At 61.5% G+C, this 111,712-nt stretch carries 110 protein-coding genes and 5 tRNA genes (2 of these 115 cut by a window edge); 66 read left to right on the top strand and 49 right to left on the bottom strand.

What is annotated here, in order from left to right:
* From ACZ415_RS10585 to clrA, 6 genes are all read right to left on the bottom strand, one after another.
* Window positions 1-395: the 5' portion of a WD40/YVTN/BNR-like repeat-containing protein gene (locus tag ACZ415_RS10585; protein WP_344702417.1), read on the bottom strand. The gene continues 1,513 nt to the left of window position 1, outside the view; the window shows 395 of its 1,908 coding nt (coding positions 1-395); it begins with the start codon at window positions 393-395; the stop codon falls past the left edge of the window.
* Between the two features lie 57 nt (window positions 396-452).
* Entirely contained in the window at window positions 453-1,529 is a 1,077-nt protein-coding gene (locus ACZ415_RS10590; RefSeq protein ID WP_344702419.1) for a P-loop NTPase, read from the bottom strand.
* A 13-nt stretch (window positions 1,530-1,542) separates the two neighbouring features.
* Window positions 1,543-2,343 (bottom strand): ethylbenzene dehydrogenase-related protein, encoded by an 801-nt coding sequence (locus ACZ415_RS10595; RefSeq protein WP_344702421.1) that lies wholly within the window; start codon window positions 2,341-2,343, stop codon window positions 1,543-1,545.
* A 70-nt stretch (window positions 2,344-2,413) separates the two neighbouring features.
* The gene (locus ACZ415_RS10600; protein WP_344702423.1) at window positions 2,414-3,151 is read right to left on the bottom strand and encodes a molecular chaperone TorD family protein; all 738 of its coding nucleotides are present in this window, start codon (window positions 3,149-3,151) and stop codon (window positions 2,414-2,416) included.
* Between the two features lie 10 nt (window positions 3,152-3,161).
* Window positions 3,162-4,142, bottom strand: a complete 981-nt coding sequence (gene clrB, locus ACZ415_RS10605) for a chlorate reductase subunit beta (RefSeq protein WP_344702425.1) — start codon at window positions 4,140-4,142, stop codon at window positions 3,162-3,164.
* 12 nt (window positions 4,143-4,154) lie between these two features.
* On the bottom strand, window positions 4,155-6,926 hold the full coding sequence (gene clrA / locus ACZ415_RS10610) for a chlorate reductase subunit alpha (RefSeq protein WP_425552707.1): 2,772 nt from the start codon (window positions 6,924-6,926) through the stop codon (window positions 4,155-4,157).
* A 350-nt stretch (window positions 6,927-7,276) separates the two neighbouring features.
* On the opposite strand from clrA, the gene ACZ415_RS10615 reads away from it, so the two are divergent.
* Both ACZ415_RS10615 and ACZ415_RS10620 read left to right on the top strand, forming a co-directional pair.
* The gene (locus ACZ415_RS10615) at window positions 7,277-7,627 is read left to right on the top strand and encodes a c-type cytochrome (RefSeq protein ID WP_344702430.1); all 351 of its coding nucleotides are present in this window, start codon (window positions 7,277-7,279) and stop codon (window positions 7,625-7,627) included.
* A 214-nt stretch (window positions 7,628-7,841) separates the two neighbouring features.
* Window positions 7,842-9,797: a methyl-accepting chemotaxis protein gene (locus ACZ415_RS10620; RefSeq protein WP_344702432.1), complete on the top strand. Its 1,956-nt coding sequence runs from the start codon at window positions 7,842-7,844 to the stop codon at window positions 9,795-9,797.
* A gap of 46 nt (window positions 9,798-9,843) precedes the next feature.
* Here ACZ415_RS10620 and ACZ415_RS10625 read toward each other — a convergent pair whose 3' ends face one another.
* From ACZ415_RS10625 to ACZ415_RS10645, 5 genes are all read right to left on the bottom strand, one after another.
* Complete coding sequence (locus tag ACZ415_RS10625; RefSeq protein WP_344702434.1) at window positions 9,844-10,725, bottom strand: MBL fold metallo-hydrolase; 882 nt, start codon at window positions 10,723-10,725, stop codon at window positions 9,844-9,846.
* Window positions 10,726-10,735: 10 nt separating this feature from the next.
* Window positions 10,736-11,077: an ArsR/SmtB family transcription factor gene (locus ACZ415_RS10630; RefSeq protein WP_344702436.1), complete on the bottom strand. Its 342-nt coding sequence runs from the start codon at window positions 11,075-11,077 to the stop codon at window positions 10,736-10,738.
* Window positions 11,078-11,237: 160 nt separating this feature from the next.
* Entirely contained in the window at window positions 11,238-11,789 is a 552-nt protein-coding gene (locus ACZ415_RS10635; RefSeq protein ID WP_344702438.1) for a cytochrome b/b6 domain-containing protein, read from the bottom strand.
* Window positions 11,790-11,936: 147 nt separating this feature from the next.
* Window positions 11,937-13,289, bottom strand: coding sequence for a sensor histidine kinase (locus ACZ415_RS10640; RefSeq protein WP_344702440.1), 1,353 nt, complete (start codon window positions 13,287-13,289; stop codon window positions 11,937-11,939).
* Window positions 13,286-13,954, bottom strand: coding sequence for a response regulator transcription factor (locus tag ACZ415_RS10645; RefSeq protein WP_344702442.1), 669 nt, complete (start codon window positions 13,952-13,954; stop codon window positions 13,286-13,288). Before ACZ415_RS10645 ends, ACZ415_RS10640 begins: the two co-directional genes overlap by 4 nt.
* A gap of 219 nt (window positions 13,955-14,173) precedes the next feature.
* Between ACZ415_RS10645 and ACZ415_RS10650 the strand changes: the two genes are divergently transcribed.
* Window positions 14,174-14,512, top strand: coding sequence for a PepSY domain-containing protein (locus tag ACZ415_RS10650; protein ID WP_344702444.1), 339 nt, complete (start codon window positions 14,174-14,176; stop codon window positions 14,510-14,512).
* Window positions 14,513-14,544: 32 nt separating this feature from the next.
* Here ACZ415_RS10650 and ppnN read toward each other — a convergent pair whose 3' ends face one another.
* The gene (gene ppnN, locus ACZ415_RS10655) at window positions 14,545-15,927 is read right to left on the bottom strand and encodes a nucleotide 5'-monophosphate nucleosidase PpnN (protein WP_344702445.1); all 1,383 of its coding nucleotides are present in this window, start codon (window positions 15,925-15,927) and stop codon (window positions 14,545-14,547) included.
* A gap of 137 nt (window positions 15,928-16,064) precedes the next feature.
* Here ppnN and ACZ415_RS10660 point away from each other — a divergent pair, with 137 nt between their 5' ends.
* Complete coding sequence (locus ACZ415_RS10660) at window positions 16,065-16,943, top strand: LysR family transcriptional regulator (RefSeq protein ID WP_344702447.1); 879 nt, start codon at window positions 16,065-16,067, stop codon at window positions 16,941-16,943.
* Window positions 16,944-17,067: 124 nt separating this feature from the next.
* Here the strand turns inward: ACZ415_RS10660 and gcvP are convergent, their stop codons facing one another.
* Together gcvP and gcvH are read right to left on the bottom strand one after the other, a co-directional pair.
* Complete coding sequence (gene gcvP / locus ACZ415_RS10665; protein WP_344702449.1) at window positions 17,068-20,016, bottom strand: aminomethyl-transferring glycine dehydrogenase; 2,949 nt, start codon at window positions 20,014-20,016, stop codon at window positions 17,068-17,070.
* 86 nt (window positions 20,017-20,102) lie between these two features.
* Window positions 20,103-20,489 carry a glycine cleavage system protein GcvH gene (gene gcvH / locus ACZ415_RS10670; protein WP_344702451.1) on the bottom strand — a complete coding sequence of 129 codons (387 nt, stop codon included), beginning with the start codon at window positions 20,487-20,489 and terminating at the stop codon, window positions 20,103-20,105.
* 372 nt (window positions 20,490-20,861) lie between these two features.
* On the opposite strand from gcvH, the gene ACZ415_RS10675 reads away from it, so the two are divergent.
* Together ACZ415_RS10675 and gcvT are read left to right on the top strand one after the other, a co-directional pair.
* Window positions 20,862-22,268: an alanine/glycine:cation symporter family protein gene (locus tag ACZ415_RS10675; protein WP_344702453.1), complete on the top strand. Its 1,407-nt coding sequence runs from the start codon at window positions 20,862-20,864 to the stop codon at window positions 22,266-22,268.
* 183 nt (window positions 22,269-22,451) lie between these two features.
* On the top strand, window positions 22,452-23,564 hold the full coding sequence (gene gcvT, locus ACZ415_RS10680) for a glycine cleavage system aminomethyltransferase GcvT (RefSeq protein ID WP_464387727.1): 1,113 nt from the start codon (window positions 22,452-22,454) through the stop codon (window positions 23,562-23,564).
* A gap of 132 nt (window positions 23,565-23,696) precedes the next feature.
* Here the strand turns inward: gcvT and ACZ415_RS10685 are convergent, their stop codons facing one another.
* Both ACZ415_RS10685 and ACZ415_RS10690 read right to left on the bottom strand, forming a co-directional pair.
* Window positions 23,697-24,575: an acetyltransferase gene (locus tag ACZ415_RS10685; protein WP_344702457.1), complete on the bottom strand. Its 879-nt coding sequence runs from the start codon at window positions 24,573-24,575 to the stop codon at window positions 23,697-23,699.
* A gap of 133 nt (window positions 24,576-24,708) precedes the next feature.
* On the bottom strand, window positions 24,709-24,972 hold the full coding sequence (locus tag ACZ415_RS10690; RefSeq protein ID WP_344702459.1) for a GrxA family glutaredoxin: 264 nt from the start codon (window positions 24,970-24,972) through the stop codon (window positions 24,709-24,711).
* A gap of 192 nt (window positions 24,973-25,164) precedes the next feature.
* Here ACZ415_RS10690 and hybE point away from each other — a divergent pair, with 192 nt between their 5' ends.
* Complete coding sequence (gene hybE, locus ACZ415_RS10695; RefSeq protein WP_344702461.1) at window positions 25,165-25,620, top strand: [NiFe]-hydrogenase assembly chaperone HybE; 456 nt, start codon at window positions 25,165-25,167, stop codon at window positions 25,618-25,620.
* Between the two features lie 15 nt (window positions 25,621-25,635).
* Here hybE and ACZ415_RS10700 read toward each other — a convergent pair whose 3' ends face one another.
* The 3 genes from ACZ415_RS10700 to ACZ415_RS10710 are packed head-to-tail and all read right to left on the bottom strand — an operon-like array spanning window position 25,636 to window position 27,951.
* Window positions 25,636-26,175: a response regulator transcription factor gene (locus ACZ415_RS10700; protein WP_344702463.1), complete on the bottom strand. Its 540-nt coding sequence runs from the start codon at window positions 26,173-26,175 to the stop codon at window positions 25,636-25,638.
* Between the two features lie 34 nt (window positions 26,176-26,209).
* Entirely contained in the window at window positions 26,210-27,481 is a 1,272-nt protein-coding gene (locus ACZ415_RS10705) for an ATP-binding protein (protein ID WP_344702465.1), read from the bottom strand.
* Between the two features lie 5 nt (window positions 27,482-27,486).
* On the bottom strand, window positions 27,487-27,951 hold the full coding sequence (locus tag ACZ415_RS10710; RefSeq protein WP_344702467.1) for a hypothetical protein: 465 nt from the start codon (window positions 27,949-27,951) through the stop codon (window positions 27,487-27,489).
* A gap of 186 nt (window positions 27,952-28,137) precedes the next feature.
* Here ACZ415_RS10710 and pyrC point away from each other — a divergent pair, with 186 nt between their 5' ends.
* Window positions 28,138-29,178 (top strand): dihydroorotase, encoded by a 1,041-nt coding sequence (gene pyrC / locus ACZ415_RS10715; protein WP_344702469.1) that lies wholly within the window; start codon window positions 28,138-28,140, stop codon window positions 29,176-29,178.
* 3 nt (window positions 29,179-29,181) lie between these two features.
* On the opposite strand, the gene mtnN is transcribed toward pyrC, so the two are convergent.
* Both mtnN and folD read right to left on the bottom strand, forming a co-directional pair.
* Window positions 29,182-29,889, bottom strand: coding sequence for a 5'-methylthioadenosine/S-adenosylhomocysteine nucleosidase (gene mtnN, locus ACZ415_RS10720; RefSeq protein ID WP_344702470.1), 708 nt, complete (start codon window positions 29,887-29,889; stop codon window positions 29,182-29,184).
* A 46-nt stretch (window positions 29,890-29,935) separates the two neighbouring features.
* Window positions 29,936-30,802 (bottom strand): bifunctional methylenetetrahydrofolate dehydrogenase/methenyltetrahydrofolate cyclohydrolase FolD, encoded by an 867-nt coding sequence (gene folD, locus ACZ415_RS10725; RefSeq protein WP_344702471.1) that lies wholly within the window; start codon window positions 30,800-30,802, stop codon window positions 29,936-29,938.
* Window positions 30,803-31,106: 304 nt separating this feature from the next.
* Between folD and ACZ415_RS10730 the strand changes: the two genes are divergently transcribed.
* From ACZ415_RS10730 to ACZ415_RS10765, 8 genes are all read left to right on the top strand, one after another.
* Window positions 31,107-31,183 (top strand) — tRNA-Pro (locus ACZ415_RS10730).
* Between the two features lie 69 nt (window positions 31,184-31,252).
* Window positions 31,253-31,329, top strand: a tRNA-Arg gene (locus ACZ415_RS10735).
* A gap of 69 nt (window positions 31,330-31,398) precedes the next feature.
* A tRNA-His gene (locus ACZ415_RS10740) sits at window positions 31,399-31,473 on the top strand.
* A gap of 74 nt (window positions 31,474-31,547) precedes the next feature.
* A tRNA-His gene (locus ACZ415_RS10745) sits at window positions 31,548-31,622 on the top strand.
* A 431-nt stretch (window positions 31,623-32,053) separates the two neighbouring features.
* Window positions 32,054-33,337 (top strand): NAD(P)/FAD-dependent oxidoreductase, encoded by a 1,284-nt coding sequence (locus tag ACZ415_RS10750; RefSeq protein WP_344702472.1) that lies wholly within the window; start codon window positions 32,054-32,056, stop codon window positions 33,335-33,337.
* A gap of 71 nt (window positions 33,338-33,408) precedes the next feature.
* Window positions 33,409-33,618 carry a putative motility protein gene (locus ACZ415_RS10755; RefSeq protein ID WP_344702473.1) on the top strand — a complete coding sequence of 70 codons (210 nt, stop codon included), beginning with the start codon at window positions 33,409-33,411 and terminating at the stop codon, window positions 33,616-33,618.
* Between the two features lie 201 nt (window positions 33,619-33,819).
* Window positions 33,820-35,412: a peptide chain release factor 3 gene (locus ACZ415_RS10760; protein WP_344702474.1), complete on the top strand. Its 1,593-nt coding sequence runs from the start codon at window positions 33,820-33,822 to the stop codon at window positions 35,410-35,412.
* A gap of 9 nt (window positions 35,413-35,421) precedes the next feature.
* Window positions 35,422-36,195, top strand: a complete 774-nt coding sequence (locus ACZ415_RS10765; protein WP_344702475.1) for a TatD family hydrolase — start codon at window positions 35,422-35,424, stop codon at window positions 36,193-36,195.
* Here ACZ415_RS10765 and ygfZ read toward each other — a convergent pair.
* On the bottom strand, window positions 36,192-37,178 hold the full coding sequence (gene ygfZ / locus ACZ415_RS10770) for a CAF17-like 4Fe-4S cluster assembly/insertion protein YgfZ (RefSeq protein WP_344702476.1): 987 nt from the start codon (window positions 37,176-37,178) through the stop codon (window positions 36,192-36,194). The two genes, ACZ415_RS10765 and ygfZ, sit on opposite strands and share 4 nt — an antisense overlap.
* Before the next feature lie 156 nt (window positions 37,179-37,334).
* On the opposite strand from ygfZ, the gene ACZ415_RS10775 reads away from it, so the two are divergent.
* Genes ACZ415_RS10775 through nei form a run of 3 tightly spaced genes read left to right on the top strand, consistent with a single transcriptional unit; the run spans window position 37,335 to window position 40,415 of the window.
* Complete coding sequence (locus tag ACZ415_RS10775) at window positions 37,335-37,532, top strand: hypothetical protein (RefSeq protein ID WP_344702477.1); 198 nt, start codon at window positions 37,335-37,337, stop codon at window positions 37,530-37,532.
* 27 nt (window positions 37,533-37,559) lie between these two features.
* The gene (gene uvrB / locus ACZ415_RS10780; RefSeq protein WP_344702478.1) at window positions 37,560-39,584 is read left to right on the top strand and encodes an excinuclease ABC subunit UvrB; all 2,025 of its coding nucleotides are present in this window, start codon (window positions 37,560-37,562) and stop codon (window positions 39,582-39,584) included.
* 3 nt (window positions 39,585-39,587) lie between these two features.
* The gene (gene nei, locus ACZ415_RS10785) at window positions 39,588-40,415 is read left to right on the top strand and encodes an endonuclease VIII (protein ID WP_344702479.1); all 828 of its coding nucleotides are present in this window, start codon (window positions 39,588-39,590) and stop codon (window positions 40,413-40,415) included.
* A gap of 55 nt (window positions 40,416-40,470) precedes the next feature.
* Here nei and tnpC read toward each other — a convergent pair whose 3' ends face one another.
* The gene (gene tnpC / locus ACZ415_RS10790) at window positions 40,471-41,913 is read right to left on the bottom strand and encodes an IS66 family transposase (RefSeq protein ID WP_464387713.1); all 1,443 of its coding nucleotides are present in this window, start codon (window positions 41,911-41,913) and stop codon (window positions 40,471-40,473) included.
* A 189-nt stretch (window positions 41,914-42,102) separates the two neighbouring features.
* On the opposite strand from tnpC, the gene ACZ415_RS10795 reads away from it, so the two are divergent.
* The 3 genes from ACZ415_RS10795 to ACZ415_RS10805 all read left to right on the top strand — a co-directional run bounded on the left by ACZ415_RS10795 (window position 42,103) and on the right by ACZ415_RS10805 (window position 46,176).
* Window positions 42,103-43,611, top strand: a complete 1,509-nt coding sequence (locus ACZ415_RS10795; RefSeq protein ID WP_344704804.1) for a fumarate hydratase — start codon at window positions 42,103-42,105, stop codon at window positions 43,609-43,611.
* Window positions 43,612-43,713: 102 nt separating this feature from the next.
* Window positions 43,714-45,132: a cardiolipin synthase gene (gene cls, locus ACZ415_RS10800; protein ID WP_344704679.1), complete on the top strand. Its 1,419-nt coding sequence runs from the start codon at window positions 43,714-43,716 to the stop codon at window positions 45,130-45,132.
* 126 nt (window positions 45,133-45,258) lie between these two features.
* The gene (locus ACZ415_RS10805; protein ID WP_344704680.1) at window positions 45,259-46,176 is read left to right on the top strand and encodes a LysR substrate-binding domain-containing protein; all 918 of its coding nucleotides are present in this window, start codon (window positions 45,259-45,261) and stop codon (window positions 46,174-46,176) included.
* Between the two features lie 7 nt (window positions 46,177-46,183).
* Here ACZ415_RS10805 and ACZ415_RS10810 read toward each other — a convergent pair whose 3' ends face one another.
* Window positions 46,184-47,278 (bottom strand): bifunctional nicotinamide-nucleotide adenylyltransferase/Nudix hydroxylase, encoded by a 1,095-nt coding sequence (locus tag ACZ415_RS10810; RefSeq protein WP_344704681.1) that lies wholly within the window; start codon window positions 47,276-47,278, stop codon window positions 46,184-46,186.
* Window positions 47,279-47,435: 157 nt separating this feature from the next.
* On the opposite strand from ACZ415_RS10810, the gene ACZ415_RS10815 reads away from it, so the two are divergent.
* Together ACZ415_RS10815 and ACZ415_RS10820 are read left to right on the top strand one after the other, a co-directional pair.
* The gene (locus ACZ415_RS10815; RefSeq protein ID WP_344704682.1) at window positions 47,436-48,338 is read left to right on the top strand and encodes a YihY/virulence factor BrkB family protein; all 903 of its coding nucleotides are present in this window, start codon (window positions 47,436-47,438) and stop codon (window positions 48,336-48,338) included.
* Between the two features lie 69 nt (window positions 48,339-48,407).
* Window positions 48,408-48,701, top strand: coding sequence for an acylphosphatase (locus tag ACZ415_RS10820; protein ID WP_344704683.1), 294 nt, complete (start codon window positions 48,408-48,410; stop codon window positions 48,699-48,701).
* Window positions 48,702-48,739: 38 nt separating this feature from the next.
* Here the strand turns inward: ACZ415_RS10820 and ACZ415_RS10825 are convergent, their stop codons facing one another.
* Window positions 48,740-49,678 (bottom strand): D-2-hydroxyacid dehydrogenase, encoded by a 939-nt coding sequence (locus ACZ415_RS10825; RefSeq protein WP_344704684.1) that lies wholly within the window; start codon window positions 49,676-49,678, stop codon window positions 48,740-48,742.
* 312 nt (window positions 49,679-49,990) lie between these two features.
* Between ACZ415_RS10825 and aspS the strand changes: the two genes are divergently transcribed.
* The 12 genes from aspS (at window position 49,991) to ACZ415_RS10885 (ending at window position 60,439) form a co-directional block, all read left to right on the top strand.
* A complete protein-coding gene (gene aspS / locus ACZ415_RS10830; protein WP_344704685.1) occupies window positions 49,991-51,772 on the top strand; it encodes an aspartate--tRNA ligase in 1,782 nt (593 codons plus the stop codon).
* Window positions 51,773-51,866: 94 nt separating this feature from the next.
* Window positions 51,867-52,427, top strand: a complete 561-nt coding sequence (gene ruvC, locus ACZ415_RS10835; protein WP_344704686.1) for a crossover junction endodeoxyribonuclease RuvC — start codon at window positions 51,867-51,869, stop codon at window positions 52,425-52,427.
* Window positions 52,428-52,470: 43 nt separating this feature from the next.
* Window positions 52,471-53,070 carry a Holliday junction branch migration protein RuvA gene (ruvA, locus tag ACZ415_RS10840; RefSeq protein WP_344704687.1) on the top strand — a complete coding sequence of 200 codons (600 nt, stop codon included), beginning with the start codon at window positions 52,471-52,473 and terminating at the stop codon, window positions 53,068-53,070.
* Between the two features lie 44 nt (window positions 53,071-53,114).
* Window positions 53,115-54,152 (top strand): Holliday junction branch migration DNA helicase RuvB, encoded by a 1,038-nt coding sequence (ruvB, locus tag ACZ415_RS10845; protein ID WP_344704689.1) that lies wholly within the window; start codon window positions 53,115-53,117, stop codon window positions 54,150-54,152.
* The gene (gene ybgC, locus ACZ415_RS10850) at window positions 54,149-54,571 is read left to right on the top strand and encodes a tol-pal system-associated acyl-CoA thioesterase (protein WP_344704690.1); all 423 of its coding nucleotides are present in this window, start codon (window positions 54,149-54,151) and stop codon (window positions 54,569-54,571) included. The genes ruvB and ybgC overlap by 4 nt, the downstream gene beginning before the upstream one ends.
* Window positions 54,572-54,685: 114 nt before the next feature.
* Entirely contained in the window at window positions 54,686-55,378 is a 693-nt protein-coding gene (tolQ, locus tag ACZ415_RS10855; RefSeq protein ID WP_344704691.1) for a protein TolQ, read from the top strand.
* Between the two features lie 14 nt (window positions 55,379-55,392).
* Window positions 55,393-55,830, top strand: coding sequence for a protein TolR (gene tolR, locus ACZ415_RS10860; protein WP_344704692.1), 438 nt, complete (start codon window positions 55,393-55,395; stop codon window positions 55,828-55,830).
* Window positions 55,823-56,791: a cell envelope integrity protein TolA gene (tolA, locus tag ACZ415_RS10865; RefSeq protein ID WP_344704693.1), complete on the top strand. Its 969-nt coding sequence runs from the start codon at window positions 55,823-55,825 to the stop codon at window positions 56,789-56,791. The genes tolR and tolA overlap by 8 nt, the downstream gene beginning before the upstream one ends.
* Entirely contained in the window at window positions 56,791-58,107 is a 1,317-nt protein-coding gene (gene tolB, locus ACZ415_RS10870; protein ID WP_344704694.1) for a Tol-Pal system beta propeller repeat protein TolB, read from the top strand. Before tolA ends, tolB begins: the two co-directional genes overlap by 1 nt.
* Before the next feature lie 42 nt (window positions 58,108-58,149).
* Window positions 58,150-58,728, top strand: a complete 579-nt coding sequence (gene pal, locus ACZ415_RS10875) for a peptidoglycan-associated lipoprotein Pal (RefSeq protein WP_344704695.1) — start codon at window positions 58,150-58,152, stop codon at window positions 58,726-58,728.
* A 76-nt stretch (window positions 58,729-58,804) separates the two neighbouring features.
* Complete coding sequence (gene ybgF / locus ACZ415_RS10880; RefSeq protein WP_344704696.1) at window positions 58,805-59,635, top strand: tol-pal system protein YbgF; 831 nt, start codon at window positions 58,805-58,807, stop codon at window positions 59,633-59,635.
* A 42-nt stretch (window positions 59,636-59,677) separates the two neighbouring features.
* Entirely contained in the window at window positions 59,678-60,439 is a 762-nt protein-coding gene (locus tag ACZ415_RS10885) for a YciK family oxidoreductase (RefSeq protein WP_344704697.1), read from the top strand.
* Between the two features lie 33 nt (window positions 60,440-60,472).
* Here ACZ415_RS10885 and ACZ415_RS10890 read toward each other — a convergent pair whose 3' ends face one another.
* Both ACZ415_RS10890 and ubiG read right to left on the bottom strand, forming a co-directional pair.
* Window positions 60,473-61,135: an HAD-IA family hydrolase gene (locus ACZ415_RS10890; RefSeq protein ID WP_344704698.1), complete on the bottom strand. Its 663-nt coding sequence runs from the start codon at window positions 61,133-61,135 to the stop codon at window positions 60,473-60,475.
* Window positions 61,132-61,869 (bottom strand): bifunctional 2-polyprenyl-6-hydroxyphenol methylase/3-demethylubiquinol 3-O-methyltransferase UbiG, encoded by a 738-nt coding sequence (gene ubiG, locus ACZ415_RS10895; protein WP_344704699.1) that lies wholly within the window; start codon window positions 61,867-61,869, stop codon window positions 61,132-61,134. Before ubiG ends, ACZ415_RS10890 begins: the two co-directional genes overlap by 4 nt.
* 96 nt (window positions 61,870-61,965) lie before the next feature.
* On the opposite strand from ubiG, the gene ACZ415_RS10900 reads away from it, so the two are divergent.
* From ACZ415_RS10900 to msrA, 6 genes are all read left to right on the top strand, one after another.
* Window positions 61,966-62,862, top strand: a complete 897-nt coding sequence (locus tag ACZ415_RS10900; protein WP_344704700.1) for a UTP--glucose-1-phosphate uridylyltransferase — start codon at window positions 61,966-61,968, stop codon at window positions 62,860-62,862.
* Window positions 62,863-62,864: 2 nt separating this feature from the next.
* Window positions 62,865-64,148 carry a nucleotide sugar dehydrogenase gene (locus ACZ415_RS10905; protein ID WP_344704701.1) on the top strand — a complete coding sequence of 428 codons (1,284 nt, stop codon included), beginning with the start codon at window positions 62,865-62,867 and terminating at the stop codon, window positions 64,146-64,148.
* A 69-nt stretch (window positions 64,149-64,217) separates the two neighbouring features.
* Window positions 64,218-64,874, top strand: a complete 657-nt coding sequence (locus ACZ415_RS10910) for a hypothetical protein (protein ID WP_344704702.1) — start codon at window positions 64,218-64,220, stop codon at window positions 64,872-64,874.
* 42 nt (window positions 64,875-64,916) lie between these two features.
* A complete protein-coding gene (tamA, locus tag ACZ415_RS10915; protein ID WP_344704703.1) occupies window positions 64,917-66,839 on the top strand; it encodes an autotransporter assembly complex protein TamA in 1,923 nt (640 codons plus the stop codon).
* An 8-nt stretch (window positions 66,840-66,847) separates the two neighbouring features.
* Window positions 66,848-70,942 carry an autotransporter assembly complex protein TamB gene (tamB, locus tag ACZ415_RS10920; protein ID WP_344704704.1) on the top strand — a complete coding sequence of 1,365 codons (4,095 nt, stop codon included), beginning with the start codon at window positions 66,848-66,850 and terminating at the stop codon, window positions 70,940-70,942.
* Window positions 70,943-70,964: 22 nt separating this feature from the next.
* Entirely contained in the window at window positions 70,965-71,576 is a 612-nt protein-coding gene (msrA, locus tag ACZ415_RS10925; RefSeq protein WP_344704705.1) for a peptide-methionine (S)-S-oxide reductase MsrA, read from the top strand.
* A gap of 35 nt (window positions 71,577-71,611) precedes the next feature.
* Here the strand turns inward: msrA and can are convergent, their stop codons facing one another.
* Window positions 71,612-72,259 carry a carbonate dehydratase gene (can, locus tag ACZ415_RS10930; RefSeq protein ID WP_344704706.1) on the bottom strand — a complete coding sequence of 216 codons (648 nt, stop codon included), beginning with the start codon at window positions 72,257-72,259 and terminating at the stop codon, window positions 71,612-71,614.
* A 211-nt stretch (window positions 72,260-72,470) separates the two neighbouring features.
* Between can and gorA the strand changes: the two genes are divergently transcribed.
* The 10 genes from gorA (at window position 72,471) to yidD (ending at window position 81,475) form a co-directional block, all read left to right on the top strand.
* Window positions 72,471-73,853 carry a glutathione-disulfide reductase gene (gene gorA, locus ACZ415_RS10935; RefSeq protein ID WP_344704707.1) on the top strand — a complete coding sequence of 461 codons (1,383 nt, stop codon included), beginning with the start codon at window positions 72,471-72,473 and terminating at the stop codon, window positions 73,851-73,853.
* A 134-nt stretch (window positions 73,854-73,987) separates the two neighbouring features.
* The gene (gene ectA, locus ACZ415_RS10940; protein ID WP_344704708.1) at window positions 73,988-74,566 is read left to right on the top strand and encodes a diaminobutyrate acetyltransferase; all 579 of its coding nucleotides are present in this window, start codon (window positions 73,988-73,990) and stop codon (window positions 74,564-74,566) included.
* Between the two features lie 118 nt (window positions 74,567-74,684).
* Complete coding sequence (gene ectB, locus ACZ415_RS10945; protein ID WP_344704709.1) at window positions 74,685-75,971, top strand: diaminobutyrate--2-oxoglutarate transaminase; 1,287 nt, start codon at window positions 74,685-74,687, stop codon at window positions 75,969-75,971.
* 125 nt (window positions 75,972-76,096) lie between these two features.
* Window positions 76,097-76,492, top strand: a complete 396-nt coding sequence (locus ACZ415_RS10950; protein ID WP_344704710.1) for an ectoine synthase — start codon at window positions 76,097-76,099, stop codon at window positions 76,490-76,492.
* Between the two features lie 322 nt (window positions 76,493-76,814).
* Window positions 76,815-77,642: an ATP-dependent zinc protease family protein gene (locus ACZ415_RS10955; RefSeq protein WP_344704711.1), complete on the top strand. Its 828-nt coding sequence runs from the start codon at window positions 76,815-76,817 to the stop codon at window positions 77,640-77,642.
* A 43-nt stretch (window positions 77,643-77,685) separates the two neighbouring features.
* On the top strand, window positions 77,686-79,209 hold the full coding sequence (locus tag ACZ415_RS10960; protein ID WP_344704712.1) for an inactive transglutaminase family protein: 1,524 nt from the start codon (window positions 77,686-77,688) through the stop codon (window positions 79,207-79,209).
* On the top strand, window positions 79,206-80,198 hold the full coding sequence (locus tag ACZ415_RS10965; RefSeq protein WP_344704713.1) for an alpha-L-glutamate ligase-like protein: 993 nt from the start codon (window positions 79,206-79,208) through the stop codon (window positions 80,196-80,198). The genes ACZ415_RS10960 and ACZ415_RS10965 overlap by 4 nt, the downstream gene beginning before the upstream one ends.
* Before the next feature lie 21 nt (window positions 80,199-80,219).
* A complete protein-coding gene (locus tag ACZ415_RS10970) occupies window positions 80,220-80,672 on the top strand; it encodes a transcriptional repressor (protein WP_344704714.1) in 453 nt (150 codons plus the stop codon).
* A gap of 21 nt (window positions 80,673-80,693) precedes the next feature.
* Window positions 80,694-81,161, top strand: a complete 468-nt coding sequence (gene hisI, locus ACZ415_RS10975; protein ID WP_344704715.1) for a phosphoribosyl-AMP cyclohydrolase — start codon at window positions 80,694-80,696, stop codon at window positions 81,159-81,161.
* Window positions 81,158-81,475 carry a membrane protein insertion efficiency factor YidD gene (yidD, locus tag ACZ415_RS10980; RefSeq protein ID WP_344704716.1) on the top strand — a complete coding sequence of 106 codons (318 nt, stop codon included), beginning with the start codon at window positions 81,158-81,160 and terminating at the stop codon, window positions 81,473-81,475. The genes hisI and yidD overlap by 4 nt, the downstream gene beginning before the upstream one ends.
* On the opposite strand, the gene ACZ415_RS10985 is transcribed toward yidD, so the two are convergent.
* From ACZ415_RS10985 to ACZ415_RS10995, 3 genes are read right to left on the bottom strand one after another with little or no spacing between them, the layout of a single operon-like run.
* Window positions 81,472-82,107 carry a DUF938 domain-containing protein gene (locus tag ACZ415_RS10985; protein WP_344704717.1) on the bottom strand — a complete coding sequence of 212 codons (636 nt, stop codon included), beginning with the start codon at window positions 82,105-82,107 and terminating at the stop codon, window positions 81,472-81,474. The genes yidD and ACZ415_RS10985 overlap by 4 nt on opposite strands.
* A complete protein-coding gene (locus tag ACZ415_RS10990) occupies window positions 82,104-82,526 on the bottom strand; it encodes a SufE family protein (protein WP_344704718.1) in 423 nt (140 codons plus the stop codon). The genes ACZ415_RS10985 and ACZ415_RS10990 overlap by 4 nt, the downstream gene beginning before the upstream one ends.
* Window positions 82,527-82,571: 45 nt before the next feature.
* The gene (locus ACZ415_RS10995; protein ID WP_344704719.1) at window positions 82,572-83,738 is read right to left on the bottom strand and encodes a tyrosine-type recombinase/integrase; all 1,167 of its coding nucleotides are present in this window, start codon (window positions 83,736-83,738) and stop codon (window positions 82,572-82,574) included.
* Between the two features lie 240 nt (window positions 83,739-83,978).
* Between ACZ415_RS10995 and ACZ415_RS11000 the strand changes: the two genes are divergently transcribed.
* Window positions 83,979-85,022 (top strand): DNA-binding protein, encoded by a 1,044-nt coding sequence (locus tag ACZ415_RS11000; protein WP_344704720.1) that lies wholly within the window; start codon window positions 83,979-83,981, stop codon window positions 85,020-85,022.
* 68 nt (window positions 85,023-85,090) lie between these two features.
* Here ACZ415_RS11000 and nfuA read toward each other — a convergent pair whose 3' ends face one another.
* A complete protein-coding gene (gene nfuA, locus ACZ415_RS11005; protein ID WP_344704721.1) occupies window positions 85,091-85,729 on the bottom strand; it encodes a Fe-S biogenesis protein NfuA in 639 nt (212 codons plus the stop codon).
* 234 nt (window positions 85,730-85,963) lie between these two features.
* Here nfuA and metH point away from each other — a divergent pair, with 234 nt between their 5' ends.
* Window positions 85,964-89,662, top strand: a complete 3,699-nt coding sequence (gene metH / locus ACZ415_RS11010; RefSeq protein ID WP_344704722.1) for a methionine synthase — start codon at window positions 85,964-85,966, stop codon at window positions 89,660-89,662.
* Between the two features lie 12 nt (window positions 89,663-89,674).
* Here the strand turns inward: metH and smrA are convergent, their stop codons facing one another.
* Window positions 89,675-90,265, bottom strand: coding sequence for a DNA endonuclease SmrA (gene smrA, locus ACZ415_RS11015; RefSeq protein WP_344704723.1), 591 nt, complete (start codon window positions 90,263-90,265; stop codon window positions 89,675-89,677).
* Window positions 90,266-90,407: 142 nt separating this feature from the next.
* On the opposite strand from smrA, the gene ACZ415_RS11020 reads away from it, so the two are divergent.
* The 4 genes from ACZ415_RS11020 (at window position 90,408) to ACZ415_RS11035 (ending at window position 92,586) form a co-directional block, all read left to right on the top strand.
* Window positions 90,408-90,899: a gamma-glutamylcyclotransferase family protein gene (locus ACZ415_RS11020; protein ID WP_344704724.1), complete on the top strand. Its 492-nt coding sequence runs from the start codon at window positions 90,408-90,410 to the stop codon at window positions 90,897-90,899.
* Window positions 90,899-91,519, top strand: coding sequence for an NAD(P)H:quinone oxidoreductase (gene wrbA / locus ACZ415_RS11025; protein ID WP_344704725.1), 621 nt, complete (start codon window positions 90,899-90,901; stop codon window positions 91,517-91,519). The genes ACZ415_RS11020 and wrbA overlap by 1 nt, the downstream gene beginning before the upstream one ends.
* Window positions 91,519-91,923 carry a DUF2069 domain-containing protein gene (locus ACZ415_RS11030; RefSeq protein ID WP_344704726.1) on the top strand — a complete coding sequence of 135 codons (405 nt, stop codon included), beginning with the start codon at window positions 91,519-91,521 and terminating at the stop codon, window positions 91,921-91,923. The genes wrbA and ACZ415_RS11030 overlap by 1 nt, the downstream gene beginning before the upstream one ends.
* Window positions 91,924-92,115: 192 nt before the next feature.
* Window positions 92,116-92,586 (top strand): c-type cytochrome, encoded by a 471-nt coding sequence (locus ACZ415_RS11035; RefSeq protein ID WP_344704727.1) that lies wholly within the window; start codon window positions 92,116-92,118, stop codon window positions 92,584-92,586.
* A 161-nt stretch (window positions 92,587-92,747) separates the two neighbouring features.
* On the opposite strand, the gene ACZ415_RS11040 is transcribed toward ACZ415_RS11035, so the two are convergent.
* A complete protein-coding gene (locus ACZ415_RS11040; RefSeq protein ID WP_344704728.1) occupies window positions 92,748-93,431 on the bottom strand; it encodes a cytochrome b/b6 domain-containing protein in 684 nt (227 codons plus the stop codon).
* Between the two features lie 147 nt (window positions 93,432-93,578).
* Here ACZ415_RS11040 and ACZ415_RS11045 point away from each other — a divergent pair, with 147 nt between their 5' ends.
* From ACZ415_RS11045 to pdxH, 3 genes are all read left to right on the top strand, one after another.
* Window positions 93,579-94,268, top strand: coding sequence for an AzlC family ABC transporter permease (locus tag ACZ415_RS11045; protein WP_344704729.1), 690 nt, complete (start codon window positions 93,579-93,581; stop codon window positions 94,266-94,268).
* Complete coding sequence (locus tag ACZ415_RS11050) at window positions 94,258-94,599, top strand: branched-chain amino acid transporter permease (RefSeq protein ID WP_344704730.1); 342 nt, start codon at window positions 94,258-94,260, stop codon at window positions 94,597-94,599. Before ACZ415_RS11045 ends, ACZ415_RS11050 begins: the two co-directional genes overlap by 11 nt.
* Window positions 94,600-94,660: 61 nt before the next feature.
* Complete coding sequence (pdxH, locus tag ACZ415_RS11055) at window positions 94,661-95,305, top strand: pyridoxamine 5'-phosphate oxidase (protein ID WP_344704731.1); 645 nt, start codon at window positions 94,661-94,663, stop codon at window positions 95,303-95,305.
* A gap of 47 nt (window positions 95,306-95,352) precedes the next feature.
* Here pdxH and ACZ415_RS11060 read toward each other — a convergent pair whose 3' ends face one another.
* Window positions 95,353-98,097, bottom strand: a complete 2,745-nt coding sequence (locus ACZ415_RS11060; protein WP_344704732.1) for a bifunctional acetate--CoA ligase family protein/GNAT family N-acetyltransferase — start codon at window positions 98,095-98,097, stop codon at window positions 95,353-95,355.
* Window positions 98,098-98,210: 113 nt separating this feature from the next.
* Here ACZ415_RS11060 and ACZ415_RS11065 point away from each other — a divergent pair, with 113 nt between their 5' ends.
* Window positions 98,211-99,158 (top strand): histone deacetylase family protein, encoded by a 948-nt coding sequence (locus tag ACZ415_RS11065; RefSeq protein ID WP_344704733.1) that lies wholly within the window; start codon window positions 98,211-98,213, stop codon window positions 99,156-99,158.
* A 9-nt stretch (window positions 99,159-99,167) separates the two neighbouring features.
* Here the strand turns inward: ACZ415_RS11065 and ACZ415_RS11070 are convergent, their stop codons facing one another.
* The 7 genes from ACZ415_RS11070 to ACZ415_RS11100 form a co-directional block, all read right to left on the bottom strand.
* The gene (locus ACZ415_RS11070; RefSeq protein ID WP_344704734.1) at window positions 99,168-99,521 is read right to left on the bottom strand and encodes a TusE/DsrC/DsvC family sulfur relay protein; all 354 of its coding nucleotides are present in this window, start codon (window positions 99,519-99,521) and stop codon (window positions 99,168-99,170) included.
* Between the two features lie 3 nt (window positions 99,522-99,524).
* A complete protein-coding gene (gene tusB / locus ACZ415_RS11075; RefSeq protein ID WP_344704735.1) occupies window positions 99,525-99,818 on the bottom strand; it encodes a sulfurtransferase complex subunit TusB in 294 nt (97 codons plus the stop codon).
* 41 nt (window positions 99,819-99,859) lie between these two features.
* Window positions 99,860-100,219, bottom strand: coding sequence for a DsrE family protein (locus tag ACZ415_RS11080; RefSeq protein WP_344704736.1), 360 nt, complete (start codon window positions 100,217-100,219; stop codon window positions 99,860-99,862).
* Between the two features lie 45 nt (window positions 100,220-100,264).
* On the bottom strand, window positions 100,265-100,657 hold the full coding sequence (gene tusD, locus ACZ415_RS11085; protein ID WP_344704737.1) for a sulfurtransferase complex subunit TusD: 393 nt from the start codon (window positions 100,655-100,657) through the stop codon (window positions 100,265-100,267).
* Between the two features lie 95 nt (window positions 100,658-100,752).
* On the bottom strand, window positions 100,753-101,433 hold the full coding sequence (locus ACZ415_RS11090) for a Bax inhibitor-1/YccA family protein (protein WP_344704738.1): 681 nt from the start codon (window positions 101,431-101,433) through the stop codon (window positions 100,753-100,755).
* 282 nt (window positions 101,434-101,715) lie between these two features.
* Window positions 101,716-101,806, bottom strand: a tRNA-Ser gene (locus ACZ415_RS11095).
* Window positions 101,807-101,841: 35 nt separating this feature from the next.
* Window positions 101,842-103,557 (bottom strand): potassium/proton antiporter, encoded by a 1,716-nt coding sequence (locus tag ACZ415_RS11100; protein WP_344704739.1) that lies wholly within the window; start codon window positions 103,555-103,557, stop codon window positions 101,842-101,844.
* 136 nt (window positions 103,558-103,693) lie between these two features.
* On the opposite strand from ACZ415_RS11100, the gene ACZ415_RS11105 reads away from it, so the two are divergent.
* Entirely contained in the window at window positions 103,694-104,830 is a 1,137-nt protein-coding gene (locus tag ACZ415_RS11105) for an ABC transporter substrate-binding protein (RefSeq protein WP_344704740.1), read from the top strand.
* A gap of 25 nt (window positions 104,831-104,855) precedes the next feature.
* On the opposite strand, the gene ACZ415_RS11110 is transcribed toward ACZ415_RS11105, so the two are convergent.
* Together ACZ415_RS11110 and ACZ415_RS11115 are read right to left on the bottom strand one after the other, a co-directional pair.
* Window positions 104,856-105,686, bottom strand: coding sequence for an alpha/beta fold hydrolase (locus ACZ415_RS11110; protein ID WP_344704741.1), 831 nt, complete (start codon window positions 105,684-105,686; stop codon window positions 104,856-104,858).
* A gap of 63 nt (window positions 105,687-105,749) precedes the next feature.
* Window positions 105,750-106,418, bottom strand: coding sequence for a 7-cyano-7-deazaguanine/7-aminomethyl-7-deazaguanine transporter (locus ACZ415_RS11115; protein ID WP_344704742.1), 669 nt, complete (start codon window positions 106,416-106,418; stop codon window positions 105,750-105,752).
* Between the two features lie 302 nt (window positions 106,419-106,720).
* Between ACZ415_RS11115 and ACZ415_RS11120 the strand changes: the two genes are divergently transcribed.
* Window positions 106,721-107,038, top strand: coding sequence for an ArsR/SmtB family transcription factor (locus tag ACZ415_RS11120; protein WP_344704743.1), 318 nt, complete (start codon window positions 106,721-106,723; stop codon window positions 107,036-107,038).
* A 12-nt stretch (window positions 107,039-107,050) separates the two neighbouring features.
* Here the strand turns inward: ACZ415_RS11120 and sohB are convergent, their stop codons facing one another.
* On the bottom strand, window positions 107,051-108,124 hold the full coding sequence (sohB, locus tag ACZ415_RS11125; protein ID WP_344704744.1) for a protease SohB: 1,074 nt from the start codon (window positions 108,122-108,124) through the stop codon (window positions 107,051-107,053).
* A gap of 270 nt (window positions 108,125-108,394) precedes the next feature.
* On the opposite strand from sohB, the gene ACZ415_RS11130 reads away from it, so the two are divergent.
* The gene (locus tag ACZ415_RS11130) at window positions 108,395-108,709 is read left to right on the top strand and encodes an SCP2 sterol-binding domain-containing protein (RefSeq protein WP_344704745.1); all 315 of its coding nucleotides are present in this window, start codon (window positions 108,395-108,397) and stop codon (window positions 108,707-108,709) included.
* Window positions 108,710-108,726: 17 nt separating this feature from the next.
* On the opposite strand, the gene nudC is transcribed toward ACZ415_RS11130, so the two are convergent.
* Genes nudC through ACZ415_RS11150 form a run of 4 tightly spaced genes read right to left on the bottom strand, consistent with a single transcriptional unit; the run spans window position 108,727 to window position 111,521 of the window.
* Window positions 108,727-109,509: an NAD(+) diphosphatase gene (nudC, locus tag ACZ415_RS11135; protein WP_344704746.1), complete on the bottom strand. Its 783-nt coding sequence runs from the start codon at window positions 109,507-109,509 to the stop codon at window positions 108,727-108,729.
* On the bottom strand, window positions 109,496-110,248 hold the full coding sequence (gene dnaQ / locus ACZ415_RS11140) for a DNA polymerase III subunit epsilon (RefSeq protein WP_344704747.1): 753 nt from the start codon (window positions 110,246-110,248) through the stop codon (window positions 109,496-109,498). Before dnaQ ends, nudC begins: the two co-directional genes overlap by 14 nt.
* Before the next feature lie 29 nt (window positions 110,249-110,277).
* Window positions 110,278-110,736: a ribonuclease HI gene (rnhA, locus tag ACZ415_RS11145; RefSeq protein ID WP_344704748.1), complete on the bottom strand. Its 459-nt coding sequence runs from the start codon at window positions 110,734-110,736 to the stop codon at window positions 110,278-110,280.
* A complete protein-coding gene (locus ACZ415_RS11150) occupies window positions 110,733-111,521 on the bottom strand; it encodes a methyltransferase domain-containing protein (protein ID WP_344704749.1) in 789 nt (262 codons plus the stop codon). The genes rnhA and ACZ415_RS11150 overlap by 4 nt, the downstream gene beginning before the upstream one ends.
* 53 nt (window positions 111,522-111,574) lie before the next feature.
* On the opposite strand from ACZ415_RS11150, the gene gloB reads away from it, so the two are divergent.
* On the top strand, window positions 111,575-111,712 hold the 5' end (the start) of the coding sequence (gene gloB, locus ACZ415_RS11155) for a hydroxyacylglutathione hydrolase (protein ID WP_344704750.1). It continues 630 nt past the right edge of the window; the window shows 138 of its 768 coding nt (coding positions 1-138); its start codon is at window positions 111,575-111,577; its stop codon lies beyond the right edge, outside the window.

Raw genomic sequence — 111,712 nt, forward strand, 5'->3', positions numbered from 1 at the left:
ATAAAGGCCTGGCTTTCGTCGTCGACAAGGCCGCCGTACTGCTGTGTCCAGCGGGTGCCGTCAAAGTGCAGAATGCAGCCCATCCAGCCGACGGCGAACAGGTGATCCCGAGAAGGTCCCCAAACGTCATGCAGCGGCAGGTTGCCGGGGGTTTCCATGGGCTTCCACAGCCGATTTTGCGCATCGGCGTGGCCGTCGAAGTGCAGCACCATGGCCTCATCGCCGACCACAAAGACTTCGCCGTCGCCGGCCCAGCCGGACCACAGCACGTCGCCGTCGCCGGCGCCGACTTCGGGCACGCGATGCCAGGCCGCGCGCTGGGGAGCGTTGGGATTGGCGCCGTCGAGCAGCTGGCGAAAGAAGCGGCGGCGGTCCGGATTGGCTGTCTGGGTCATTGATGCGTCCTGAAAAGGCGTTCGGGAGAAGGCGTTCTGGTGCAAAGGCAACATGCGTTACTGCCGCAGCAGATCGGCGAGCTGGCCGCGAAGCGCGTCCTGCTGCTCCTGTGGCAGATCGGCAAGGGCCGCGTCGAACTGATTGCTGGCCCCTTGCGCCAGCGTATCAAGCGATGCCACGGCGGCTTCGGCAAACATCGCTTTGGCATGGGCGATGCAGGCGTCGATCACCGGGGCAAATGCCTGGGCCTCGGGGCCTTGCGGGGCATCGATGACGATAGGCCGGCCGCTGTCGGAACCGCTGGCCAGTGCCGGGGACAGCGGAATCTGCGCCAGCGATTCAACGTCGTGCTCGGCCAGCGCCTCGGCCAGATGCGCCCGGGGAAAGAGGTGGAAATGGCCGCTGCAGTGCGGGCAGGTGACGCCGGACATATTCTCCACGGCACCCAGCAGGGGCATGCTGCGCTCCTGGCAGAAACGCACCGCTTTGAGGCTGTCCATCAGCGCGACTTCCTGAGGCGTGGTGGCCAGCAGGGCGGCAACGTCCTGGCCTTCCAGCATATCGGCCAGGGTAATCAGCTCGTTGCCGGTACCCGGGGGCATGTCGATGACGAGAAAGTCCAGCGGCCCCCAGTCGAACGAGCCGATCAGGTGGTGCATGAAGTCGTGCTTGTAGGCATCGCGCCAGACGATCGGGGTGTCGTCGGTTTCCATCATGAACGCCAGCGAGCCAATCCTGACCGGATGCTCAACGCCCTCGGCGGTAAACGCCTGGGTGGAAAGCCCTTCCTTGTTCAGGCGGATACGCTCGCCGGCAAAGCCGAAAAAGCGGCTTTGATTGGGGCCGTGGATGTCGGCATCGGCCACGCCCACGCGGTACCCTCGGGCAGCCAGCCCGGCGGCGACGTTGGCCGATACCGTGCTCTTGCCCACGCCGCCCTTGTTGGCCATGACCAGCAGGATCTGGCCGACCTGGCTTAGCCGGGACTCGATCAGGCGCTTTTCATGCTGCGGCTTGTCAAGGCTGCAGGTGCTCTCGTGGGGGCAAAACTGGCAGGAGTGGCCGCGGCCGCAGTCAGCCGGCGCCAATGCCAGGGGGTCACGCTCATCGGGCGAGAAATGGGAAACCGACATCGTCGTTACCTCGTTAACCTTCTGTGGATGTCTCGGTGCCGGCACCGGTATCCAGCATGATCCACGTATGGGTTACACGCTTGTTACCGTCGCGCTCATTGTCGCTGCCTTGCCACAGGGCGAAGCCCATGGGCACCGTATCGCGACGCAAATCTGCGCTGTATTCGCTGTTTTGCGTATCCAGCGGCCGCGACATTACCACATGCCACTCGTTATTGGCGCTGTTCTCTTCGGTGATATAGGCGCTGGCCCCTTCCACGTTCTGGTCGGGCAGGGTGGTTGTACTGCCGTAGCCGCCTGCGGCCAGGTTGTCAACCCGTTTTTCGTGATCGGCGCGCCAGTACCAGATATTGACGGGATTGTCCGGCCCGGAGCCCATCATATAGGAGGTATCCGCACCGTTGAGGGCGTACTGCACCGCTACGCCGTCGCGGAAGTCATCCACTGTTGTGCTGCCGTTGCGGGTTGCGTCCTTCCAGCGCAGACGCAGATAAAAACGCTCGTCGGTGCGTGCTACCTGAAAGTATAGCGTCTTGCCGGCTTCTATTTCCTCGGTAAAGCGCAGCTTGACCGACCGGTGTACCGGCGGCGCGGGAAACAGGGTGGTGCGGTAGGTGGGCAGGCGATCCCAGATCAGATCGTCAGGATCGTCTTGGGTACGCAGATAGATGTTGCCCGGCACCGTCGAGACCTTGACGCTATCGCCAGGCTGGACGGCTGTGACGTTGGGGTCGTACACGTTGCTGTCGGCAATGGCTTGGGTACCGGCGAAGGCCAGCGCTGCCGTGCCGAATAGCAGATGACGCAGTTTCATGGCATGTTTCCTCAACAGTGTAGGGGCGCGGACGGTATCCGGGCACGCCGTGATTCGAGCAGTGGGGCAGTCAGTCCCACATGGCCTGGTTGGGCGATGCCGCAGCTCGGCTGCCCGGTTCGGGGCAGGGCCCGACCTGGGTTTCAAGCCGTGCGCGCTCGCGCTCGGCCCATTCGGGCAGCACGGCAATCAAATGCGCCAGGGTGGCGTCCAGCCCGTAATTGCCGGCGCTGGCGTGGCGCTCCTTGACCGCATGCAGCATCGGGGCCAGATAGCGGGCGATGAAGTCACGCCGGGCGCGGCGGTAGGGTGCAGCGTCGCCCTGGCGATTGAGCGCCTGGGTTTCCAGATGGCAAAGCAGCGCACAGAATTCCAACATGCTGACCAGGTGATCGGGCTCGTCGAGATGGCCCTCGTCGCCCTGGGCGGCCTGCAGGCCGAAGTGGCGATAAAAGGCCTGGACGTTGAGCATATAGCCGCCGGGGGTTTCCCCGGCGAGCAGCGCGTCGTAGGCACTTCCCAGCAGTGCTACGCGTGGCTTGCCGCGACGGCCGTGCACGAAAGTGGCCATATACCCGACTTCCATGTCGTCCAGGCTGGCGCTGGGGGGCAGCGCCGGCCAGGCGTCGCCGGTCAGCGTGTGCCAGGCCGACGACAGAGCGGCGTGCAGGCGGCCGTCTTCCAGCGCCTGCTGGGTTTCGGCCAGCGGATAGCCGAAAAGCGCCGCCGCCAGGCGATACAGCGACGCTTCGGCGGCCAGCCGTGCCGTCTGTTCAGAGACGGCAGATGCGGCGGTGGGCTGGGTCATGGCGCCTCTCCTAGCTGAGCTTGAACATCTCGGCGTGCTTGTAGCCGATCAGGGTATCCATCAGCTCGCTCTCGCGACCCTCGGCCTTGGCCTGGCGCTCGGCCTGCAGGGTGTCGAGCACCTCGCCGACGCGGGGCCCGAACAGGCTCTCCAGGTACTCGAGCGGGATGCGCGGCTCGTCCAGCTCCCGACCGTCGGAGGCGTACTTGGAGGGCGACAGCGGCGGCACGTAGAAGACGTTGGGCTGGGTACCCCACTCGGGGTGCAGCGGCAGCGCCACCTTGTATTTCTCCACCAGCTGGTGAATCGGACCCTCCTCGTCGTCGCGGTAGCCGATCCAGCGGATGCGGCCGACGCACTGCTGGGCGCAGGCGGTGGCCAGCCCCTTCTCGATGCGCGGGTAGCAGAAGATGCACTTCTCCGACTTGGAGATCTGCTCGTTGAAGTAGACCTTCTTGTAGGGGCAGGCGTTGACGCAGTAGCGATAGCCCCGGCAGCGCTCCTGGTCCACCAGCACGATGCCGTCTTCCTGGCGCTTGTAGATGGCGTTGCGCGTGCAGGCCGCCAGGCAGCCGGGGTTGGCGCAGTGGTTGCAGAGCCTGGGCAGGTAGAAGTAGAAGCTGTTGGGGTAGTCGCCCTCGCCCCGGTCCTCGTCCCAGTTGGCGCCCCAGGTGGGCTTCACGTGGGGGCGCAGCCACGGGTCGGTGCCGGTCATCAGCGCCTCCTCGTAGTTGTACTCCCACGGGATGCCGTAGTCCTCCTGGCTGGGCTGGCGGCCCAGGCGTAGCGCACCGTCATCGTCGAAACCGCCGCCCATGTTCTGGTAGTCGCGGGGGTACCCAAGCCCTGGCTGGGTTTCCACGTTGTTCCAGTACATGAACTCGCGGCCGTTACGGTTGGTCCACATCAGCTTGCACGCGGCGGTACAGGTCTGACAGCCGATGCACTTGTTCAAATCCAGCACCATGCTGAGTTGGCGTTTGACAGCCATGACAATCTCCTCTTAAACGGCGCGCGGCTCGGCAATGTCTTCGGCTTTGGCAAGCTCGATGTCGTAGCTGCTCTCGTGGATCACCTGGTTGGCGTTCCACTTGGCGTAGATGAACTGCAGGTGGCCCCAGCCCCCGACTAGCTCCAGCGGCTGCAGCAGGGTGGCGTGGGAGTTGTTCATCGGCTTGCGATGGATGTACTGATGCGGCTCCCAGCCGTGCTCCATCATGATCGAGTCGGCCGGAATGCTCGGGTAGAACTTGGCCTGGGCGAAGAACTCGCCGTTGGCGTTGAACAGCTTGACCCGATCGCCGTCCTGGATGCCGCGCTCCGCCGCCAGCTGCGGGTTGATGTAGATGTTGGGCTCGCCGCGCTGTAGCCGCAGCAGGTACTTGTTGCTGCGCCAGTTGGAGTGGATCCCCCAGCGCGCGTGGGGCGAGTAGAAGTGCAGCGGGTACTTCGAGGCCTCGGGGCCGGCGTAGAGCCGCGCCGTGGGCACCGTGGACTTCAGCTTCACGAAGCGCGGATGGTCGCAGTAGAAGGTGATGCGCCCGGTGAGGGTCTCGTAGGGCTGCTTGCCATCGGTCTGCGCGGTGAAGGGGTTGTAGGGCTGGTCCTTCTCCAGCGGCTGGTTGAGGCCGGCCTGCTCGTTCATCACGATGAAGCCGCGCTCGCTGGCCTCCTCCACGCTCACGCCGCCGAACTCCGGCGAGTTCTCGACGATGTAGCGGAAGACGTCGAGGTCGGTGTTGAGCTCACCGTTGCGGGTGAAGTCGTCGTGGATGGTGTGCAGGTCGCGGGTGACCTCGCCGTCCTGGATCGGGCCGATGCCCCGGGCGATGGCGCGCTCCTGAATCTTCTTGGTCAACAGCGCCATGATGTCCCAGTCGGGCTTGCACTCGCCCACCGGCGGCACCGACTGGGTGAAGACGTTGCAGAAGCGGTGGTAGCCCTGGGTGCGCAGGTCCCAGGCCTCGTAGTGGCTGGCCGCCGGCAGCACGTAGTCGGCCCACTCGGCGGTGGAGTCCATGCGCACGTTGATGTTGACGTAGAGCTCGCTGGCCTGGCGCAGGTGCTCCTCGCGGTAGGTCTCGGCGATCTTGTTGCGGCGGAAGGTGTTGTCGGCGATCGAGATCATGCCCTTGATCTCGCCGTAGTAGGGCATCCAGCCCTCGTCGATGGACTCCTGCATCATGGCTTCCATCTCGTCGACGTCGAAGCCGGTGCGCTCCTTGAGCTTCTCGTTGTCGAAGTGGCGGCGGATGCCGTCCATCATGCCGCCGCGCAGCACCTCGCCGAGGCCGCCCGGCTCGTAGCGGGCCGACTTCTTGCCGTCGAAGGTGGCAAGCTCGGTCCACTTCGGGTGGTTCCACACCACCCAGGAGGTGTCCAGCCCGCCGGTGCGGCCGCCGTGGCCGGTCAGCGCCAGCGCCAGGGCGTAGCCCCAGCCGATGTAGAGGCAGTTGGAGTAGCTCGAGGTGATGTAGCCGAGCATCACGATCGCCTTGCGGGCGGCGGCCAGGTGCCGCGCCTCCTGGCGCACCACGTCCGGATGGATGTTGGTGTACTCGAAGGTGCTCTCGGGGGTGTACTTGGCCGCTTCCTGCTTGACCTGCTCGAAGACCGTGGTGACGTTGATGCCCTCGACCTCGAACTCGCCCTCCAGCGCCGGGTCGACGTCGCCGAGCCTGAGGGTCTTGTCGTCGTCGCCCATCGAGCCCTTGGCGCGCACCGCCTCGCCGCGATTCAGGTCCCAGTGGTAGAAGACCTCGTCGGAGCCGCCCTCGACCAGATCCGCCTCGCGCAGCAGCTTGCCGTTGTCCTGGCGGACCAGCATCGGCAGGTCGGTCTGCTCCTTCATGAAGGCGGGCTTGAAGAGGCGCTCCTCGATGATCACGTTGACGAAGGACATCGCCAGGAACGGATCGGAGCCCTGCTTGATGGGCATCCACAGGTCGGTATGGATGGCGCTGGGGTTGTAGTCCGGCGCGGTGCTGGTGATGCGCGCGCCGTTGTACTTGGCCTCCCAGATGTAGTGGGCGTCGGGGATCCGGGTGGCGTTGGGGTTGATCATGCCGAGCAGGATGTAGTCGGCGTCGAACCAGGCGTCGGAGGTGAAGCTCTCCAGAGGGTTGCCGTAGGCGAGGTGGGCGCCGGTGCTCAGGTCGCCCACCACGGTGAAGCCGTCGAGCTGGATGCCGCCCACCAGCGAGGCGAAGCGGTTCGGGGCCGACTGGCGCACCATGGTCTGGTTGCCCGAACCCTGGTGGGTCTTGAGCTTGCCGGGGCCGTACTTCTCGAAGATGTCGATGATCTTGTCGGCGACCTCCTCGGTGGCCTGGTCCCAGGAGATGCGCTGCCACTTGCCCTCGCCGCGCTCGCCGGCGCGCTTGAGCGGGTGGCGCAGGCGGTCGGCCTCGTACATCGCGGTGGAGTGGATCGCGCCTTTCTGGCAGCCCCGGGGGTTGGCGTCGGGCACGTTCGGGTTGACCTGGGGGTATTTGGCGATCTGCTCTTCGCGAATGACGATGCCGTCTTTGACGTAGACGTTCCACGCGCAGTTGCCCATGCAGTTGATGCAGTGGGCGGCGTGGCCTACGCTGTCCCATGTCCACTCGTTGCGGTACAGGTCTTCCCAGCTGCGATAGGGATACTCGCTTGCCAGGGTGTCCCCGATGGGTTCCAGTCGGTTAAGCGCCCAGACGTTGCCGCTGAGCATAGCTCCGGTACCGGTTACCCCCAGGCCTTTCAGGAAATCGCGACGCTTCAACTTCCACATGCCCATGGTTGTCTCCTCACTCTAGTGTTACGGCCGGGGGCCGGACTACCGTCTCGTATCGGCGGCTATCCGAGCGTATGGCCACGTTTGCAATCAGGGTATTTTTATAGCGAATGCGGCTATACTACCATCGCAAAGGCCTTATATCGTATAGGGATATAGCCTTTTCTTACCGGTGTTTGACATACGTCAAGCTCACTGGAAACCATGGCGTCCGGCGGCTTGCCGTGCCCGGGTAAGCTTTGTTTAATAGGCGCGACGTTAATAGGCGCGACAGAAACACCCGACGACGATGTTGTGATACAGCGCTTTGCTCAGCAGGGCACCTAACAGCTATTGCTCAAGAGAGGCATGATATGAAATACGTTCAGCAGACAGCGCTAGCGGTTGCCATGATGGCAAGCACGCTGACTTTTTCCAGCGTTGCGCTGGCAGACGGCGATGCCGAAGCCGGCAAGGGGAAAATCAGCGCCTGTGCCGCTTGCCACGGCATGAACGGCATAGCGTCTGCGGATATCTATCCGAACCTGGCCGGCCAGTCGGCGACGTATCTGGAAAGCGCGCTGAAAGCGTACCGTGCCGGCGACCGCAAAGGCGGCATGTCCGCCATGATGTCGCCTCAGGCGGCGGCCCTGTCGGACGAGGATATTGCGGATATCGCCGCGTACTACAGCCAGCAAACGCCGGAGTTCGACGGCGAGGGCTGATAAACAGCGCCAGAACCGCCTGCACGAAACGATACGGCCGCGCGACGCTTTTGCTAACCAACAAGCGTCGCGCGGCCGTTTTGTTTGATGCAAATCAAACATTTCTTATGTGTCGCAAAAAACGATTTCAACCCCCGCCTCTCCCGCCGATAGTATGCATCGATCCTTTTTCACATAGTGCTTACGTCTAACGCTACGCCGGGAGATATTTTCCATGATGCATCTGCTGCACCGTATTTCCATGGGCAGGAAATTCCTGCTGACTTTGCTGCTGCCCTTGCTGGCGCTTGCCTGGTTTGCCGGCAGCGGCATTGTGGAGCGCCAGCGCCTGGTAACCAATCTGGATTCGCTGCAATCGATGGCGGTGCTTGCCCGACATGCAGGGAATCTGGTCCATCAGCTGCAGCGCGAGCGAGGCAGGTCCGCGGCGTTTATGGGCCGGGGCGATGACGCCGCAGCCAGCCGGCTGCGCGATCAGTATACCGCCAGCGACCGCGCTTTATCGGCCTACCTTGAAGAGCAAAACGCGATGCGTTCGGCAGCGCTGGACGACGCGCTTGTCCGCAGGATGCGCACCATCGAACAGCAGCTGTCGGCGCTGGACGATCTGCGTACCAACGTCCAGAACCAGAATATCGACGTTGCAGACGCGGTAGATCGCTATACCCGTACCAACGGCACCTTGCTGACGCTGGTGAGCCGGCTGACGCACATGAGCATGAATGCCGATATTGCGCGCCAGCTCGGGGCCTATGTCCTGCTGCTCAAGGCCAAGGAGCTGGCCGGTGTTGAGCGCGCCTTGCTGGCCAATGTCTTTAGCGCCGATCAAATGCGCCCATCCGTATACCAGCGCCTGCTGGCCATGCAGGGGCAGGAAACCGCGTACTGGGAGAGCTTTCGTGTGGTGGCCGACAGCAGCGCTCGCCAGCGTCTGGACGACTTTCTCAGCGGTGAAGAGGTCAAAAAAGCAACGCAGCTGCGCGAGGTAGCGCTGACGCAGGGCGTTGCCGGCGGCTACGGCATTGATCCTGTGCGCTGGTTTGATCAGCAAACAAGCAAGATTGACAGGCTCAAGGTGTTGGAAGATCGCTTGGCAAGCAGCGTGATGGCGAAGGCCAACCGGCTGAAAGAAAAGGCGCGCCAGGATCTGATCGGCTATCTGGTGGTGGCCGTAGCGGCCGCGTCCTTTGCCGTTTTGACCATGACGTTCATTGTGCAAAGCATTGTGCGGGCGCTGCATTCGGCGTTGCAGGACATCAACCAGCGAGGCGGTGATCTGACTCGCCGCGTTGCCGTGCCGGGCAGTGACGAGCTATCGCAGCTGTACGCGGCCTTTAACTCGGCCTCCGCCGAAACCGAAGCGCTGGTAGGCCGCGTGCAGCGCAGCGCTCAGTCGGTAGAGCAGGCCAGCGGTGAAATTGCCAAGGGCAATCAAAACCTGGCACAGCGGACCGAGGAGCAGTCTGCCTCGCTGGTTGAAACCGCCTCAAGCATGGAGCAGATTGCGGCAACCGTGCGGCATACGGCGGATAATACGCGCCAGGTTGAATCCATGACCGGCAAGATGGTCAGCGAAGCCGATGACGCCAGCCGGGTGGCCGAGCGCGCCAGCCAAGCCATGGAAGAGATTCATACCGCCAACCAGGAAGTCACCAGCATTGTTAAAGCCATCGACAGCATCGCCTTTCAAACCAATTTGCTGGCGCTTAACGCCTCGGTTGAAGCGGCGCGCGCCGGTGAGCACGGGCGTGGCTTTGCCGTGGTTGCCGCTGAAGTGCGCAAGCTGGCCAGCCGCAGCGCCGAAGAGGCCGAGCAGATCCGTCAGCTGGTAGCCAATAACGTAGCGCGCATCAGCGAAGGGCAGGCGCTGGTCAACAATACCAGTGCGACGCTGGACAGCATTACCCACGAGATTCGGCAGGCCGCCGAGCTGATTCGTGACGTCTCGGCTGCCACCGGGGAACAGTCAGCCGGTATCGAACAGATCAACAAAGCGGTCGCCGAGCTGGAGGAGGTAACCCAGCAAAACGCCGCGCTGGTGGAACAGGTGGCGGCTGCGAGCCGTTCGCTGGATGAACAAGCCGGGGAAATGGCACAGATGATCAGCCATTATACGGTGAGTGACGCCGCAGAGACGCAGCGCCTGCCGGGCCAGCCATCGGCATCGTAGCCCGGCGATCGATTGTGTCTTGGCTATCGCGTATTGCCGTCGGGGCTTAAAAGCGATTCACCGGCACCTTTAAGTACACCTGGCCATTGTCTTCCGCCGGCGGTAGCTCGCCGGCGCGCATGTTCACCTGCACCGAGGGCAGAAGCAGCCGGGGCATGCCTAGCGTTGCATCGCGCTCGGTGCGCATCTTCACGAACTCGGCTTCGCTGACGCCTTCGTGCACGTGGACGTTATGGGCGCGCTGCTCGGCGACGCTGGTCCGGTGCTGATAGGTATCGCGGCCGGGAGCCTTGTAGTCGTGACACAGAAATAGTCGGGTGTCGTCCGGCAGTGCCAGCACCTTTTGGATGGAACGATAAAGGGCGCCGGCATCGCCGCCGGGAAAGTCACAGCGGGCGGTGCCGTAGTCGGGCATGAACAGCGTGTCGCCGACGAAAGCAGCATCGCCGATTACGTAGGTCAAGCACGCCGGCGTATGGCCGGGGGTGTGCAGCACGCGGCCGGTTAATCCGCCGATGGCAAAAGTGTCGTCCTCTTGAAACAGACGGTCGAACTGGCTGCCGTCCCGGGCAAATTCGGTGCCGGCGTTGAACGCCTTGCCAAATACCTCCTGCACCACGGTGATGTTGGCGCCGATGCCGGTGCGCCCGCCGAGCTGCTCGTGGAGGTAGGGGGCCGCAGAGAGGTGATCGGCGTGGACGTGGGTTTCGAGTATCCATTCCACGCGTAGCGCCTTGCGATGAACGAAGTCGATGATCGCATCGGCCGAGCGTACGTCAGTGCGTCCGGCGGCGTAGTCGAAGTCGAGCACCGAGTCGATGATGGCGCAGCTGCTGCCCGCCGGGTCCTGCACAACGTAGCTGAAGGTACGGGTGGGCGTGTCAAAAAACGCCGTTACGACGGGTGTCGAAGCGTTGTTATCGGGCATGGGAGAAAACCTATGTTTGCACGTTGGAAGAGGCATCCGTGTCAGCACAGAACTGCTCATACAGCGTTGCAATGACCGCCATGGCCTTGTCGTCGGCGATGCGGTAGTAAATCTGCTTGCCCGCCCGGCGGGTGGCGACCAGCGCTTCATGCCGCAGCACGGCAAGCTGCTGGGAAAGTGTGGGCTGCTCGATGCCCAGTTCGCGCTCCAGCTCGCCTACGTTCATTTCGCCTTGGGAGAGCTGGCACAGCAGCATCAAACGATCGATATTGGCCAGTGTCTTGAGCAGCTTGCGGGCCTCACCGGCTTGCTCGCGCAGGCGGGATAGCTCAATTTGAGTGGCGTCTTGCATGGCAGTTGGGGGTCTCGTGGCGATGGATTAGGATATATCCTATCATATTATATTTTCATTGAAATTATTTGGCATTCTGACCGGCGTGCCGGCCGCTGTGATGCCTCCAACGGTGCCGAGCGCCGGCAGCGCGCTGTTTTGCCGATAGCAATGTATAGCGTCACCGTCGTTTGTGGCCGGTTATCATGGAGCGAATCAGGTTTTCGCGATGATGAAGGCTTTCATAGATCGCGGCGGCTACGTGCAGGCCGATGGCCACAAGCGTGACGTTCACCGATGTTTCATGTATTTGCTCAATTGTCCTGCTGCCCCATCCCCAGTCGGTGGTCAGCAGCCAGCCGCTGATGCCGATGGCACCGGTGGCCGCAAGCAGAAAAAGGATCATGATTGCCGCTGCCGGGTTATGGCCCAGGTAGCGCGGCTCCCGGCCCTTTACGGCGCGGCGCATATAGTCAAGCAGCCGCCGGGGGCCTGGCACGAAATCGCTAAAGCGTGCATGACGCGTGCCGATAACGCCCCAGATCAAGCGAAACGCGATCAGCCCCAGGGCGGTGTAGCCGGCCCATTGATGCACACTGCGGCTGCTGTCCACGGTGACATAGGCAACGGCGAACGCGGCTACCAGCCCCCAATGAAACAGGCGCACTGCGGGATCCCAGACCCTCACCCGGTCACGCTGGCCCTGGGGGCTTGCTTGTCGATTTGTCGTCATTGCACGGCTCCTTCACGACGCTTTCGTGGCTCTGATGGCGTCAGTAGCAGACGGGTTGGCCTGGCATGTATGTGCACGGTGCGCTCCTTTTTTTGCCTGACGGTGGCGTATGCCGTATCGGCACGGTGCCATCGCAACATTCCGGCCTTACGACAGGCTTAACGGCGGAGCAGTTACGACAATCAGCTGCAGGCGTGCTTCAAAGCCGTCAGACCGGCCGGATGCCGGTGATATCAGCGTAAGCCGGGCGCCTGCGCCATCGGCAATGGCCTGGGCGATGGCAAGCCCCAGCCCGGAGCCGCGGGTGCGCGTTTCGCCGCGCTGAAAGCGCTCTGTCAGCCGTGAAAGCCGAGCGTTGGGTACCACAGGCCCGGTATTGACTACGCGCAGCGTACCGGCGTCGGTCAGTGAAACGTTGACAGGGGAGCCGGGGTGCCCGTGTTTGACGGCGTTTTCCATCAGGTTGCGCAGCACAATGGCCAGGGCATCCGGTTCGATGGATGCGGTGACCGGCCCATTGTCGGGCAGCGAAAGCACAATGGGAGAGGCAGAGGTGCGCTGAAAATCGTCCACGAGATGGGCGATGAGTGGCACGACATCTTGCGGTGTCTGGGTAAGAAAACTGCCGCTTTCGGCCCGGGCCAGCTGCATGAGTTTCTGCGAAAGCCGGGACAGGTCCTGCAAGGACGCCTCGATATGCTTTGCCCGCTGCTGTACCGGCCCGTCGGGCACTTCGCGACGCAGGCGCTGTAGCTGGGCCAGGCTTGAGGCCAGCGGGGTGCGCAGCTCATGGGCGCTGTTGGCGGTAAAGCTGCGTTCGGCTTCCAGGGTGCAGCGCAAACGTTCCAGAAGGTGGTCCACAGCGCTGGCAACCGGCAGGAGTTCGGCCGGTAGGTCCTGGCCTGCCACCCGGGAAAGATCGCCTGCGCCGCGCGATTCCAGCGTATCGCGGTACGCTCGAACGCCTTGCAACGTATGGCGTACCAGCCACCAGGTGCCGATCAGAATCAGCGGAATCAGCCCGGCCAGCGGCAAAAGCAGCAGGCCGGTGGTTTGCCACTTCGCTTGACGCCGTGAAGACAGCGGCTCGGCGACTTCGATAAAAAACGTATCGCTCACCGCGGAAATTCCGTACACCCGATGGGTGGCGGTGCTGCGCAGCCCGGTTTGGGGCGTGTCGGGAAAAACGGAAAGGTCGATGTCGTGGGAAACCAGCAGCGGCTTGCCGTCTACGCCGCGCACCAGGTAGGTAATGTATTCCTCGTGGGCGCTGAACGAGGCCACCTGCTGTAGCAGGTCCGCTTCGTCGCGGTTGATGATTTCGACAACTGCCAGAGAAAGCATGCGCTGCGCGGTTTCTTTCAAAGCGCTGTCCAGCGTCTTGTCAAGGGCATGGCCGACGATGAGCGTGGTCGCTGCGGTGGCCGCCAGCCAGAGCAGTGAAACGCCGAGGGTCAGCCCCAGGCTGAGGCGGCGCTGTAGGCTGGGCGCGCGCTTCATGCCTGCCCCAGCCGATAGCCCATACCGCGCACGGTATCAATGACGCTGTGCCCGAGCTTTTTGCGTAGGCGGCTTATATGCACTTCGATGGCGTTGCTTTCTATTTCGGCCCCGAAGGCATACAGCCGGTCTTCCAGCTGCGAGCGCGACAGCAGGGCGTGCGGGCGCTGCAACAGGGCTTCCAGCAGTGCCCACTCCCGCGCCGTTAACGCCACGGGCTGGCCGGCACGCATCAGCGTGTGATTGGCCAGATCGATCTCCAGCGCGCCCAGATGAATCAGCGGGTTGGGGTTGCCGGTATAGCGTCGCGCGACGGCGGCTACCCGGGCTGACAGTTCCGACAGGTCAAACGGCTTGACCAGGTAGTCATCGGCCCCGGCATTCAACCCGTCGATGCGATCGGATAGCTGATCCCGCGCTGTTAGAATGATTACCGGCGTGGTGTCACCGCCCTGGCGCCGGCGTTTGAGCAAATCAAGCCCTTGGCCATCGGGTAGCATCAGGTCCAGCAGGATGAGGTCGTATACCGTGGTGGCAAGGCTGGCCGCGGCATGATCCAGGCAGTGCACCCAGTCTACCGCGTGGCCGTCTTCGCTGATCTGATCGCGCACGGCCTCACCGAGCAGCGCGGCATCTTCTACCAGCAGCAGGCGCATCGTTGTCATCTCCCTGAGCGTTATCACAAGCGCGACCCGGTTCGGGCCGCGCATCACAGGCTAGCAGGGCATTCTGACGGCAAGCTGAAGGCCGCGGCGATGTGCTATGGTCGTCGGCGCTACAGCGAATGATCGCTGCCGGCATGTCCTCGGGTGTCTTAAGCTGGCGGTCAGAATAAAGCGTCAAGATCGTGCTGTAACGGTTCATTTACTCCTTGGAAGATCACCATGAAAAAACCTTTGATGATGGCCGCTGCCCTGGCGGCGACGTTTACCGCGGCGAGTAGCTATGCAGACGATGACTGCCACGACCCGGTAGCAGACTGGCAGCCGCGCGATACGCTACGCCAGGCACTGGCAGCCAACGGCTGGGAAGTGCGCCGCATCAGCGTGGATGACGGTTGCTACGAAGCGAAAGGGCTCGACGAGCACGGCAACCGTATTGAAGCCAAGTATGCGCCGGCTTCGCTACGCCTGCACAAGCTGGAGATTGCCTTTTCGCATAGCGCGGTGATGCCCGACGACCTTGAGCGCTATCGCATCAAGGATACGCCGAAACGGCAATAGCGCTATGCCGGGCAGCGGCCTTTTCTGCGTGGCTACTTCAGCACGTAGCAGGGCGTGTAGGGCTGGCCGTCGAGCTTCATGCGGCCCTGGGCGACAAAAGAGGTAAGCAGGGCGTCGAGCTTTTCCATCAGCTCCGGCTCGGCGGAGAGCTCAAAGGGGCCGTGGGCGGCAATGGCGTGGATGCCGTCTTCCTTGACGTTGCCCGCGACGATGCCGGAAAACGCCTGGCGCAGGTTGGCGGCAAGCTCATGGGTGGGCTGCTGGCGATGCAGCGCGAGATTTTTCATGGCGGCGTGGCTTGGCTCGAACGGGGCTTGAAAGTTGCGCGCCACGGTCAGCCGCCAGTTGTAATAGAAAGCGTCCTGATGGGTGCGGCGAAACTCGGTGATATCGTCGATGCCCTGGCGCATCTGGCGGGCGACATCGGCCGGATCGCCGGTGATAATGCGGTAATAGCGGCGCACGTTCTCGCCCAGGGTATACACCAAAAACGTATCGATAGTGTTGAAGTAGTCCGCCGCGCTTGCCGGACCGGTGAAAATCAGCGGATAGGGCATATCCGCGTTGTCCGGGTGGAGCAAAATACCCAGCAGGTAGAGAATTTCTTCCGCCGTACCGACCCCGCCGGGAAACACGATAATGCCGTGGCCCAGGCGCACAAAGGCTTCCAGGCGCTTTTCAATATCCGGCATGACCACCAGCTCGTTCACGATGGGGTTGGGCGCCTCGGCGGCGATAATGCCGGGCTCGGAGATGCCCAGATAGCGGCTGTCGCCGCGGCGCTGCTTGGCGTGGGCGAGGTTGGCCCCTTTCATCGGGCCTTTCATGGCGCCGGGGCCGCAGCCGGTGCAGATGTCCAGATCGCGCAGGCCCAGCTGATAGCCAACGTCTTTGGTGTAGTCGTACTCTTCCCGGGAAATGGAATGCCCGCCCCAGCACACCACCAGGCTGGGATCGCGATTGGGCTTGAAGGCGCCGGCCTTGCGCAGAATGTGAAACACCGCGTTGGTGGTCCCTTCGGCAGTGGAGAGATCAAAGCGGTTGTGCTGCTGGATTTCGTTATAAACGTAGACGATATCGCGGATTACCGCAGAGAGGTGTTCACGAATGCCGCGGATCATGCAGCCGTCGACGAAAGCTTCGGCCGGTGCGTGGGTAAGTTTTAAGCGAATACCGCGATCCTGCTGCAGCACTTGGATGTCAAAGTCCTGGTACGCCTCAAGCAGGGCAAGGCTATCGTCGGTCGGCATGCCGCTGTTGAGCACGGCCAGCGCGCAGCGGCGCAGCAGATCGTGCAGCCCGGTTTTTGAGGTGCGCTTGAGCCGGTTGACTTCGTGCTGGGACAGCACTTCAAGGCTGCCTTCCGGGGAAATGACGGTGGAAATCGTCGGGCGTTGGCGGGAGGGGTGGCGCATCGTGAGGCTGTCCGTGCTGACGTGAATGTGGCCGCTCATACTAGCATGCCGCCCGGGGCGGTACAGCGTGCCACGGGGCCGGCGCGCCGGGAGCTATGTTAAAATGGCGTTCATTTGGGCAAAAAAGCCGGACGATCATGTTTAACGCGCACTATTTCCGTACTTTTATCATGCTGGTGGAAACGGGGAGCTTCACGCGAACAGCGCAGCGGTTGGAAATGACCCAGCCAGGCGTCAGCCAGCATATCCGCAAGCTGGAAGCCTATCTTGAAAAACCGCTGCTGGAACGCCACGGCCGGCGCTTTATTCTCACCGAGCAGGGGCGACGCACCTACGACTATGCGCTCAAGCTGTTTGCCGAGCACGAGCAGTTTCGCCACGGCCTGGACGACGACTCGCTGGACAGCGGCGAGTGCCGCATTGCCTCGCCCGGCAGCGTCGGTCTTATGCTCTATCCGTATGTTCTCGGCCAGCAGCAGATGCACCCCAACCTCACGGTAAGCTATAGCTTTGCCTTCAACCACGAGATTGTCAGCGACCTGATCAGCGGCCGCTATGACGTGGGTATTGTCACCGAAGTGGTCAAAAGCCCGGAGCTTGACTGCGCGCTGTGGCACCGCGAACCGCTGTGCCTGGTGGTGCCGGCAGATTTCGCCGGCAGCACGCTTTCGGATTTGATGGGCATCGGTTTTATCAACTATTACGACGGCATCAATCAGGCAACGGCGCTGCTGCGCGACAACTATCCCGGCGTGTTTCGCTCGATGACGCACTTTCGCCATCAAGGCTTTACCAACGAAGTGAGCATGGTGCTGGACGCAGTGGCCCGGGGACTGGGATTTACCGTTGTTTCACGGCTGGTGCTGGAAACCTCGCCCTGGCAGCGCCAGGTCAAGGAGCTGAGCCTTGAGCACTCGGTCGATGAGCTTTTGTATCTTGTACATCGTCGCGATGCGGCGCTGCCTCGGCGCTATACCAAGCTGCTGGAAGGCTTCAGAGAACAAAGGCGGGGGTAGCGGTGGCGCAGAGCGTGAGACGCAATAAAAAACGCCCCGTCGGCTGCGGCCGACGGGGCGTTTCGGTGCGCTACAAGCGCGATTAGTCGCGGTATATCAGTCGCGGTATATCAGTCGCGGTATATCAGTCGCGGTATTCGTCAATGCTGGGGCAAGAGCAGATCAGCTGGCGATCGCCCAGCACGTTGTCCACGCGGTTGACCGTAGGCCAGTATTTGGCCGCTTTTACCGCCTCGGTGGGGAAGGCGCCCAGCGCCCGGGAATAAGGATGAGCCCAGTCGGCATCGGCAAGATCCGCCATGGTGTGCGGGGCGTTGACCAGCGGATTGTTGTCCACAGGCCATTCACCGCGCTCTACGCGGGCGATTTCTTCGCGGATGGCGATCATCGCCTCGCAGAAGCGATCAAGCTCATAGCGCGATTCGGACTCGGTAGGCTCGATCATCAGCGTGCCGGGTACCGGAAACGACATGGTCGGCGCGTGAAAGCCGTAGTCCATCAGGCGCTTGGCGATGTCTTCCTCGCTGATGCCGGAAGCGCTTTTCAGCGGGCGCACATCAATGATGCATTCGTGGGCGACGGTGCCGTTCTCACCGCGATACAGAATCGGGAAGTGCTCTTCCAGCCGCTTGGCGACATAGTTGGCGTTGAGAATGGCAAGCTCGGTGGCTTCACGCAGTCCGCGCGCGCCCATCATTTTAATATAGGCCCAGGAGATCGGCAGAATCGAAGCGCTGCCGAACGCCGCGGCGGCCACAGCGGTGCTTGCCGGGTCCACGCCGTCGATGGGGGTGACGCTGTGGTTGGCAACGAAGGGTGCGAGATGCGCCTTGACGCCGATGGGCCCCATGCCCGGACCGCCGCCGCCGTGGGGAATGCAGAACGTCTTGTGCAGGTTCAGGTGCGAGACGTCGCCGCCGAAGTCGCCGGGGCGCGAAAGGCCCACCTGGGCGTTCATGTTGGCGCCGTCGACGTAGACCTGCCCCCCGTTGCGGTGCACAACGTCACATACTGCGCGGACGTGGGTTTCAAAGACGCCGTGGGTAGACGGATAGGTCAGCATGACCGCTGAGAGCCGGTCGCTGTGCTGTTCGGCCTTGGCGGTAAGATCGGCGAGATCAACGTTACCCTCGGCGTCGCACTCGGTGACCACCACCTGCATGCCGACCATGGCCGCCGAGGCGGGGTTGGTGCCGTGGGCGGAGCTGGGGATCAGGCAGACGTCACGATGCGCCTGGCCCTGCGCGGCCTGATAGCGGCGAATGGCCAGCAGGCCGGCGTATTCGCCCTGGGCGCCGGAATTGGGCTGCATGGAGACATGGTCGTAGCCGGTAATTTCCTCCAGAAATCCCGCCAGCTCGTCGATCATCTGCCGATAGCCGGTAACCTGGTCGCGCGGGGCGAAAGGATGCAGCTGGGCAAAGCCGGGCCAGGAGATGGGCAGCATTTCGCTGGTGGCGTTGAGCTTCATGGTGCACGAGCCCAGCGGGATCATCGCGTGGGTCAGCGAGAGATCCTTGTTTTCCAGCCGCTTCAAATAGCGCAGCATCTCGGTTTCACTGCGGTAGCGGCGAAAGGTCGGGTGGGTGAGAAAGTCACTTTCGCGCCGGCAGGCAGCGGGGATTGCAGCGTTGCCCGCGGCGTCTTCCGCGGCCATCGTTTCGTCCAGGGCGTTGACCGAGAGGCCGTGGTCGTCACCCAGGATGACGTCCCACAGCAGAGCAACGTCCCGGGCAGCGGTGGTTTCATCCAGGCTGATGCCGACGTCGCTTTTGCCGTTGTCAAAGCCGTAGCGCAGGTTAACGCCGGCCTGCGTGGCGCGGGCGTGAAGGCGGTCGGTGTCTACCCCGGTCAGGCGCAGGGTGTCGAAAAAGCTTGAGTGGGCCAGTGTGACGCCGGACTGCTCAAGCCCGCGGGCGAGAATGGCGGTCAGCCTGTGCACGCGCCGGGCGATCCTGGTGAGCCCCTCGGCGCCATGGTAAACGGCGTAGAAGCCGGCGATGTTGGCAAGCAAGGCCTGGGCGGTGCAGATGTTGGAGGTGGCCTTCTCCCGGCGGATGTGCTGTTCCCGGGTCTGCATGGCCATGCGCAGCGCGGTGCCGCCGCGGCTGTCCTTGGAAACGCCGATAATGCGCCCGGGAATGGAGCGCTTGAGCTTGTCGGTGGTGGCAAAAAACGCCGCGTGAGGGCCGCCAAAGCCCATGGGTACGCCAAAGCGCTGGGCGCTGCCGAATACGATATCGGCCCCCATGGCGCCGGGCTCTTTGAGCAGCACAAGGCTTAACAGGTCGGCGGCGACACAGGTCATGGTGCCGCGCTCGGCGGCGGCGGCCAGCAGCGGGGCAATATCGCGCACTTCGCCGCCGTTGCCCGGATACTGCAGCAGCGCGCCGAATGCGTCGTGCTCGGCGACGGTATCGGCGGGGGCAACGATCAGCGTAAAGCCGAAGTATTCGGCCCGGGTCTTGAGCACGTCAAGGGTCTGGGGAAAAACGTCATCGGCGACGAAAAAGGCGTCGGATTTGTTTTTCTTGTTGGCACGCTTGCAAAGCGCCATGGCCTCGGCTGCGGCGGTGGCTTCGTCCAGCAGGGAGGCGTTGGCAAGCGCCATGCCGGTCAGATCCATCACCGTTTGCTGGAAGTTCAGCAGGCCTTCCAGCCGGCCCTGGGAAATCTCCGGCTGGTAGGGCGTGTAGGCGGTGTACCAGCCCGGGTTTTCCAGCACGTTGCGCTGGATGACCGCGGGCATATGGGTGTCGTAGTAGCCCTGGCCGATAAAGCTTTTGGCAACGCGATTTTGCCCGGCCAGCCGAGCGAGCTCGTTGAGCGCTTCGACTTCGCTGTGCGGGGCTTGCAGATCAAGCTCGCGGCCCAGGCGAATATCGTCGGGCACTGTACGGTGGATGAGCGTGGCCATATCGGGCATGCCCAGCGCGTCGAGCATCGCGTTTGTATCTTGGGGGTCGGGCCCGTTATGGCGCTGTATAAAGGCGTCGTGATCGGCCAGTTCCGCCAGGCGCGGCGCCGCTTGGGAGTGCTGCGAATCAGGCCGCAGTGCAGAAAACTCGGACATGGGGAATTCCAGAGGGTCGTTCCAGACGAAAAAAAGCCGGACGGCAGGAAAGGCGTGCCCGCATCAGCAGGCACGCCGCGTGAAGGTTAGGCTTCGGCGTCGATGCTGGCCTGGTAAGCGTTGGCGTCCATCAGGCCTTCAATCGCGCCGTCGATGCGGATCTTCATGATCCAGCCGCCTTCATAAGGCGCTTCGTTGACGCTTTCCGGGGCGTCTTCCAAGTCGTCGTTGACCGCAATGACCTCGCCGCTGACCGGGGCGTACAGGTCGGAAGCGGCCTTGACCGATTCGATTACGCCGAACTCGTCGCCTTTGGCAAGCGTCTGGCCGACTTCCGGCAGCTCGACAAAGACAACGTCGCCCAGGGCTTGTTGCGCATGGTCGGAAATGCCGACGGTAACGGTGCCGTCGCCGTTATCCAGCACCCATTCATGGCTTTCGGCGTAGTGGAGAGTAGCGGGAACCTGGCTCATGTTTTTTCCTGTGGTTGCTCGTGAAGCGTCGTCACTGAACGCTGGCGATAATGGCGCTCATAGTACCGCGTTTGCCGGTGGAAACAAATTACCCGCCGGGTCTTTGCACCGGGCGCCAAGGCGGGCGCGAATAGGCGTTTTTGCTGCTCTTTTTGCGACGGCTGCCGGAAAATACTACGTAAGTCGAATGTTCTGCGTATTCAGTTTGTTAGACGTTGGAATCAGCGCGTGACAACGCGTGCTCAGACAACCAGAATAAACGCGCGCCGGTGGCGCTTGCCGCCCGTCTTTCAACGCCAATGCCCGCCTACAATTCCAATGCCGTCAGCGCGCCGCGAAGCGCCTGGGCTAAAGGGCACCAAGGAGAATAAAATGGAAACGTTGACCAGCCTGTTCCAGGCGATAAACGGGGTCGTATGGGGCCCTTTGATGCTTATTTTGCTGCTGGGGGTCGGGCTTTATCTGCAGGCCGGGCTGAAGGTCATGCCGATTCGCAAGCTGGGTACCGGCTTTAAACTGTTGTGGCAGGGCCGTGACGATAAAGCCACGCCCGGTGGACGGAAAAAAACCGACGACGACGGTGAGATTTCACCGTTTAACGCGCTGATGACGTCGCTTTCGGCCACCATCGGCACCGGCAACATCGCCGGGGTTGCCACGGCGATCGCGCTGGGTGGCCCCGGCGCGGTGTTCTGGATGTGGATTACGGCACTGGTGGGCATGGCCACCAAGTTTGCCGAGGCCGTGCTGGCCGTGCGCTTTCGTGAAACCGACAGCACCGGCTACCACGTCGGCGGGCCGATGTTTTATATCAAAAACGGTCTGGGCAGCAAGTGGCTGTGGCTGGGCGGCGCCTTCGCCTTCTTTGGCGCCGTGGCGGCGTTTGGCATCGGCAATACCGTGCAGTCCAACTCCGTGGCCGACGCCATGAACTCCACGTTCGGCATACCCGCCTGGCTGACTGGCCTGGTGATCATGGTGCTGTCCGGGGCGGTGATTCTCGGCGGTATCAAGCGGATCGCCAAGGTGGCGGGCAAGCTGGTGCCGATTATGGGCATTGCCTACATTATCGGCGGTATCGTGGTGCTGGTGATTAACGCCGATCAGCTGCTGGGAACCCTTGGCATGATTTTCTACTATGCCTTCAACCCGCACGCGGCGGTCGGCGGTTTTGCCGGCGCGGCGGTGATGATGGCGATTCGTTTCGGCGTGGCGCGCGGCGTGTTCTCCAACGAGGCGGGGCTGGGTAGCGCGCCCATCGCACACGCGGCGGCGAAAACCAAAAACCCCGTGCGCCAGGGCCTGATTGCGATGCTGGGCACCTTCATCGATACCGTTGTGGTGTGCACCATCACCGCACTGGTCATCCTGACCGCCACGGTATGGGAAACCGGTGAAGCCGGCGCCTCACTGACTGCTATGTCGTTTGATGCGGCACTGCCCGGCATGGGCAACGAAATCGTTTCCATCGTGCTGGCTGTGTTTGCCTTTACCACGATTCTGGGCTGGGCGTTCTACGGTGAGAAGTGCTGCCAGTTTCTGTTCGGTGCGCGCTCGATTCCGCTTTATCGGGTGGTGTTTGTGCTGGCGATTCCGCTGGGTGCAGTGGCCAACCTGGGCTTTATCTGGCTGATGGCGGATACCTTCAACGCCATGATGGCGATTCCGAACCTGATCGCGCTGGCGCTTTTGTCGCCGGTGGTGTTCAAGCTGGCAAAGGCCTACTTTAACGGCGAGGAGATTCGTCCGGGAGAAGAGCTGGATCACGACCGTTCATAGCGGCGCTTTATATCCGCCGTTTGTAGCAACCGTTTATAGCAACCGTTTATAGCAACCGTTTGTATCAATCATAGCGCACGGCGATGGTATGCTGTGCGTTCCCTGAAAGCCGGGAAGGCGCCCGAGGGTGGCTTCCCGGCTTTTTATGTATCAGCTGACAACGTGGCAGACGAGGAGCGTTGCATGACCCAACCAAAGCACACACCGCTTTATGACCTGCACTGCGAGCTGGGTGCCAAGATGGTGCCTTTTGCCGGCTATGAAATGCCGGTGCAGTACCCGCTGGGCGTAAAGAAGGAGCACGAGCACACCCGCGCCCGCTGCGGTTTGTTTGACGTCTCGCATATGGGCCAGATCAATATTGCCGGAGACAGCGTCGCCGAGGCGCTGGAAACGCTGATGCCGGCCAACCTGGTGGATCTCAAGCCCGGCGCCCAGCGCTACGCGATTTTTACCGGTACAAAAGGCGGTATTCTTGACGATCTGATGGTGGTCAATGCCCACGACCACTTTTATCTGGTGGTGAATGCGGCGTGCAAGGAGCAAGACCTTGCGCACCTGCGCGCGAACCTGGGCGAAACCCACCGGATTGAAAACCTTGATCGCGGCCTGCTGGCGCTGCAGGGGCCCGATGCCAGTGCCGTTATGGCGCGGCTGTGCCCGGCGGCCTGTGAGCTGGTGTTCATGCAGCACGCACGTTTTGATATCGACGGCGAAGACGTATGGATCAGCCGCTGCGGCTACACCGGCGAAGACGGCTTTGAGCTTTCCATGCGCGCAGAGGCCACCGAAGCGATGGCTCGGCGCCTGCTGGCGGAGCCGGAAGTTGAGGCCATTGGCCTGGGCGCGCGGGATTCATTGCGCCTGGAAGCCGGCCTGTGCCTCTACGGCCACGACATGACCGCGGAAACCACGCCGGTAGAGGCCGGACTGATCTGGGCGGTAAGCAAGCCGCGGCGCCACGACGGCGAGCGCCCGGGGGGCTTTCCGGGGGCGGATGTGATTTTGCATCAGGTGGAGGCCAAAGACCATGATCGCAAGCGCGTAGGGCTGATTGCCGAGGGCAAGGCGCCGGTGCGCGAAGGCACAGTGCTGGTCAACGAAGCGGACAAGGAAATTGGCGTTGTGACATCCGGCGGCTTTGGTCCCAGCGTGGGCAAGCCGGTGGCCATGGGCTACGTCAAACGCGACTTTGAAACGCCGGATACCCGGGTGTTTGCGCTGGTACGCGGCAAAAAGCGTGCCATGACCGTCAGCAAAATGCCGTTTGTTGCACCGGGCCATTATCGCGGGTGAAACCGCCGCGGGCGCCTACCGGCGACCTGCGATCAGCCACAATACCGCCCCGTTCGCCCTGCCGTGCGGGGCGGTGCTGTATGGGGCCGCGTGGCAGGCGACCCCGCGCCAGGCAAAAGGCCGGCGCATTGATCAGCCCCGGCGTTCGGCCTCGTCGAGCCAGTCGTCTTTTTCCTGCCAGAGCGCGTTGATCCATGCGTGGAAGCGCGCCTTTTGCTGCGGGTCATCGTGATAAGGCGCACGGGGCATCCATGCGGGAATTGCAAGCCGGCGGGCGCAAAGGGTAATCGGGCCTTCCTGGCCGCACAAAAAGCGCCAGAAGCTGGGGGCAGGGCTGGCGTAATAAAGAGTGACGTCGATGATGCCGTCCAGCCGGTCGCCCAGCAGACGGACGACCTGGGCCACACCGCCGGCCTTGGGCCGCAGCAGGTGGCGATAAGGGCTGTGGCTTGCGTCGCGTTTGGCCGGGGTAAAGCGCGTGCCTTCAACAAAGTTGAACAGGGTAATGGGGTGGTGACGCGCGCGCCGGCACATGCGTTCGGTAGCGCGGCGATCGATGTCGGCCAGTCGCGGATTATGTGCCATCTGCTTACGGCTGTAGCGGCGCATGAAGGGAAATTCCAGCGCCCAGAACGCCAGGCCGACGACGGGGATCCAAAAAAGCGAGGCCTTGAGAAAAAAGCGCGGCATGGGTACGCGACGGTGAAATACCGTCAGCAGCATGAAAATATCCGTCCAGCTGCGGTGGTTGGCGATGATCAGCCACCACTGATCGGGCGTGAGCCCCGCGGGTAGACGGGCGTCAAGCGTCGGCTTGAGCCAGTGGCGCATCCACCAGAGATTAAAGCCGATCCAGTTCAGCGCAACGGCGTTGAGCGCTTTGAGCACCGCCGGCTGCCACGGGCGAGGCGTTGCCAGCTTGATCAGCGTCAGCGCGACAAGCGGCAGCGTCCAGAACAGCGTATTGCCGGCCAGCAGCAGCGCGCTGACCAGTCCGGTAAGTATCGGCATTTCCGGTGATCCTATTGGCGTAAAAATGCGCGGTACGGCACATGGATGCTGGGTGTGCTGTGTGGTGCACGCGATGATCAGGCCAATATAACAGCAGAAACGAGAAAGGGGCGAGGCGCCGGCGGGCAGCGATTCAGGCGCTCAGCGTGGGGTGATGGCGCACAAACGCCTGAAACTCGTCAAAACCGCCGACGTGTTCCTGGTCGATAAAGATTTGCGGCACCGTATGCACGGGTTTTCCGGCGGTCTTGGCAAGGTCTTCTTTGGTGATGCCTTCGCCGGGCATGTCGACATAGCGCACGCCGTGGATGCGGCCGTTTTCTTCCAGCCGTTCGGCGAGTATTTTGGCCTGTACGCAGAAAGGGCAGGACATGCGTCCGTAAATGACCACGAACATGAGGCAGAACTCCTGTGACACGTTGTTGATACCGCTGGCCGGGCCGTCGCGTGGCCCGCATTGCGGGGCAGGCGCGCTATTATCGCCGGTTGAGGCCTGCCTGACCAATAGGCCTTTGCTACGCGGCTTATCAAGTCGCGTTATGATAAACGATGTCTTGCCTACTTTTTTTATCCGCCAGGGAGAAAGCCCATGCATATAGCAGCACCGAGCGGTGCGGAATACGCCATGCTCGCCGACATGGCGCGAGCGTATCGCGATGCGCATCTGGTAACGCTTAAAACCGTCGAGCATTACAATCCCCGGCTGGGTGTGGACGCACTGTGTTTTCAGCGCCTTTCCGAGCCGGACGGTGAGACGCTGCTGGCAGGGGCTTTGATTACGCCCTGTGCGCTATGGCTGGTCGCGCTTTCCCTGGATGAAAGCGCCGAAGCCGACGGCGCCGCGGATGAACGACTGCTGGCCTTGCCGTCCGGTAGCTATCGTCTGTATCGCCACGCTTTCGGCGAGCGGGTGTGGTATCAGCGGCGTATTCTGGATGACCTGCGCGAACTTGACAGCATGCAGCAGGCCGCGCAGCTGGCCCAGCAGCTGACAGCGCGGCTGTTTACGGCGCCTGAAAACCCTGATCAGGCGTCTGCTTTATAACGACGGCGGCTGCGTCTAGCGGCGAACCGGGCGCTTTTGCAGCTTGCGCTGCAGCGTGCGCCGGTGCATGCCCAGCGCCCGGGCGGTGGCCGAGATGTTGCCGTCGTGCTCTTGCAGCACCTTTTGGATGTGCTCCCAGGTAATGCGGTTGACCGACGGGGGGTGCTCGGCAACCTCGGTGTCGGGATCGCCCTGCTGATGCTCAAAGGCGTGGAGTACGTCATCGGCATCGGCGGGCTTGCACAGGTAGTTAATCGCCCCGAGTTTGATCGCCTCCACCGCTGTGGCAATACTGGAGTAGCCGGTAAGGACCACAACGCGGCACTGGGGAAGCGTTGCCAGCAGGTCGGGGAGCAGCTTGAGCCCGGAGCTTTGCTCAAGCTTGAGATCCAGCGTGGCCATGGTGGGTTTGTGCGCAACGGCAAGCGCCAGCGCTTCATCGGCGTCGTGCGCTACGCGTACGTCGAAACCGCGCCGGCCCAGCGCCCGGCTGAGCACGTGGCAGAACATTTCATCGTCATCAATGATGAGCAGACGTTGTGCAGACGTTGGCATAAAGACCTCGACGGGTGATTGAGCGTAGGCGATATTAGCCCGCGGGTGGCGCCTCTAGCGGCAGCGTCACCTCGGTGAGCGTACCGCCGTCGGGGTGATTGTACAGACTGACGCCGCCGCCGAAGCGGTTAATGGTGGCGTGGGTCAAAAACAAACCGATGCCCATGCCCTTGCTTTTGGTCGACACAAAGGTCTCGCCCAGCTGATCGGCAATCGCCAGCTCTACGCCAGGGCCGTGATCGCGAATGTCGATCACTACGCTGTCATCCTGCCATTCCAGGCTAATGGTGACGGCTTCCGGATTGGCGTCGGCGGCGTTGTTCAGCAGGTTGGTCAGCGCCTGATCCAGGGTCGCATCCACGGCCAGCCAGGGGCGGCCGCGGCGTTCGGCTACGGTCAGCCGGTGGCTGACGTCCGGGCGCAGCACCAGCCAGCGCTGCACTACGCCCTCCAGCCATTCGGCCGCGTCGCGCACTTCGGGTTCCGCCATGCGGCGCCGATCGGCGCTTTCTACCAGATGCTGCAGGCGTGCTTTGCACAGGCCGACCTGCTGGCGCAGCAGGGTAATGTCGTCGTGTAGCGGGGTATCGGGGTCGACGTCGTTTTCCATTTCGTTGAGCAAAACCGCCATGGTGGAAAGCGGTGTGCCCAGCTCATGGGCGGTGCCGGCGGCCTGAGTGGCCACGGCGAGCACCTGTTCGTTGCGCAGGGCAGCCTCGCGGGTATGGGAAAGCGCGCGGTCCCGGCGGCGCAGGGCGTGGGCCATTTTGTAGATAAAAAACGTCACCAGCCCGGCAGACAGGCCGAAATTCAGCCACATGCCGAGAATATGCAGGCTTAGCGTGCTATCGCCGGTCATGTGCAGCTGGGGGATGGGATGATAGTAAAACAGCAAAAAGCTGTAGCCGCCCATGGCGCAGGCGGCAATGACCCAGGTGTGCCACCACGGCAGGGTGGCGGCGGCAATGGTAACCGGCACCAGATAGTAGGTAATAAAGGGATTGGTAGCCCCGCCGGTGAAATAAAACAGCAGGGTCAGCCCGGTGATGTCGGCCAGCAGGTGGAGCAAATACTCGGTGTGCTCCACGTCACGCGGACGGCCCAGCCGCCACCAGGTGGCAATATTGAGTGACCCCATGGCGATTACCACGCCGACTACGGCGGGCACGGTCATATCAAAACCGAGCAGTTCCACGCCGACAATAATGGCCAGCAAAAACCCGGTCCAGGTAATGCCGCGCACAATGGTCAGGCGTACCAGGTTGCGGTTGGGCGTGGATAGCGGCAATAGCAGCTCGGCGGGCATGGCAATCAACTCGTGCGGATATCGTCGTGGGCGGCGGCATCGCCTTTGCTGTGGGCTTTGCGCTTGGGCTTGAGGCTATGCGCCACGTATTTCAAAAAAAGGGTCAGCAAAAACGTCAGCCAGCCGGCGCTTGCGAGCACGTTGACCAGCAGCATCTTCGGTGGAAGCCAGGCCTCGCCGAGTACGGCGTCCAGCATCAGGTACAGCGCCATGGCCAGCAGCAGCGGCAGCGCCAGCAGATGCATCCACATATCCGTGCGCCGTTTACGCACGCGAAAGCGGCGCAGCAGAAAGCGCAAGGGGCGATGGACCCAGCTGAACAGCACCACCGTACCGGCCAGCAGCGCGGCGGCCAGAACCGGCTCGTTGCTGCCTTGATAGATAGAAAGCGAAATGGACCAGCCAAGGCCAAGCCACATCAGGCCTTCAAGGCCGGCGACGATGTCGGCGGCGCGGCGAACGTTACGCATGAATCAGGTTCCTGAAAAAGAGCCGAAGACGCAATAGGGCGGCCATGATACGCCACATTTTGGCCAAATGCCGATGCGCTGGACTCGCTTTTGCCACGGCGTTTCGGCAAAGTGCTGCCTGGAGCGAGGCTTTTGCCGTCTCGCTTTTGACCGAGCCCCCTTATCGCTGACAAAAGAGGACACCGCGTGGACGCCATTACCCTGACCCGCCCTGACGACTGGCACCTGCACCTGCGCGACGGCGCCGCCCTGGAAGCGACCGTGGGCCACAGCGCCGCGCAGATGGGCCGGGCGATCATCATGCCCAATCTCAAGCCGCCGGTGACCACCACCGAGCAGGCGCGGGCCTATCGTGAGCGGATTTTGGCGGCGCTGCCGGCGGATACGACGTTTGACCCGCTGATGACGCTGTACCTGACTGATACCACACCGCCGGAAGAAATCGAGCGGGCGCGGGCCAGCGGCATCGTCAAGGCGGTCAAACTCTACCCGGCCGGGGCGACCACCAACTCGTCTTCCGGCGTCACCGACCTTGCCCGCTGCGATGATACCGTGGCGGCGCTGGCGGCATCGGGCATGCCGATGCTGGTGCACGGCGAAGTCACCGACGGTGATGTGGATATTTTCGATCGTGAAGCCGAATTTCTCACGCGGGTACTCACGCCGCTGCTGGCGCGCCATCCTACGCTCAGAGTGGTCTGTGAGCATATCACCACCGCTCAGGCAGCAGATTTTGTGCTGGCGGCGGGCGAGAACGTGGCGGCGACCATGACGCCCCAGCATCTACTGCTCAACCGCAACGATATGCTGGTGGGCGGCATCCGCCCGCACTGCTACTGCCTGCCGATTCTCAAGCGCGAGCGCCACCGCCAGGCACTGTTGAAAGCGGCGACCTCGGGCAGCAAAAAGTTTTTTCTCGGCACCGACAGCGCGCCCCACGCTCAGGGCGACAAGGAATCTGCCTGCGGCTGCGCCGGGGTGTTCAGCGCGCCGGCGGCGGTAGAGCTTTACGCCACGGCGTTCGAACAGGCGGGCGCGCTGGACAAGCTCGAGGCCTTCACCAGTCATAACGGCGCCGACTTTTACGGCCTGGCGCGCAACGCCGAGCGGCTTACTCTGGAGCGGCGCGACTGGCAGCTGCCGCAAAGCTATGCCTATGCCGACGGCCAGCGCATCGTTCCCATGAAAGCCGGCGACACCCTGAGCTGGAAGCTGATCACCGGGTAGCGCTCAGGCGCCGGCCAGCTGGCGCAGCATCTCATCGACCATGCGTGAGGAGCGCTCGGCGGCCAGCGTAAGAAACTCGTCAAACGACAGGTGGTTATCGCCGTCGCCGGGCAGGTCGGACAGTGCTCGCACCACCACAAACGGGCAGCCGAACAGATAGCAGGCCTGGGCAATGGCGGCGGCTTCCATATCCACCGCAAGCATGGTGGGAAACGCCGTTTGCGTGGCGCTGACGCGCTCAGGGTCGGCCATGAAGCTGTCACCGGTGGCGATCATGCCTTCGCGCACGCGGATTTCGCCCAGCGCTTCCACGGCGTGGCGGGCGGTTCGGCGCAGGCCGGCGTCAGCGGCAAAGGCGGCGGGCATGTTCGGCACTTGGCCGAGTGCGTAGCCAAAGGCGGTGGCGTCGACGTCGTGGTGGCGCACTTCGTCGGAAACAATCACATCGCCAATACGCAGATCGCCGGCAAAGCCGCCGGCAGAGCCTGTGTTGATGATGGCGCGGGGGCGGTAGCGTTCAAGCAGGATGGCGGTGCCTACGGCTGCGTTTACCTTGCCGATGCCGGACTGCAGTATTACCACCTCAACGCCGTGATAGCGGCCGCTATGAAATACGCCGCCGGCGTGCTCCACGCGTTCGCGGGCTTCCAGCCGGTCGGCCAGAATGCTGACTTCCTGCGCCATGGCGCCAATGATGCCGATAGGCTGCAAAACAAGATCTCCTGGGATGGCTTGAAAAAACGGAAGCGGCGGTGGATCAAACCGTTCCGGAAGGGGCGTGATGCTCTGCGGCATCCAGGGTATTTTCCAAAAGCGTGGCCACGGTCATGGGGCCAACGCCGCCGGGCACCGGGGTGATATGGCCGGCAAGAGGGGAGGCGGTGGCAAAGTCGATATCGCCGGCCAGCTTGCCGTCTTCCTGGCGGTTGATGCCTACGTCAATGACGATAGCACCGGGCTTGGTCCATTCTCCCTTGACCAGTCCCGGCTTGCCCACCGCCACCACCAGTACGTCGGCGCGGCGAACGTGCGCTTCCAGGTTCTGGGTGAAGCGGTGGCATACCGTAGTGGTGCAGCCGGCCAGCATCAGCTCCAGCGCCATGGGGCGGCCGACGATGTTGGAGGCGCCAACGACGGTGGCATCCAGCCCGCGAACTGCCAGACCGCTTTTTTCCAGCAGCGTCATGATGCCTTTGGGCGTACACGGGCGCAGCGCGGGCAGACGCTGGGCCAAACGGCCAAGGTTGTATGGATGAAAGCCGTCGACATCCTTGTGCGGCAAAATGCGTTCAAGAATCGGCCGCGCGTTCAGGTGTTCCGGCAATGGCAGCTGGACCAGGATACCGTCGATTCGGGGATCGTCGTTGAGGCGGTCCACCAAATCTTCCAGTGCCTGCTGGCTGGTATCGCCGGGAAGCTCGTGTTGAAAAGAGACGATGCCGGCCTGTTCGCAGGCGCGATGTTTGCTGTTGACGTAAATCTGCGATGCGGGATCAGCGCCGACCAGTACCACCGCCAGCCCCGGGGCGCGGGCGCCGGCGTTAAACCGTGCCTGAATTTTGTCAGCCACCTGCTGGCGTACATCAGCGGCAATGGCTTTGCCGTCAATCAGTTGGGCGGTCATCAATGCAGTCCTTGTGGTGGGGGAAACGCGGTTGAAATCCAAAAAAGACGCGGCCCGGCCAGCGCGGGGCGCGCCGTGCGGTGTATGCGCCTGTGCTGTAAACGCTGGCTTGTGCCTTGATGGCGGGGATTTTCGCATGCCGGGACCGTAAGGCAAAGCCAAAGTCCTTTGCTGATCAAGGCCTTTTGCAACAGGAGTTGACTTCAAAAAATAAAACAGTATTATGTGCCTCGCTTGAGACAAGCCGTGCGGTAGCGCCCAAGCCTTGGGTTCAAACATTGAATCTTTGGCGTTTGCGCGAGTTCGGGATGTAGCGCAGCCTGGTAGCGCGCCTGCTTTGGGAGCAGGATGTCGGGGGTTCGAATCCCTCCATCCCGACCAGCTGTGTCGGTCGTGCGGCGGTTGAGGCTCGATAAAGCGCGGGCGATTCTGCTCCGGTGGATAAGCAACGCGCCCATAGCTCAACCGGATAGAGCAACGGCCTTCTAAGCCGTAGGTTGCAGGTTCAATTCCTGCTGGGCGCGCCATTTTATGCGCCATAGGCCAGACCGTAATGGCTCAGGCATGCCGTATCTTCAGGCATATGCTTTGCAGCGGTGGATGTAGCTCAGTGGTAGAGCCCCGGATTGTGGCTCCGGTGGTCGTGGGTTCGATCCCCATCATCCACCCCAGCAAAGCAGTACCAGGCAAGTTCATGCTTTTTGCAGCACTTGTCTTCAGCGTTTGACATCGCAAAGCGGCTATGGTGGATGTAGCTCAGTGGTAGAGCCCCGGATTGTGGCTCCGGTGGTCGTGGGTTCGATCCCCATCATCCACCCCATACCGTTCGCGTTTTACGCTGTTCCCCCTCTTTTTTGGCCACGCTTTTCCTGCGGTGCCTTCGATTCCTTCAGCGTTGTTTTATCCTTTCAGCGTTTGGCCCAGCATTTTGGCGGCCTCTTGTCGTACTTTCGCCTTCCGGCGTTTTTATACCGTTTTCGTATTTTTCACCCTGATACGCTTTATTGCTTTTATGCATCCCTATGGGTTTTGTTGTGCCTGAATCGCGCAAAGCCAGGATTTTATCTCGTATTTTTTCCTTTTGCAGAATATTGGCTTGTTTTTTCAGTTAAAAACAGGCGTTGAGTCTATATTAAAGCGCTGTATTTGCTGATATTTTGAGCATTCGCACACGTCGCGTTTTTGCGCGCAACTCGTCGCAACATAAGCGCCGGTGATACGGCGTATGGCATCGGCTCAAGGAGTAAGAAAATGGCCCGTCGAACCCTGGTACTGGGCGCAGGTATGGTGGGGGTGAGTATTGCCTGGCATCTGGCAAAGCGCGGTCGTGAGGTGGTGTTGATTGACCGCCGCGAGCCCGGCCGCGAAACGTCATTTGGCAATGCCGGCATCATTCAGCGTGAAGCCGTGCGCCCCTATGCTTTCCCGCGTGATATGAAAACCCTGCTTGGCGTGCTGCCTAACCAGCGGGTGGATATTCGCTACCGGCCCGCTGGCATGCTGCATGCGGCCACACCGCTATTGCGCTACTGGCACAACTCGGGGCCTTCGGGCTATCGGCGCATCGTACCGGAGTACGCTGCGTTGATCATGCGCTGCCTGACCACGCATGCGCCAATGATCAAAGCGGCAGGCGCCGAGGCGCTGATTCGCCACGACGGCTTTCTCGAACTGTTCCGCACGCAACAACGCCTGGACAAACGCCTGGCCGAGGCCGAAGACAATCGCCGGCGCTTCGACGTACGCTTTCAGGTGCTCGACCGCGAGGCGCTGACCGCCAAGGAGCCGGCGCTAAGCCACGACGTTATCGGCGCGATTCACTGGCTCGACCCTTGGACGGTTACCGATCCCGGCGCGCTGGTGGCCGCCTATGCCCGTGCCTTTGAGGCCGAAGGCGGCGAATGCAGGCAGGGTGACATCACCGAAGTGACGCAGACGCAGGGCGGCTGGCGCGTTACCACAACCGAGGAAACGCTGGAGGCCGACGACGTGGTCATGGCGCTTGGCCCCTGGGCCGGCCGCTGGCTGAAGCCGCTGGGGTATCATTTCCCCACCTTTGTTAAGCGTGGCTACCACATGCACTATGCGCACCGAGACCAAGATGCGCACCAGGATTCGACACGCGGCGCTGCAGCGGAAAAGCCTCGGTTGAACAGCTGGGTAATGGATGCCGAGGTGGGGTATCTGCTGGCGCCCATGGATGCCGGTGTGCGCTTGACCACCGGGGCGGAGCTGGACGATCTTGATGCGCCGGCGCACGTTAGCCAGCTGGCGGCGGCGGAGAAAGTTGCCCGAAGCCTGGTGCCGCTGGGGCCGCGCCGGGATGAAGAGGTGTGGAAGGGCGCACGGCCGTGCCTGCCCGACATGAAACCCGTTATTGGCCCGGCGCCTCGGCATCAGGGCCTGTGGCTGGCTTTCGGCCACGGCCATCAAGGCTTCACGCTGGGGCCGGCGACCGGTGAGCTGCTGGCCGGCATGATGGACGGCGAGCCGACCGCTATCGATATGTCGCCTTATCGCGCTGATCGTTTCTAAGCGGCTTTGCGGCCTGTGCCAAGCTTTGCTACGCTCGGTAACATCCCTTTCGTAATGCCAAGGAGTCTGCGATGGATGCTTCTGTCAGCAATATGGTCAGCCAATCGCTGTATCTGAACCAGGCGCAGACCGCGCAGCAGGCCCAGATGCATATTTTCAAAGAAGCGCTGGATAGCCAGCAGCAACAGGTCACCGCGCTGCTGGAATCGGCCTCTACCGGCGGCCAGATGGATCTTGCCGCTGAAGGCACCCTCGGCACCCAGGTCAACACCTACGCCTGATACGCGCAGACGCCAGATATCTGCGCAAAACGCCGGCCGAAACGCCGGCGTTTTTGTGTGTGAGCGTTCTATGGACGCCGGCCTTGCCTATGCCTGTGGCGGCCGGGGCGGGTATAATTCACGCCAACGCTATTTCACTCGGCTGGCCGGGCAGCAATGCCCGCAAACCAGGCCCGGGTTTCACACGATTTGCGAGGCACGATGAGTCAAGCCCAACAAGTCGCGCAAGAGGCCGATCTGCGCCGAACTTTCGCGATCATATCCCACCCTGACGCAGGCAAGACCACCATTACCGAAAAGATGCTGCTGTTTGGTAATGCCATTCAGATGGCGGGCTCGGTGAAAAGCAAGCGCAACGACCGCAGCGCCACTTCCGACTGGATGAAGATGGAGCAGGAGCGCGGCATCTCGGTGACGACCTCGGTGATGCAGTTTCCCTACAATGGCCGAGTGGTCAACCTGTTGGATACCCCGGGTCACGAAGACTTTTCCGAAGATACCTACCGCACGCTCACCGCGGTAGACTCGGCGCTGATGGTGATCGACGCGGCCAAGGGCGTCGAGGCCCGCACCGTCAAGCTGATGGAGGTCTGCCGGCTGCGCACCACGCCGATTTTGACGTTTATCAACAAGATGGATCGCGACACCCGAGACCCCATCGAAGTGATGGACGAAGTCGAGACCGTGCTTGATATCCAGTGCGCACCGATGACCTGGCCCATCGGCATGGGGCGCCGTTTCAAGGGCGTTTACCACCTGTATAACGACGTGATTCATCTCTATACCCAGGGGCAGGGGCAGCGCATTCCCGAGGACAGACGCATCGAAGGGCTGGACAGCCCCGAAGTTGACGAAGTGCTGGGCGAAGACCAGGCTGAAGAGCTGCGCATGGAGGTGGAGCTTGTGCGCGGCGCCTCCCACGAGTTCGACCTGGAAGCCTACCGCCGGGGTGAGCTGACGCCGGTGTACTTCGGCACTGCCATGGGCAACTTTGGCGTGCGCGAAATGCTCGACGGCTTTGTTGAGTATGCCCCGGCACCGCAGCCACGAGAGACCGATACCCGCGAAGTGACCGCGCACGACGAGCGCTTTACCGGTTTCGTGTTCAAGATTCAGGCCAACATGGACCCCAGGCATCGCGATCGCATCGCCTTTTTGCGGGTGTGCTCAGGCAAGTACGACAAGAACATGAAAATGCGCCACGTGCGCATCGGCAAGGACGTGAAAATCGCCGACGCGCTGACCTTTATGGCCTCGGATCGGGCCCACGTAGAGGAAGCCTGGCCGGGAGATATTATCGGCTTGCACAATCACGGCACCATCCAGATCGGTGATACCTTCACCCAGGGCGAGGACATGCGCTTTACCGGCATTCCGCACTTTGCCCCGGAGCTGTTCAAGCGTGTGCGCCTGAAAGACCCCTTGAAAATGAAAGCGCTGCAGAAGGGCCTGCAGCAGCTCTCCGAAGAAGGTGCGACTCAGGTCTTCATGCCGCTGGATAACAATGACTTGATCCTTGGCGCGGTAGGCACGCTGCAGTTTGACGTGGTCGCGCACCGACTCAAGGAAGAGTACAAAGTGGACTGCATTTACGAAAATGTAAACGTGTACACGGCCCGCTGGGTGTACTGCGACGATGCCAAGATGCTTGACGAGCTCAAGCGCAAAGCCAGCACCCACCTGGCCATCGACGGCGGCGGCTATCTGACCTACATCGCCCCTACCCGGGTGAACCTGCAGATGACCGAGGAGCGCTGGCCCGACGTTAACTTCCGCCCGACTCGGGAACACTAGGCCGCTATCGTGCTGATTGACGCCCACTGCCATCTGGACTTTGCCGACTTCGACGCTGACCGGGCAGCGGTTTTTGACCGCGCCGGCGAGGCAGGCGTACGCCATTTTGTGGTACCGGGCACCACCCGAGGCGCCTGGCCCGGCGTGCTGGCGCTGGGCAGGCGCGTAGACGTGAGCGTATGCCTCGGGCTGCATCCGTATTTCATGGATGCCCACCGGCTGGAAAATGCCGCTGATATGCAGGCGCTGGAAGCGGCGCTTGACGCGCATTCTGAGGTCGTTGCGGTGGGCGAGTGCGGTATCGACGCCCGTTTTAAAAACACCTTGGAAGCGCAATGGCGGCTGTTTGATGCTCAGCTGCGTCTGGCCAAACGCTTTGATCTGCCCGTGGTCATTCACTGCGTGCACGCCAACGACGAAGTGGCCAAGCGACTGCGCCAGCTGGCGCTGCCCAGGGGCGGGCTGATCCACGCCTTTGGCGGCTCGCCGCAGCAGGCGCAGCGCTTTGTTGACCTGGGCTATACGCTGGGCCTTGGCGGGGCGCTGACCTATCCGCGGGCAAAAAAGCTTCACCGCGCGGTAAAAAGCCTGCCGGAAAACGGCTTTGTGCTGGAAACGGACAGCCCCGACATGCCCCTTCAGGGTCAGCAGGGCAAGCGCAACGAGCCTGCCAACGTGGCCCGGGTGTGTGAGCACGTCGCCGCGCTGCGCGGCGACAATACCGCCCGCATAGCCGCCAGCACCACGGCTAATGCCCAAGCGCTGTTCAGGCTTTTGCGCTAGTTGGCGTTTGCCTCAACAAGGTTGGCGGCCAGCGCTTCCGGATCCACGCGCTCAACGGCGTAGGGCAGCGCGGCTAGCGCAAAGGCTGCGCCGTCAACGGTAAGCGCGGGGTTTTTTTCCAGCGGCCGGGTGTTGAGTACGGCAAGCACAGCGATCTGGCCGTTTTCCGCCGGAGCGCTGGCCACCACCTCGCCGATGTTCTTGCCGTCGTCTGCGCCTTCGTGTGTTGCGATAACGCCCGCGCCGTTGGCCGGTGCGTTTTCAGCGTCCAGATAGCCCAGCTGCAAGCGCTTTTTCACCTGGCCGCGAAAGTGCGCCCGGGCGACGACTTCCTGGCCGGTATAGCAGCCTTTTTTGAAGCTAATGCCGCCCAGCGCTTCCCAGTTGAGCATCTGCGGCAGGTAGCTGTCCTGCTGCTCGGCTTCAAGCCAGACCAGCCCGCGGTGCACATCGGCCCGCTGCCAGCGGGCGGCATCTCCCTGGCAGCGGAGTGCGTCTGCCTTTGCGGTGGGCAGCATCAGCAGCCAGCGCCAGCCGTCGCTGTTGCCGGCGCTTTCTTCGGGATAGCAGAGGATGCTGGCTTCGCCCGCGTTGGCCTGCTGCCAGGCCTGGTGGGGTAGTGTCATGCCAAGGTGTTCGGCCAGCGTTTGAGCATCCGCGCGGTTAGCGCCCAGCAGCGCAGTGTCGGCGGCGCTAAGCTCGACTTTGTAAAACGGGGCAAACTTTTTCAAGTGCGTCATTAGCGGCACGACCAGTGAAGCGTGCAGGATCAGCCGGTAGTGGCCTTCGTTTACGCGCGCAAGCTGGCCGTTGGCCAGCATTCGCCCTTTGGGCGTGCAAAAGCAGGTGAGCGGTGCAAACTGGCCGTCAGCCAGGCTGAGCTGAGCGCTGGTTTGTCCCTGCAAAAAACTTAAGGCGTCAGCGCCATGAATATCCAACGCTGCCAGGTGGTTCAGCGGTGCGGTGTGGGCGTAGATCGTCATCGGTGTCCTCGGGTTGAACGCTTGAAAACGGCCTTTGAGCCTACCATGTATCCTCCGGGTGGCTTAATGGCAAAAGCGCGGGCCATGCTACGCTCGCGGTGTTTATACCGTTCCTTTATGCAATAAATAACTGTATAGTTTTTGGGGAGTTTTTACATGGCACAGCATATACTCACGTTTGCAGGCGTAACCGGTGCCGACCAGGTGAACCGGATTACCACTGCGCTGATGCTGCTGGACGGCGTTGACAGCGCCGAAGTGTCTCGTCACAGCGCCGAGGTGGAGGGAAGTGCGCGGCGCGAGGCGCTGATTCGTGCGGTGGAGGGGCTGCAGTTGGGTATTGAAGTATCATAAGCGGCACATGGCCTGTCAGGAGTCGAGATGAGTAAAGCGTTCCGCCTGCAATCCAGGTTTTCCCCCGCGGGCGATCAGCCGAATGCCATTGCCGGGCTGGTAGATGGTCTTAATGCCGGGCTTAGCCATCAGACGCTGCTGGGCGTGACCGGCTCGGGCAAGACCTTCACCATGGCCAACATTGTCGAGACGCTGCAGCGCCCGACCATCGTCATGGCCCCCAACAAGACTTTGGCGGCCCAGCTCTACGGCGAGTTCAAGGCGTTTTTCCCCGATAACGCCATCGAATATTTCGTCTCCTACTACGACTACTATCAGCCCGAAGCCTACGTGCCGTCGTCGGATACCTTTATCGAGAAAGACGCCTCGATCAACGACCACATCGAGCAGATGCGCCTGTCCGCCACTAAAGCGCTGCTGGAACGCCGGGATGCGCTGATCGTGGTGTCGGTGTCGGCGATCTACGGCCTGGGCGATCCCGATCAGTACCTGAAGATGCGCCTGCACTTTACCCGGGGTGAAGAAATCGACCAGCGGGCGTTTCTGCGCCGCCTGGCGGAGCTGCAGTACACCCGCAACGACGTGGACTTCAAGCGCGGCACCTACCGCGTGCGCGGCGACGTGATCGATATTTTTCCCGCCGACGCCGAAGACGAAGCCGTGCGGGTAGAGCTGTTCGATGACGAGATCGACAGCATCCGCCTGTTTGATCCGCTGACCGGCGATATACGCGCTAAAGTGCCGCGCATGACGATTTATCCCAAGTCCCACTACGTCACCCCGCGCGAAACCATTCTGGCCGCCGTGGATTCGATCAAGGCAGAGCTTGCCGAGCGGCTCAAGCGCCTGCGCCAGGAAGAGCGGCTGGTGGAAGCCCAGCGGCTTGAGCAGCGCACGCTGTACGACATCGAAATGATGCTGGAGCTGGGCTACTGCAACGGCATCGAGAACTACTCGCGCTATCTTTCCGGGCGCAATCCGGGCGAGGCGCCGCCGACGTTTTTCGACTACCTGCCCGACGATGCGCTGGTGTTCATCGACGAATCCCACGTCAGCGTGCCCCAGGTGGGCGGCATGTACAAAGGCGACCGCTCGCGCAAGGAAACCCTGGTGGAATACGGCTTTCGCCTGCCCTCGGCGCTGGATAACCGGCCCATGAAGTTTGCCGAGTGGGAGGCTGTGTGCCCCCAGACGGTGTTCGTCTCGGCCACCCCGGGCCCCTACGAGGCCGAACACGCCGGCCAGGTCGTGGAGCAGGTGGTGCGCCCCACCGGGCTTCTCGATCCGAAAATCGAGGTGCGCGCGGCCAGTACCCAAGTAGATGATTTGCTCTCGGAAATCCGCCGGCGCACCGCCGAAAGCGAGCGCGTGCTGGTGACGGTGCTGACCAAACGCATGGCCGAAGATTTGACGGAATATCTGGACGATCACGATGTGCGCGTGCGCTACCTGCACTCGGACATCGACACCGTGGAGCGGGTGGAGATCATCCGCGATCTGCGGCTGGGCAAGTTCGACGTGCTGGTGGGCATTAACCTGCTGCGTGAAGGGCTGGATATTCCCGAGGTCTCGCTGGTGGCGGTGCTGGATGCCGACAAGGAAGGCTTTTTGCGCAATGAGCGCTCGCTGATTCAGACCGTAGGCCGCGCGGCGCGCAACGCCCAGGGTACGGCAATTCTGTACGGTGATCGGGTAACCCAGTCCATGCAGCGCACCGTTGACGAGACCGAGCGCCGCCGAGCCAAGCAGATGGCACACAACGAGGCCCACGGCATTACCCCAACGACTGTTTCACGCTCGGTGGCGGATATCATGGAAGCCGGCCAGGCGCCCGGGGCGAAGAATACCAATCGCCGGGGCGGCGAGCGTCAGGCGGCGCAAAACGCGTCTCTCTATGATCCGGCAGGTATGAGCCCGGAAGAGCTGGTTCGAGCCATCGGTAAAGTGGAAGATGCCATGTTCGAGGCGGCACATAACCTGGAGTTTGAAAAAGCAGGCAAACTGCGCGATCAGCTCCATGCCCTCAAGGAAAAACAGCTGGAGCTAAGCTAAACAATGCCTGAAGGCCCTGAAATTCGCCGCGCGGCCGACCGCGTACAAGAGCAGCTGGCCGGCAGGCCGCTGGACGACGCCTGGTTTGCCTTTGATGCGCTCAAACCCCACGCCGGCGCGCTGATTGGCCATCAGGTTGAGCGCGTGGACACCCGAGGCAAGGCCATGCTCACGCGCTTTGACAACGGCCGGGTGCTCTACTCGCACAACCAGCTTTACGGCGTGTGGAAGCTGCATGCGGCAGGCGTTGAGCCGGAGACAAAGCGCTCGCTGCGGGTGCGATTTGAAGCCGGTGACCGCGCCGCCAGTCTCTATAGCGCCTCTGACGTCAGCCTGTGGGACGCAGCGACAATCAACGAGCACCCGTTTCTTGCTCGCCTGGGGCCGGATCTATTAAGCGAAAACGTCACCGAAGACGAGGTAGCCGAGCGCCTGCAGGATACCCGCTTTGCCCGAAGAGGGCTGGGCGGGCTTTTGCTGGATCAAGGCCTGGTTGCCGGGCTGGGCAACTACCTGCGCAGCGAGATTCTGTTTTTTGCCCGGCTGCATTACAAGACGCGTCCGCAGGACCTTGCTGATGACGAACTTGCCCGGCTGGCGCGCTATGTCATCGCGTTGACCTGGCAAACCTATCGCGAGAAAGGGGTGACCAACGCGCCGGAATGGGTGAAAAAGGCCAAACGCGAAGGTGAAGCGCCGCGCCAGCGTCGTTTTGCCGCCTTTGAGCGCGAGGGCCTTGGCTGCCACCGCTGTGCCACTCCCATCGAACGCACTACGGTAAGCTCAAGGCGACTATACCTGTGCCCGCAGTGCCAGCCTCTTCACGGGTAAAAAAATTATACCGTTATATTGCACGTAATAAAATATAAACTAGTAACTATTTAGCTCATGCTGCCTGATCCAGCTCGTCCTCTCGCATGAAGGCAGGCACCTCACCGGCAAACAGTTGCTCCAGCGCCGTGTGCGCCGCCAGGCCCTGTTTAACGGCCGTCGAGAGGAAACTGCGCATCCGACAGAAGATCTCCGCCCCTTCCCACGAGCGGAAACAGCCCGAGATCTTCTGCTGGACCTTTGTCATCCGCAGGTCGCGCTCTCCCTGGTTGTTGGTGAAGGGAACGGCAGGATCCTCGAGGAAGCGCAGCACGTCATCCTCATACGCCCGGAGGCGTTCGAGCAGGTTGCGCGCTTTGGTGCGCCTGGTGCGCCCACGGGTTCCGGGGGGTGGCCTGGCCGGTGGCGGACATTCGGCCTCACCCTCCGCCAGGCAGTCCCGGTAGCGAACTCGCCAGCGCTGCGCCTCGTCTGCCGGGAGGCAGCCTCCCGCCTCATCGACGGCGCGATTCATGGCCAACAGCCGATCATGCAGCGACGTCGCCCAGGTTTGCTGGTCGTTGTCCCGGACGCCGGTCAGTTCGCGAAGGTGATGGGCATTGCACAGCGCGTGCCGGCAATCGTGGTAGCGGTAATAGGGCTTCCAATGATCATGCACCAGTACTCCCTGGACGTAAGGCAGGATGCCGATGGCGTCCATGGCCTCCTGGCCGCGCTTTGCATGAGGCGCCAGGTAGGTCAAGGCTTCATTCGAGGCGCAGTGCAGCCAGTAGCGCTTGCCACCGACCTGCATCCCGGTTTCATCGGCATGCACGGTAGCCGCTTCACGTAGCGCCGGGATCACCCACTCGGCAAAGGGCTCGGCTCGTCGGCAGGCCTCCTGGTTGAAGGCAAACAGGGTGCCGGTGCTCAGTGACAGGCCATACTGCGACGTCAGCAGCTCCCGAATGCGCGCATAAGGCAGCAGCTGGTATTGGGAGAGATAGACGGCATGCGCCTTGAGACGCGGGCCATACTGGATCGGGCGGGTCACGCCGTCGGGAAACGGCGCTACATGGCGTTGGCCCCGATCATCCTCCAGCACCTCGGCCTGGTACTCGGTCACCACCGACTGGATCACGATGTCCTGGACCTGACGCTTCTCAACGCCGACCGAGTGATACGCTCTCCCCTTGTTGGGCAGAGTGCGGCGATCGACGCGCAACGATACGACCTCATCCGGGTCGGTAACCGGCTCCAGCGTCCTGCCTTCGTGACCCGGTTGCCCGCCGGGGCGACGCTCGCCCTTTGCCCGGGAGCGGCGTTGGCGGTTGAGGTCCTGTGACGGCGGCTTGCTGCTATTGCGGCTGCTGGTCGCCAGCCGGTCCGCCATCAGCTTGACCAGCAGCATCAGGACGTCGATCGCGGCGCGCAGCGAAGGAGAGACCGTGCGGTCTTCCTTGAGCTGCTGCCGGACCCGCTCGAGGGCCTCGTCGACGTTGATATCTCTGATGGTCATGTTGCCTGCTGGGTGGGGGAGTCGAATGACGGTACTATGCCTGAAGGAACAGCGGGTTGGCGAGTCTCACCCGACGCCACCTGAATAGTTACATAAACTAAAAAACTACACTTAGCCAACTACGCGCAGGCAGAACAGGACGGGTACAATAGAAGTGTCAACGAAAAAACCCCGTGAGGCCGTATGTCCATGACCGTGATTACCCGAGACGACGTAATACAAAGCGTCGCCGATGCGCTGCAGTATATTTCCTACTATCATCCCAAGGATTTTATCGACGCCATGGCCGATGCCCATGAGCGTGAGGAAAACCCCGCCGCCAAGGACGCTATCGCCCAGATCCTGATCAACTCGCGGATGTGCGCTTTCGGCCACCGGCCGATCTGTCAGGACACCGGCATTGTCACGGTGTTTGTCCACGTAGGCATGAACGTACGCTTTGATGCCGATGGCATGAGCCTTGATGACATGGTCAACGAGGGCGTGCGCCGAGCCTACAAGCTACCCGATAACGTGCTGCGCGCCTCCGTGCTCGCCGATCCGGACGGGGCGCGGCAAAACACACGGGACAACACCCCGGCGATTATTCACCACCATCTGGTGCCCGGCGACACGGTCGAGATTCACGTAGCGGCCAAGGGCGGCGGCAGCGAAGCCAAGTCGAAGTTTGCCATGCTCAACCCGTCGGACAGCGTGGTCGACTGGGTAATGGAGCAGCTGCCCAAGATGGGCGCCGGCTGGTGCCCGCCGGGCATGCTGGGCATCGGCATTGGCGGCACCGCCGAGAAAGCCATGCTGCTGGCGAAAGAAGCGCTGCTTGATCCTATCGATATCCAGGCGCTCAAGGAGCGCGGCGCGCAGAACCGCTCCGAAGAGCTGCGCCTGGAGCTTTTCGAGCGGGTCAACGCCAGCGGCATCGGCGCCCAGGGGCTGGGCGGGCTGACCACGGTGCTGGATATCAAGGTCAAGGACTACCCGACCCACGCGGCCAACAAGCCGGTAGCAATCATTCCCAACTGTGCGGCAACACGCCACGCGCATTTTATCCTGGACGGCACCGGACCGGCGGCACTGCCCGCGCCCAAACTCGAAAACTGGCCGGAAATTACCCGAGAAGCCGGGGATAACGTCAAGCGCGTCAACCTCGACAGCATCACCCCGGACGACGTCAAACACTGGCAGCCAGGAGATACGCTGCTGCTCAGCGGTAAATTGCTTACCGGCCGTGACGCTGCCCACAAGCGCATGATCGATATACTCGGCCGCGGCGAGCCGCTGCCGGTGGAGCTGAAAGGGCGGTTTATCTACTACGTCGGCCCGGTCGACCCGGTAGGCGAAGAAGTGGTGGGGCCGGCAGGGCCGACCACCGCCACGCGCATGGATAAGTTCACCCGCACCCTTTTGGAAGACACCGGTCTTCTGGGTATGGTGGGCAAGGCCGAACGTGGTGAAGCAGCGATTGAGGCCATCCGCGACAATCAGGCCGTTTATCTAATGGCGGTAGGCGGCTCAGCCTACCTGGTAGCCCAAGCGATCAAGCGCTCACGCGTCGTGGGCTTTGAAGACTTGGGCATGGAAGCCATCTACGAGTTTGAAGTAGAAGATATGCCGGTCACCGTTGCGGTGGATACCCAGGGAACGTCTATTCACCAGACGGGCCCGGCAAAATGGCAGGCGATTATCGCGGAAAAAGCGTAATATAGAACGCTGATGAGTGGACGCCATTTGTCTGCATAAAGCCCCGCCCGGCGGGGCTTTTTATTGCCTTGTGGCGCTGTTGTTCTTGTCGATGGAGTCTTTATGACGTCTTCGCTAGTGGGCGTGATGGTGGCGCTGTTTTACTTGCTGGGCCTGGTATCAGTGGTAATGGCGCTGATGTCGAGTCGCACCTCGCAAGGCGCGGTGGCCTGGATCATTTCGTTGCTCACCTTTCCTTACGTGGCGGTACCCGCCTACTGGCTGTTTGGTCGCCCACGTTTTTACGGCTATGTCTCTGCCAGAGGCGCACGCGACAGCGTACTGCGCCAAGCACTTTCCGGCTATCGCGCGCAGATCATGCCGCACTTGGCCAAGCCGGGCAGCACCGAAATTCAAGCCGTCGAACAGCTTGCGATGATGCCGCTGACCCGGGGGAACCAGGCTGACCTGCTGATTGACGGTAAGGCCACCTTCAGTAGCCTGTTTGCCGGTCTGGATAGCGCGCAAAAATATATCCTGGTGCAGTTTTTCATTGTCCGTGATGATGCCTTGGGCCAGCGGTTGAAAAAACACCTGTTTAAGGCGGTAGAGCGAGGCGTGCAGGTGCACTTTCTCTACGACGAGATCGGCAGTCACGCGCTGAGCGAGGCATACCTGGCCGAACTGAATGCGGCAGGCGTATCTGTAAGTCCGTTTCGTTCCTCCCGGGGGCTGCGCCATCGTTTCCAGATTAATTTTCGCAACCATCGCAAGGTCACCGTGGTAGACGGCCAAAAGGGCTGGGTTGGCGGCCTGAACGTGGGCGTGGAATATCTAGGGCAAAGCAAGCGTCACGGCGCCTGGCGTGATACTCACCTGGCACTTGAAGGGCCCAGCGTACTGGGGCTTCAAGAAGCCTTTTGGGAAGACTGGCACTGGGCGACAGGCGAGGTGCTCGAACTTGACTGGCAGCCTTGCGTTGCCAAAACGGCAGACCATCCGGTGGTTATCGTGCCGTCTGGCCCGGCAGACCAGCAGGATACCGCCAGCTTGCTGGTGCAAAACCTGATTTATAGCGCCAAAGAGCGGCTATGGTTGACCAGCCCGTACTTTGTTCCCGATCAGGGCGTGCAAGATGCGCTGCGCCTGGCGGCCATGCGCGGCGTTGACGTACGCGTGATGATGCCGGAGCGGCCTGATCATCTGCTGGTATACTGGTCGGCGCTGGCATTTTTACCGGACATGCTGCGCGGTGGCGTAAAAATATACCGTTACCTACCCGGATTCTTACACCAAAAAGTTATTCTAATTGACAGCGATGCAGCAAGCATTGGGACTGTTAATCTTGATAATCGCTCATTTCGGCTAAATTTTGAAATCACTGCTTTTCTCCCTTGCACCCACTTTGCCGCTGACGTTGATGCTATGCTACGCCGTGATTTTCACCAGTGCCGTGAGGTCAGCCTTGACGAGCTGCGAGGGCAGCCGCTATGGAAAAAAGTCATATCACGCGCGGCGTATTTAACTTCCCCTATCCAATAGCTGCCGTAGCACACGCTTGCTGGCGCCCTTTATCGTTAAACGGTTTTCCTGCATCGATAAATGAGATGACCTGCTAACACCACGTTGACTACGTACAGAAACGTCCGGGGCAAAAAGGAGACAAGGGTGAACCTGGAAACAAAATGGCTCGAAGATTTTGTCGCCCTGGCCAATACGCGCAGCTTTTCGGGATCGGCACGCCAGCGACACGTTACCCAGCCGGCCTTTAGCCGGCGCATTCGTGCGCTTGAACAGGCCGTGGGAGCCACCCTGGTCGATCGTTCCACAACGCCTATCGGCCTAACCGCAGAAGGGCAGCTGTTTTTGGTAACGGCACGCCACCTGGTTGAGCAGCTCAACGAGTCGCTGAGCCATCTGCGCGGGCTTTCCATTGCCAACGAAGCGCTGGATATCGTGGCCGCTCATTCCCTGGCGCTAAGCTTTTTCCCGCCATGGATTTCGCGTTTACAAAAAGGGCTCGGAGAGCTGCCCACGCGCCTGGTAGCAATGAACGTTGGCGATGCCATTCACGTATTGCGCGAGGGCAACTGCGACCTGATGCTGGCGTATTACGATCCGTTTGCCACCATGCAGCTGGACCAGGACGTGTTCCCGTCGTTTTCTGTCGGCAAGGTCAAAATGCTGCCGGTAACGCTGCCGGATAACAGCGGTGCGCCGCGCTATTCGCTGACCGACGCAGGGCCGATTCCTTATATGGCCTACACGCAAGGCGCATTTCTCGGACGCAGCGTACGGATGCTGTTAAAAAACGATCCGCTGCGTCTGCGACTGCGTACCGTATACGAAACCGCCATGGCCGAGGGGCTCAAAAGCATGGTGCTGCACGGCTTTGGCGTTGCCTGGATTCCCGACTTTTGCATTCGAGACGAGCTGAGAACCGGCCGTTTGGTACGCGCCGGCGGCGAAACCTGGGATATCCCCCTGGAAATTCGCCTATATCGCTGCTCGCTGGTACACAAACCCGGCGTGGAACGGCTCTGGAAGCAAATGATGGAGCTGCCGCGCGACTTTCTTCAGGCCTGAGCGTTACTTAAATGCTGCTGCCAAAATCGGCAGGCAGACCAAGAAAGTTTTGAATGATAAAGAAATGATCCTCAAACAGACTTTCCGGCTCCAGATCGGCCAGCGCTACCCAGCGGGCGTGATCGCCGCCCTTGACCGGTTTCAAGCGCGGTAGCTGCTGGTCCGGGCGCAGGGCAAAGTAAAATGCCTCGGCCAGGGTGCGCCCGCGCCAGCTGCGGTGCGGTTCATCGAAAAGCCGCTGCCCCCGCAGTGATCCTTTAAGCACAGGTTCGGGCACCTTGAGCCGAATGCGTTCGCGCAGCTCGCGCAGGCAGGCATCCAACAGCCGCTCGTGGGGGCTGATAAAGCCGCCGGGCAGTGCATACAGGCCTTTTCCCGGCGCGGCGCTGCGCCGGGCCAGCAAAATATGCCCAGATTGCACCACAACTGCATTGACGGTGACAAAAATCGGCGGGTAGGGGGCATCCGCCCAGGCGCGGCGATACTGCTCCAGCAGACGCTGCTCCTCGATCAGCTGATGATACGGCGGCGTTTGGCAAAATGCCTCGATGCGTGCTACTACGCCCGGCGGCAGTTCATGAAAGGCGCCGGTGCTTAAATAGTCGGCGCTGGAGATCGACGAGCGAAACACGCGCTCGCGTATCTGGCTGGCCGAGATGCCTTCAACCAGCGCAACGCTGACCGACTCCCACTGGGGAAAAAGCGATAGATAGTAGCTGGACTGCCCGCGACTGGCGCCAATCAGGCCGATGCGCGGCAGGCGCGCGTTGCCTGACACGGTGAGATCGCGCACCCGGCTTTGCACATCGCGCACCCAGACATCATCGTTATATAACGCGTCCAGCAGCGGGCTGATTTCCAATCGCTGGTTGTCATCATCGTCAAACCCCGAGCGCAGCATGGCCTGACGTTCGTCAAAGCGCCAGGGATTGCGCAGCGAACGTGCCTGCCAGGCCGACCCCACCAGCACGATAACCTGGCGGGCGCGTTTGAGCGCCTCACGAATAACCGCAACGTGGCCCAAGTGCGGCGGCTGGAAACGGCCGATGAAAACCAGGCAGTCAAAATCAAATCGCGTTGCGACCGTACGGCCTTGCACCATATTGATGTCCTTTAATAGGAAGCACGTTCAGGGTAAACACGCCGTTGAAGGCGCCATTGTGGCAGCCGAACGCTAAACGTGTAACGAAGCGCCCCAGCGAAACCTGAGCAGGTTCGATATGCTGGGCACACGATACACAACCACAGGAAGGTAGGTAATGAAACGCACGATTCTCTTCTGGGTCAACGTGTTGCAAGACGCCGTCAGCGTATGGCTGGCACGTAACGCTTTCAGCTATGCCGGATCGCTGGCGTTTTACACGCTGTTTTCTCTGGCACCTACCATGATTATCGCCGTGACCGTCATCGGCGTGGTGATGGGGCCAGAAGCCGCCCAGGGGCAGATCGTCACGCAGCTGCAGGATACGCTTGGTCCGGAGGTGGCAAAGGCCATTGAGCAGGCAGTGGCCCAGTCGCGCATTGAACAGGCCGGTATTTTGCCCACGCTGCTAGGCATCGGCACGTTGCTCATCGGGGCAACCACCGTTTTTGCTCAGATGCAGTTTTCACTCAATACAATCTGGGGCGTTACCGCTAAACCTACCACCAACAGTTTGTTGATTTTCATTAAAAATCGACTGCTGTCGCTGACGGTGGTGCTATCCATCGGCTTTACCCTGCTGGTTTCACTGGTCTTGGGCGTAGTAGTCAGCGCCATGCTGCATGCCGCCAATTATCTGTTCCCGTACGCCGCACTTTTGACGCAAGGCGTTGAGGCGCTGGTATCACTGGCCGTGGTGACCCTGCTGTTTGCCACAATTTTCAAAGTATTACCCGATGTGATACTGCGGTGGAAAGACGTGTTGATCGGCGCAATAGTAACAGCCGTGCTGTTTACTCTCGGACGTAGCGTGATTGCGCTGTATTTGACGTATACCGCCACGGCATCAACCTACGGTGCGGCAGGCTCGGTCGTTATGATTTTGCTGTGGGTCTATTATTCGTCTCTTATACTTTTGTTTGGCGCGGCCTTTACGCGCGCCTTGCTGTTGCGGCGCGGCCATTCGCTGCTGCCGCGCAATACCGCCGTGCTGGTCAAGCGCGAGCTGGTTCAACACTAACGTCGTTTTCAAAACTAACGTCGTTTTCAACACTGATTTTGTTCCTTTCAAACACCAAGGAGGGCTGCCATGACACGGTCCATGACACAGTGTTACAAAGCAACGGTGACCGGCAAGGTACAAGGCGTAGGGTTTCGCCGGGCGACCCAGGCGCAGGCGCTGTTGCGCCAGATTACCGGCCACGCGATAAACCTGGCAGACGGCCGCGTTGAGGTGGTTATGTACGGCCGTCGCGAGGCACTTGCCGAACTGTGCGAGTGGCTATGGCAGGGCCCGCCCGCTGCCCATGTCACCCACGTTGAATTTGAATCGCGAGACGTGCCGGCCGAGGAGCGCGCGCCGGCAGATTTCACAACTCGCTAAAATTCGGCGCGCCAGGGGCTTGGCGCGCCAAGGCCGGCTTATGACGGGCGCCATGCAGCAAGGTTCTCGGCAGTCAATGCCACAATTTTTTGCCGCGCCTCGGGCGTTATCCAGGCGTTATGAGGCGTGACAATCAAGTTCAGCGGCTCCTCAAGGGCGTCCAGCAGCGCATGGCCGTCACAGGGCGGCTCCTGCGGCAGGGTATCCACGCCCAGCCCGCCCAGCCGGCCTTCGCGCAGAGCGCTGAGCGCGGCATGTTCGTCAATGATGCCGCCCCGGGCGCAGTTGATCAGCAGCAGCGAGGATTTGGCCCGCCGTAGCGCATCTTCATCGATCAGGTGGCGCGTAGCGTCGGTCAGCGGGCAGTGAAGGCTGAGCACGTCCGCCTGAGGAAGCAGCGCATCCAGCGTAGGGCGGGCGTCATCGGCATTGTTTCCCGGACGGGCACAAAAGCTGACGCGCATACCAAACGCCTGTGCCAGCCTGCCCACGGCGCGGCCCAGTTCGCCCTGGCCCACTACCACCAGGTGTTTGCCCGTCAGCTCCAGCGTGGGGTGATCCTGCAGGCAAAAAAAGTCGCTGCGCTGCCATTCGCCGCCGGCAACGTCGCGCTGGTAGCGGGGCAGGCGATGGGCAAGCGCCAGCATCAGCATCATGGTGTGCTGAGATACGCTACGGGTGCCATACCCGGCCACGTTTTTAACGGCAATGCGCCGTTCCCGCGCGGCGTCAAGGTCCACGTTGTTAAGCCCCGTTGCCAGCACGCAGATCAGTTTAAGCTGCGGCAGAGCCGCCAGCGTCTGTGCGTTCAGTACGACTTTGTTGACAATAGCAATATCGGCATCGGCCAGCCTGCCGGCGGCGTTTTGCGCCGTACTTTTGTCATATACCGTTAAGCGATCAACCTGCTGACGCACAGGCGTTAAATCAACGGCTGGTCCTAAACTTTGGGCATCCAGCATTACGGCATGGGTCATGGTGGTCTCCGTGTCAGTGGTAATCGGCGCGCCATGCAAATGGAGCGCCTGCTAAGCAGCGGGCGCTTTGCGCCGGTGGCCTTTTACGCGGATGGCCTTGCTCGCCAAGGGTAACAAAAGGGTATAATGCTCGCTTTGACAATAGGCGCTTAGGCGTTTGCTTGCTACCCGGCAGGCAGGCGAATACGCAACGGCGCCGGCCGGCGCTCGGTGCCCGGCACCTTACTTTGCCACGGATCCATTTTCCGTACTTACTCTCTACGTACTGATTTTCTACGTACTCATTTGCCACGTAACACAACAGGATTTGACATGCGCAGCCATTATTGCGGCCAGCTGAACGAAACATGGGTGGATCAAACGGTTACCGTTTGCGGTTGGGTACATCGTCGCCGCGATCACGGCGGGGTCATTTTCCTCGACATGCGCGATCGCGATGGCATCGCCCAGTTCGTGGTCGATCCCGATACCGCCGATGCGTTCGCCAACGCCGACCGCTCGCGCAGTGAATACGTGCTGCGTCTTACCGGTCTGGTGCGCCTGCGCCCGGAAGGCACGCAGAACCCGGATATGCCCACCGGCATGATCGAAGTGCTGGCAAAAGACGTCGAAATCCTCAACACTGCCGCCACGCCGCCGTTCCAGCTTGACGAGCACGGCAAGGTAGGCGAAGAAGTTCGCCTCAAGCACCGCTACATTGATCTGCGCCACCCGGACATGATCGACAAGCTGCGCCTGCGTTCGCGTATTTCTCACAGCGTGCGCGCGTTTCTGGAAAAGGAAGGCTTTCTCGATATTGAAACGCCGGTGCTGACCCGGGCCACGCCGGAAGGCGCGCGGGACTACCTGGTGCCCAGCCGTACGCACCCGGGCGAGTTTTTCGCGCTGCCCCAGTCGCCCCAGCTGTTCAAGCAGCTGCTGATGGTGTCGGGGCTTGACCGCTACTACCAGATCGCCAAGTGCTTCCGCGACGAAGACCTGCGCGCCGACCGCCAGCCGGAATTTACCCAGATTGATATCGAGGCGTCCTTTGTCGAAGAGGGCGATATCATGGGCATCACCGAGTCCATGATTCGCCAGCTGTTTGCCGAGGTGCTCGACGTCTCGCTGCCCGAGTTTCCGCGCATGACCTGGCACGAGGCCATGCGCCGCTTCGGCTCGGACAAGCCCGACCTGCGCATTCCGCTGGAGCTCACCGACGTTGACGATTTGATGAAAGACGTCAACTTCAAGGTGTTCTCCGGGCCGGCCAACGACGACGACGGCCGCGTGGCCGCGCTCAAGGTACCCGGCGGCGCGTCGCTTTCGCGCAAGGCCATCGACGAGTACACCCGCTTTGTGGGCATCTACGGCGCCAAGGGGCTGGCCTGGATCAAGGTCAACGAGCGTGCCAAGGGCATTGACGGGCTGCAGTCGCCCATCGTCAAGTTCATGGACACCATCATCGAAGACCTGCTCGACCGTCTGGACGCAAAGGACGGCGATATCATCTTCTTCGGTGCCGACAAGGCCAGCGTGGTTAACGAAGCCATCGGTGCGCTGCGTGTGCGCCTGGGGGGCGATCTCGACCTGTATACCCAAAACTGGGCGCCGCTGTGGGTCGTCGATTTTCCCATGTTTGAAACCGACGGCAACGGCCGCTTGAGCCCGCTGCACCACCCGTTCACCGCGCCGGCCTGTACCCCTGACGAGCTCAAGGCTGATCCGGCCCGGGCACTGTCCCGCGCCTACGACATGGTGCTCAACGGCACCGAGCTCGGCGGCGGCTCGATCCGTATCCACGACCAGCAGATGCAGCGCACGGTGCTCGACATCCTGGGGATCGGTGAAGAAGAAGCGCAGGAGAAGTTCGGCTTTCTGCTGGACGCGCTGCAGTACGGCGCGCCGCCCCACGGCGGCCTGGCCTTCGGTCTTGACCGGCTGGTGATGCTGATGACCGGCGCCAGCACCATTCGCGAAGTCATCGCTTTCCCCAAAACCCAGAGTGCGGCTTGCCTGATGACCGATGCGCCCGGTGCGGTAACGTCCGAGCAGCTCAAAGACCTCAACATTCGCCTGCGCCACAAGGCCAAGGCCGATAATACGGCGGAATAGGCCACGCGCGGCTGAGCGTAAACCGCCTGCGCCGGCGCCCACGGGCGCCGGTGTTTTTGTCTTGCAAGGCAAGATACCCGACAGGAGACGTGCCATGACATCTGCCGCGCCGCAGGCCAGCACGCCGACCCTGCGCCTATTGGGCGTTGACCCCGGCTCGCGGATCACCGGCTATGGCGTGATCGATGTGCTAAACGGCAAGCCGCGCTACGTGGCAAGCGGCTGCATCCGTACCGGAGACGGGGCACTTGAGCAGCGCCTGGCACGCATTTACGCAGGACTTGCCAACGTTACCAGCGAGTACCGTCCGGACGATGCCGCCATCGAGCGCGTATTTCTGGCCAAAAACCCCGATTCTGCGCTCAAGCTGGGCCAGGCCCGCGGAAGCGCTCTGGTATGCTTGGCCAACCACGGCCTGGCAGTGGCCGAATACGCCGCCCGCCAGGTAAAACAGGCCGTCACCGGCCAGGGCGGGGCGGATAAAACACAGGTGCAGCACATGGTAACGGCAATGCTGCGCCTTTCCGCCACACCCCAGGAAGACGCCGCCGATGCGTTGGCGATTGCGCTGACCCATGCCTACGCTCAAAGCGGCCAGGTGCCCGTCAGCTCTTCTCGCAGCGCGCGCCGGCGCAGCGGACGCTGGCGGCTGTAGCGCAAAACGCGCTGGATAACGCAGTGAATACAGGACGCATATCATGATCGGACGTTTGACCGGGCAGCTTCAGGAAAAACAGCCGCCTTGGCTGTTGCTTGACGTCAGCGGCGTCGGCTATGAAATCGAGGCGTCGATGACCACGCTGGTCGCGCTGCCGGCCGTGGGCGAAACCGTCGTGCTCTACACCCATCTGACCGTGCGTGACGATGCCCACCTGCTGTACGGATTCATTCGTGAAGGCGAGCGGGCGCTGTTTCGCGCGCTGATCAAAGTCAACGGAGTGGGCCCCAAACTGGCGCTGGCGATCCTTTCGGGGATGGACGAAGATGCGTTCATGCGCTGCGTACACGACGACGATGCCAAGGCGCTGACCAAACTGCCCGGGGTCGGCAAGAAAACCGCCGAACGGCTGATCATCGAAATGCGTGATCGCTTTCCCGAATGGCAGCAGGGGGCGTCACCGCTGCCGCTGGAGGCCGCCGCATCCGTTTGCCAAGACACGCTCGCCGAGGCCGAAGCGGCGCTTATCAGCCTGGGATACAAACCCGGCGAAGCGGCCAAAATGCTTGCCGATCTGGATCCCGGCCAGACCACCGAAGCACTGATCAAAGCGGCGCTGACCCGGCGAATGGGCCGCTAACGCCGGCGCTTGCCTGCGCCATCCTTCATAAGTAGAGCGTCTTTATGATCGAGCATGACCGGCTGATTGCCGCCGAACCCGAACAGGGCGATATCAAAATCGACCATGCCATCCGCCCGCGGCATCTTGCCGATTACATCGGCCAGCCCCGGGTGCGTGAACAGCTCGAAATTTTTATCGGGGCCGCGCGGCTGCGCGAAGAAAGTCTGGATCACACCCTGGTGTTTGGCCCGCCCGGGCTTGGCAAAACCACGCTGGCCAACATCATCGCCGCGGAAATGGGCGTGGGGCTCAAGTCCACCTCCGGGCCGGTGCTTGAGCGTGCCGGCGATCTGGCCGCGATTTTAACCAATCTGGAGCCGGGGGATGTGCTGTTTATCGACGAAATTCACCGGCTTTCGCCGGTCGTCGAAGAAGTGCTGTATCCCGCCATGGAAGACTTCCAGCTGGATATCATGATCGGCGAAGGCCCCGCGGCGCGCTCGATCAAGCTTGATTTGCCGCGCTTTACCCTGGTGGGCGCCACCACCCGGGCCGGGCTTTTGACTTCGCCGCTGCGCGACCGTTTCGGTATCGTTCAGCGTTTGGAGTTTTATAATCTGGAAGAGCTTGCCACCATCGTGACGCGCTCGGCCAGGCTTTTGCAGGTAGCGGCAAGCGACGACGGCGCGGTGGAAATCGCCCGGCGTTCGCGTGGCACGCCGCGCATTGCCAACCGCCTGCTGCGCCGGGTACGCGACTATGCCGATATCAAAGGCGAGGGGCATATCAACGTAGCCATCGCGGACGCCGCGCTCAACATGCTCAACGTCGACCATCACGGCCTGGATCATATGGACCGCCGGCTGTTGCTTGCCATGATGGACAAGTTTGACGGCGGTCCGGTCGGCGTGGACTCCCTCGCAGCGGCCATCGGCGAGGAGCGCGATACCATTGAAGACGTCATCGAGCCTTATTTGATTCAGCAGGGGCTAATGATGCGCACGCCCCGCGGGCGCGTGGTAACCCGCCAGGCCTGGTCGCACTTCGGCCGCGCGCCCCATGAAGACGCCGTACAAGCGGCCGGGGAGGTACGCCCGTGAGCTGTCAGGACACGCATCAGCACCATACGTTCACGCTGCCGGTGCGCGTGTATATTGAGGACACCGACGCCGGCGGCATCGTCTATTACGTCAACTATCTCAAGTTCATGGAGCGCGCCCGCAGCGAGTGGCTGCGCGAGCGCGGTTTTACCCAAGCCTCGCTGCTGGCCGAGCAGATTCAGCTGGTGGTCTACCGGCTGGACTGCCACTATGCCCGTCCGGCCCGGCTTGACGACGCCCTGGCGGTGACCGCCAGCGTGGTAGCGCAGAGCCGCTGCCGCATGACGTTTGCTCAGGAAGTCTGGCATGACGACACCCAGCTGTGCTGCGCCAACGTCGAGATTGCCTGCCTGGACGCCCGCCGTATGCGGCCGCGCGCCTGGCCGGAAGCGCTTGCCGGGATTGCACAAGCAACGTGAAAATATCGCGCTGCCGGGCGTTTTCAGCGCTGCCAGCGTATAGACGCGTTACCCTAAAGCCTGCTGCAGGTCCGATCAGCACCACACTTTTCACCACCTGGAAAGAGGACGACCGTGAACGCTACCTCCCTGTCCATCCCTCATTTGATCGCCAACGCCAGCCCGGTGGTTCAGCTTGTGATATTGCTGCTCCTCGTCGGCTCGGTGTTTTCCTGGGTGGTTATTTTTCAGCGCAGCTTTGCCCTGCGCCGCGCCGGGAAAGCCCACAAGGCCTTTGAGGCTACCTTTTGGTCCGGGGTGGATCTTAACGATCTCTACGGCAATATTTCCGCCGATGACGCCCGCCAGGGCAGTGAGCACATTTTTCAGGCCGGATTTCGTGAATTTCACCGCCTGGCGCCTAAAACGCCGCGCGCCGATACGGTCCTGGAAGGCGTGCAGCGCAGCATGCGCGTAGCCTGGTCGCGTGAAGAAGAGCGCCTGAACCGCCATCTGGTTTTTCTCGCCACGGTTGCCTCGGCCAGCCCTTATATCGGCCTTTTCGGCACCGTGTGGGGCATTATGGGCTCGTTTCAATCGCTTTCCATGGCCCAACAGGCCACTCTTGCCACGGTCGCTCCCTGGATTGCCGAAGCGCTAATCGCCACGGCCATGGGCCTGCTGGCAGCGATTCCCGCCGTGATTTTCTATAACCGCCTGTCAAGCCGGGCCTCGCGCCTGCTGGGCGAGTACGAAAACTTTGCCGAAGAGTTCTACGCCATACTGCATCGCAATTTGCAGGGGCGCGGTGACGCCCCTGCCCGCTAAATCGGGAGATTTCCATGCAGGGACCTTTCAATCGCCGCGGCCGGCGCCGCCCGATGGCGGAAATCAACGTGGTACCGTTTATCGACGTGATGCTGGTACTGCTGGTCATCTTCATGATTACCGCCCCCATGCTCCATCAGGGCGTTGACGTGGCGCTGCCCCAGGCGTCCGCCGAGCCTATCGACACCCCGGACAACATCGAGCCGGTGATTGTCTCAGTCGACAAGGCCGGCGACTACTACATCACGCTGGGCGAGGACACCAGCGCCGTTGCGGCTGACGAACTCTCCCGCCGCGTCGGCGCTATCGTACAGCGTCGCCCTGAAACGCCGGTCATGGTGCGCGGCGATCGCCACGTCGCCTACGGCCAGGTAGTGGCGTTAATGACGACGCTGCAGCGCTCGGGCGTGGCCAGCGTCGGGCTGATGTCCGAGCCGAGTCGCGATGAGTAAGCGCGCCGCCAACCGCTATTTCTGGCCGACGGTATGGGCCGTGGCGCTGCATCTGGGGGTAGCGGCGCTGAGCCTGGTGACCCTGCCCCGGGGCGAAGCAACGCCCGAGTCTTCCGCTATTGTCCAGGCGAGACTGATCAGCACTGAAACCCGCACCGATAAAGCCCAGCAGGTTGAAGCGCCGCCGGCCGCTGCCGGCAATCAGCCAGCAAAACCGGCGCCCGAGCCGAGGTCCGAACCAGCCCCGCCAAAAGAGCAGAAGCAAAAGCTGGAGCAAAAAATCATCGACCAGGCCCGGGACATGGCCACACAGCGCAAGCAAAAAGCGCTGGAACAGGCCAAGGCCAGCGCCCGGGCCGAGGCCGAACGCCGTACTGAAAAAGCACGCCAAAAAGCCCGGGAAGCCGCCGAGCGCAAAAAAGAGCGTGCCCAAGCCGAAGCCCGGCGCAAGCGCGAAGCGGCTGAAAAGGCCGCAGCGGAACAAGCCGCCCAAGAAAAGGCCGAAAAAGCCCGCCAAAAGCGCGAAGCCGAAGAAAAACGCCGGCAAGCGCAAGCGGCCAAGGAACGCGCCGAGCAGCAAAAGCGCGAACGGGAAGCCGCCGAAGCGGCGCTGCAGCGTAAGCTTGAAGGCGAACAACAGGCCGCGGCCAAGGCGCGCCAGGCCGAAAAAGCCGCCAACAGCTTTATCGCCGTTGTGCGCAGCGCCGTCGAGCAGGCCTGGCGCATTCCACCGCGGGCTGGCGACCACATGCGTGCTACGGTCCGCGTGCGTCTGGGCCCCTCTGGCGAAGTGCTGGCCGCGACGGTGGCGCAGTCAAGCGGTAGCGACGGCTTCGACAATGCAGCGGTACAGGCCGTGGAAGCCGCCGCGCCGTTTGCCGAGCTTCTCGACCTGCCGCCGGCGCAGCAGGCTGAACTGCGCCGATTCAACCTACGTTTCACACCCGGAGAAATTCGCTGATGATAACGCCAGGATACCTTTCCCTGTGCCGCGCCGCACGGTTTGTGCAGATCGCCGTGCTGTTGGCTGTCGTACTGTTCAGCAGCGCGGCGAGCGCCAACCTGACCATCGAAATCACCCGGGGCAGCGATAGGGCCTTGCCCATCGGCGTAGTGCCGTTCGCCGGCGCCGAGGGCATGCCCGAAGACGTCGCACAGATTGTTCAAAATGATCTCAAACGCAGCGGCTATTTTGCCCCACTCGGCCGCGATGCCATGCTGGCCCGTCCGCATCGCGCCGACGATGTTGCCTTTGGCGAGTGGCGCTCGCTGGACGTGCGCTACCTGCTGGTCGGGCGCGCCGAATCCGCCGACGGCGGCTACCAGATTGCCTACGACTTGCTGGACATCAGCGGCGGCCGGCCGATGCTGCAAGAGCGCATCACCGCCAACGGCAATAGCCTGCGCGGGGCAGCACATCGCATCAGCGACGCCGTCTTTGAAGCCGTCACCGATATTCCCGGCGCGTTTTCTACCCGTATTGCCTACGTGACGTCAAAAGGCGTGGGCGAGCGCATCGATTACGGGCTTTACGTGGCCGATGCTGACGGCCATAACGGCCGCCGGGTGCTCCGCTCGGACGAGCCGATCATGTCACCGGCCTGGTCGCCGGACGGTGAAAAGCTGGCCTATGTATCGTTTGAAAGCCAGCGCCCGGCCATCTACGTGCAGCAGGTGGCCAGCGGCGAGCGCATCAAACTGACCGATTTCGAGGGCATCAACGGCGCCCCCGCCTGGTCGCCGGACGGGCGTAAGCTGGCCATGTCACTTTCCAAGGACGGCCAGCCGGAAATCTACGTGATGAACCTGGCCAACCGCAGCCTGCAGCGCCTGACGCACAATGCCAGCATCGATACCGAGCCTGACTGGGCCCCGGACGGACGCAGCCTGCTGTTTACCTCGGACCGCAGCGGCGGCCCTCAGCTGTATCGCTATCGTCTGGCCCGTGATCACGCCGAACGGCTGACTTTCACCGGCAAATACAACGCGCGGGGCCGCTTCGGGCCGGACGGTGAGCGAATTTTCATGGTCCACCGTTCCCGGGACGGCTATCAGATTGCGCGCCAGACGCTAGAATCCGGCCGGCTGGTGATCCTTAGCGAAACCACCCACGATGAATCACCAAGTATTGCGCCCAACGGCACCATGGTACTCTTTGCCACCCAGCAGGGCGGGCGAGGCGTGTTGAGTGCGGTCTCGGCCGACGGCCGCGCATCGTTTCGCTTGCCGGCAGCGCAGGGAGACGTGCGCGAGCCCGCGTGGTCACCGTTTTTCTAGCCCTCGTTTTGCCTTATCAAACTGTAGCCCAGGAGTGACACCATGTTTGCATCCATGCCTTCGCTAACGCCGCTGGCCCGCTCGCTTGCCGCGGCGCTGGCTATCGCGGCCGTGGCCGGCTGCTCTACCGGCGCGACCCAAACGGGGGCGTCCGGTAACGCCACCCATGATGACAGCGCCTACGGTGGCAGTGCCCAGAGCACCGCTGCCGGCACTGCAGGCGCCGGCACCGGCACCGGCAGCCAGTACGGTTCAGGCACCGGCGCGGTCGGTCAGCAGGCTGATGCGCGTATCCCCGAGGTACGCACTATCTATTTCGACTTTGACCGCGATACCATTAAAGACGAATACGAATCCGTGGTCATGGCCCATGCCCGCTATCTGCGCGCCAACGACGACACCCGCATCATCCTGAAAGGCCACACCGATGAACGCGGCACGCGTGAATACAACCTGGCGCTGGGCGAGCGCCGGGCCAACGCCGTCAAGCGTTTTTTGCGCGTGCAGGGCGTTTCCGGCTCCCAGGTAAACGTGGTCAGCTATGGAGAAGAGCGCCCGGCAGCGCGCGGGCAGGGGGAAGCCGCCTATACCAAAAACCGCCGCGTCGAGTTCACCTATTAAGCGAGCTTAAGACGCGGCGCCAAAGCGCTTAGCGTTCAGGCCTTTTGGCCGTTTCTTATCGCGCCCAGGAGCCTTCATGAAACCAAGTCATCTGTCGATGCGACCACTGCACTGCCTGATGCTGGCCGTTGCCGTCTGGCCGGTATGTACCCTGGCCCAGCAGCCGGCGGCCCAGCATCTTTCCGGCTCGCCGGACGGGTTTTACGACCAGACCGAAACGCGCCGTTCGCCGGGCAGCCTGGTGCTTTTCAATCAGATACAAGAGCAGCAGCGCGAACTAAAAGAGCTGCGCGGCGGCATTGAAGAGCTGCGCCACGCGTTGGAAAAGCTGCGCCGCCAGTCGCAAAAGCGCTATCTGGACCTTGATCAGCGGCTGGCCAACACCACCGGCGCTGGGGCTGCGGCGTCGCAAGAGGCATCGACAACCTCAGAAACATCGGCAAACGAGGCGTCCGCGCCAGACGCACAGGCCAAAAGCGACGCGGCCGGGCAAAGCGATCGCCCAGCGCAGAGCAGCCAGGCGGCTGACAAGCAGGCGCAAAAGGCGTATCAAACGGCTTTTGCCCACGTTCAAGCCCGAGAGTTTGATCAGGCCATTACCGCGTTTCAGCAGTTTGTCAGCGACTATCCGGATACCCGGCTGACGCCCAACGGCTATTACTGGCTGGGGGAACTGTATGCCGCAGGTGATCAGCTGGACGCCGCCGACCAGGCCTTTACCCGGGTGATCGAGCAGCACACCCAGAGCAGCAAAATGCCCGATGCCATGTATAAGCTGGGCTTGATGAAAGCGCGGCAGGGAAACATCGAGCGCAGCCGCGAGCTGCTTGAGCAGGTTCAGCAAGACTATCCGCAGAGCAGCGCCGCCGGGCTTGCCAGCGACTATTTGCGCCAATCGGCCGATTAAGGCGCGCCGTTTTCAAGTACTGCCTATCGTTTAAGGATTATTATGCACTGTCACATCGACTACCGGCCGGCAGCGGATCTGCTGCAAGGGCGCACGATCCTGGTGACCGGGGCAGGGGACGGCATCGGCCGCGCCGCGGCGCTGGCCTATGCCCGCCACGGTGCCACCGTTATTCTGCTGGGCCGCACCATTGCCAAGCTGGAGAGTACCTACGACGCCATTGAGCAGGCCGGCGGGCCACAGCCGGCGATTTTCCCGCTCAACCTGGAAGGAGCCACCCACAGCGACTATCTAGATATGGCCGAAACGCTTTATCAGGAGTTTGGGCGTCTGGACGGCATTTTGCACAATGCCGGACTGCTGGGTCGCATCACGCCTTTCGAGCAGTACAACCCCGAGCTCTGGGCGCAGGTCATGCAGGTCAACGTCACAGGCCCGGTGTGGATGACCCAGGCGCTGCTGCCGCTGCTCAAGGAATCCAGCGACGCCTCGGTCGTGTTCACGTCTTCCGGGGTGGGGCGCAAGGGGCGCGCGTACTGGGGAGCGTATGCGGTGTCCAAGTTTGCCACCGAAGGCTTTATGGAAGTGCTGGCCGATGAAATGGAAAATCAGCACGCCATTCGCGTCAATACGCTAAACCCCGGGGCTACGCGCACCCAGATGCGGCGCACCGCGTTTCCCGGCGAAGATCCAGAGGCGCTGCGCACGCCTGACGATATCATGCCCACCTACCTGTGGCTGATGGGCCCGGACAGCCAGGGCGTCAGCGGCGAAAAGATCGACGCTCAGCCGCCGCGCCAGTAGCACCGGCGCCGGCTCGGCGCCGGCGCCTTCGCGCTATGCGCCGCTCAGGGCTTTTACCAGGGCCGCGCAGTCGTCAAACCAGAGATCTGCCGGCCACTGGCGGTAGTCGTCCTGTTCGTCGATGTAGCCGTAGCCCACGGCGACGGCGGTCATGCCTGCGGCTCTGGCGGCTTCCATATCGCGCAGGTGGTCGCCGACGTACCAGCAGTCTTCAGGCTTTATTGCCAGCTGCCTGGCGGCTTCCCACAGCGGCTCCGGGGCAGGCTTTTTGACCGGCAGATCGTCAGCGCACAGCAGCGCGCCGGGGCGCAGGGCCAGCGTTTCGATCAGCGGTGCGGCGTAGCGCCGGGGCTTGTTGGTGACAATTCCCCAGGGGCGCCGCTCGCGGTGCCAGCCGGCAAGCCAGAGATCCAGCGGTGCAAAAACCCGGCTGTGAATGGCAAGCGCCTGCTCATAGGCTGCCAGCAGCACCGCGCGTGCGCCATCGTGGGCCGGATGATCAGCGCCAAGCCCCAGCGCCAGCGTCACCAGGGCGCTGCCGCCGTTGGATACCTGGCCGCGAATGACGTCAAACGGCAAAGGATCAAGGCCGTGATAGCGACGCAGCGCGTTGGTGGCAGCGGCGAGGTCCGGGGCGGTATCCACCAGCGTGCCGTCGAGGTCGAAAAGAACGGCTCTGGGCAGGGCAGGCCTCACGCCTCGTCTTCCTGTTTACGGCAGGCCATCATGTAGTTGACCGAAACATCGCGCGGCGCCAGCCGGTAGCGCCGGGTCAACGGGTTATACGTCAGGCCGGTCTGTTCGCTGACGTCCAGCCGGCTTTGCCGGCACCAGGCGGCCATTTCCGACGGGCGAATGAACTTGGCGTAGTCGTGCGTGCCCCGGGGCAGCAGGCCGAGAATATACTCGGCGCCGACAATCGCCAGCGCTCGGGCCTTGGGCGTGCGGTTCAGCGTCGAGAAAAATGCCTGCCCACCCGGACGCAGCAGGCGGCTGCAGGCGGCGATGATGGATGCCGGGTCGGGCACGTGCTCCAGCATTTCCATGCAGGTCACCACATCGAACTGACCGGGCATTTCCTCGGCGAGCGCTTCTACTGCCACGTGCCGATAGTCAATACGCACGTCGCTTTCCTCGGCGTGGCGCCGCGCGGCTTCCAGCGGCGCTTCGCCCAGGTCGATCGCCGTCACTTGCGCCCCGCGGTGGGCCATCGACTCGCTCAGGATGCCGCCTCCGCAGCCCACGTCCAGCACGCGCTTGCCGGCCAGTCCGGCGCGGGCGTCGATAAAATCCAGCCGCAGCGGGTTGATGTCGTGCAGCGGCTTGAAGTCGCCCTCGCGGTCCCACCAGTGATCGGCCAGCGCTTCAAACTTGGCAACTTCCGCGGCGTCGACGTTGCCGCGCGGGGCATCCTGGGTTTTGGCGTGCATGTAGCGCCTCCTTGTGGGCAGTGTGTCGTGTATGATGATCATTCTACTCACTCACGGACCGGAAAGCATGACCGGTAAGCACGATTAAGGACCGCTATGATTCGCAAGGCTGTACTGCCCGTCGCCGGATTCGGCACACGTTGTTTGCCCGCGTCGAAGGCGATCCCCAAGGAGATGATCACCGTGGTCGATCGCCCGGTGATCCAGTATGTGGTGGAAGAAGCCATAGCGGCCGGTATCAGCGAGATTGTGCTGGTCACCAGCGCCAGCAAAAGTGCCATCGAAAACCACTTTGACACCCACGCCGAGCTTGAGGCCAGCCTGGCGGCCAAGGGCAAGCAGGCGCTGCTGGAAAGCATCCGCGATATCATTCCTGACGACGTTAATATCATCAGCGTACGCCAGGGCAAGCCGCTGGGGCTGGGGCATGCCGTGCTCTGCGCGCGCCCGGTCATCGGCGACGACGAGCCCTTTGCCGTGCTGCTGCCGGACGTGCTGGTCGATGAGGCCGAGCGCGGCGGCGCAGCGGGCAGCGATCTGTGCGGCATGCTGGCGGCGTTCGAGCACAGCCGCCAGGCCCAGCTGATGGTGGAAGAGGTCGACTGGGCACACGTCGAGCGTTACGGCATCGTCGCCCCGACAGGCACAATACCGGCCCCCGGCGCGGCCGCGGCGGTAGCCGGCGTGGTGGAAAAGCCCGCGCGTGAGCAGGCGCCGTCGAATCTGGCGGTGATCGGCCGCTATGCGCTGCCCGGCGAAATTTTCCCGCTGCTGGCGGCCACCGCGCCCGGCGCCGGCAACGAGATCCAGCTGACCGACGCCATCGAGTCGCTGCGCCGCCGTCGCGGCGTTCAGGCCTACCGCATGCAGGGCGTCACCTATGACTGCGGCCAGCCGCTTGGCTATCTGGAAGCCACGCTGGCCTACGGGCGTCGTCATCCGACGCTGGGCGATGACGTTTGCGCCCTGATGGCGCGCTACCGGGGAGCATAGCCGTGCGAGTGCTGGTGTATGGCAGTGAACTCAGTGCGGCCACCGCAGCGGCGGCGTTGGCCTGGGTAGGGCACCGGGTCACCTGGCTGCCCCATGCCGATCAGCCCTGGTCCACCTTGCGAGACGCCGACTGGCTGCGCCGGGAGCCCCAGCTTTTCGCTCAGCTGGAGCAAAGCCTGGCCAACGGGCACCTTGCCCTGGTGGACAGCGTCGAATCCCTTCCCGCCGTGGACACGCTCTGGCTTGGTCTTTCTCCTTCTCAGCGCGAAGACGCCGGGGCGCTTTTGCGCCAGCCGGCGGTTCACGGCAACGAACGGCTGATGCTGGTCAATAACGCCACCTTTCCCGTGGGCGAAACCGAGCGTTTGGAGCAGTGCCTGGGCGCCCCCCACATCGGCGTGGCCCTGCCCGACATGCTGGAAGAAGGCCGCGCGTGGGCGACGTTTACCCGGCCCACGCGCTGGCTGCTGGGCTGCGACGACCCTTACGGTGAGCGCCAGGTGCGCGAGCTGCTGCGCGCCTTCAACCGGCGCAGCGAGGTATTTCAGCGGATGCCGCGCCGCGCCGCTGAGCTGACCAAGCTTGCGATCAACGGCATGCTCGCCACTCGCATCAGCTATATGAATGAAATTGCCGGCCTGGCCGATACCCTCGGCGTTGACGTTGAGCACGTGCGCCAGGGCATGGGCGCTGACACGCGCATCGGCTTTGAATACCTTTATCCGGGCTGCGGCTTTGGCGGGCCAAGCTTTTCCCGGGATCTGATGCGGCTGGTCGACGTGCAGTCCTCCAGCGGACGCGCCTCGGCACTGCTCGATCGGGTCATGGACATCAACGAGCAGAAAAAAGAAACCCTGTTTCGCAAGCTTTGGTCGCATTTCGGCGGCGAGCTGCAGGGCAAAACCATCGCGATCTGGGGGGCGGCGTTCAAGCCGGGCACCGCACGCATCGACCACGCCCCGGTGCTCACCCTGCTTGAAGCCCTCTGGGCCCAGGGAGTGCAGGTCAGGCTGCACGATCCCGCCGCGATTCCCGCGCTGCTCGATGCCGTCGGTGAGCGTGATGACCTGACGACATTCACCGCAGATCCGTACCAGGCGTGCGACGGTGCCGACGCGCTGATGCTGGTAACCGAGTGGAAAACCTACTGGAACCCGGACTGGCACCGCCTGGCCTGCACGTTACGCGCTAAACTGGTACTGGACGGGCGCAATATTTATGATCCCGGCTTTGTTGCAAGCTGCGGGCTTTTTTATCGGGGTATTGGCCGGCGTGCAGATCCCTGAAGCGGTGTTTGCGACCTGTTGACGCCCGGTTATTTCATGAAAAGCGCACCATGGCCGTAAGGAGTGCCCATGTCAGATGCCTCTGCCTTTTCGCGCATCGTCCCTGACGTTGATCAGAGCCTGAGTTCCCAGCACCTGCGGCAGCGCCCGCCCAAGCCGCGCCTGTGGCCGCTGTGGCTGATGATCGTCACGCTGACGGCAGCCACGGTGGCGTTAGCCGGCGGCGCCTGGCTGGAGCGCGAGCGGCTGTTGGGGGAGCTGGAGCGCGTGAGCGGCGAAGTCTCCAACCTGCACGCGCGGCTGGCCGCGGATGACAGCGATGTACAAGACAAGATAGCCTTGGTACAAGCGCAGGTACGCACGCTGTTCCAAGAGCAAGAGCAGCTCTCAATGCGCTTTAACGCCACCCGCGACGAGCTGCTGACGCTGATCCCGGCAAGCGATGACAGGGTCTCCGCCGATGCCATTGAAGCCCTGCTGACGCAGGTGAAAAAGCAACAAGAGGCGGCCGGCCTGCGAGATGATCAGCTAACTGCGCTTAGCGAATCGCTTGCGGCGCTGGAGCGCAGCGCGGAAAGCGAACATCGGCGGCTCAGTGAGCGCATGGAAACGCTTTTCGCGGACGCAGGCACCTTTCGCCAGCGGCTTGATACGCTGGAAAACGAAGTGCGCCAGCTACGCCAGTCGCAGCTGGCGCTCAGCGCCCAGCTGGAAATGCTGCGCTAGCCGATGCGCGCCTGACCGATCAGAACACCCAGGATACCCGTGATGGAACCACCCCCCCACCGCCATAATGCCGGCCGGATTGCGCGCTATGCAGCGCTGCCGCTGCTTTGTGTTGCGCCGCTGGCGTTTGCTCTGGATACCGCTATCGACGGTGTTGAAGGCGAGGTCAAGGCCAACATCGAAGCGTATCTGCAAAACATAGAGGCTACCGAATACACCCCTGAGCGTTTGGCCAGCGAGATCAAGCGGCGCAGCGGCGAGGCCATGCGCGTGTACGGCTATTATGAACCTGACATCAGCGTCACCGTGGATACAAAGGGCACGCCCGCACAGCCGAAGGACCGTCCCGGCCAGCAGGATGATAAAAAGCCGGGCGGTAAAAAAAGCGTGCGCATCAAGGTGGCCCCCGGCGAGCAGGTCCGAATTGAAACCCTGGCGATTCATCTGGAAGGCGACGCTCGCAACGACCCGCCGTTTCGCCGCGCGGTGGAGGCGTTTCCATTGGCACAGGGAGATCCGCTGCGCCACGCCCCGTGGGATACGCTAAGCAGTCGCCTTTCGGCAAAGGCGCTTGAGCGCGGCTATTTCGATTGGCGTTTTGCGCAGCAGCGCATGGAAGTGCGTCCGTACCGGCAAAGCGCGCGGCTGTATCTGGATTTCGACAGCGGCCCGCGCTATCGCTTCGGCGAGGTGGTCATCAGCGGTAGCCATATTCAGCCCGATCGGCTTGAGGCCATACGCACGTTTGCGCCGGGCGAGCCGTATCTGGCGCGCTCGATTGCTGAATATAACCAGCGCCTGGCCGAAACCGGCTGGTTCGGCTCGGTCACGGTGCGCCCCCGGCTGGATAGCGCTCAAGAGCTGGCCATAACGCCGGCGTCGCAAGGGCAAAGCTGGTGGCATCAGGCCACAGGCAGCACCGCCGCCAAAACGCAGCAGCTCGCACGTAGCGCGCTGGGTAGCGCGATGCAACTACATCGTCGCCGCAATACCCGCCTGCCGATTGATGCCGTGGTGACCCCGGCCAAGCGCCACCAGTTCGAAGCCGGCGTAGGCTATGCCACCGATGTCGGGCCGCGCCTGCGCTTTTCCTGGGATCAGCCCTGGATCAACCGCTACGGCCACAGCCTCAACCACGATCTTTACCTGTCGGGCCCCGAGCAGCGTTTTTCCGGCGTCTACGAAGTGCCGCTGGCCAACCCGCTGCGCGACAGCTACCGCCTGCAGTACGGCATTAAAAACCGCGACGACGGCGATACCAACTCCCTGGAAGGCACCGTGGAGCTGGCCCGCCGCTGGCAGTTCGACAACGACTGGGTACAGTCGGTGTATCTGCGCACCACCTATGAAGACTTCACCCAGGGCGGCGAGAGCGAAAAAGTCCTTATCTACTATCCCGGTATTCAATGGACGCGCACCCGCACGCGCGAGCAGCGCTTTCCCGTCTGGGGGGATCGCCAGCAGCTCTCGCTTGAGTATTCGGATACGGCCTGGGGCTCGGACGCGCAGTTTTTCCGCCTGACCGGCGATACCCAGTGGATTCGCACGCTGGGCGAGAAAAATCGCTTTGTGGGCGGTCTTGGCGTCGGCGCCATCGAAACCGACGACTTTGCCATGATTCCCCCGTCGCTGCGCTTTTTCGCCGGCGGCGACAACAGCGTGCGCGGCTACTCCTATGAAAGCCTGGCGCCGCGCAACGACAAAGGAAAACTGCGCGGCGGCCAGCAGATGGTGACCGCAAGCGCCGAATATCAGCGTAACGTCACCGGCAACTGGTGGGGGGCCGCCTTCGTTGACACCGGCGACGCCTTTGACAGCTGGGCCCCGGATGATCTGAAAACCGGGGCCGGGCTGGGCGTGCGCTGGGTCTCGCCGGTAGGGCCGGTGCGCTTTGACGTGGCCCACCCGTTTGACGATGACGACGACAGCTGGCGAATCCACTTCTCCATCGGACCGGAATTTTAGGAGGCGTAGTGCCTGATACTTCCCCCACGCCGGCCGGCCGCCGGCGGATGAACGGCAAACAGCGCCTCGGCGGTTTTGCCTGGGCGCTGCTGCGCCTTTGTTTTTGGCTGCCGCTGTGGCTTTTGGCCTTGCTGATGCTTGTGCTGGGGCTGGTGCTTGCACCGTTCGGTACCGGCTTTTTGCTTTCCCAGGCAGAAAAACGCGACCTGATAAGCGTCGAGCAGCACCAGGGCGGGCTGCTCGACGAGTTTCGCCTGCAGGGCTTTGCCATGGACGCGTTCGGCGTGCAGGCTCGGATCGACGAGTTTGAGCTGGCCTGGGCGGATGACTGCCTGCTTTCCGGCCGGCTGTGCCTGAATACGCTGCGCGTGGCAGGCGCGGACATTCGCTTGTCTCCGTCGGACAACAGCGCACCCCCGCCCGAACCGGAAAAGCGGCCGGCATCGGCCGGCGCAGTAGCCCTGCCGTTTCCCGTGGCGCTGCGCCAGCTGGTGCTCGACGACGTCAGCGTGCAGCTGGGTAACGGCACTCGCCTGAGCTGGGCGCATTTCGAGACCGCGGTCAACGCCGAAGGCAACCAGATCACGGTATCGCCCACGACGTGGGACAAGCCCCGGCTTTATTTGCCGCCCAGCCCCGGCGTACGCTTGACCCGGAACGTGGATACCCCGCTTTACGCCGAAGGCATCGATGCCGCACTGGCGCTGCAAAAACCCTCGAAAGCGCCGCCGAATACCGGCGAAGACGCATCAACAAAAGCGCGACCTCTTGATGAAGCCCTTGCCGCGCGTACGCCCATCGAGCTGCCGGCGATACAGCTGCCGATCAACGTCGCACTGGAGCAGCTGGCGGTCGACGACTTTGTCGTCAGCGGCGCGGCGGCCTACACGGTCAACGAACTGCGTTTAGGGCTTGAAGGCAACGGCGATGAGCTAACGCTCACCCGGTTCAATCTGGTCACGCCGGATGCCCGCGCCCGACTGGACGCAAGTACCACGCTGAGCCGCACCTATCCGCTGTCGGCCGACTTGCACGTCGTGCTGTTTTTGCCCGAGCTGATGCCTGAGCTTAGCGGCGAAGAGCTGACCCTTGGGCTTTCCGGGGCGCTGGACGACCTGCACGCCGAACTCAACGCCAGCGGTACGGTCAACGCAAGCTTTACCGCCAATGCTAATCTCCTGGCCCCGACCGTACCGTTCGAGCTGCAGGTGCAAAGCGAGTCGCTGCAGTGGCCGCTGCCGCCCCGCGGCGCCGAGTCCGGCCCTGCATCTGAATCGGCGCCGCAGTTGCAGGCCACGCCGTATCGGCTGCGCTCGCTGGATCTTTCCGCCAGCGGCAGCCTGGATGGCTACCGGACGAAACTGACGTTTCAGGCCGAAGGGCCAAGCGTGCCGCCAACGAACGTAGCCCTCACCGGCAGCGGCGATATCACGCATTTTGCCTGGGCGCCGCTTGAAGTGGACACCGGAGACGGCCGCCTGCAAAGCCGCGGCCGGGTCGAGTGGCTAACACCGTTCAATGCCGAGGCCACCCTGGCGCTGGAGGACATCAATCCGCAGACGTTTGTTGAATCGCTGGAAGGTCGACTAAGCGGCAGCGCCGAATTCAACCTGCGCCAGACAGGCGATCAGTGGACGATTAACGTGCCGGGGATCAACGTTGACGGCACGCTGCAGGGCTATCCGCTGACGCTCGACGCCGCGCTTGACGCCGACAGCCGCCTGAACATGAACATTCGCCGGCTGGCGTTTGCCCAGGGCAACAACCGGCTGACCGCCAGCGGCCAGGTAAGCCAGGACGCGCTCGACCTTGACGCCGATATCAATCTTGGCGAGTTGGAAAGCATTTCTACCGAGCTGGCCGGCACGCTGACCGGGGCTGTCACCGCTCGTGGCAGCGTGTCCGCGCCTCAGATCCAGGCCGACCTGCGCGGCGATGCCCTCCGTTTTGCCGGCAACCGGCTGCGCCAGCTGCGCCTCGATGCCGAGGTGCGCGGCATCGATGATCCGGCGATGGACATAGCGCTCGAGCTTGCCGACCTGCAGGCCGGCGGCCAGTCGCTGGAAAACGTCGTGCTTGAGCTTGCCGGCAAGCTCTCAAAGCACCGGCTGACGCTGGATGCCCGCGGCGGTGAAGGCAACGACATGCTGAACCGGGCGCGTCTGGCGCTGAACGGCGGCCTTGATCAGGCGCGCAGCCGCTATCAGGGCACGCTTTCCACGCTTCGCGCGGATGCCAGCGCCGGTGACGTGCGCCTGGAAGCGCCGCTGGACATTCGCTACGCCATAAACACCGGCGAGGCTCGGCTGTCGCCGTTCTGTTTGCGGCGTGCCCAGGGTGGCGCGCTGTGTTCATCCGAGCCTTTGACGGCCTCGGCGGATAAAGGGCAGGCGGCTTTCGCTCTGCGCGACGTGCCCATGGATGCCGCCGAGCCGTTTTTGCCCGACGGCTGGCAGCTAAGTGGCGATACCACCGCAGATATCGAAGCGTCCTGGTCGGCGGGCGGCGAGCGCTTTGCCGCAAGCGGCCAGGTGCGCAGCGACGCCTCGATCACGGCACGCAACGACTACGGCCAGCCGGTGGAGCTGCCGCGGCTGACCCTTGACGCCAACCTCAGCGCCGATACCGCGCAGGCGGGGGGCAACGTGACGCTGTCTTTTGCCGAAGCCGGCGAGGCCCGGCTGGACGTCACCGTGAACGACCCGCTGGGGAGCGGTAGCCTGAGCGGGGCGCTGGCGCTGGACGATATCTCGCTGACTCCCTACCGGCCGCTGGTGGTGGGCATGTCGCAGCTGGCCGGCCGCCTTGACGGCCGGATCAATATCGCCGGCTCAACGCAAAACCCCGACCTGCAAGGCGCGCTGCAGCTCACCGGAATCAACGTTGCCGGACCGGATATTCCGGTCACCGTCCCGGACGGGGAAGTCAAGGTGTCGTTCAACGGCGAACGCGGCACTATTGACGGCTTTCTGGCCGCCGAGCGCGGGCGCTTGAACATCAGCGGCGATGCTGCGTGGCCCAGCGGCGATGCCTGGCGGGTCAACGTCGATCTTGACGCGCCCTCGCCGCTACGGGTGGCGCTGGCGCAGTTTGGCCGGCTGGAAGCCTCGCCGGATATTCGCATTCGGATCAATCCCGAGCGGCTGCAAGTGCGTGGCGACGTCAATGTACCCTGGGCGCGTCTGGAGGTTGGTGAGATCCCCGCATCGGCCACAACGCCCAGCGCCGATGAGGTCATCATCACCGAGCGCGAAGACGAGAAAGCCAAGCGCCGCGCCGAAAAGCCTGATACGCCAAGCGCCGCCGACGAGCTGCAAAGTGCCGGCATGGCCACCGACGTACGCCTGACGGTGACGCTGGGCGAGGATATGCAGCTGGCCGCCTACGGGCTGGAATCGGGCCTTGCCGGCTCGCTGGAAGTGCGCCAGGACAACGGCGGGCTGCAGCTTTTCGGCGATGTCAGCCTGGTGGACGGGCGCTTCAAGGCATTCGGCCAGGATCTGTTAATCCGCCGGGGCAAGATCTATTTCAGCGGGCCGCCGGGGCTGCCGTCGCTGGATTTCGAGGCCATCCGCAACCCGGAGGTCACCGAAGATGACGTGGTGGCCGGGGTGAAGGTTACCGGCATTGCCGCCGAGCCCAATATTGCCATTTTTGCCGAACCGGCCATGAATGAAACCCGGGCACTGTCCTATCTGCTGCGCGGTCGTGCGCCGGACGCCTCCGGCGGCGGCGTGGACACGGCGCTGACGACCGCTCTCATCGGTATGTCCCTGGGGCGCGCCGGCGGCGCGGTCGGCTCGGTAGGTGAGGCGTTTGGCATTGATGATCTGACCCTGGATACCACCGGCGCCGGCGAGAGCAGCCAGGTCGCGGTAAGCGGGCAGCTCAGCGACAAGCTGCGGGTCAGCTACGGCGTCGGGATATTTTCACCGATTGCCGAGCTCACCCTGCGGTATACCCTGTGGCGCGACCTGTACCTGGAGGCCGTTTCCGGGGCCAATCAGGCGGTCGATCTGATTTATCAGTTCAGCCGCGAGGGCAATCCGAAAACGCTGCAAAACAACGGCAGAAGCGACACAATCCAGCCCAAAAGCGACTGAAAAAGCGAAGGAGTCAAACGCCATGACGTTATTTGCCGGCGCCCTGAAGGGGCGCGATACGCCGATCAGCACCAGCGACACCCATGCGGTCAACGGCCGCTCGCTGCATCCGCCGTTTCCTCAAGCGTGCGAGGTCATCGTGCTGGGCATGGGCTGCTTTTGGGGTGTGGAGCTGCTTTTCTGGCAGCAGCCGGGCGTGTTTGTCACCGCCGCCGGCTACGCCGGTGGCCAAACGCCCCATCCAACCTATGAAGAAACCTGCACCGGCCGCACCGGGCACGCAGAAGTGGTGAAGGTGGTGTACGACCCTGCAGTCGTCAGCATCGACACGCTGCTGAAAACGTTTTGGGAAAACCACGATCCCACCCAGGGCAATCGGCAGGGCAACGATATCGGTTCGCAGTATCGTTCCATTATTCTGACCACACGTCAGGCCCAGAAAAACGCCGCAGAGCAAAGCGCGGCGGCGTTTCAGGCCTCACTTAGCGCGGCCGGGCGCGGTGACATCACCACGGAAATTCGTCCGCTGGCGCAGTTTTACTACGCTGAGGGCTACCATCAGCAGTATCTGGCGAAAAATCCCGGCGGCTACTGCGGCCTGAAAGGAACCGGGGTGCGCTGTCCCACGGCCTAGCAGACACCGCCGGGCGGCAAGCGGGCAGGGCGGCGTCATTCGCTGGGATGCAAACGATCAATGCGGTAGAGGGTTTCAACCTGATCCAGGCCGGAAACGGTGCAGTTGAGGTTTTTTACCCGTCCGTCGCTGAGCCCGTAGACCCAGCCGTGAACCGCGACGTCTTCACCGCGCTGCCAGGCCCGCTGCAAAATCTTGGTGCGACATAGGCTGTTGACCTGCGCTTTGACGTTAAGCTCGCACATGCGATCCACCTGTTCGGCGGCAGGCAGGTGGTCCAGCGATTCGCGATGGCGGTTGTACAGTTCGCGTACCGAATGCAGCCAATAGTCCACCATGCCGCATTCACCGCCTTCAATCGCCGCTTTGATGCCGCCGCAGCCGTAATGCCCAACGATCAGGACGTGCTTGACCTTGAGCACGTCCACTGCGTATTGCACAACGGATAGCGCGTTCATGTCGGTATGGTTGAGCAGGTTGGCCACGTTGCGGTGGACAAACACTTCCCCCGGCGGCAGGGCAATAATCTGGTTGGCGGGTACCCGACTATCCGAACAGCCGATCCACATGTAGTCGGGGTTTTGCTGGCGAGACAGGCGAGCAAAATAGTCGGGGTCTTCTTTACAGATATGCTCGGCCCATTCGCGATTATTATCCAGAAGGTGATTTAGCGAGTCTGGCATGAAAGTCTCGGGTCGTATTTCCGTCGGTGGGTGATTGACAAAACGTCACTCGGTCAGCGATTGAAAGCGCGCAAGCCGCGGGCGTATGGCGCCCGGAAATCCCGTGACGACACTCGCCTGCGCTGCTAGCGTATCAGCACGTATGACGGCCGGATCGGCACTCGCCACGCTACCGTTTATCATTGACAGTGCTTTTGCACAGGAGCCCATAATGGCAGATGCAGCATCCTATGAGTATGACCTTTTTGTTATCGGTGCCGGCTCGGGCGGCGTGCGCGCGGCGCGCACAGCCGCCGCAGAAGGCGCGCGTGTGGGAATCGCGGAAGACCGCTACCTGGGCGGTACCTGTGTCAACGTGGGCTGCGTGCCAAAAAAGCTGTATTCCTATGCCGCGCATTTTCACGACAGTTTCGACGATGCGGCAGGCTTTGGCTGGGAGCTGGATACCCCGGCCCGGTTTAACTGGGCCACTCTGCGGGAAAACAAAAAAGGCGAAATAAAACGGCTTAACGGTATCTACCAGCATCTTCTGGATAAAGCCGGCGTGGCCTTGTTCAACGCGCGAGCCACGGTGGTCGATGCGCATACGGTCATGCTGGTAAGCGACCAGGGCGAACAGCATATTACGGCTGCGAAAATTCTAGTGGCCACCGGCGGCTGGCCTTGGGTGCCGGACTTTCCCGGCTGTGAGCACGTCGTCGACTCCAACCGAGTTTTTGATCTGGAAACCTTTCCCGAGCGTTTTCTGGTGCTGGGCGGTGGCTATATCGCCGTGGAGTTTGCCAGCATCTTCAACGGCCTGGGCAGCGAGACGCATCTGATTTATCGGCGTGATCTGTTTCTGCGCGGCTTTGACCACGAGGTGCGCGCGTTCACGCGAGACGAAATGCAGCGCAAGGGCACCCACCTGCATTTCAACGTCAATATCGCGCAAATCGACAAAAGCGAAAGCGGCTATCGCGTAACGCTCACCGACGGCAAGGTGCTGGAAGTGGACGCCGTGCTCGCCGCCACCGGACGCCATGCCAATATCCAGGGGCTGGGGCTTGATACGCTGGGGATTACCCTCAACGCGCACGGCAAGATTCCGGTCAACGAGCGCTTTGAAACCGCAGTCCCGTCAATACTTGCGCTGGGCGATGTCATCGACGGCCCGGAATTGACCCCGGTGGCGCTGGCCGAGGCCATGCAGCTGGTGGCCAGCCATTTTTCCCAGAGCGCACCGCAGCCGCTGGATTATTCAAGCATTCCTACCGCCGTATTCTGCCATCCCAACATTGCAACCGTAGGCCTGTCTGAAGAAGAGGCCCGCGAACGGCACAGCGATATTCGCGTTTATGCCACGAACTTTCGCGCCATGCAGCATACGCTGTCCGGCAGCGGCGAGCGCACACTGATGAAGCTTGTGGTAGACGATGCCACCGACGTGGTGATCGGCGCGCACATGGTCGGCGACAGCGCCGGTGAGCTAATTCAGGGCATCGCTATTGCCGTACGCGCCGGCCTCACAAAAGCCGACTTTGACCGCACCGTGGGCATTCATCCCACCAGTGCCGAAGAGTTTGTCACGCTGCGTACTCTAAGCCGGCGCTGAACTATAGAGCTGAACTATAGATCTTAACTATAAACTGTAATTATGGAAAAAGGCATAGTGAATAATTGCACTTTTGAATTTGCAAAAAGCGGCTGTTACCATGGCCGCAATCTCGCAACCGCAAACGTAACGACATGAGCAAACCTATACAGCCGTTTACTCCCTCTGCTGATCTTGTGCGGCCTACCGTGGCTGACGCCGTAGTGGGCCGCACGGAAATGCCGCTGTTTATCCGCAAGCCCAACGCGGAAGACGGCTGGGGTATTTACGAGCTGATCAAGTCCTGCCCGCCGCTGGACGTTAACTCAGGCTACGCCTATCTTTTGCTTGCTACGCAGTTTCGTGATACGTGTGCGGTAGCGACCAATGAAGAAGGCGAAGTGGTGGGCTTTGTTTCCGGCTACGTCAAGGATAACGCGCCGGATACCTACTTTTTGTGGCAGGTCGCAGTCGGAGAGAAAGCCCGGGGAACCGGGCTTGCCCGCCGGCTGATAGAGGCCATCATGACGCGTCCGGAACTTGACAGCGTACATCATCTCGAAACCACGATTACCCCGGATAATCTGGCTTCCTGGGGGCTGTTTCGTCGCCTGGCAACGCGCTGGCAGACGCCGCTTAACAGCCGCGAATATTTCTCGACCGAGCAGTTGGGAGGTGAGCATGATCCGGAAAACCTTGTACGTATCGGTCCTTTCCAGACCAGTGCCATCTAGGCATTGCCCCGATTGACACAGCCGGTGCGGGTTTGTCATCGCACAGCGGGTCTACGACACCCGCAGCGGCTTTATCTTTTTCACTGTCCGGAACACGATCCAAAAAAGGAGATCGATCATGCAGACCCAGACGCTTGAACGCATGGAATCGAACGTTCGCACCTATTCGCGCTCTTTCCCGGTGGTCTTCACCAAAGCGCAGGGCGCGCGACTGACCGACGAAAACGGCCGTGAATACATCGACTTTCTTGCCGGCGCCGGCACGCTTAACTACGGCCACAACAACCCGCACCTGAAAAAAGCCATGGTGGACTATCTGGCCACCGACGGCGTCGTGCACGGCCTTGACATGTGGACCTCGGCCAAGCGCGAATACTTTGAAGCGCTTGAACAGCTGATTCTCAAGCCGCGTAACCTCGACTACAAGATCCAGCTGCCGGGGCCGACCGGTACCAACGCAGTCGAAGCCGCCATTCGCCTGGCGCGCAAGGTCAAAAACCGCCACAACATCGTCACCTTCACCAACGGCTTCCACGGCGTCACCATGGGCGCGCTGGCCACCACCGGCAACCGCAAGTTCCGTGAAAACACCGGCGGCATTCCCATGACCGGCGCCAGCTTCGTGCCGTATGACGGCTATATGGGCGAGGCGACCAACACGCTGGACTACTTTGAAAAGCTGCTGGGCGACAAGTCCGGCGGTCTGGACCTGCCGGCGGCGGTTATCGTGGAAACCGTGCAGGGCGAGGGCGGTATCAACGTTTCCGGCCTGGAGTGGCTCAAGCGCCTGGAAAGCATTTGCCACGCCCACGATATCCTGCTGATCGTGGACGACATCCAGGCCGGCTGCGGCCGCACCGGCAAGTTCTTCAGCTTTGAACATGCCGGCATCGTGCCCGACATGGTAACCAACTCCAAGTCGCTTTCCGGCTTTGGCCTGCCGTTTTCCCACGTGCTCATGCGGCCCGAGCTCGACCAGTGGCAGCCCGGCCAGTACAACGGCACGTTCCGCGGCTTTAACTTGGCCATGATTACGGCTGCGGCGGCCATCAAGCAGTACTGGTCCGACGATGCGCTGGAAAAAGACGTTCAGCGCAAGGGCAAGATCATCGAAGAGCGTTTCCAGAAACTGGCCGCCATGCTGACCGAGGCGGGTATGCCGGCGTCCGAGCGCGGTCGCGGCATGATGCGCGGTATTGATGTGCAGACCGGCGACGTGGCCGATAAGATCACCGGCAAAGCTTTCGAGCACGGCCTGATCATCGAAACCAGCGGCCACGACGGTGAAGTGGTCAAATGCCTGTGCCCGCTGACCATCAGCGATGAAGATCTGCAGCAGGGTCTCGATATCCTTGAAGCTTCTGTAAAAGCCGTAACAGGCAAACAGGCCGCGGCTACCGCATAAAGGGTTGCGCGCCGGCGCAGCGCCGATACCATAAAGCCGGTAAACGGACGTATCAGCCAACTGATAGCCGCTTAACTGATTTTCCAGCGGCCCGCTACGGGCCGCTTTTTTTGGGAGCCTTAACCATGATTGTTCGCAACCTTGAGCAAGCGCGTCAGACCGATCGCAAAGTAACCGCGGAAAACGGCAACTGGGACAGCACGCGTCTGTCGCTGGCCGACGACGGCGGAAACTGCTCGTTTCACATCACGCGGATTTTCGCCGGAACCGAAACCCACATTCATTACAAAAACCACTTCGAAGCCGTGTACTGCATGGAAGGCGAAGGGGAAGTGGAAACGCTGGCCGACGGCAAGATCTGGCCGATCAAGCCCGGCGATATTTATATTCTCGACCAGCACGATGAACATCTGCTGCGCGCTTCCAAGACCATGCATTTGGCCTGCGTTTTCACGCCCGGTCTGACCGGTAACGAAGTGCATCGTGAAGACGGCTCTTACGCGCCGGCCGGCGAACAGTAAGCGTCACGCCTGTACCAGGCCGGCGGCTGGCTGATGAGCTGCCGGCCGCCGCTGAAAGCCTCGCACGTGCGAGGCTTTTCGGTATGGGGGATACGGCTGGAAACGCAGAGAAAGCAGAATCACTGGCCAACGCATAGGTTCGCATAATATATATTATGTTAAATCGCGGAACCCACAAGGATCCGCATAGAAAGGCGCTTGCAGGCAAACGTGCACCAAGTGTGTATATCGCAAAAACCTTATGCCCCGGATGCCCCAGCAATGGACAACGCAACGGCATTGTCCTTATCATCGCGTATTGTCATAAACCAAGGATGCTCGTATGCGCTACGGCTTTGCCGGGCTGGCAGCGATGTTTGCGCTAACGCTTGCCGGCTGCTCTTTCCTACAGCCGCCAACGCCGACGCCTGCCCCGCTAACGACGCCGGCCTTCGATGCGCGTATGGCTCAGCTGCAAGCACAGGTTGACCGGCAGTGTGACGCGTCTGACCTGCTGGCGGATCAGCGCCGCTATCGCCAGAGCCTGACGGCGGATGTACGAGAAGTCGGCGGTCTGCTGCGTCGCCTGCGCGAGGATATCTCAGCGCTGCAAAAGCAAAGCGACCAGCCCACCGTAGTGCGCAAAGCCTGTGAAGCCGACAGCCTGCTGAGCACAAAAACGCTGGTGGGCCGCAATGAATGGGTGGGACTGCCCAAACTGGAAACCTACCTCAAGGCACGCATCGACTCCGGTGCCAAGACCTCTTCTCTCTCGGCTGACGATATTACCGCGTTTGAGCGCGACGGCGATGACTGGGTACGCTTTAAGCTTTCGCTGACTGACGACGATGCCGTGGTGGATGCCCAGCGCGGCAAATGGATTGAAGCGCCGGTTGATCGCCGCGTGCGGATTGTTCAGGCAACCGGCGAAGAAACGCGCCCGGTGATCTCTTTGCTGATGACCCTTGGGCCGATTCGCCAAAACGTGGCGTTTACCCTCAACGACCGCGCCCATCTGGATTACCCGGTGCTTTTAGGTCGGCGATTTCTGCTTGATATCGCGCTGATCGACGTGGCTCAGCGCTATATTCACAAGCGACCTTCCTTTGAGCAGAACGCCGGTTCAAACAAAGACGACGCCGCTTCGCCTGCAAGAGATAACGCCCCATAGCGCGCGGCTGCTTGGCGCCCGCTTTGCTCACAAGGATTTTTGCATGTCACGGCTCGCGTTTTACTTGATCGTCGGCGTTTTGCTGACTGCCGGCATCGCCATGACTGCCCATCGCCATTTGCAGTTCGAAATTCCCTGGCTGCCCGGCGAACAGCGCCAGGTCTGGGAAGTCGAGGCGATGATCACCTTCAACGCTGAAGACGGGCCTGTCTCGGTTGACTTTGCCCTGCCCTCGCATCAGCAAGGGTATCGCGTACTGACCGAAAACACCGCCTCGTCGGGCTACGGCCTGGCCTACGAGGCCAGTGCGTACGGCCGACGCGCCAACTGGACGACTCGCAGTGCGGTCGGCCAGCAGCAGCTTTACTATTCCGTTCAGCTGCTGGTTTCCCCGGAGTCTCGCGTCAATGCCCCGCCGCCGCCCAAGCTGGCGGCTGCCACGGCCTGGGAGCGCCCCTACGGCACCGCAGCGCGTCAGGTCATCGAGCGCGCCTGGTCGCGCAGTGCCGATAACGCCACCTTTGCGCGTGAGCTGATTCGAGACATCAACGGCGAGCGGCAGGGAGAAAACGCGCGCCTGCTGCTAACACAGTTTGAAGCCACCGAGCTGATTGTGCGGCTACTGCACCAGGCTAAGGTAAGGGCCCGCGCGGTTAGCGGCCTGACCCTTGAAAACGGCCGCCGCCGACAAACGCTGAACAGCTGGATACAGGTATACAGCGAAGACGACCAGCAATGGTGGCTGTTCAACCCGGCCACCGGAGAACAAGGCAAGCCGGAGAACCTGCTGCTGTGGGAAGCCGGCGGTGAGGCCGTGCTGGAGGTGGAAGGCGGTCGCGATTCGCGCGTGACGTTTTCCATGCTGACCCACTCTCAGCCGGCCGCCGCGGCGGTGCGCAATCATCATTCCGACGATACCCTGCTGAATTTTTCGATTCACAGCCTGCCGCTGGAAGAACAGGCGCTGTTTCAGACCATTTTGCTGATTCCCATCGGCGCACTGGTGGTGGTCGTTCTGCGCGTGCTGGTGGGCATCAAGACATCAGGCACTTTCATGCCGGTGCTCATCGCACTGGCGTTCATCCAGACATCGCTGATCACCGGGCTGCTGGGGTTTTTGCTGGTGGTGGCCGTAGGGCTGGTCATTCGTAACTATCTGTCGTATTTGAACCTGCTGCTGGTGGCGCGGGTGTCGGCGGTGATCATTACGGTTATTGCGATTATTTCTGTCTTTTCGGTGATTGCCTATCGCATGGGGCTCAACGCCGGGCTGACCATTACCTTCTTCCCCATGATCATTCTTTCCTGGACCATCGAGCGCATGTCGATTCTCTGGGAAGAAGAAGGCCCCAAGGAGGTAATGATCCAAGGCGGCGGCAGCCTGATGACCGCGGTGGTCGTCTATCTGGCGATGAACAACCCGGTGGTACGCCATATCACCTTCAACTTTCTGGGCGTGCAGCTGATTCTCATGGCGCTGATTTTGCTGCTGGGCAACTATACCGGCTATCGGCTGCTTGAACTGCGTCGTTTCAAGCCCATTACCGACGACGAGCCCGGCACATGAGCTGGCTACGTCACTGGGCCCGCCCTTCGCGCCTGAAAGCCAAGGGCATCGTGGGCATGAACCGGCGCAACATCTACTATATCGGCCGCTATAATGACCGCCGGCTGTATCCGCTGGTTGACGACAAACTGCAGACCAAGCTGCTGGCACAGCGCCACGGCGTTACCACCCCGGCGCTGATCGGCACCGTTACAACCCAGTTCAGCGTCAAGCGCATGGGCACCATGCTCAAGGGGTGCCCGGGGTTTGTGATCAAGCCGGCCAAGGGCAGCGGCGGCAAGGGCATTCTGGTGGTGGAAAGCGCCGATGCCGACGGCTTTTTCAAGCCCAGCGGTACGCGCCTGACGCTTGCCGACATCGAGCGTCACGTGTCCAATATCCTGTCCGGGCTTTATTCGCTCGGCGGCTCGCCGGACGTGGCCGTGGTCGAAACGCTGATCAACTTTGAAGACAGCCTGATGGCCTATACCTACGAAGGCGTGCCGGATATTCGCGTTATCGTGTTCAAGGGCTACCCGGTCATGGCCATGATGCGGCTTTCCACCGCGGCCTCGGACGGCAAGGCCAACCTGCATCAAGGGGCGGTCGGCGTCGGCATCGACATGGCCAGCGGCCAGGCGCTGCGCGGCGTGCAGTTTGATTTGCCCTGCCATCAGCATCCGGATACTCGGCACGACCTGGCAAGCCTTGCCGTTCCCCAGTGGCATACGCTGTTGAACCTTGCCGCCAGCTGCTATGAAATGACCGGGCTTGGCTATCTGGGCACCGATATGGTGCTTGACCGCCAGCACGGGCCGATGCTGCTGGAGCTGAACGCTCGCCCGGGGCTTGCCATTCAGATGACCAACGGCGAGGGCCTGCGCCGCCGGCTTGATCTGATCGAGCGTCAGCCTGACGATGTTTCGCCTGCCGAGCGCGTGGCGTTCTCGCAGCACCACTTTGCCCGGCAAAGCGAGCTTGTCGAGCCGTCCGGTGCCACCGATGCCTAGCCGTTTTCAGGTAGGTCGCCCATGAGTGAACTGCACACCCTGCTGGCGCAGGCGGAAGCCCGCTGTCTGTCGCGCGGCGCACGTTTCACCCCGATACGCCGGCGCGTGCTGGAATTGATTGCCGCCAGCAGCGGCGGCCTGAAAGCCTATGACCTGCTCGATCAGCTGTCTGCCGAGCACGCCGCGGCGCGCCCGCCGACGATCTATCGCGCACTGGCGTTTTTAACCCGGCAAGGGCTGGTGCATCGCATCGAGTCGCAAAACGCCTATGTCGCCTGCGCCTGCCCCGAGCACGCCCACGGCTTTCAGCTGCTGATCTGCAGCACTTGCGGCTACGTAGAAGAGATCCATTTTGACGATATCAGCCAGCAGCTGGCCGAACGCGCCCGCCGCGCCGGCTTTGCCGTACAACGCCAGACCATCGAACTGATCGGTTTATGTACGCGCTGCCAGACACTGTCTGACACCCCTTAACTTCATCGGGAGTACCCTGCCATGCCGCTTATCGCAAGTGAACCCGCCGATACGCTGTTCAAACGGCTGGAAAGCGCCCGGCCCGACGATGCCCTGCCCGCCGCCGCGGAAGTGCTGAACGCGGCGCGCTTCAACGCCGACGGGCTGATTCCTGCCGTCGCTCAGCAGCACGACAGCGGTGAAGTGCTGATGATGGCGTGGATGAATCGCGAAGCGCTGGAAGAAACTCTGCGCACCGCCCGCGTGTGCTATTTCTCTCGCTCACGGGGCACGCTGTGGCGCAAGGGAGAAACCTCCGGCCAGCAGCAGCGGCTCAAGGCCGCCTTTCTCGACTGCGACGGCGACACGCTGCTGCTACAGGTAGACCAGACCGGCGCGGCCTGCCACAGCGGCCGGCGCAGCTGCTTTTATGTGGATGTGACGGCCACGCCCCGCATCGCCAGCGCCCCGCTGGTGGACCCGGCAAGCCTCTACGGAAGCACGCCGTGACACGCTTGTTACGCCGCGGCCTGACGGCGGTGCTGGTTGGGATCGTGCGAGGGTATCAGTGGGGCATAAGCCCGCTGCTGGGACCGCGCTGCCGGTTTTGGCCCAGCTGCAGCGCCTATACGGTGGAGGCACTCAAGGTGCACGGCCCGCTCAGGGGCGTTGTCTTGGCTGCCAGGCGCATCGTCCGCTGCCATCCGGGGAGCGACGGCGGCATCGATCCGGTACCGGGCGGGCCAAGCGAGGCCCTGTGCCGGGAAGACCCCGAGCTCGACGAACACTTTCGCCCGCGCCAGTCGGAGGGCGCCGACCGTTAAGCGGCGCGGCGGCGAAAGACCACGCTCAGATTGTTGGCCGGCATTTCCACCACGGCATCCAGTGCCAAACCGTGGGCGGCTGCCTCAGCCTCGACGCTCTCCAGGCAACGCAGGCCCCAGGCCGGGTTGCGCGTTTTCAAGTCTTCGTCGAACGCTCGATTGCCAGGCGCGGTTGGCATGCCCCGACGCCGGTACGGGCCGTAGAGAAACAGTATGCCGTTTTCCGCAAGATACTGGCCTGCCCGGTGCATCAGCGCGACGGTGGCCTGCCAGGGTGAAATATGAATCAGGTTGATGGCCACCACGGCGTCAAACGTCGTGTCGCGCCAGCCATCCGGCCAGCCGGCGATGACGTCCAACGCGACCGGAGCCCGCAGGTTATCGCCCCGCCCTTCTTTTTGCTCAAGCCGCCGCCAGGCCTGAATTGATGCAAGCGCCTCCGGTGCGGTATCGCTTGGCTGCCACAGCCAGCCGGGCATGGCGCGGGCAAAATGGACGCCGTGCTCGCCGCTGCCGCTGGCCAGCTCCAGCACCCGGGCGTTGGCCGGCAGATGCTCGCGCAGCACCGCCAGGATCGGCTCGCGGTTGCGGCTTGCTGCCGGGCTGTGGCGTCGCGGGTCGTCGGCACTCATGGCGTGCGTGCGGCTTCCTGCTCGGCCACCTGAAAGATGCGCTGCAGCATGGCGTGCAGGCCGTTGCTGCGCGTGGGCGAAAGGTGTTTATCCAGCCCCAGGTCGGCCAGAAAATGCGGCTCGGCGGCGCAGATTTCCTCGGCGCTGCGCTCGCTGTAGATGCGCAGCAGCACCGCGATCAGCCCGGACACAATGGCCGCATCCGAGGTGGCGTAAAACGTCAGCTGGCCGTCTTGCTCTTCGTGGTTCATCCAGACGTTGGACTGGCAGCCCTTGATCTTGTATTCCTCGATTTTCCACGTCTCGGGGAAAGTCGGCAGCTGTTTGCCCATGTCAATAATGTACTGGTAGCGGTCCATCCAGTTGTCAAACATCTCGAACTCTTCAACGAGCTCTTGCTGGGCCTGTTCGGCGCTCATGGCGAGTCCTTTTTCGTCAGGTGAATACGGGCGCATTATAACGCGTTAGCGCCCCGGTGAAACGCCGGGCCGTTCTTCGTCCGGTGCGGGCATCAGGCGGTGGCGCTGCTGCTCGGCGTGCCAGCGGGCGTTTTCGGTGTGCAGGTAGCGCGAGGTGGTATCCAGCCGTGAATGGCGCGCACTTTCTGCAAGGTAGTGCAAATCAATGCCGGCCTGGGCCTGGTGGGTAATCGACGTGTGGCGCAGCCAGTGCGGCGTCGCCTGCCGCAGGGTCGCCGCCCAAGCGGGGTCGCCGCCCTCGGCCTTTAGCGCTGCGGCCCCGCGCATGAAGGTATCGCGCATCAGCCGATAGAGCTGGTTATCGGTGATCCCGCGTTTGCCGTCCAGCGCGCGCATCAGCGGCGTCGCTTCATCGTGGCCCGGCAGCGGCGCCAGGCCGAGCGTTTCTCGCCACTGTCTCAGGCAGGTGGCAAAATCATCCGGCACCGGCACTTCGGCCTGCTTGTCGCCCTTTCCCACCACGTGCCACCAAAGGCGCCCTTCTCGGGTGTAAAAGTCGTCCATGCGCGCAGCGGCCATTTCACTGATGCGAGGGGCCAGCAGGTAGGCAAAACCAAACGCAAAGCGCAGGCGTTGCTGCTTATAGCGCGTGCGCGGGGTGGCCTCAACGGCCAGCGGCCGGTTCAGCCACTGCCACAGCCAGTCCCATAGATCCCGCTCCAGGTAGCGTTCGATGCGCGTGCGCTGATTGTTGAGCCGGCGCGATTTATCCCGCATCAGCCGGAACGGGTTGTGGGCGACCCACCCGGCTTCTGCCAGCCAGCCGAACATGCCCTGCAGTATCACCAGCGCCTGGCGCCGGCTGGCCGGTGACAGTGCTCCGCGAAACGGGCGCCAGTCCGGATGATCCTCGGCCCGCGTAGGGCCGCACCAGTCTGCCGGCGGGTCGGCCAAAAACGCCTCGAAGCGGCGCAGCGTTTCACGATTCACCTCGGCCAGGCATATACCGCGCGCGTTAAGCCACAGCAAAAGCCGCTTGGCCTCGCGCCGGTAGGCACGCAGGGTCTGCGGCGTATCGCGGTATTCCGCCAGCCACTGGGCTACGGCCTGGCCGTCCGTTGTTGCCTGAATAAGCGCTTTATCGCTGCTCGGGGTGTCAATGACACCGTCGCTGGGAAGCGTTGTATTCAGCGCAGTGGGCATATCTGTCATGGTCGCTGTATGGCTCCTTGCAGGTGTGGGCTTAGTCTGGCGTTACGCAAAGAAAAACTCAAGATAAGGCGGGTAATCCTGAATTTATAGGCGATTTCATAATAAAAGTTACGTAATACGTATTATGTAATTATTGCTTTTTATCACCTCAATGCTGACAATACGCCTATACGCAGCTGCGCAAACAAGCAGCCGCCAAAATCACCAAAGCCAGCAGGCACAAAACAGAGAGGGCAACAGATGGCACGCAGCGGCATTCAATACGCCGACGTCCGCCGGGCGATTGATGAGCTCATTGCCCGGGGCGATAACCCGAGCGTGCAGCGCATTCGCGAAGTGTTGGGCACGGGCAGCTTTACCACCATCAGCGATCATGTCCGCCGCTGGCGCGATGAGTGCGAGAAAAATCGTGATGTGCCCTCGCCTCGAGAAATACCGGAGGCGATCGTATCGCTGGCAGCTGATATGTGGCGCCAGGCCCAGGAAGCTGCCAATGAAGGGCTCACCCATTACCGTGAAGAGGCCAAGCGTGAGGTGGCGGCGGCGCAGGAAGAGGCGCAAAAGGCCCGGCAGGAAGCCGACAATGCCGCCCAGCGGGAAAGCGCCTTGGCCGAGCACCTGCGCCACCGGGAAGCGCACATCGAAGGGCTGAGCACTCAGCTTGCCGAAAGCCGTGAAAAACAAGAGCAGCTCGCCGCACGCTGCGATAGCGCCGAGCAGAAAAGCGAGAAGCTGAAAAAAGAAAGCGCCGAGCAGCACGCCAGGCTGACCCGGCAAGACCAGGCGCATCGCGATGAGGTCAGAGAGCAGAGAGAGGCCTTTGACCGCCAGCTCGCCGAAGAGCAGCAGCGCAACGAAGCCACTGAGGGAAAACTGCTGGCGCTGCTGGACGGCGTGCGCCAAGAGCGTGCCGACGACCACAAGGCCCAGCAAAAGCGCACGCGCCGGCTTGAGAAACGCCTGGAAGCGCTCAGTGAAGAAAACGAACAGGTACAGCACCAGCTAAAAGCCGCCCAGGAGGCCGGTGCAAGCTGGCAGCGCCACGGCGAGGCGCTAAAAAGCGGTTTGCAGGAGGAAAAAGCCGCCGCCGAAGAAGCCCGCCGCCGCGCCCAGCGTCTGCAAGAGCAGCTGCATCGGACGCAGCACACGCTGGAAGAAGAGCGCAAGCGCCACGCCCAGGATGCTCGCTGGCAGGCCAGCCTGAGCCAGCGGCTGGAGGCTTTGCAGCATCAGGTAGCCAGTTTGCCTGCGGCCACGCCGGCGCAGAATGGCGATACTGAATAACAACGCTACAGCGCAAAACGCCCCGCTAGTAAGCGGGGCGTCGGAGGACGGGAAACGACAGTGCGACGCTATTTGTAGTACGCGTTCGTGGTGTCGGAGTGGTCGGTAACGTCGCGAATGCCGCTCATTTCGGGAATGCGCTCAAGCAAGGTGCGCTCAACGCCGTGTTTGAGCGTGATATCGACCGCCGCACAGCCTTGGCAGCCGCCGCCGAAAGACAGCACGGCGACGTTGTCGTCGGTCAGCTCAACCAGGCGAATCTCACCGCCGTGGGCGGCAAGCCCCGGATTGATTTCGCTGTAGAGCACGTAGTTGATACGATCTTCCAGCGGGCTGTCGGCGTTGACCTTGGGCATTTTAGCGTTGGGCGCCTTGATGGTCAGCTGCCCTCCCATGCGATCGGCGTTGAAGTCAACCACGGCCTCTTCCAGAAAGTTGACGCTGTTTTTTTCCAGAAAGACGCGAATTTTCTCCAGCTCCAAAGCGACGTCATCGGGCTCTTCTTCCCCCGGACGGCAGTACGCCAGGCAGGTCTCGGCGTAGGGCGTGCCGGGCTGAGTAATGAAAATGCGCACGGCGATGCCCTCGACGTTTTGCTTGGCCAGAAGCTCAGCGAGGTAGTCCTGCGCGCTTGGGGTGATCTCGATGCCCTGGGGGTCGGCGCTTTGCTGTGTTTTGGTGTCTTGCGCTTCAGCGGTTGTGGTCATGAGGTTTCTTTTCTCCCGTGGCAGCCGGGCTGCGCATTGCGGCAAATATTTCCCCAATGGTAAGCAAAACCGGACGCCGACACAATCCTGACCGTTTTACTCGGCTTTACCCGGCAAGCTGCGCCCAGGCGTGCGCTTTGATATAGTAGCTTGCCCGCCTGCCGTGCCCGCTCACCTGCCGGCAGCGCAACACAAATCCAACTTTTACGGTGACGCTGGAGATCTCCCTCTGCTATGGCTGCTAGTGCTGTAACCGCGACCCTTGAAGAGCGCCTTGCGCAACGCATTCTGATTCTCGACGGCGGCATGGGCACCATGCTGCAAAACGCGCAGCTCAGCGAGGCCGAGTTTCGAGGCGAGCGCTTCAGCGACTGGCCGAGCGATCTAAAGGGCAATAACGACCTGCTGGTACTGACCTGCCCGGACGTGGTGACGCGGATTCACCGCGACTACCTTGAGGCCGGCGCCGATATCATCGAAACCAACACGTTTAACAGCACCCGGCTGTCCCAGTCGGACTACGGCATGGAAACGCTGGTCGGCGAGCTCAACTTCGAAGCGGCACGACTGGCGCGCGACGTCTGCGACGCGGTGGCCAGTGAGACCGGCACGCCGCGCTACGTGGCCGGGGTGCTGGGGCCGACCTCGCGCACCGCGTCATTGTCTCCGGACGTCAACGACCCGTCCAAACGCAACGTAACTTTCGATGCGCTGCGGGAAAACTATCTCGAAGCGGCTGCCGCGCTGGTGGACGGCGGCGCGGACCTGATCCTTATCGAAACGGTCTTCGACACGCTCAACGCCAAGGCGGCCATCTATGCGCTGGAAGAGCTGTTCGAGGCGCGCGGCGAGCGCACCCCGGTGATGATTTCCGGCACCATTACCGATGCCTCCGGGCGCACGCTCTCCGGCCAGACCACCGAGGCGTTCTGGAACTCCGTGCGCCACGCCAAGCCGTTTTCCGTCGGCCTTAACTGCGCGCTGGGCGCCGAGGAGCTGCGCCCCTATCTGGCCGAGCTGGCGGAAAAGGCCGATACCTTTGTCTCGGCCCACCCCAACGCCGGGCTGCCCAACGAGTTTGGCGAATACGACCAGTCCGCCGAGGAAATGTCGTCCATCGTCGCCGAGTTCGCCGAAAGCGGGCTGGTCAACATCATCGGCGGCTGCTGCGGCTCGGCGCCCGAGCATATCCGCATGATCGCCGAGGCCGTGGCCGGCATGGCCCCTCGCGAGATCCCCAAGCGCCCCGCCGCCTGCCGGCTTTCAGGCCTTGAGCCGTTCAACATCGAGGCCGACTCGCTGTTCGTCAACGTCGGCGAGCGCACCAACGTGACGGGTTCGGCGCGTTTCAAGCGGCTGATCAAGGAAGAAGACTACACCACCGCGCTGGAGGTCGCGCTGGAGCAGGTGGAAAACGGCGCCCAGGTCATCGACATCAACATGGACGAAGGGATGCTCGAATCCCGGGATGCCATGGTGCGCTTTCTCAACCTGATCGCCGGCGAGCCCGATATTGCCCGGGTGCCGATCATGATCGACTCCTCCAAGTGGGAGATCATCGAGGCGGGCCTTGCCTGCATTCAGGGCAAGGCCGTGGTCAACTCCATCTCGCTCAAGGAAGGCGAGGCGCAATTCCGCGAGCAGGCGACCAAATGCCGGCGCTTTGGCGCGGCGGTCGTGGTCATGGCGTTTGACGAAGACGGCCAGGCGGATACGTTCCAGCGCAAGACAGAAATCTGCGCGCGCGCCTACCGCCTGCTGGTGGACGACATCGGCTTTCCCGCCGAAGATATCATCTTCGACCCCAATATCTTTGCCATCGCTACCGGCATTGAAGAGCACAACAACTACGGCGTGGACTTTATTCAGGCCACGGAGTGGATTCGCGACAACCTGCCCCACGCCATGGTCTCCGGCGGCGTTTCCAACGTGTCGTTCTCGTTTCGCGGCAACAACGCCGTGCGCGAGGCCATTCACTCGGTATTTTTGTATCACGCGGTCAAGGCGGGCCTTTCCATGGGCATCGTCAACGCCGGCCAGCTGGGGGTGTACGACGACCTGGACGCCGAGCTGCGCGACGCCGTGGAAGACGTAGTACTCAACCGCCGGGACGACGCCACCGAGCGCCTGCTTGACCTTGCAGAAACGTACAAAAACGAGGCCGCCGGCGGTGGGTCCAAAAAAGAAGACCTGGAATGGCGTGAATACGACGTCGCCAAGCGCATCGAACACGCCCTGGTCAAGGGCATCACCAGCCACATCGTTGACGACACCGAACAGGCCCGCCAGCAGTTCGACCGCCCCATCGAGGTCATCGAAGGCCCGCTGATGGACGGCATGAACGTGGTGGGCGATCTGTTCGGCGCGGGCAAGATGTTTCTGCCCCAGGTGGTCAAGTCTGCCCGGGTGATGAAGCAGGCGGTCGCGCATCTGCTGCCCTATATCGAGGCGGAAAAGGACGAAAATGCCCAGGCCAAGGGCAAGATTGTCATGGCCACGGTGAAAGGCGACGTTCACGATATCGGCAAGAACATCGTCGGCGTGGTGCTGCAGTGCAACAATTACGAGGTGATTGACCTTGGCGTCATGGTGCCGGCGGAGAAGATCTTGCAAACCGCTATCGACGAAAACGCCGACATGATCGGGCTTTCCGGACTGATTACGCCGTCGCTGGACGAGATGGTCAGCGTCGCCAAGGAAATGCAGCGCCGAAAGTTCGAGCTGCCGCTTTTGATCGGCGGGGCCACCACCTCCAAGGCGCACACGGCGGTCAAGGTCGACCCGCAGTATCAAAACCCGGTGATTTACGTCACCGACGCTTCCCGCGCGGTGGGCGTGGCCAGCCGGCTGCTGGCGGACAATCTGAAAGACGCCTACGTGGCCGAAATCAGCGCCGACTACGACAAGGTGCGCGAGCGTAACGCCAAGCGCCGGCCCAAAGCCGCCGATCTGACCTACGAGCAGGCGCGCAAGCGGCGCTTTCGTACCGACTGGGAAGCCTATACGCCGCCGGCACCTCACACCCAGGGGTTGGTGACGTTTGACGACTACGATCTCGAAGCGATCGTCGATTTTATCGACTGGACGCCGTTTTTCATGAGCTGGCAGCTGGCCGGCAAGTACCCGAAAATTCTCGATGACAAGGTGGTCGGCGAAGCGGCGCGCAGCCTGTTTGCCGACGCCCGCGCCATGCTCGACAAGATGATCAGCGAAAAGCGCATTCGGGCCAAGGGCGTCATCGGCCTGTGGCCGGCCAACAGCGTCAACGACGATGAAATTGAAATCTACCGCGATGAATCCCGCACCGAGGTGGTCGAACGGCTCCATCACATCCGCCAGCAAACTACCAAGGGCCGGGACGGCCTGTGCTATAGCCTGGCCGACTTCGTCGCACCCAAAGACACCGGCAAGCCCGACTGGATCGGCGGCTTTGCCGTAACCACCGGCCACGGCGTGGACGAACTCAGCCAAACTTACAAGGATGCCGGCGACGACTACAGCGCCATTATGGTGCAAGCGCTCACCGACCGCATGGCCGAGGCCTTCGCCGAGCTGCTCCATGAGCGAGTGCGCAAGGAATACTGGGGCTATGTGCCGGAGGAAACCCTGGACAACGCCGAGCTGATTGCCGAACACTACCAGGGCATTCGCCCGGCACCGGGCTATCCGGCCTGCCCGGACCACACCGAGAAAACCAAGCTGTTCGCGCTGCTGGATGCCACCGAGCACACCGGCCTTGAGCTGACCGAGAACTTTGCCATGTGGCCGGCCGCTGCCGTGGCCGGCTGGTATTTTTCTCATCCGCAGTCGAAATACTTTTCCACCGGCAAGATCACTCGGGATCAGGTCGAAGCGCTCGCCGCGCGCAAGGGCCGCCCGCTGGATGATATGGAACGCTGGCTGGCGCCTGTGCTCTCCTACGACCCGGCTTAGCCTGAGACGCAACTAGCCGCGGCGTTTTTGCTGGCGCTCGCGGTTGTTGGCCCGGGCGCGCGGGCTTTTGCGCAGCATAACCCAAGTGGCCCCCAGGCCGCCGTCTGCCGGCTGCGCCGAGGCGTACGCCTGCACCCTGTCAAACTGGGGTAGCCACTTGGCGATGTAGGAACGCAGCACGTTGGCGGGGCTGTCGATTTCTCGCCCGCGACCGTGCACAATCAGCACGGCGCGCAGATCGCTGCTGCCGGCCTCTTCGATAAAGGCAAACAGCTGCCTTCGACACTCGGTCAGCGGCAAACGCAGCAGATGAAGCTGTGCCTGCGCCGGGTAGCCGCCGTGCCTCAGCCTGTCGGCCACGCCCTGCTGAATGCCGTTTTGGCGGTACGCCATAGGATCATTCGGTGCCAGCAGCTCGACAAAATCATCCGACAGGAAGTTGCGCTCGCTGACGTCTTGCTCCGCCGCGTCGCGCCGGGCCTGCCCGGCATCGGCACTGTCCGGCGGCGCCTTGCCCGGATCGGCGCGGTTATCGCGCTTGAGCGGCGTTACCTCGCCGACCATGGCCGCAAAGTCTGCCTGGTCACGCAGTGGCTGGCTCATTTTTCTTACCTCCGGCTGACAACCCATGACGCGATGGAATCGGAACAACGCTCATCGAAACGCTCATCGAGACAGCGCGCATTCCCACGGCGTTGCTGACGACGCCAGCGTACCAAAACCCGCCAGGCGGCTTAAGCGTATCGTGGCCTATGGTATAGCACTTGTCGGCACGGTGCTGCTGGCCTTGGCGGTGTGGTGGTGGTTTGTCTGGCTGAGCCCCTGGGGCTATCAGCGTCCGGCGGATCTGGCGCCTGTACGCCCCGGTTCGCATCAGGTGTTTGTTTACGGCACCCTGCGCTACGCGCCGGTACGCTATGTAGTGATGGGCACTGCTGGGCGTATTGATGATGCCACCCTGCCCGGTTTTCGGCGCTGCGGGCTCAATATCGCCCCGGCAAAAAACGGCCGGGTAGCCGGCCAGGTATTTCGCGCGTCTGCCGCTGAGCTTTCCCGGCTTGACCGCTATGAACGGCTTGGCGTTCGCTATACTCGCCGGTTGATCACGCTTGCTGACGGCACTCAAGCCTGGGTCTACCGGCGATTATCACCAAGCGGTGACGGGCAAACCCCCATGGGGTGCCCCGGCTCTGATACCATCAGCGTGGACAACGATGCCCACCAGGGAGCCCGCTAATGCGTTCCGAACTGCCGTATATTCTTGTTTTGTACTATTCCCGCTCCGGCGCGACAGCCGACATGGCGCGACAGATCGCCAAAGGGGTCGAAAGCATCCCCGGGATTGAGGCGCGCCTGCGCACTGTGCCGCCGGTATCGCCGGTGTCTGAGGCAGTGGCGCCGGAAATTCCCGAACAAGGCGCCGTGTATGTCGACCACGATGACCTGCGCCACGCCAGCGGCCTGGCATTGGGCAGCCCCACGCGTTTTGGCAACATGGCCTCGCCGGTCAAGTATTTTCTTGATACCACCAGCAGCCTGTGGCTCAACGGTGCGATGATCGATAAGCCGGCCTGCGCATTTACTTCAACCGCCAGCCTTCACGGCGGCCAGGAAACGACGCTGGTGTCCATGCTGCTGCCGCTTTTGCATCACGGCATGGTGTATGCCGGCATTCCTTACAGCGAAACCGCACTGCTGGAAACCCAGGGCGGCGGTACGCCCTACGGCGCCAGTCACCTTGCCGGCCCGCGCAGCGACCGTCCGGTGGATGAGCATGAGCGCGCGCTGTGCGTGGCCCAGGGCAAACGCATGGCCCGTTTGGGGCTTGCACTTGCGGCCATGCGGGAGGCGAGGTGATGCGCCAATGGCTGGAGGAGCTGGAGCAACGGCAAGGCCTTGCCACGTTAACCCGGCGCGCTCGCCGGTTGGTCATCGTAAGCTTTATCGTACTGCTGGCGCTGATGGTCTATCGCGGCCTGCTGATTCAAGACGACGCCGGTTTCAACTGGCGCCCTATCGTGGCGTTTGTGCTTCCGCTGGTGCTGTTTCTGCCCTCGGTAATTGGCCAGCGTCCGCGCGGGCATGCCTGGCTTGCGTTTGTTAGCCTGCTGTATTTCATGCAGGGCGTGATGGTCGCCACCCTGCCCGGTCAGCACTTTCGCGGCCTGCTCGAAGCCGGGGTGGCGCTGGCGCTATTCACCGGCTGCATGGGCTACGCACGATTTCGCAGCCGGCTACTGCGCGAGCGCGCCGATAGCTGAATCGCGCGCTCTGCGTAAGGTGCTACTTTTTTACATCTTCAGGTAATAAGTTTATTAAGCTAAGGTAAGCGGACGTAGAATGCGTTAACCGCTATAGACGTTGCACCGCAGCGTGCCAGAAATCGTGCGCGATCGCTGCTGTGTAATCGTCCTGTAAAGATATAGCCGTGTAAAAGATAAAGGAGAAACCTGATGCGTATTATGAAAACCGGCCTGAGCGCTGCGGCCTGTGCCGTGCTTTTGACTCTGGGGGCTACGGCCAGTGCCGCTGAGCCTGAAGACGCGATTCACTATCGTCAGTCGGCGTTTGGCGTTATAGGCTGGCACTTCAGCCCGATTGCGGATATGGCCAAGGGCGACGTGGAATACGACGCCGACGAATTTGCCCGTCGCGCGCAAAACGTAGCGGATTTGGCTTCCATGCCGTGGGAAGGGTTTGTCGATGGCACCTACCAAAACGACGGCCACGGCATCAACACCGATGCGCTTGCCAAGATTGCCGACAATCCGGATGACTTTCAGCAAAAGCAGCAGGATATGATGGACGAGGCACAAAAACTGGCCAAGATTGCCCAGGAAAAGGATTTTCGTACCTCGCGCGCCCAGCTGTCCAAAGTAGGCAAAACCTGCAAAAACTGCCACGACGACTATCGCGCCGAATAAACCAGCCGCCGCATAGCGGCGCTGCCGGCTTTCGGGCGACTTTTCCGAATAGCTTTTAGCGGGAAGCTGCGGCTTCCCGCTTTTGTATTTCTCAGTACGCATGTCCTTTTTAGTGCGTATGTACTTTTTTAGCGCGTATGTTTTTCAGGCGTGTGAGCGTTTTACCAGAACCACCACGTCAAGCTGACGCTCGCGGCACCGGCAATAGCCACCAGGCCCAGCCATAGCGGACGCTGCGTCAGCGTAGGCGAATCGGGAGCGGCATCCACGGGCGGGCCGGGCAAGCGCTTGTTGCCGGTGAACATGGCACCCACCAGCTTCTCGCCCAGCAGTCGATGTAACACAATGGCCCCCAGATGCAAGCCGATCAGTACCAGCAGCAGCGTCGCGTTGTAATTGTGTAGCGTCAGCAGCGTTTTGCTAACGTCTTGTCCCAGCGCGGCGTAAAGCGGCGCTTCAAAAAAGATATCATCGCTGAGAAATAAACCGCTCACTCCCTGAAACGTCAGTGACAGCAGCATCACCAATACCATCCAGCCGCCGATGGGATTGTGTCCGGCATAGGGTTGGGGATTTCGCTTGATCAGGCCCCAAGCGTAATCCAGAGACGTTTGCGGAGAGCGCAGAAATGTCGCGAAGCGTGCAAAAAAGCTGCCGACAATGCCCCAGAACCAGCGAAAGGCCAGCAGCCCAAGGACAATATAGCCCGCCTTGGCATGTACCTCTGCCGGGAAGAGAAACGGCTTGGCTTCGGTTTTCATGGTGTAAAACGATACCAGCACGGCAAGGACCAACGCCCAATGAAAAAGCCTTACATAAACATCCCAGACACGAATACGCTGCATAGCCTGCTCCTCAGATTAGCCGATGACATATCGATAGAGCAGTTTCGCATTTATTTTGTCTTTCTCATAGAATATGAGCCGGGTAAACAAGCATGCCGGACGGTATAGTTCCACCAAGGGAAAGTGTGTGATCAAGGAGACAGGCACGTGATCAGTCAAACGTGGCGCGAAGCCGGCAAGCAAACCCTGCCGGTCATGTTTGGATACTTACCGCTGGGGGCCGCCTTTGGCATCGTGGCCATTGAAGTGGGCATTCCCTGGTATGCAGCCGCGGTGATGTCGCTGATCATCTATGCCGGTGCCGGGCAGTTCCTGGCGACGACGCTGCTGGCTGCAGGCGCGGGGCTAACCGAGGTCGCCGTGGCGACGATGATGCTCAATTCGCGCCATGTGTTTTACGGCTTATCCTTGCTAAAGCGCTTTCAAGGCGCGGGCTGGCGCAAGCTCTACATGATCTTTGCCCTGACCGACGAAACCTATTCGCTTTTGACCAGCCAGTCGGCCTATTCTCATGCGCTGGGGTTTCGCATCAGCCTGCTCAATCATCTTTGGTGGTTTACCGGCACTCTAATCGGTATTGCGGTAGGCAGCGCCCAGCTGTTTAATAGCCAGGGAATAGAGTTCGCTCTGACTGCGCTGTTTATTGTCCTTACGCTTGAGCAGGCCAAGCGGCTGAAACAGGCGTTGCCCTTTGGCATCGCCCTGCTGACAGGGCTCGGCGCCGTTTTTTTGCTGCCGGAACGCCATTTGCTGCTGGGCGCTATCAGCAGCGCCAGTTTATTACTGCTGGCGCATTACTCTCATGACCAACGCCGGAAGAATTCTCATGCTGTCTGACCCGGTATGGCAACTGATCGTGGTTTGCGCACTTGCCACCTTCGCGACCCGTATTCTTCCCTTTATTGCCCTGTCACGACAGGCCGATCACCCGCTGGTCTTGCATCTTGGCCGCTATTTACCGCCGGCCGTCATGCTGATTCTGGTAATCTATGCCCTGCGTGACTTTACGCCGCTAACGTCGAGCTGGCAGCTGAACATGGGCGACAGCGGCCTGCCGCTGGTGTTCGCTTCGCTGGTGGTGGCCGGCTTGCACGTATGGCGACGCAACGCCTTGCTTTCCATTGTGCTGGGCACCGTAGCCTACATGCTCATGGTTCAGCTGAGCTGATCGGGTTGAGCTTTGCTATTATAGCAGCCAACATGATGCATACATTCAAGAGAGAAACCCCATGACACGCAACATAGCCGATATCAGGCGTGACTATGAAGGCGGTCGTCTTGACGACTCGCAAACGCCCGCCGATCCGTTCACGTTATTCGATGAATGGATAACGCTGGCGCTGGAAAAGGAAGGCGAAGACGGCAATGCCATGACGCTGGCCACAGCGGATAGCCAGGGGCGCCCGCACGCACGGGTTGTGCTGCTCAAAGGTTTTGATGCAAACGGCATGGTATTTTATACCAACTACCATAGCCACAAGGGCAGCGAGCTGAGCAACGTGCCCTATGCAGCGCTGACGTTCTGGTGGCCGGCGCTGTCTCGCCAGGTGCGCATTGAAGGCAGCGTCGAGCAGGTAGATGCCGATGAATCCGACGCGTATTTCAACAGCCGCCCGCGCAACAGTCAGCTGGGTACATGGATCGCCACTCAAAGCGTCATCATCCCCGATCGCAACTGGATTGAAGAACGCCAGCAGCGCTTTGAACAAGCGTACGACAATCAGGAAGTTCCACGGCCCATTCACTGGGGGGGCTACCGTGTACTGCCGGACATGATCGAATTCTGGCAGGGTCAGCCAAGCCGACTGCATGACCGGATTCGTTACGAGCGCCGCGACAGCGAGAGCTGGCAGCGCTTTCGTCTGGCGCCCTGAGCCGTTGGCAGCGATCCAGGAGGCCGTTTACGGCGTGACGGCGCTCTTTATACGGAGCTTTCCAGCCGGTGGCGCTGCCACTCGTTTTCCGGCTCGTTCAGCCGTAAAACGGCCTCTACTACCTGCTCTTCCATATCAAAACGGCACTTGAATCCCAAGTGTTTCATCAGTGCCCGCATGGGACGATTATCCATCATGATAGTGCCGACCATTTCGATAATGCCGATATGGCGGCAATAGCTGATCATTTTTTGCATTAACAGGCTACCGATCCCCAGCCCCTGCAAATCATCGCGGATAATAATGGAAAATTCCGTGCGTAGATTATCCGGATCATTCCATACGCGCACGACACCGAGCATTTCACGCTCGCCCTCTTCCGGCTGATACTCGGCAATAAAGGCCATCTGGCGGTCATAGTTAATATGCGAAAGGATAGACAGATCCCGCTGGGAAAGATCGGCTTTGTTGTGGAAGTAGCGAAAGCGAATGCTCTGTTCAGAAAGCCGGCGATGAAAAGCACTAATCAGCGGTGCATCTTCGGCACGTACCGGGCGCACTTCAACCGGCCAGCCGTTTTTCAGCGTCGTCCATTCCCTAAGCTCTTCAGGATACGGCATGATCGCAAAGCGTGCCGGCTTGCCCAGGTCCATGGCAAAGTCTACCGCTACCATACCGTCACGGTTGAGCAGCAGCGGATTGAGCTCAAGCCCTTGCAGTTCCAGCAAGTCCGTTGCCATCTGCGAAAGTTTGACCAGCAGCTCGCAAAGCTGCTTAATGTCGTGCTCCGGCTCTGCCGAATGTTCACGTATCAGCGATGCCACGTGCGTACGCCCTACTACGTCGGCGGCCAGGCTCATGTTCAGCGGCGGTAGTGCGACCTGGCGGTCCGCCAGCACGTTGGCTTTATACCCGCCGGTGCCGAAAACAATCAGCGGCCCAAACACCGCATCGCGGGTAATACCGGCACACACCTGCATGGAGTGCTTGCCCCGCTGCATGGGCTGCAGGCAATATTCGCGGATCGTGTAATCGGGAAATTTTTCTCGTACTTTATCGCCCAGGCGCACGATTCCGTCGGCGACCTGCTCGGGCGTTTCCAGATCCTGCAGCAGGCCGGCAGAAATCTTGTGTGGATGCTTGCGATAGCGAAACGGTCGACAGTTGCCTTCATGGACAACCTTCAGCGCCTTGGGGCCTGCAATCTGCGCGGCTTTTTCCCGCGCATCTGCCGGCGTATGCAGATATAGGCTGTGGGCTGTGGGGATGCCGTACGCGCTGAGCACCTGGGCGGTTTCCCCGTGGGTAAGCGTTTGCCGGCCGTCGGCACGGGCTGCTTGAATCAAACCATGACAGTGAGCACGAATAGTGGCGCTGGTTGCAAACGGCAGGCTCGGCGGTGTTTCCTGCAGCAGCGTCTGCACGCGCTGGTAGTTCACCATATGCATAAAAGCCTTGACCGCTTTCTCTGGAGATATATACGTTGGAATGCTCGCTTGGCTACAGGCATGGCGCGCGGCCTGCGCTTCTTTAAGCCCCATCCAGCTGGTGAGCAGGTTTCGCCGCACTTTGGGCCGCTGCTCAATCAGCGCCTGCGCCGTTTCTTGAGACGGCGCAAGACGGGTAGCGGCATGCACCAGCAATACAGCATCGACACCCGGGTCGGCGCTGACGATAGCCAGCGCCTTGACCAGGCGGGACGGCGTCGCGTTGCCGCTGAGATCCACCGGGTTTTCTCCCGGCTTGCTGATGTCCAGCCCCTGCTGCTCAAGAATTTCACGGGTTTCATTGCTAAAGCGGGCCAGCCTGCCACCGGCGCTGATGAGCTTATCAATCGCCAGCATGGCCGGGCCCAGGCCATTTGACACAATGGCCAGCCGGTCGCCTTTAAGCGGGCGCATGTGCGATAGCGTTTCCAGCGCATCCAAGAGATCGTCAGAGTCGTCGACGCGTACAACGCCGGCCCGGGAAAACGCCGCGTCGAAAACAGCATCGCGATGGGCAATGCCCGGTGTGACCAAAGGCTCGGTCAGTGCCGCAGCGGATGTGCGCCCGCTTTTGATCGCAACCACCAAGTGGTTACGTGAGGCATCGCGCAGTGCCGTCATAAAATGCTGGGCATCACGAATGTGCTCAAGGTGCAGCAAAATGGCCTGAGCGGGGGAATACTGGTTGATGTAGTCCAGCACATCGGGAAGCAACACATCAACGCTGTTTCCCACCGTAACCACATGAGAAAAGCCGATATCGCGTCCGGCGGCCCAGTCGATCATGGCGTTGGCCAGCATGCCTGACTGCCCAAGGTAGGCCACTCGTCCGGCCTTGACCGGTTGACTGGCGTAAGACGCGTTGAGCTTTCTGCCGGGCACGATAATGCCCATGCACTCTGGCCCCAAAAGGCGTATGCCTGATGTTCGGGCAGCGCTCAGCATGCGCTTTTTCACCGACTCCTGATCGTGACGGTCACGATCCAGATGGGCGCCACCGGAAAGAACCAGTGCCGCCTTGGCGCCCAACGTCCCCAGCTCATCAATGAGCCCCGGCACGCTTTCAATATCGGTACAGATAACCGCCAGGTCCGGGATAACCGGCAATTCACTAATCTGCGCTACACGGGAGACGCCAAAAACTTCCGCTTCGCCGCGTTGATCGACCGCCCACAGTTTGCCGCGAAAGCCGCCTTCCTGAACGTTGCGCAGCACCAGCCCGCCTAGAGACTCAGAATCTTCCGAAGCGCCAATAACGGCCAGCGATGCCGGCTGCAGAAAGTGGTGCAAGAATTTTGTACTCACCTTGCCTCTCCCATAATAAAGTAAGCCTTACCCGTAACATTACGACCTATGGGCAGTGTGAAACACCCCTGCTTTTTGCTTAAGCTACGCACTAACCTCAACGGAGCGCCCCGATGATCACCGCCTATATCACACATCCCCACTGTGCCCTGCATCATATGGGCCCGGAACATCCCGAATCTCCCAAGCGGCTGGAAGCCATCAATGCGGGGCTTGCGCTTGCCGGCCTGCTGCAGCAGACCATGCAGTCCGACGCCAAAGAAGCCAGCCGCGAAGACCTGGCGCGGGTACATCCCCACGGCCATTTGCAGGCGCTCAAGGATGTGGTTCCCCATCAAGACATCGTGATGCTAAACGACGATACGCTGATGAACCCCGATAGCCTGAAAGCCGCCGCAGTCGCTGCCGGCGCTGCTTTGCGGGGGGTCGACCAGGTTTTTCGCCACCAGGCGGATAATGTCTTCTGTGCCGTTCGCCCGCCGGGACATCACGCAGAGGCCGCGGGGACCATGGGGTTTTGCTTCTATAACAACATCGCCGTTGCCGCCGCCTATGCGCGCGATCGATACGCGGCTCAGCGCATTGCCATACTCGACTTCGATGTGCACCAGTGCAACGGTACCATTGATATCTTTCAACATGACCCGAATATATTGATCTGTTCCAGTTTCCAAACCCCCTTCTATCCTTGGCGTTACATGGAAAACGAATGCCATAACGTAGTGAATACGCCGCTGAAAGCGGGTACAACCGGAGAAGACTTCCGCCAATTGATAGAAGATCAGTGGTTACCGGCATTGCATGCCTTCAAGCCTGATTTGGTATTACTATCAGCCGGCTTTGACGCTCATCGAGATGATCCGATGTCGGATATCAATCTGGAAGATGGAGATTTTTATTGGATTACCCGGGTCGCGATGGAGATTGCCGCACTGTACGCGGATGGCCGTTTGGTATCAGTGCTTGAAGGCGGCTATCATCTTGAGTCGTTGGCAAGTGCATCACAGGCGCATCTTAAGGCGCTTTTGGGTCTGCCATTTGCAGCGGCAACCGCGTATTAGAAGGATGCTTTAAAGACAGTTGGTAGGTTTGGGCAGACCCGCGATACGGGCGGCACGTTTTGCCGGACTTTCAGGAAAAAGCGACAATAAATAAATTGAACGGCCCTTTTCTTCGCCCAGCTCTTGTTTTATAGCTTTAATCCAGGCACGCATGGCCGGCGCCATTTCAAAACGTGCATAGAAGCGCCGCAAGACCCAAATAAGTTCCCAGTGCGCATCCGTTAGTGTGATGCCGTCTTCTTCTGCCAGCGCATTTGCTACAGTTTCTGACCAGTCTTCCATATTGACGAGGTATTCTTCACTATCTAGAGGTATTTTTTTTTCATTTATTGAAAGATAACGGTATATTTTTTCGTTACACATACGTTAATACCAGCTGATGGTTTGCCGGGTCTGCGCGGTCAACGCTACGAAGGTCTCCATGCCAACCAGCGCAACCTTCTGAGCGTTGGCGATACTCATCAACCCTCGGGCATGTACATCATCTTCCAACGCATAGAGTTTTTCTGGACCAAGCCGGTGACCTTCCCACTCGGCGTCAAGCACAGCGTACACGCCATCTTCGATCAGCAGCAGCACGTCTCCCGGCGCCATGGCAGAAAGTGCCTGAGCCGCGGCTTGTCCACTACTCGGCGGGCAGTTCAGCACGTGCAGAATCATTGTTACCTCCTGCCACACCAGCATCTCTTGCATGGCATCAATTAAAAAACAAGGATGTGTTCCGCACCCTGGAACAGGGCCTGAACTTCGTTCGGATCGAGCTGTTTCGTGTTGCCAGTTAGCTGACTATCGTCAAGCCCTCGCACTGCCGCATCGTCTATGGGCAAGTACAGCGTTTCGACATCGTACATTTCCAGCATATGGATGATCGGTAGCGTAGCCTTCTGCCCGGGAGCACCCTGCGATTGTTCCGGCAGCAGCGCCAATATGCCCTGCCCCATGAACAGCGGTACTACCGGCTTACCAAACGCGGCGGCTACCAGCAGTGCATCCAAGCTTTCACGCAGCCTGACGCCCTGATGTGGCGCGCTGCGTATCACGACAAGTAGCGTATTATTCATGGCGTATCACCCTTTTACAGAAAAGCCCAACCTTGGCAGGTGCGGCTACGCGGCAAAAGTAATGACGCGATCACAGCGCTGCTGCAATTCAAGCAGCTGGCCCAGCCCGGTTAGCTCAAAGGGGGGCGACACGTTATGGTGACTCTGGCCGTGGCGGGCCGCCTCAGCTTTATCAAGCAACCCGCGCCGCAGGGCAGCTGCAATGCAAACATCAAGCTTTACCCCGCACGCTTGATGCAGTGAACGCCACAGCTCCAGAAGGTTCGCCTCGTCTTGCGGAGGCGTCATCAGTGAAGACGCATTATGCACGCCGTCACGATAAAAAAACACGCTTTCCAGCGTGTGGCCCTGCGCCAGAAGGGTCCGGGCAAAACGTAATGCCGAATGCGGCGCCTGGCTACTATACGGCGCGCCCATTACCAGCAGTGCGTAGTTCATGTAACGCCCTCAGAGTTAACCCGATCAGGGAAAACAAAGGCCTCGGCATCGGTGTAGCGGACGCACAAGGCCTGGTTCATCGGCTATCAATTCTCTTAGTCGCTGTTCATTACGCCCAACAGAGAAAGCAGGCTGACAAAAAGGTTGTAGATGGATACGTACAGCGTGATGGTCGCCAGAATGTAGTTGGTTTCGCCTGCACGATGCACCATTTCGCTGGTTTGATAGAGTATGGCGGCTGAAGAAAACAGCACAAAGCCAGCAGATACCATCAATGACAGCGCTTCAATCTGAAAGAGCAGTGCCGCTGCCATCGCCAGTATCAGTACGATACCGCCGGCCATCAAGAAATTGCTTAAAAAACTGAAGTCCTTTTTGGTTACCAGCGCCACTGCAGAAAGGCCAAAAAATGTTAAACCGGTCATGGCCAGCGCCGTCATGATCAATTCAGCGCCGTTGGGCAGGGTCAGATAGGCAGACAGAATCGGCCCCAGAGTGAAGCCCATAAAACCGGTAAAGGCAAAGGTCGCCAACAGCCCCATTGCCGAGTCTGCCGTCTTGTGAACGAGAAACATCAGCCCATAGGCACCGATAAAAAACACGAAAATATTGATTCGCTCGATGCCCATGGCCATAGCGGCACCCGCGGTGGCCGCAGAAAACAGCAGCGTCATGGCCAGAAGCGCATAGGTGTTGCGCAGCACCTTACTGGCAGCCAGATCGCTTACCCCCTGGGCTGTTTGCGTTCTGGAAAGGCGTGATTCGTTATAAGCCATGTGAACATGCTCCGTTAGTCGTGTTCGCAACAGTCGACAAGCATGCCGCTCAAAGGTTCCGTACGCAAGTACCGGAGCGCACGGCCGCAAGAGCTTTTCAACGTCAGCAGCCCCTTTCCGTACTGTCTACCCATCAGCCTACCCATCAGCGCGAAATCCGGCGCTCCACGGGTGCATATCTCATACCGGGTTAGGTCACATGTTGACGCGGCAAATCGGCCGCTACATACGGCAGGCGACAAACGAAAAAAGCGCCCGTAGGCGCTTGATTCGTAAGCATTCTGGCGGAGGGACAGGGATTCGAACCCTGGAAGGGCTATTAACCCTTGCCGGTTTTCAAGACCGGTGCATTCAACCGCTCTGCCATCCCTCCGACGGGTGCGTACTCTACCAGCCTTGCTTTGAAAGTCAACGCCTTTCGTAAAGCCGGATGCCTACTCGGGTAACGGTGTTGCCATCCATTTCGCTGACAACCCACTGGATACCGTGCCAATCCACGTCGTCGCCCACCACCGGATGGCCGCCTACCCGCAACGCCATGAAATCAGCCAGGGTCATCTCCGGGGTACCTGAGCCCAGCGTAAGGCCGTAAGCCTGGGCAATATCTTTCATCTTTGCGCTGGCATCCAGCGTAAAAGCGCCAAAGAAAGCACGTTCCTGCTTGAATCGTGCATCGCCGTTGAACAGCCGATTGAGGGCTGCAATATCGGCTTCACGACCGATAACACAAAGGATATCGCCCATTTTCAGCCGCGTATTGCCCTTCGGGTGCAGCATGGCGTGGCGGCGAAAAAGCGCTGAAATCAGCGCACCGGAAGGAAACCGCAGCAGTCGAATAGGCACATCGTCAAGATCAAGGTTTTCCACCTCGTAGACAAACATCTCGAAATCATTTTCCGGCAAAATGCCAAGCGACCCTCGGCGGTTGGGCGCAGCGCCGTCAGGTATTTCGACTTTCATCCAGCGTGCCACCCAGGCCAGTGACCCCCCCTGTATCAACAGCGACATCAGCACCACAACAAACGCCACGTTGAAGTACAGCGCTGCGTTGGCCACCCCCGCCATCAGCGGAAAAATCGCCAGCACAATGGGAACGGCCCCGCGCAGCCCGACCCAGGCAATAAACGCAACCTCCCGAGCGCGAAAATGGAAAAACGGCCTGATTGCCAAAAAAACCGCCAGCGGCCGGGCAATAAAAATCAGCGAAAGCGCGACCAGAAAAGCGGGCAGTGCTACATCCCATAGCTGACTGGGCGTCACCAGCAGTCCCAGCACCAGAAACAACCCGATCTGGCTGAGCCAGGCAAGGCCGTCGTGGACGGGCAGAATGCAGCTGATATGACGTCCGGGCTGGTTACCGATCATCAGCCCGGCCAGATAGATCGCAAGAAAACCGCTGCCGCCCAGCACGCTGGTCAGCCCGAAAACGCTGAACCCCAGCCCCAGCGCCAGCATGGAATAAAGCCCGGGCGCCAGATCCAGCCAGCGCAGCAGCCGAGCGCTGATCCAGCCGCCGCCCACGCCTACCGCCAGGCCGATGCCAAACTGCGCTGCAAAAAACACCACCGTTTCTGTGACGCCGCCGATATCTCCGATCAGCACCTCGATCAGCATCAGCGTCAGAAAAATCGCCATGGGATCGTTGGTGCCCGATTCAATCTCCAGGGTGGCGCCCACCCGCTCATTAAGGTTGACGCCCTGCCCTTTGAGCATGGAAAACACCGCAGCGGCATCGGTAGAGCCGACAATAGCACCCACCAAGAGCCCCTGAACCAGGGACAGATCAAAAACCAGCATGGCGATGGCGCCAACCAGTGCACTGGTCAGGAGCACGCCAAAAGTCGCCAGCAGCAGCGCCGGCTTGAATCCGACGCGAAACGTCTTCAGCCGCGTACGCAGCCCACCGTCAAGCAAGATCATGGCCAGTGCCAGATGGCCAATGATGAAGGCCAGTGAGTAGTCGTCAAACTCAATGCCGAGGATGCCCTCCTCGCCGGCCAACATGCCAAGGCCAAGAAAAATCAGCAAAAGCGGTAGACCAAAAAGCGACGACAAACGACTGGCCAGGATGCTCAGCGTCATCAAGCCACCGCCCAGTAAAAAAAACGTATATATAGTGTCCATCTCTCCCCGTCTCGAACTCGCCAGCTCTGCATTATGCCATGCCGGCCAATGCTTTACCGCGGCGTGTCACAGCTCAAGCGGCGCCAGGAAAGGTAAAGCTAGCCAAGCCGTTTATCATGCGGCTACACTTCCCGGCATGATATCGATAACCGCCCCTCAGCTACGCGGCCGTCCCGTCGCAGCGCTATGCCTGCTGGCGATGCTCTGGCTTGCCAGCGCCGCCGTCAGCGCCCAGCCCAGCGGCGCAGAGGCGCCTGCCGATACGCCGCTGACACTCGATAGCGACGTTGCACTACCCGAGGGGCTGTGGCCACCGGCCAAGATCGTCATGCCCGCGCCCAGCGTTGCCGTCGCGCCCCCGGAGCCGTTGACACCGCCGCCGGTAAAAACGCTGACGATCATGCTCGACTGGTTTTTAAGCCCGCAGCACGCACCGCTGCTGCTCGCCAAGGTGCAAGGGTTTTATCAGAAAGAAGGACTTGACGTTACGCTAAGACCACCGGCCGATCCGTCCCTGCCCGCCAAGCTGCTGGCCGCCGGTGAAGTCGACGCTGCGCTGGCGCGTCAGCCTCTGCTGCATTTGCGTAACCACGACGGCAGCCGCCTGGTGCGCATCGCGACGCTGATGGAAACGCCGCTTAACGCGGTGATCGTGGCCGGTGACGCCGCTTCCAAGGAGCTCGACGCGCTGGCCACGCGCACCTACGGCTACGCCACGCAAGAAGGGGCTGAACTCATCGTACCGCTGCTGGTGCCGGATAGCGTGCGCCAGACGGACGGCTATACCGCTCCGCGCAACGTGCACTACAGCGGCGAACGCGAACTGCGCCAGGGCAATATCGACATCATGGTGGACGGCTTTGACCACGCGCTGCCCACTCGGCTGGCAACCGACGGCATCGCGACTCGCGTGATTCCCTACACCGAGCTGGGGCTGCCGGTGCACGACGGCCTGATTCTGATGATCAACGGCGATACGCTCAACGAGCGCAAGCTCACCTGGCAACATCTGACCGCGGCGCTGGGCCGCGCTACCCGCTGGATTGCGCAAAACCCCAAGCGCGCCTGGCAGACCCTGATTGAGGCCTATCCGGTATTGGACAACAGCGCCAACGAAGCCGCTTGGCCGGCGCTGGTACGCCGCATGGCGCTGCGTCCGGCCGCGGTGGACAGCCGGCGCTATCGGCGCCTGGAAGCGTTTTTACAGGATCGCGGTATCACCGACGCTCGCCTGCCCACGTCAACGCTGGCAGCCGATCCCCATGCGCTATAGATTGATGCGCTGTAGATGATAGCCATCAGGCGCCATGCGGATGTGCGCCCAGAAACCTTTCTACCGCCTGGCGAAAGGCATCCGGCTGGTCGGCGTGCAGCCAGTGGCCGGCCTCTTTAAGCGTAATGAGCCGCGCTCCGGGCAGCACGCCGCGCAGCGTTGGCAGCATGGCGTCTTCCACGTAGTCGGACTGCTCCCCGCGCAGCACCATGGACGGGCCATCAAAGGGCGCCTGGCCTGCCGGCGGGGCGATAATATCGGCATAGCCGTCCATGATGCGGTCAAGGTCCACGCGCAGCGCCAGCTCATCGCCGTCACGCTGAAGGTTGGTCGCCAAAAAAAGGCGCACAGGGCGCGATTCGATGTGGCGTGCCAGCAGCGCATCGGCTTCGCGGCGGTCTTTGGGGTGGCCCTGCTGAAGCTCGCGCATGGCGGCAAAAATGCGGTCGTGGCCGTGCTGATAGGCCACCGGGGCAATATCGGCAACGGTCAGCGTCGCGACCCGGCCGGGGTTTCTGCGCGCCAGGCTCATGGCCACTTTGCCGCCCATGGAGTGGCCCAGCACGTGGGCCCGCTCGATACTGAGCCGGTCCATCAGCGCGACCACGTCGTCGCTCATGGAAAGATAGCTCATGCCGTCGGCGTGGGGCGAGCGCCCGTGATTGCGCAGATCCACCGCCACCACTCGGCGCTGATCCTGCCAGGCGCGCATGTGCGAGCGCCAGTTATCCGCGCTGCCCAGCAGGCCATGCAAAATGATCAGCGGCAGCTCACCGCTGCCCGGCTCCCCGCTGTCAAGGCAGTACAGCTGCACCGCAGAAGACTCAGGCACGGAAGGCTCGGATACAGGCGGCATAGAAGCTCCTTATCATCATGAAATTCAAGCGCGGCGGCTTTGCCGGCGTGCGGCCCGGCATCCCTAGGCCACGCTGGGGATAGCGTCGGCCGTCCCCGTCCAGGTTCTCATCTTGCGCGTCAGCCAGGCCAGCAAAACGCCGTAGAGCGGCAGAAACAGCACCATGCTGATCCCCAGCTTGATGGCATAGTCCACCAGCGCAATTTCCAGCCAGTTGGCCGCCATGAAAGCGTCCGGGCTTTGATAAAACGCGGTAAAGAAAAACGCCAGGGTATCGGCAAAGTTGCCGACCACCGTGGAACATACCGGCGCGACCCACCACGCCATTCGACGCAGGCGGTTGAAGACGTGAACGTCAAGGGTTTGGCCCACTACATAGGCCATAAAGCTGGCAAGGGCAATGCGGGCCACGAAGATGTTCCATTCTCCCAGCGCAGCAAGGCCGGCATATTCCCCCTGGGGAAACACCACCGATACCACATAGGAGACCGCCAGCGCCGGCAGCATGACGCGCTGCACAATGGTTTTGGCCGGCTGCTTGCCGAACAGCCGCACCGTTAAATCCGTTGCCAGAAAAATAAACGGGAAGCTGAACGCCCCCCAGGTCGTATGCAGGCCAAACAGCATAAACGGCAGCTGCACCAGATAGTTACTGGCGGCGATGATGGCAATATGAAACGTCACCATCACCAGCAGGCAGCGACGATACTGCAGGTCAGTCAGGACAAACATCGACAGATTTCCTTTTTATGACATGAAAAACGAAGGGGTGAGGGAACCCTTCTGCACACGGCGGCCGTATTATACGCCACGCCCGGCGGAAAAACAGCGCCGGGCCGAATAGCATATCCAGCACAGCGCAACTGCTGTCGGCGACAGTCGTTGAACTACCATTGATACAGCGTTGAATGACGAACGAATCAACTGCGCTAATGTACGAACTACGCTAATGTACAAAAACGTAAATAATCGACAACAACGTAACGCACGCCGCGTCTTCATGAATGTCAGGAGCTATATGCCAGGAGTCTCCCATGCCTAGCTTTTCTCACGCCGCCATGCATCTGCTCAACAATAACAGCGACGCGATTGATACCGGCGCCAGCCTTCTCAAGGCCATGGCCAATGCCAAACGGCTGCGCATTCTGTGCCTGCTGGCCGAAGGCGAGATGTCGGTCACCCAGCTGAACCGGCGGCTGGTACTGAGCCAGTCGGCGCTGTCTCAGCATCTGGCCATTCTGCGCCAGCAAGCGCTGGTGACAACGCGACGAGATTCGCAGACGATCTACTATTCCCTGGCAAGCGATACCGTCAAAGCCGTCATACAGGCGCTGGCCCATAGCAGCGGCTAGCACAGGCCGGCTTTAGTGCTTGTGCCAGCGCGTAGCGCCGAGTGCGCTCACGGCCCTGACAACGGCGCCTTCTGCACCCCGGGCCAACGCAATGCCCAGCCGATCGCTCAGGCGCCGCGGCGCTTCAAGCCAGACGCACACCACACGGGCATGCGCCATACGCTCGACCAGATAGGCCTCGCTGGTTTGCACGCTGTCCACCAGGCCGCGCTGCTGCGCTTCGCTGCCGTACCAGATTTCTCCGGTAGCAAGCGCTTCGATGTCGATCCCGGCACGGCGCTTTGCCACGTAGTCCTTGAAAAGACGGTGGGTATTTTCCAAGTCCTCGACAAACTTCGCGCGCCCTTCTTCGGTATTTTCACCCAGTACCGTCAAGGTGCGCTTGTGCTTGCCGGCGGTGAGCAGTTCAATATCAACGTCGTAACGCTTGAGCAGGCGATGCACGTTGGGAATCTGGGCCATTACGCCGATAGAGCCGATCACGGCAAAAGGGGCTGCCTTGACATGGCCGGCGCTGCAGGCCATCAGATAGCCGCCGCTGGCGGCTACCTTGTCGATACACACCGTAGTGGCAAGCCCGGCTGCCGCCAGCCGTTCCATCTGCGCTGCGGCCAGGCCGTGGGCGTGCACCAGCCCGCCACCGGACTCCAGGCGCACCACGACCTCGTCGTCGCTTTTCGCCACGCGGATAACCGCGGAGACTTCCTCGGCAAAATGCTCGGTTGCAGACGCCTGGATATCACCGTGAAAATCCAGCACCCATACTCGCGGGCCCGCCCCCTGTTCGCTGTCATCGCCTTCTACCGGCGGCCGCGCCTTTTCCTGCTGACCGGCCTGGGCTTTTTTGCCCCGCAGAGAAAACCGCGCCCGCCACCGGCCGCGGCGTTTTTTATCCCCACGGCCGGCCTGGTCCAAAAAGCGATGGCGTTTATCACGCTGGTCATTAAGCACCTCGGTATGCAGCGTCAGCGCGTCGTCGGTGTGGTTTTTGCCTCGCCTGATTACCAGCAAGGCAAGCGTGGCAAAGCCGATAACGATGGCGGCCTGGATAAGAAACGTAACGATATTGAGGATCCACTCGTTCACTGGCGATCTCCTTGTTATGGCGGCGCATGGCACGGGTAATAAATAGTGGGGATGGGCAAAAGGGCAAAAGAGCAAAAGGGCAAAAGGGCAAAAGGGCAAAAGGGCAAAAGGGCAAAAGGGCAAAAAATGAAACAGACACAAAACCCGACTAGCACGCCTTTTTCGCGCGCCTGCGGCGACGTGTTAGGCTTCGGCATCAGCCCCAAGCCGACGGCAATGCCCCGTCGGTGAACGGCTTACGTTAAACGCCGGCCAAAAGAGATCCGATTCATGCCCTCCCCCACACCGCTTGAAAAAATGCACGCCCGCTTTGACCCCGAAGCCGCCCGGGCCATGCACGAAGTCTTCCAGTTTCACTTCACCGACCTGGGGGATTACTACCTGCGCATAGACGACGGTACACTCGCCGTTGAAGCCGGCGAGCACGATGATCCTTCGGTCAGCCTGAGCCTGTCGAGTGACACCCTCAAACGGCTGATGCGCGGCGAAATCAGCGGCATGAGCGCATTCATGAGCGGCCAGCTTAAAGCCACCGGCAACGTGATGCTGGCAACCAGACTAAGCCGGCTGTTTCCCGGCAAGTAGCCCCAAAAGCCCCGCCGCTACTGCCGGCACTGAGCAAGATGCGCCTCGATCAGCTCACGCGCAATGGAATAAGGCGCCGGCAGGCCGGGCAGCCGGCGCGGACTGAACCAGGCCGCATCGCTGATTTCATCTTCATCAATGCGAATGCGCCGCGTTGTGGCTTCAGCGAAAAACCCCATCATCAGCGAATGCGGAAACGGCCATGCCTGGCTGCGGTAGTAGCGAAGGCGGTGAATATGCACGCCGACTTCTTCGTACACTTCACGGTATACGGCTTCTTCGGCCGACTCGCCGGGCTCGATAAACCCGGCAAGCGTGGAATACTGCCCCGGGCGAAAGCGCGGGCTGCGCCCCAGCAGCATGTTTTCCCCGGAAGTCACCAGGGTGATGATACACGGTGAAATGCGCGGATAGTTGCGATGGCCGCAGGCATCACAGTGCATGGCAAACTCCGCAGAAAGCCTTGAAGTCTGAGCCCCGCAGCGCCCGCAAAAGCGATGATTCTGCAGCCAGGCGCCCACCTGCAGCGCCGTGGAGAGAAGGCTGAACCACCGGCTGGAAAGCACCGCCAGCCATTCCCGCCCGTTGAGCCAGCCATCCTTGGGCTCGGAAGCAAAGGCCAGCGCTACCGGCTCGTCGTCCCAGTAGCAAAGCGGCTGCATGGTCTCATCCCAGCGCTGCCAGGGCTGCAAAGGCACTTCGCCGTGATGGCCGCTCCCCGGCGCCGGCGCCACCCGATTGCCGGCGATCACCACCACACGGCCCGCCCCGGCATCGGCAGGAATTTCACGCCTGAGCATCGTCACCCCCGCCGTTTGCCCAGCGAAGGCCGTGAGCCTCGCACTTGGCCCGGTGCGCGTTTTCCTCTTCCGCCGTCGGGGGGGTAACGCGCAGCGCATTCGGCGCCAGAGAAAGACGCCTTATCGCCAGGCCGCTTTGCTGCGCACTGGCTGGCCGGTCGCGCTCGCTCTGGTCTTGCCCGGCCTCGGCATCCAGCACCAGTGCGGTCTGGCCGCCGGTCATCGCCAGATACACATCGGCTAGAATTTCCGAGTCCAGCAGCGCTCCGTGCAAAACGCGGTGGGCGTTGACGATATCGTAGCGCTTGCACAGCGCGTCCAGCGTGTTGCGCTGGCCCGGGTGCATCTTCCGCGCCATGGTCAGGGTGTCGAGAATCGCACAGTGATCGGCAACCGGCCCCAGCGGCGTTTGCCGGTGCGGATTGATCTGTGCAAGCTCGTGGTCGATAAAGCCCACGTCAAAGGGCGCGTTGTGAATCACCAGCTCGGCGCCTTCGATAAACGCCCAGAACGCATCGGCTATCTGGGCAAAAGTCGGCTCGTTGGCCACTTTTTCGTTATCAATACCGTGTACCGCTACCACTTCGGCATCAATATGACGCTCGGGATTAATATACTGATGGTAGGTGCGTCCGGTTAGTCGCCGATTGACCATTTCCACCGCGCCGATTTCCACCAGCTTGTGCCCCTGTTTGGGGTCGATGCCGGTGGTTTCGGTATCCAGTATGATCTGGCGCATCTTGTCTCTCCTGGCTTGGCTGCTAGCGCTTACGTATGCTCATCAATGGCCTGATTGGCCAGCGCATCGGCACGCTCGTTGCCGGGATGGCCGCTGTGGCCCTTGACCCAGTGCCACTCTACCCGGTGGCGCTGGGTCTCGGCGTGCAGCGCCTGCCACAGTTCGGCGTTTTTCACCGGCTTTTTGGCCGCCGTTTGCCAGCCGCGCTTCAACCAGCTGTGAATCCACTGGGTAATCCCCTGGCGGACGTATTGCGAATCGGTCCAGATAGCGACCTCGCAGGGCGTATTCAGCGTGCGCAGGGCCGTGATTGCGGCCATCAGCTCCATGCGATTGTTGGTGGTGTGGGCTTCAAAGCCGTAGCGTGTGGTTTCATGTTCACCGCTTTGCAAGACCAGCCCCCAGCCGCCCACGCCGGGATTGCCCCGGCAGGCGCCGTCGGTATACACCGTTACGCGCGGCAAATGCGTACTTGCTTGTTCGCTCAACGTTTATGTTCCTCGTAGCACTTTTCTCGTACTGGCGCTGCGTGACCGCGTGCCACCCCGGCAGGCTGCGGCGCGGTGGGCGGACGCAGCCCGAACTTCAGCCGCTGGACGGGCGCCTGATAGCGCCGGCGACGGGCGCGAATCATATAGCTGATTCCCAGCGCCAGGTTATGCCGCCGCCCCAGCGTTTCCCAGCAGCCGCCGGGGCTGCGTTTGCCAAAGCCAAAACCGCAATAGTCTACCCGCTCGATTTCAAAATCGACAAACGCCAGCCAGTCGCGCAGCCGGCCCGGCGTATACCAGCGCCCGTTGCCCGGATACATGCGCCGCCGGCGCCCCAGCCGATAGGCAAGCGTTGCAAGCCCCAACGGCTGAAATCCGAAAACAATCAGCGTGCCGCTGTCGCGGGTAACCCGCGCCGCCTCGGCCAGCACCCGATGGGCATCCGGGCCGTGTTCCAAAAGATGATGCAGCAAGGTGAGATCCAGACACTCATCGGGCAGCGCCAGCGCTTCGGGCAGACAAACCAGCGTCGCCCTGGCCCGGGCGCAGGCGCGGGCCGGCGCCCACTGTACGACATGGGCCGGGCCTGCGCTGGGAATATGCGATAAAAGCGATGGGCCCATGGAAAGCTCAAGGCCGTGCTGGTCAGGGCGTGACTGGAGCACCGGCCCCAGACAGGCCGCCTGCGCCTGCATCAGCGCTTGACCGCGCCCCGAGGCCCAGTAACGCCGGCTACAGGCCAGCCGCTCGCGCCATTCGGCTTGCCCCTGCGAAGTTGACATACACAGCACTCCCCTCCAGAGTAGCGTCGTTTTTGACCAAAGGATCTCGCCCCATGCTGAGCGTGACACCGATACCCGCCTTTAGCGATAATTATATTTGGCTGTTGCGACAAGATGCGAGCCAAAAGGTTTGCGTGGTGGACCCGGGTGACGCCGCTCCGATCATGGAAGTGCTCGAACGTGAAGCGCTG

The sequence above is a fragment of the Halomonas cibimaris genome, assembly GCF_055379665.1.

Excerpts from the sequence above, each read along its gene's own strand:
- ACZ415_RS10590 (WP_344702419.1), bottom strand. The coding sequence starts at position 1,529 with ATGTCGGTTTCCCATTTCTCGCCCGATGAGCGTGACCCCCTGGCATTG.
- ACZ415_RS10595 (WP_344702421.1), bottom strand. The coding sequence starts at position 2,343 with ATGAAACTGCGTCATCTGCTATTCGGCACGGCAGCGCTGGCCTTCGCC.
- ACZ415_RS10600 (WP_344702423.1), bottom strand. The coding sequence starts at position 3,151 with ATGACCCAGCCCACCGCCGCATCTGCCGTCTCTGAACAGACGGCACGG.
- clrB (WP_344702425.1), bottom strand. The coding sequence starts at position 4,142 with ATGGCTGTCAAACGCCAACTCAGCATGGTGCTGGATTTGAACAAGTGC.
- clrA (WP_425552707.1), bottom strand. The coding sequence starts at position 6,926 with ATGGGCATGTGGAAGTTGAAGCGTCGCGATTTCCTGAAAGGCCTGGGG.
- ACZ415_RS10615 (WP_344702430.1), top strand. The coding sequence starts at position 7,277 with ATGAAATACGTTCAGCAGACAGCGCTAGCGGTTGCCATGATGGCAAGC.
- ACZ415_RS10620 (WP_344702432.1), top strand. The coding sequence starts at position 7,842 with ATGATGCATCTGCTGCACCGTATTTCCATGGGCAGGAAATTCCTGCTG.
- ACZ415_RS10625 (WP_344702434.1), bottom strand. The coding sequence starts at position 10,725 with ATGCCCGATAACAACGCTTCGACACCCGTCGTAACGGCGTTTTTTGAC.
- ACZ415_RS10630 (WP_344702436.1), bottom strand. The coding sequence starts at position 11,077 with ATGCAAGACGCCACTCAAATTGAGCTATCCCGCCTGCGCGAGCAAGCC.
- ACZ415_RS10635 (WP_344702438.1), bottom strand. The coding sequence starts at position 11,789 with ATGACGACAAATCGACAAGCAAGCCCCCAGGGCCAGCGTGACCGGGTG.
- ACZ415_RS10640 (WP_344702440.1), bottom strand. The coding sequence starts at position 13,289 with ATGAAGCGCGCGCCCAGCCTACAGCGCCGCCTCAGCCTGGGGCTGACC.
- ACZ415_RS10645 (WP_344702442.1), bottom strand. The coding sequence starts at position 13,954 with ATGACAACGATGCGCCTGCTGCTGGTAGAAGATGCCGCGCTGCTCGGT.
- ACZ415_RS10650 (WP_344702444.1), top strand. The coding sequence starts at position 14,174 with ATGAAAAAACCTTTGATGATGGCCGCTGCCCTGGCGGCGACGTTTACC.
- ppnN (WP_344702445.1), bottom strand. The coding sequence starts at position 15,927 with ATGCGCCACCCCTCCCGCCAACGCCCGACGATTTCCACCGTCATTTCC.
- ACZ415_RS10660 (WP_344702447.1), top strand. The coding sequence starts at position 16,065 with ATGTTTAACGCGCACTATTTCCGTACTTTTATCATGCTGGTGGAAACG.
- gcvP (WP_344702449.1), bottom strand. The coding sequence starts at position 20,016 with ATGTCCGAGTTTTCTGCACTGCGGCCTGATTCGCAGCACTCCCAAGCG.
- gcvH (WP_344702451.1), bottom strand. The coding sequence starts at position 20,489 with ATGAGCCAGGTTCCCGCTACTCTCCACTACGCCGAAAGCCATGAATGG.
- ACZ415_RS10675 (WP_344702453.1), top strand. The coding sequence starts at position 20,862 with ATGGAAACGTTGACCAGCCTGTTCCAGGCGATAAACGGGGTCGTATGG.
- gcvT (WP_464387727.1), top strand. The coding sequence starts at position 22,452 with ATGACCCAACCAAAGCACACACCGCTTTATGACCTGCACTGCGAGCTG.
- ACZ415_RS10685 (WP_344702457.1), bottom strand. The coding sequence starts at position 24,575 with ATGCCGATACTTACCGGACTGGTCAGCGCGCTGCTGCTGGCCGGCAAT.
- ACZ415_RS10690 (WP_344702459.1), bottom strand. The coding sequence starts at position 24,972 with ATGTTCGTGGTCATTTACGGACGCATGTCCTGCCCTTTCTGCGTACAG.
- hybE (WP_344702461.1), top strand. The coding sequence starts at position 25,165 with ATGCATATAGCAGCACCGAGCGGTGCGGAATACGCCATGCTCGCCGAC.
- ACZ415_RS10700 (WP_344702463.1), bottom strand. The coding sequence starts at position 26,175 with ATGCCAACGTCTGCACAACGTCTGCTCATCATTGATGACGATGAAATG.
- ACZ415_RS10705 (WP_344702465.1), bottom strand. The coding sequence starts at position 27,481 with ATGCCCGCCGAGCTGCTATTGCCGCTATCCACGCCCAACCGCAACCTG.
- ACZ415_RS10710 (WP_344702467.1), bottom strand. The coding sequence starts at position 27,951 with ATGCGTAACGTTCGCCGCGCCGCCGACATCGTCGCCGGCCTTGAAGGC.
- folD (WP_344702471.1), bottom strand. The coding sequence starts at position 30,802 with ATGACCGCCCAACTGATTGACGGCAAAGCCATTGCCGCTGATGTACGC.
- ACZ415_RS10750 (WP_344702472.1), top strand. The coding sequence starts at position 32,054 with ATGGCCCGTCGAACCCTGGTACTGGGCGCAGGTATGGTGGGGGTGAGT.
- ACZ415_RS10755 (WP_344702473.1), top strand. The coding sequence starts at position 33,409 with ATGGATGCTTCTGTCAGCAATATGGTCAGCCAATCGCTGTATCTGAAC.
- ACZ415_RS10760 (WP_344702474.1), top strand. The coding sequence starts at position 33,820 with ATGAGTCAAGCCCAACAAGTCGCGCAAGAGGCCGATCTGCGCCGAACT.
- ygfZ (WP_344702476.1), bottom strand. The coding sequence starts at position 37,178 with ATGACGATCTACGCCCACACCGCACCGCTGAACCACCTGGCAGCGTTG.
- ACZ415_RS10775 (WP_344702477.1), top strand. The coding sequence starts at position 37,335 with ATGGCACAGCATATACTCACGTTTGCAGGCGTAACCGGTGCCGACCAG.
- uvrB (WP_344702478.1), top strand. The coding sequence starts at position 37,560 with ATGAGTAAAGCGTTCCGCCTGCAATCCAGGTTTTCCCCCGCGGGCGAT.
- nei (WP_344702479.1), top strand. The coding sequence starts at position 39,588 with ATGCCTGAAGGCCCTGAAATTCGCCGCGCGGCCGACCGCGTACAAGAG.
- tnpC (WP_464387713.1), bottom strand. The coding sequence starts at position 41,913 with ATGACCATCAGAGATATCAACGTCGACGAGGCCCTCGAGCGGGTCCGG.
- ACZ415_RS10795 (WP_344704804.1), top strand. The coding sequence starts at position 42,103 with ATGACCGTGATTACCCGAGACGACGTAATACAAAGCGTCGCCGATGCG.
- cls (WP_344704679.1), top strand. The coding sequence starts at position 43,714 with ATGACGTCTTCGCTAGTGGGCGTGATGGTGGCGCTGTTTTACTTGCTG.
- ACZ415_RS10810 (WP_344704681.1), bottom strand. The coding sequence starts at position 47,278 with ATGGTGCAAGGCCGTACGGTCGCAACGCGATTTGATTTTGACTGCCTG.
- ACZ415_RS10815 (WP_344704682.1), top strand. The coding sequence starts at position 47,436 with ATGAAACGCACGATTCTCTTCTGGGTCAACGTGTTGCAAGACGCCGTC.
- ACZ415_RS10820 (WP_344704683.1), top strand. The coding sequence starts at position 48,408 with ATGACACGGTCCATGACACAGTGTTACAAAGCAACGGTGACCGGCAAG.
- ACZ415_RS10825 (WP_344704684.1), bottom strand. The coding sequence starts at position 49,678 with ATGACCCATGCCGTAATGCTGGATGCCCAAAGTTTAGGACCAGCCGTT.
- aspS (WP_344704685.1), top strand. The coding sequence starts at position 49,991 with ATGCGCAGCCATTATTGCGGCCAGCTGAACGAAACATGGGTGGATCAA.
- ruvC (WP_344704686.1), top strand. The coding sequence starts at position 51,867 with ATGACATCTGCCGCGCCGCAGGCCAGCACGCCGACCCTGCGCCTATTG.
- ruvA (WP_344704687.1), top strand. The coding sequence starts at position 52,471 with ATGATCGGACGTTTGACCGGGCAGCTTCAGGAAAAACAGCCGCCTTGG.
- ruvB (WP_344704689.1), top strand. The coding sequence starts at position 53,115 with ATGATCGAGCATGACCGGCTGATTGCCGCCGAACCCGAACAGGGCGAT.
- tolR (WP_344704692.1), top strand. The coding sequence starts at position 55,393 with ATGCAGGGACCTTTCAATCGCCGCGGCCGGCGCCGCCCGATGGCGGAA.
- tolA (WP_344704693.1), top strand. The coding sequence starts at position 55,823 with ATGAGTAAGCGCGCCGCCAACCGCTATTTCTGGCCGACGGTATGGGCC.
- tolB (WP_344704694.1), top strand. The coding sequence starts at position 56,791 with ATGATAACGCCAGGATACCTTTCCCTGTGCCGCGCCGCACGGTTTGTG.
- pal (WP_344704695.1), top strand. The coding sequence starts at position 58,150 with ATGTTTGCATCCATGCCTTCGCTAACGCCGCTGGCCCGCTCGCTTGCC.
- ybgF (WP_344704696.1), top strand. The coding sequence starts at position 58,805 with ATGAAACCAAGTCATCTGTCGATGCGACCACTGCACTGCCTGATGCTG.
- ACZ415_RS10885 (WP_344704697.1), top strand. The coding sequence starts at position 59,678 with ATGCACTGTCACATCGACTACCGGCCGGCAGCGGATCTGCTGCAAGGG.
- ubiG (WP_344704699.1), bottom strand. The coding sequence starts at position 61,869 with ATGCACGCCAAAACCCAGGATGCCCCGCGCGGCAACGTCGACGCCGCG.
- ACZ415_RS10900 (WP_344704700.1), top strand. The coding sequence starts at position 61,966 with ATGATTCGCAAGGCTGTACTGCCCGTCGCCGGATTCGGCACACGTTGT.
- ACZ415_RS10910 (WP_344704702.1), top strand. The coding sequence starts at position 64,218 with ATGTCAGATGCCTCTGCCTTTTCGCGCATCGTCCCTGACGTTGATCAG.
- tamA (WP_344704703.1), top strand. The coding sequence starts at position 64,917 with ATGGAACCACCCCCCCACCGCCATAATGCCGGCCGGATTGCGCGCTAT.
- msrA (WP_344704705.1), top strand. The coding sequence starts at position 70,965 with ATGACGTTATTTGCCGGCGCCCTGAAGGGGCGCGATACGCCGATCAGC.
- can (WP_344704706.1), bottom strand. The coding sequence starts at position 72,259 with ATGCCAGACTCGCTAAATCACCTTCTGGATAATAATCGCGAATGGGCC.
- gorA (WP_344704707.1), top strand. The coding sequence starts at position 72,471 with ATGGCAGATGCAGCATCCTATGAGTATGACCTTTTTGTTATCGGTGCC.
- ectA (WP_344704708.1), top strand. The coding sequence starts at position 73,988 with ATGAGCAAACCTATACAGCCGTTTACTCCCTCTGCTGATCTTGTGCGG.
- ectB (WP_344704709.1), top strand. The coding sequence starts at position 74,685 with ATGCAGACCCAGACGCTTGAACGCATGGAATCGAACGTTCGCACCTAT.
- ACZ415_RS10950 (WP_344704710.1), top strand. The coding sequence starts at position 76,097 with ATGATTGTTCGCAACCTTGAGCAAGCGCGTCAGACCGATCGCAAAGTA.
- ACZ415_RS10955 (WP_344704711.1), top strand. The coding sequence starts at position 76,815 with ATGCGCTACGGCTTTGCCGGGCTGGCAGCGATGTTTGCGCTAACGCTT.
- ACZ415_RS10960 (WP_344704712.1), top strand. The coding sequence starts at position 77,686 with ATGTCACGGCTCGCGTTTTACTTGATCGTCGGCGTTTTGCTGACTGCC.
- ACZ415_RS10965 (WP_344704713.1), top strand. The coding sequence starts at position 79,206 with ATGAGCTGGCTACGTCACTGGGCCCGCCCTTCGCGCCTGAAAGCCAAG.
- ACZ415_RS10970 (WP_344704714.1), top strand. The coding sequence starts at position 80,220 with ATGAGTGAACTGCACACCCTGCTGGCGCAGGCGGAAGCCCGCTGTCTG.
- hisI (WP_344704715.1), top strand. The coding sequence starts at position 80,694 with ATGCCGCTTATCGCAAGTGAACCCGCCGATACGCTGTTCAAACGGCTG.
- ACZ415_RS10985 (WP_344704717.1), bottom strand. The coding sequence starts at position 82,107 with ATGAGTGCCGACGACCCGCGACGCCACAGCCCGGCAGCAAGCCGCAAC.
- ACZ415_RS10990 (WP_344704718.1), bottom strand. The coding sequence starts at position 82,526 with ATGAGCGCCGAACAGGCCCAGCAAGAGCTCGTTGAAGAGTTCGAGATG.
- ACZ415_RS10995 (WP_344704719.1), bottom strand. The coding sequence starts at position 83,738 with ATGACAGATATGCCCACTGCGCTGAATACAACGCTTCCCAGCGACGGT.
- ACZ415_RS11000 (WP_344704720.1), top strand. The coding sequence starts at position 83,979 with ATGGCACGCAGCGGCATTCAATACGCCGACGTCCGCCGGGCGATTGAT.
- nfuA (WP_344704721.1), bottom strand. The coding sequence starts at position 85,729 with ATGACCACAACCGCTGAAGCGCAAGACACCAAAACACAGCAAAGCGCC.
- metH (WP_344704722.1), top strand. The coding sequence starts at position 85,964 with ATGGCTGCTAGTGCTGTAACCGCGACCCTTGAAGAGCGCCTTGCGCAA.
- smrA (WP_344704723.1), bottom strand. The coding sequence starts at position 90,265 with ATGAGCCAGCCACTGCGTGACCAGGCAGACTTTGCGGCCATGGTCGGC.
- wrbA (WP_344704725.1), top strand. The coding sequence starts at position 90,899 with ATGCGTTCCGAACTGCCGTATATTCTTGTTTTGTACTATTCCCGCTCC.
- ACZ415_RS11030 (WP_344704726.1), top strand. The coding sequence starts at position 91,519 with ATGCGCCAATGGCTGGAGGAGCTGGAGCAACGGCAAGGCCTTGCCACG.
- ACZ415_RS11035 (WP_344704727.1), top strand. The coding sequence starts at position 92,116 with ATGCGTATTATGAAAACCGGCCTGAGCGCTGCGGCCTGTGCCGTGCTT.
- ACZ415_RS11040 (WP_344704728.1), bottom strand. The coding sequence starts at position 93,431 with ATGCAGCGTATTCGTGTCTGGGATGTTTATGTAAGGCTTTTTCATTGG.
- ACZ415_RS11050 (WP_344704730.1), top strand. The coding sequence starts at position 94,258 with ATGCTGTCTGACCCGGTATGGCAACTGATCGTGGTTTGCGCACTTGCC.
- pdxH (WP_344704731.1), top strand. The coding sequence starts at position 94,661 with ATGACACGCAACATAGCCGATATCAGGCGTGACTATGAAGGCGGTCGT.
- ACZ415_RS11065 (WP_344704733.1), top strand. The coding sequence starts at position 98,211 with ATGATCACCGCCTATATCACACATCCCCACTGTGCCCTGCATCATATG.
- ACZ415_RS11070 (WP_344704734.1), bottom strand. The coding sequence starts at position 99,521 with ATGTGTAACGAAAAAATATACCGTTATCTTTCAATAAATGAAAAAAAA.
- tusB (WP_344704735.1), bottom strand. The coding sequence starts at position 99,818 with ATGATTCTGCACGTGCTGAACTGCCCGCCGAGTAGTGGACAAGCCGCG.
- ACZ415_RS11080 (WP_344704736.1), bottom strand. The coding sequence starts at position 100,219 with ATGAATAATACGCTACTTGTCGTGATACGCAGCGCGCCACATCAGGGC.
- tusD (WP_344704737.1), bottom strand. The coding sequence starts at position 100,657 with ATGAACTACGCACTGCTGGTAATGGGCGCGCCGTATAGTAGCCAGGCG.
- ACZ415_RS11090 (WP_344704738.1), bottom strand. The coding sequence starts at position 101,433 with ATGGCTTATAACGAATCACGCCTTTCCAGAACGCAAACAGCCCAGGGG.
- ACZ415_RS11100 (WP_344704739.1), bottom strand. The coding sequence starts at position 103,557 with ATGGACACTATATATACGTTTTTTTTACTGGGCGGTGGCTTGATGACG.
- ACZ415_RS11105 (WP_344704740.1), top strand. The coding sequence starts at position 103,694 with ATGATATCGATAACCGCCCCTCAGCTACGCGGCCGTCCCGTCGCAGCG.
- ACZ415_RS11110 (WP_344704741.1), bottom strand. The coding sequence starts at position 105,686 with ATGCCGCCTGTATCCGAGCCTTCCGTGCCTGAGTCTTCTGCGGTGCAG.
- ACZ415_RS11115 (WP_344704742.1), bottom strand. The coding sequence starts at position 106,418 with ATGTTTGTCCTGACTGACCTGCAGTATCGTCGCTGCCTGCTGGTGATG.
- ACZ415_RS11120 (WP_344704743.1), top strand. The coding sequence starts at position 106,721 with ATGCCTAGCTTTTCTCACGCCGCCATGCATCTGCTCAACAATAACAGC.
- ACZ415_RS11130 (WP_344704745.1), top strand. The coding sequence starts at position 108,395 with ATGCCCTCCCCCACACCGCTTGAAAAAATGCACGCCCGCTTTGACCCC.
- nudC (WP_344704746.1), bottom strand. The coding sequence starts at position 109,509 with ATGCTCAGGCGTGAAATTCCTGCCGATGCCGGGGCGGGCCGTGTGGTG.
- dnaQ (WP_344704747.1), bottom strand. The coding sequence starts at position 110,248 with ATGCGCCAGATCATACTGGATACCGAAACCACCGGCATCGACCCCAAA.
- ACZ415_RS11150 (WP_344704749.1), bottom strand. The coding sequence starts at position 111,521 with ATGTCAACTTCGCAGGGGCAAGCCGAATGGCGCGAGCGGCTGGCCTGT.